This is a genomic window from Paenibacillus sp. FSL L8-0641 (genome assembly GCF_038006265.1).
Classification (GTDB): domain Bacteria; phylum Bacillota; class Bacilli; order Paenibacillales; family Paenibacillaceae; genus Paenibacillus; species Paenibacillus polymyxa_D.
This window is the reverse complement of record NZ_JBBOUW010000001.1, coordinates 2,166,101-2,281,443: the sequence shown is the minus strand read 5'-3', so window position 1 is coordinate 2,281,443 and position 115,343 is coordinate 2,166,101. Positions and strand designations below refer to the sequence as shown.

Annotated in this window: 113 protein-coding genes and 1 other annotated feature (2 of these 114 running past the window's edge); of the genes, 3 read left to right on the top strand and 110 right to left on the bottom strand. The window is 45.5% G+C overall.

Annotated elements, in window-relative coordinates; translation table 11 throughout:
* Positions 1-598, top strand: partial view of an ABC transporter ATP-binding protein gene (locus MKY16_RS10430; protein WP_340955247.1) — the final stretch only. 1,487 nt of this gene lie to the left of the window's left edge; 598 of the gene's 2,085 nt are visible here — the last part of the coding sequence; its start codon lies beyond the left edge, outside the window; its stop codon occupies positions 596-598.
* 123 nt (positions 599-721) lie between these two features.
* Here MKY16_RS10430 and MKY16_RS10425 read toward each other — a convergent pair whose 3' ends face one another.
* From MKY16_RS10425 to MKY16_RS10415, 3 genes are all read right to left on the bottom strand, one after another.
* A complete protein-coding gene (locus tag MKY16_RS10425; RefSeq protein WP_340955245.1) occupies positions 722-1,690 on the bottom strand; it encodes an S-layer homology domain-containing protein in 969 nt (322 codons plus the stop codon).
* Between the two features lie 262 nt (positions 1,691-1,952).
* The gene (argS, locus tag MKY16_RS10420; protein WP_340955243.1) at positions 1,953-3,683 is read right to left on the bottom strand and encodes an arginine--tRNA ligase; all 1,731 of its coding nucleotides are present in this window, start codon (positions 3,681-3,683) and stop codon (positions 1,953-1,955) included.
* 62 nt (positions 3,684-3,745) lie between these two features.
* Positions 3,746-4,002 (bottom strand) — a binding site (T-box leader).
* Between the two features lie 77 nt (positions 4,003-4,079).
* Positions 4,080-4,409, bottom strand: coding sequence for a four-helix bundle copper-binding protein (locus MKY16_RS10415; RefSeq protein WP_322251989.1), 330 nt, complete (start codon positions 4,407-4,409; stop codon positions 4,080-4,082).
* A 261-nt stretch (positions 4,410-4,670) separates the two neighbouring features.
* Here MKY16_RS10415 and MKY16_RS10410 point away from each other — a divergent pair, with 261 nt between their 5' ends.
* Positions 4,671-5,186, top strand: a complete 516-nt coding sequence (locus MKY16_RS10410; RefSeq protein ID WP_340955238.1) for a MogA/MoaB family molybdenum cofactor biosynthesis protein — start codon at positions 4,671-4,673, stop codon at positions 5,184-5,186.
* Positions 5,187-5,252: 66 nt separating this feature from the next.
* On the opposite strand, the gene MKY16_RS10405 is transcribed toward MKY16_RS10410, so the two are convergent.
* From MKY16_RS10405 to MKY16_RS09895, 103 genes are all read right to left on the bottom strand, one after another.
* Positions 5,253-6,716, bottom strand: coding sequence for a nicotinate phosphoribosyltransferase (locus MKY16_RS10405; protein ID WP_023988249.1), 1,464 nt, complete (start codon positions 6,714-6,716; stop codon positions 5,253-5,255).
* A gap of 118 nt (positions 6,717-6,834) precedes the next feature.
* Complete coding sequence (locus MKY16_RS10400; RefSeq protein WP_029517047.1) at positions 6,835-7,401, bottom strand: cysteine hydrolase family protein; 567 nt, start codon at positions 7,399-7,401, stop codon at positions 6,835-6,837.
* A 66-nt stretch (positions 7,402-7,467) separates the two neighbouring features.
* The gene (locus MKY16_RS10395; RefSeq protein WP_023988247.1) at positions 7,468-8,256 is read right to left on the bottom strand and encodes an NUDIX domain-containing protein; all 789 of its coding nucleotides are present in this window, start codon (positions 8,254-8,256) and stop codon (positions 7,468-7,470) included.
* Between the two features lie 65 nt (positions 8,257-8,321).
* Positions 8,322-8,744 carry a PaaI family thioesterase gene (locus MKY16_RS10390; protein ID WP_029517046.1) on the bottom strand — a complete coding sequence of 141 codons (423 nt, stop codon included), beginning with the start codon at positions 8,742-8,744 and terminating at the stop codon, positions 8,322-8,324.
* Between the two features lie 122 nt (positions 8,745-8,866).
* Positions 8,867-9,319, bottom strand: a complete 453-nt coding sequence (locus tag MKY16_RS10385) for a RicAFT regulatory complex protein RicA family protein (RefSeq protein WP_023988245.1) — start codon at positions 9,317-9,319, stop codon at positions 8,867-8,869.
* An 80-nt stretch (positions 9,320-9,399) separates the two neighbouring features.
* A complete protein-coding gene (miaB, locus tag MKY16_RS10380; protein ID WP_029517045.1) occupies positions 9,400-10,953 on the bottom strand; it encodes a tRNA (N6-isopentenyl adenosine(37)-C2)-methylthiotransferase MiaB in 1,554 nt (517 codons plus the stop codon).
* Positions 10,954-11,253: 300 nt separating this feature from the next.
* Complete coding sequence (pduL, locus tag MKY16_RS10375) at positions 11,254-11,826, bottom strand: phosphate propanoyltransferase (protein WP_013309962.1); 573 nt, start codon at positions 11,824-11,826, stop codon at positions 11,254-11,256.
* Positions 11,827-11,968: 142 nt separating this feature from the next.
* Positions 11,969-13,057 (bottom strand): low temperature requirement protein A, encoded by a 1,089-nt coding sequence (locus tag MKY16_RS10370; RefSeq protein ID WP_029517044.1) that lies wholly within the window; start codon positions 13,055-13,057, stop codon positions 11,969-11,971.
* A 177-nt stretch (positions 13,058-13,234) separates the two neighbouring features.
* Positions 13,235-14,302 (bottom strand): dipeptidase, encoded by a 1,068-nt coding sequence (locus MKY16_RS10365; protein WP_340955236.1) that lies wholly within the window; start codon positions 14,300-14,302, stop codon positions 13,235-13,237.
* 122 nt (positions 14,303-14,424) lie between these two features.
* Positions 14,425-14,685, bottom strand: coding sequence for a stage V sporulation protein S (locus MKY16_RS10360; RefSeq protein ID WP_007430104.1), 261 nt, complete (start codon positions 14,683-14,685; stop codon positions 14,425-14,427).
* 129 nt (positions 14,686-14,814) lie between these two features.
* A complete protein-coding gene (locus tag MKY16_RS10355; protein WP_013309959.1) occupies positions 14,815-15,609 on the bottom strand; it encodes a TIGR00282 family metallophosphoesterase in 795 nt (264 codons plus the stop codon).
* A 77-nt stretch (positions 15,610-15,686) separates the two neighbouring features.
* Positions 15,687-17,231: a ribonuclease Y gene (gene rny, locus MKY16_RS10350; protein ID WP_013309958.1), complete on the bottom strand. Its 1,545-nt coding sequence runs from the start codon at positions 17,229-17,231 to the stop codon at positions 15,687-15,689.
* Positions 17,232-17,605: 374 nt separating this feature from the next.
* On the bottom strand, positions 17,606-18,355 hold the full coding sequence (locus MKY16_RS10345; protein ID WP_069011415.1) for a regulatory protein RecX: 750 nt from the start codon (positions 18,353-18,355) through the stop codon (positions 17,606-17,608).
* 195 nt (positions 18,356-18,550) lie between these two features.
* A complete protein-coding gene (gene recA / locus MKY16_RS10340; protein ID WP_023988239.1) occupies positions 18,551-19,612 on the bottom strand; it encodes a recombinase RecA in 1,062 nt (353 codons plus the stop codon).
* A 241-nt stretch (positions 19,613-19,853) separates the two neighbouring features.
* Complete coding sequence (locus MKY16_RS10335; protein ID WP_029517041.1) at positions 19,854-21,122, bottom strand: competence/damage-inducible protein A; 1,269 nt, start codon at positions 21,120-21,122, stop codon at positions 19,854-19,856.
* 95 nt (positions 21,123-21,217) lie between these two features.
* Positions 21,218-21,805 carry a CDP-diacylglycerol--glycerol-3-phosphate 3-phosphatidyltransferase gene (pgsA, locus tag MKY16_RS10330; RefSeq protein ID WP_013309954.1) on the bottom strand — a complete coding sequence of 196 codons (588 nt, stop codon included), beginning with the start codon at positions 21,803-21,805 and terminating at the stop codon, positions 21,218-21,220.
* 209 nt (positions 21,806-22,014) lie between these two features.
* Positions 22,015-22,506: a YajQ family cyclic di-GMP-binding protein gene (locus MKY16_RS10325; RefSeq protein ID WP_013309953.1), complete on the bottom strand. Its 492-nt coding sequence runs from the start codon at positions 22,504-22,506 to the stop codon at positions 22,015-22,017.
* Between the two features lie 144 nt (positions 22,507-22,650).
* Positions 22,651-22,815: a hypothetical protein gene (locus MKY16_RS10320; protein ID WP_023988236.1), complete on the bottom strand. Its 165-nt coding sequence runs from the start codon at positions 22,813-22,815 to the stop codon at positions 22,651-22,653.
* Between the two features lie 84 nt (positions 22,816-22,899).
* Entirely contained in the window at positions 22,900-24,000 is a 1,101-nt protein-coding gene (locus MKY16_RS10315) for a RodZ domain-containing protein (RefSeq protein WP_029517040.1), read from the bottom strand.
* A gap of 30 nt (positions 24,001-24,030) precedes the next feature.
* Positions 24,031-24,804: a DUF3388 domain-containing protein gene (locus tag MKY16_RS10310; protein WP_013370747.1), complete on the bottom strand. Its 774-nt coding sequence runs from the start codon at positions 24,802-24,804 to the stop codon at positions 24,031-24,033.
* Positions 24,805-25,031: 227 nt separating this feature from the next.
* The gene (locus MKY16_RS10305; protein ID WP_013309950.1) at positions 25,032-25,286 is read right to left on the bottom strand and encodes a DUF3243 domain-containing protein; all 255 of its coding nucleotides are present in this window, start codon (positions 25,284-25,286) and stop codon (positions 25,032-25,034) included.
* Between the two features lie 102 nt (positions 25,287-25,388).
* Positions 25,389-26,156, bottom strand: coding sequence for an elongation factor P 5-aminopentanone reductase (gene ymfI, locus MKY16_RS10300; protein WP_069011413.1), 768 nt, complete (start codon positions 26,154-26,156; stop codon positions 25,389-25,391).
* A gap of 20 nt (positions 26,157-26,176) precedes the next feature.
* Positions 26,177-27,457, bottom strand: coding sequence for an EF-P 5-aminopentanol modification-associated protein YfmH (gene yfmH / locus MKY16_RS10295; protein WP_340955233.1), 1,281 nt, complete (start codon positions 27,455-27,457; stop codon positions 26,177-26,179).
* Between the two features lie 2 nt (positions 27,458-27,459).
* On the bottom strand, positions 27,460-28,740 hold the full coding sequence (gene yfmF / locus MKY16_RS10290) for an EF-P 5-aminopentanol modification-associated protein YfmF (protein WP_029517037.1): 1,281 nt from the start codon (positions 28,738-28,740) through the stop codon (positions 27,460-27,462).
* Between the two features lie 160 nt (positions 28,741-28,900).
* Entirely contained in the window at positions 28,901-29,752 is an 852-nt protein-coding gene (gene sleB, locus MKY16_RS10285; RefSeq protein ID WP_340955231.1) for a spore cortex-lytic enzyme, read from the bottom strand.
* Positions 29,753-29,978: 226 nt separating this feature from the next.
* Positions 29,979-32,651 (bottom strand): FtsK/SpoIIIE family DNA translocase, encoded by a 2,673-nt coding sequence (locus MKY16_RS10280; protein ID WP_340931978.1) that lies wholly within the window; start codon positions 32,649-32,651, stop codon positions 29,979-29,981.
* A 103-nt stretch (positions 32,652-32,754) separates the two neighbouring features.
* The gene (locus tag MKY16_RS10275) at positions 32,755-32,967 is read right to left on the bottom strand and encodes a YlzJ-like family protein (protein WP_023988229.1); all 213 of its coding nucleotides are present in this window, start codon (positions 32,965-32,967) and stop codon (positions 32,755-32,757) included.
* On the bottom strand, positions 32,964-33,812 hold the full coding sequence (locus MKY16_RS10270) for a ClpP family protease (protein WP_340955229.1): 849 nt from the start codon (positions 33,810-33,812) through the stop codon (positions 32,964-32,966). The genes MKY16_RS10275 and MKY16_RS10270 overlap by 4 nt, the downstream gene beginning before the upstream one ends.
* A 229-nt stretch (positions 33,813-34,041) precedes the next feature.
* On the bottom strand, positions 34,042-35,721 hold the full coding sequence (locus tag MKY16_RS10265) for a ribonuclease J (protein WP_013309942.1): 1,680 nt from the start codon (positions 35,719-35,721) through the stop codon (positions 34,042-34,044).
* Between the two features lie 349 nt (positions 35,722-36,070).
* Positions 36,071-36,952 carry a 4-hydroxy-tetrahydrodipicolinate synthase gene (dapA, locus tag MKY16_RS10260; RefSeq protein WP_029517033.1) on the bottom strand — a complete coding sequence of 294 codons (882 nt, stop codon included), beginning with the start codon at positions 36,950-36,952 and terminating at the stop codon, positions 36,071-36,073.
* Between the two features lie 39 nt (positions 36,953-36,991).
* Positions 36,992-38,209 carry an aspartate kinase gene (dapG, locus tag MKY16_RS10255; protein ID WP_069011410.1) on the bottom strand — a complete coding sequence of 406 codons (1,218 nt, stop codon included), beginning with the start codon at positions 38,207-38,209 and terminating at the stop codon, positions 36,992-36,994.
* A gap of 23 nt (positions 38,210-38,232) precedes the next feature.
* A complete protein-coding gene (locus MKY16_RS10250; RefSeq protein WP_340955227.1) occupies positions 38,233-39,270 on the bottom strand; it encodes an aspartate-semialdehyde dehydrogenase in 1,038 nt (345 codons plus the stop codon).
* 134 nt (positions 39,271-39,404) lie between these two features.
* Positions 39,405-39,998, bottom strand: coding sequence for a dipicolinate synthase subunit B (locus MKY16_RS10245; RefSeq protein ID WP_029517031.1), 594 nt, complete (start codon positions 39,996-39,998; stop codon positions 39,405-39,407).
* Entirely contained in the window at positions 39,995-40,894 is a 900-nt protein-coding gene (dpsA, locus tag MKY16_RS10240) for a dipicolinate synthase subunit DpsA (RefSeq protein WP_029517030.1), read from the bottom strand. Before dpsA ends, MKY16_RS10245 begins: the two co-directional genes overlap by 4 nt.
* A gap of 185 nt (positions 40,895-41,079) precedes the next feature.
* Positions 41,080-41,526, bottom strand: coding sequence for a dUTP diphosphatase (dut, locus tag MKY16_RS10235; RefSeq protein WP_013309936.1), 447 nt, complete (start codon positions 41,524-41,526; stop codon positions 41,080-41,082).
* Positions 41,504-42,769: a M16 family metallopeptidase gene (locus MKY16_RS10230; RefSeq protein WP_209948042.1), complete on the bottom strand. Its 1,266-nt coding sequence runs from the start codon at positions 42,767-42,769 to the stop codon at positions 41,504-41,506. Before MKY16_RS10230 ends, dut begins: the two co-directional genes overlap by 23 nt.
* A gap of 51 nt (positions 42,770-42,820) precedes the next feature.
* Positions 42,821-43,825, bottom strand: a complete 1,005-nt coding sequence (locus MKY16_RS10225; protein WP_340955225.1) for a polysaccharide deacetylase family protein — start codon at positions 43,823-43,825, stop codon at positions 42,821-42,823.
* 229 nt (positions 43,826-44,054) lie between these two features.
* On the bottom strand, positions 44,055-46,157 hold the full coding sequence (gene pnp / locus MKY16_RS10220; protein ID WP_039274655.1) for a polyribonucleotide nucleotidyltransferase: 2,103 nt from the start codon (positions 46,155-46,157) through the stop codon (positions 44,055-44,057).
* A 214-nt stretch (positions 46,158-46,371) separates the two neighbouring features.
* On the bottom strand, positions 46,372-46,641 hold the full coding sequence (gene rpsO, locus MKY16_RS10215; protein ID WP_007430074.1) for a 30S ribosomal protein S15: 270 nt from the start codon (positions 46,639-46,641) through the stop codon (positions 46,372-46,374).
* Between the two features lie 132 nt (positions 46,642-46,773).
* Positions 46,774-47,712 (bottom strand): bifunctional riboflavin kinase/FAD synthetase, encoded by a 939-nt coding sequence (locus MKY16_RS10210; protein ID WP_340955222.1) that lies wholly within the window; start codon positions 47,710-47,712, stop codon positions 46,774-46,776.
* A gap of 169 nt (positions 47,713-47,881) precedes the next feature.
* Positions 47,882-48,820 carry a tRNA pseudouridine(55) synthase TruB gene (truB, locus tag MKY16_RS10205; protein ID WP_318626653.1) on the bottom strand — a complete coding sequence of 313 codons (939 nt, stop codon included), beginning with the start codon at positions 48,818-48,820 and terminating at the stop codon, positions 47,882-47,884.
* Positions 48,817-49,794, bottom strand: coding sequence for a DHH family phosphoesterase (locus MKY16_RS10200; RefSeq protein ID WP_069011407.1), 978 nt, complete (start codon positions 49,792-49,794; stop codon positions 48,817-48,819). The genes truB and MKY16_RS10200 overlap by 4 nt, the downstream gene beginning before the upstream one ends.
* A 51-nt stretch (positions 49,795-49,845) precedes the next feature.
* Positions 49,846-50,196, bottom strand: coding sequence for a 30S ribosome-binding factor RbfA (gene rbfA, locus MKY16_RS10195; protein WP_010346342.1), 351 nt, complete (start codon positions 50,194-50,196; stop codon positions 49,846-49,848).
* A 20-nt stretch (positions 50,197-50,216) separates the two neighbouring features.
* The gene (gene infB, locus MKY16_RS10190) at positions 50,217-52,772 is read right to left on the bottom strand and encodes a translation initiation factor IF-2 (protein WP_029517022.1); all 2,556 of its coding nucleotides are present in this window, start codon (positions 52,770-52,772) and stop codon (positions 50,217-50,219) included.
* Positions 52,765-53,088, bottom strand: coding sequence for a L7Ae/L30e/S12e/Gadd45 family ribosomal protein (locus MKY16_RS10185; protein WP_029517021.1), 324 nt, complete (start codon positions 53,086-53,088; stop codon positions 52,765-52,767). Before MKY16_RS10185 ends, infB begins: the two co-directional genes overlap by 8 nt.
* Positions 53,081-53,389, bottom strand: coding sequence for an RNase P modulator RnpM (gene rnpM, locus MKY16_RS10180; RefSeq protein WP_007430067.1), 309 nt, complete (start codon positions 53,387-53,389; stop codon positions 53,081-53,083). Before rnpM ends, MKY16_RS10185 begins: the two co-directional genes overlap by 8 nt.
* A 23-nt stretch (positions 53,390-53,412) precedes the next feature.
* The gene (gene nusA / locus MKY16_RS10175) at positions 53,413-54,510 is read right to left on the bottom strand and encodes a transcription termination factor NusA (protein ID WP_013309927.1); all 1,098 of its coding nucleotides are present in this window, start codon (positions 54,508-54,510) and stop codon (positions 53,413-53,415) included.
* Positions 54,511-54,611: 101 nt separating this feature from the next.
* On the bottom strand, positions 54,612-55,073 hold the full coding sequence (gene rimP / locus MKY16_RS10170; RefSeq protein ID WP_029517020.1) for a ribosome maturation factor RimP: 462 nt from the start codon (positions 55,071-55,073) through the stop codon (positions 54,612-54,614).
* Positions 55,074-55,384: 311 nt separating this feature from the next.
* Positions 55,385-59,701: a PolC-type DNA polymerase III gene (locus MKY16_RS10165; RefSeq protein WP_340955219.1), complete on the bottom strand. Its 4,317-nt coding sequence runs from the start codon at positions 59,699-59,701 to the stop codon at positions 55,385-55,387.
* Positions 59,702-59,903: 202 nt separating this feature from the next.
* Positions 59,904-61,352, bottom strand: coding sequence for a proline--tRNA ligase (gene proS / locus MKY16_RS10160; RefSeq protein WP_103047860.1), 1,449 nt, complete (start codon positions 61,350-61,352; stop codon positions 59,904-59,906).
* A gap of 53 nt (positions 61,353-61,405) precedes the next feature.
* Positions 61,406-62,677 (bottom strand): RIP metalloprotease RseP, encoded by a 1,272-nt coding sequence (gene rseP / locus MKY16_RS10155; RefSeq protein ID WP_340955214.1) that lies wholly within the window; start codon positions 62,675-62,677, stop codon positions 61,406-61,408.
* Positions 62,678-62,783: 106 nt separating this feature from the next.
* The gene (locus MKY16_RS10150) at positions 62,784-63,923 is read right to left on the bottom strand and encodes a 1-deoxy-D-xylulose-5-phosphate reductoisomerase (protein ID WP_069011405.1); all 1,140 of its coding nucleotides are present in this window, start codon (positions 63,921-63,923) and stop codon (positions 62,784-62,786) included.
* 145 nt (positions 63,924-64,068) lie between these two features.
* Positions 64,069-64,860 (bottom strand): phosphatidate cytidylyltransferase, encoded by a 792-nt coding sequence (locus MKY16_RS10145; protein ID WP_029517015.1) that lies wholly within the window; start codon positions 64,858-64,860, stop codon positions 64,069-64,071.
* A gap of 17 nt (positions 64,861-64,877) precedes the next feature.
* Entirely contained in the window at positions 64,878-65,645 is a 768-nt protein-coding gene (locus MKY16_RS10140) for an isoprenyl transferase (RefSeq protein ID WP_039274672.1), read from the bottom strand.
* An 84-nt stretch (positions 65,646-65,729) separates the two neighbouring features.
* Positions 65,730-66,284 carry a ribosome recycling factor gene (gene frr / locus MKY16_RS10135; protein WP_029517013.1) on the bottom strand — a complete coding sequence of 185 codons (555 nt, stop codon included), beginning with the start codon at positions 66,282-66,284 and terminating at the stop codon, positions 65,730-65,732.
* The gene (pyrH, locus tag MKY16_RS10130; protein ID WP_013309918.1) at positions 66,284-67,012 is read right to left on the bottom strand and encodes a UMP kinase; all 729 of its coding nucleotides are present in this window, start codon (positions 67,010-67,012) and stop codon (positions 66,284-66,286) included. Before pyrH ends, frr begins: the two co-directional genes overlap by 1 nt.
* Before the next feature lie 120 nt (positions 67,013-67,132).
* Complete coding sequence (gene tsf / locus MKY16_RS10125; RefSeq protein ID WP_013309917.1) at positions 67,133-67,783, bottom strand: translation elongation factor Ts; 651 nt, start codon at positions 67,781-67,783, stop codon at positions 67,133-67,135.
* Between the two features lie 130 nt (positions 67,784-67,913).
* Positions 67,914-68,612, bottom strand: coding sequence for a 30S ribosomal protein S2 (rpsB, locus tag MKY16_RS10120; RefSeq protein ID WP_013309916.1), 699 nt, complete (start codon positions 68,610-68,612; stop codon positions 67,914-67,916).
* A 254-nt stretch (positions 68,613-68,866) separates the two neighbouring features.
* Positions 68,867-69,514, bottom strand: coding sequence for an endolytic transglycosylase MltG (locus MKY16_RS10115; protein WP_029517012.1), 648 nt, complete (start codon positions 69,512-69,514; stop codon positions 68,867-68,869).
* Positions 69,511-70,143, bottom strand: a complete 633-nt coding sequence (locus tag MKY16_RS10110; protein ID WP_029517011.1) for a hypothetical protein — start codon at positions 70,141-70,143, stop codon at positions 69,511-69,513. The genes MKY16_RS10115 and MKY16_RS10110 overlap by 4 nt, the downstream gene beginning before the upstream one ends.
* Positions 70,144-70,184: 41 nt before the next feature.
* Positions 70,185-70,505 (bottom strand): hypothetical protein, encoded by a 321-nt coding sequence (locus MKY16_RS10105; RefSeq protein ID WP_029517010.1) that lies wholly within the window; start codon positions 70,503-70,505, stop codon positions 70,185-70,187.
* An 82-nt stretch (positions 70,506-70,587) separates the two neighbouring features.
* Positions 70,588-71,997, bottom strand: coding sequence for a DUF342 domain-containing protein (locus tag MKY16_RS10100; RefSeq protein WP_039274680.1), 1,410 nt, complete (start codon positions 71,995-71,997; stop codon positions 70,588-70,590).
* Positions 71,998-72,041: 44 nt separating this feature from the next.
* Positions 72,042-72,830, bottom strand: coding sequence for a FliA/WhiG family RNA polymerase sigma factor (locus tag MKY16_RS10095; protein ID WP_013309911.1), 789 nt, complete (start codon positions 72,828-72,830; stop codon positions 72,042-72,044).
* 14 nt (positions 72,831-72,844) lie between these two features.
* Entirely contained in the window at positions 72,845-73,258 is a 414-nt protein-coding gene (locus tag MKY16_RS10090) for a hypothetical protein (RefSeq protein WP_029517008.1), read from the bottom strand.
* Between the two features lie 2 nt (positions 73,259-73,260).
* Positions 73,261-73,758 (bottom strand): chemotaxis protein CheD, encoded by a 498-nt coding sequence (locus MKY16_RS10085; protein ID WP_010346358.1) that lies wholly within the window; start codon positions 73,756-73,758, stop codon positions 73,261-73,263.
* A complete protein-coding gene (locus tag MKY16_RS10080; RefSeq protein WP_029517007.1) occupies positions 73,751-74,377 on the bottom strand; it encodes a chemotaxis protein CheC in 627 nt (208 codons plus the stop codon). The genes MKY16_RS10085 and MKY16_RS10080 overlap by 8 nt, the downstream gene beginning before the upstream one ends.
* A gap of 3 nt (positions 74,378-74,380) precedes the next feature.
* Positions 74,381-74,842, bottom strand: coding sequence for a chemotaxis protein CheW (locus MKY16_RS10075; RefSeq protein ID WP_007430046.1), 462 nt, complete (start codon positions 74,840-74,842; stop codon positions 74,381-74,383).
* 62 nt (positions 74,843-74,904) lie between these two features.
* Positions 74,905-77,001, bottom strand: a complete 2,097-nt coding sequence (locus tag MKY16_RS10070; protein WP_039274683.1) for a chemotaxis protein CheA — start codon at positions 76,999-77,001, stop codon at positions 74,905-74,907.
* 33 nt (positions 77,002-77,034) lie between these two features.
* The gene (locus MKY16_RS10065) at positions 77,035-78,585 is read right to left on the bottom strand and encodes a chemotaxis protein CheB (RefSeq protein WP_340957563.1); all 1,551 of its coding nucleotides are present in this window, start codon (positions 78,583-78,585) and stop codon (positions 77,035-77,037) included.
* 30 nt (positions 78,586-78,615) lie between these two features.
* Positions 78,616-79,503: a MinD/ParA family protein gene (locus MKY16_RS10060; protein WP_029517003.1), complete on the bottom strand. Its 888-nt coding sequence runs from the start codon at positions 79,501-79,503 to the stop codon at positions 78,616-78,618.
* Positions 79,500-80,942 carry a flagellar biosynthesis protein FlhF gene (gene flhF / locus MKY16_RS10055; RefSeq protein WP_029517002.1) on the bottom strand — a complete coding sequence of 481 codons (1,443 nt, stop codon included), beginning with the start codon at positions 80,940-80,942 and terminating at the stop codon, positions 79,500-79,502. Before flhF ends, MKY16_RS10060 begins: the two co-directional genes overlap by 4 nt.
* The gene (gene flhA, locus MKY16_RS10050) at positions 80,939-82,972 is read right to left on the bottom strand and encodes a flagellar biosynthesis protein FlhA (RefSeq protein WP_016820963.1); all 2,034 of its coding nucleotides are present in this window, start codon (positions 82,970-82,972) and stop codon (positions 80,939-80,941) included. The genes flhF and flhA overlap by 4 nt, the downstream gene beginning before the upstream one ends.
* Positions 82,973-82,995: 23 nt before the next feature.
* Positions 82,996-84,108, bottom strand: a complete 1,113-nt coding sequence (gene flhB, locus MKY16_RS10045) for a flagellar biosynthesis protein FlhB (RefSeq protein WP_340955211.1) — start codon at positions 84,106-84,108, stop codon at positions 82,996-82,998.
* On the bottom strand, positions 84,108-84,893 hold the full coding sequence (gene fliR / locus MKY16_RS10040) for a flagellar biosynthetic protein FliR (protein ID WP_023988198.1): 786 nt from the start codon (positions 84,891-84,893) through the stop codon (positions 84,108-84,110). Before fliR ends, flhB begins: the two co-directional genes overlap by 1 nt.
* A 10-nt stretch (positions 84,894-84,903) precedes the next feature.
* Positions 84,904-85,173 (bottom strand): flagellar biosynthesis protein FliQ, encoded by a 270-nt coding sequence (fliQ, locus tag MKY16_RS10035; protein WP_007430038.1) that lies wholly within the window; start codon positions 85,171-85,173, stop codon positions 84,904-84,906.
* 37 nt (positions 85,174-85,210) lie between these two features.
* A complete protein-coding gene (fliP, locus tag MKY16_RS10030) occupies positions 85,211-85,966 on the bottom strand; it encodes a flagellar type III secretion system pore protein FliP (protein WP_013309901.1) in 756 nt (251 codons plus the stop codon).
* A complete protein-coding gene (locus MKY16_RS10025; protein WP_340955209.1) occupies positions 85,963-86,496 on the bottom strand; it encodes a flagellar biosynthetic protein FliO in 534 nt (177 codons plus the stop codon). The genes fliP and MKY16_RS10025 overlap by 4 nt, the downstream gene beginning before the upstream one ends.
* A gap of 12 nt (positions 86,497-86,508) precedes the next feature.
* A complete protein-coding gene (locus MKY16_RS10020) occupies positions 86,509-86,874 on the bottom strand; it encodes a response regulator (RefSeq protein ID WP_010346372.1) in 366 nt (121 codons plus the stop codon).
* A gap of 29 nt (positions 86,875-86,903) precedes the next feature.
* A complete protein-coding gene (fliY, locus tag MKY16_RS10015; protein WP_029516999.1) occupies positions 86,904-88,214 on the bottom strand; it encodes a flagellar motor switch phosphatase FliY in 1,311 nt (436 codons plus the stop codon).
* Entirely contained in the window at positions 88,204-89,202 is a 999-nt protein-coding gene (gene fliM, locus MKY16_RS10010; protein WP_029516998.1) for a flagellar motor switch protein FliM, read from the bottom strand. Before fliM ends, fliY begins: the two co-directional genes overlap by 11 nt.
* A 43-nt stretch (positions 89,203-89,245) precedes the next feature.
* Positions 89,246-89,719 carry a flagellar basal body-associated FliL family protein gene (locus tag MKY16_RS10005; protein WP_023988194.1) on the bottom strand — a complete coding sequence of 158 codons (474 nt, stop codon included), beginning with the start codon at positions 89,717-89,719 and terminating at the stop codon, positions 89,246-89,248.
* Positions 89,716-89,940 carry a flagellar FlbD family protein gene (locus tag MKY16_RS10000; protein WP_013309896.1) on the bottom strand — a complete coding sequence of 75 codons (225 nt, stop codon included), beginning with the start codon at positions 89,938-89,940 and terminating at the stop codon, positions 89,716-89,718. The genes MKY16_RS10005 and MKY16_RS10000 overlap by 4 nt, the downstream gene beginning before the upstream one ends.
* Positions 89,941-90,000: 60 nt before the next feature.
* Positions 90,001-90,819, bottom strand: coding sequence for a flagellar hook-basal body complex protein (locus MKY16_RS09995; protein WP_340955207.1), 819 nt, complete (start codon positions 90,817-90,819; stop codon positions 90,001-90,003).
* A gap of 103 nt (positions 90,820-90,922) precedes the next feature.
* Positions 90,923-91,303, bottom strand: coding sequence for a TIGR02530 family flagellar biosynthesis protein (locus MKY16_RS09990; RefSeq protein ID WP_039274704.1), 381 nt, complete (start codon positions 91,301-91,303; stop codon positions 90,923-90,925).
* A complete protein-coding gene (locus MKY16_RS09985) occupies positions 91,300-91,833 on the bottom strand; it encodes a flagellar hook capping FlgD N-terminal domain-containing protein (RefSeq protein WP_029516995.1) in 534 nt (177 codons plus the stop codon). The genes MKY16_RS09990 and MKY16_RS09985 overlap by 4 nt, the downstream gene beginning before the upstream one ends.
* A gap of 19 nt (positions 91,834-91,852) precedes the next feature.
* Positions 91,853-93,310, bottom strand: a complete 1,458-nt coding sequence (locus tag MKY16_RS09980) for a flagellar hook-length control protein FliK (RefSeq protein ID WP_340955204.1) — start codon at positions 93,308-93,310, stop codon at positions 91,853-91,855.
* A 26-nt stretch (positions 93,311-93,336) separates the two neighbouring features.
* Positions 93,337-94,320 carry a magnesium transporter MgtE N-terminal domain-containing protein gene (locus MKY16_RS09975; protein WP_023988189.1) on the bottom strand — a complete coding sequence of 328 codons (984 nt, stop codon included), beginning with the start codon at positions 94,318-94,320 and terminating at the stop codon, positions 93,337-93,339.
* Between the two features lie 47 nt (positions 94,321-94,367).
* Positions 94,368-94,811: a flagellar export protein FliJ gene (fliJ, locus tag MKY16_RS09970; RefSeq protein WP_029516992.1), complete on the bottom strand. Its 444-nt coding sequence runs from the start codon at positions 94,809-94,811 to the stop codon at positions 94,368-94,370.
* Positions 94,812-94,821: 10 nt separating this feature from the next.
* The gene (fliI, locus tag MKY16_RS09965; protein ID WP_029516991.1) at positions 94,822-96,141 is read right to left on the bottom strand and encodes a flagellar protein export ATPase FliI; all 1,320 of its coding nucleotides are present in this window, start codon (positions 96,139-96,141) and stop codon (positions 94,822-94,824) included.
* Positions 96,128-96,964 carry a FliH/SctL family protein gene (locus MKY16_RS09960; protein ID WP_029516990.1) on the bottom strand — a complete coding sequence of 279 codons (837 nt, stop codon included), beginning with the start codon at positions 96,962-96,964 and terminating at the stop codon, positions 96,128-96,130. Before MKY16_RS09960 ends, fliI begins: the two co-directional genes overlap by 14 nt.
* Positions 96,957-97,973, bottom strand: coding sequence for a flagellar motor switch protein FliG (gene fliG / locus MKY16_RS09955; protein ID WP_013309887.1), 1,017 nt, complete (start codon positions 97,971-97,973; stop codon positions 96,957-96,959). The genes MKY16_RS09960 and fliG overlap by 8 nt, the downstream gene beginning before the upstream one ends.
* A gap of 11 nt (positions 97,974-97,984) precedes the next feature.
* On the bottom strand, positions 97,985-99,568 hold the full coding sequence (fliF, locus tag MKY16_RS09950; RefSeq protein ID WP_013309886.1) for a flagellar basal-body MS-ring/collar protein FliF: 1,584 nt from the start codon (positions 99,566-99,568) through the stop codon (positions 97,985-97,987).
* 35 nt (positions 99,569-99,603) lie between these two features.
* Positions 99,604-99,918: a flagellar hook-basal body complex protein FliE gene (gene fliE / locus MKY16_RS09945; RefSeq protein WP_029516989.1), complete on the bottom strand. Its 315-nt coding sequence runs from the start codon at positions 99,916-99,918 to the stop codon at positions 99,604-99,606.
* Positions 99,919-99,957: 39 nt separating this feature from the next.
* On the bottom strand, positions 99,958-100,410 hold the full coding sequence (gene flgC / locus MKY16_RS09940) for a flagellar basal body rod protein FlgC (protein WP_029516988.1): 453 nt from the start codon (positions 100,408-100,410) through the stop codon (positions 99,958-99,960).
* 6 nt (positions 100,411-100,416) lie between these two features.
* On the bottom strand, positions 100,417-100,824 hold the full coding sequence (gene flgB / locus MKY16_RS09935; protein WP_013309883.1) for a flagellar basal body rod protein FlgB: 408 nt from the start codon (positions 100,822-100,824) through the stop codon (positions 100,417-100,419).
* Positions 100,825-101,233: 409 nt separating this feature from the next.
* Positions 101,234-102,634, bottom strand: a complete 1,401-nt coding sequence (hslU, locus tag MKY16_RS09930; RefSeq protein WP_029516987.1) for an ATP-dependent protease ATPase subunit HslU — start codon at positions 102,632-102,634, stop codon at positions 101,234-101,236.
* A 36-nt stretch (positions 102,635-102,670) separates the two neighbouring features.
* Positions 102,671-103,213, bottom strand: a complete 543-nt coding sequence (hslV, locus tag MKY16_RS09925; RefSeq protein ID WP_013309881.1) for an ATP-dependent protease subunit HslV — start codon at positions 103,211-103,213, stop codon at positions 102,671-102,673.
* Positions 103,214-103,239: 26 nt separating this feature from the next.
* Positions 103,240-104,580: an FADH(2)-oxidizing methylenetetrahydrofolate--tRNA-(uracil(54)-C(5))-methyltransferase TrmFO gene (gene trmFO, locus MKY16_RS09920; RefSeq protein ID WP_039274718.1), complete on the bottom strand. Its 1,341-nt coding sequence runs from the start codon at positions 104,578-104,580 to the stop codon at positions 103,240-103,242.
* A 27-nt stretch (positions 104,581-104,607) separates the two neighbouring features.
* Positions 104,608-106,710 carry a type I DNA topoisomerase gene (gene topA, locus MKY16_RS09915; protein WP_165147610.1) on the bottom strand — a complete coding sequence of 701 codons (2,103 nt, stop codon included), beginning with the start codon at positions 106,708-106,710 and terminating at the stop codon, positions 104,608-104,610.
* A gap of 352 nt (positions 106,711-107,062) precedes the next feature.
* Positions 107,063-108,181, bottom strand: a complete 1,119-nt coding sequence (gene dprA / locus MKY16_RS09910; RefSeq protein WP_029516984.1) for a DNA-processing protein DprA — start codon at positions 108,179-108,181, stop codon at positions 107,063-107,065.
* Between the two features lie 226 nt (positions 108,182-108,407).
* Positions 108,408-109,337: a succinate--CoA ligase subunit alpha gene (sucD, locus tag MKY16_RS09905; RefSeq protein ID WP_029516983.1), complete on the bottom strand. Its 930-nt coding sequence runs from the start codon at positions 109,335-109,337 to the stop codon at positions 108,408-108,410.
* A gap of 49 nt (positions 109,338-109,386) precedes the next feature.
* Positions 109,387-110,547, bottom strand: coding sequence for an ADP-forming succinate--CoA ligase subunit beta (sucC, locus tag MKY16_RS09900; protein WP_340955202.1), 1,161 nt, complete (start codon positions 110,545-110,547; stop codon positions 109,387-109,389).
* 338 nt (positions 110,548-110,885) lie between these two features.
* Positions 110,886-111,356 carry a MarR family winged helix-turn-helix transcriptional regulator gene (locus tag MKY16_RS09895; protein ID WP_061831856.1) on the bottom strand — a complete coding sequence of 157 codons (471 nt, stop codon included), beginning with the start codon at positions 111,354-111,356 and terminating at the stop codon, positions 110,886-110,888.
* Positions 111,357-111,503: 147 nt separating this feature from the next.
* On the opposite strand from MKY16_RS09895, the gene MKY16_RS09890 reads away from it, so the two are divergent.
* Positions 111,504-111,932 carry an organic hydroperoxide resistance protein gene (locus MKY16_RS09890; RefSeq protein WP_340955201.1) on the top strand — a complete coding sequence of 143 codons (429 nt, stop codon included), beginning with the start codon at positions 111,504-111,506 and terminating at the stop codon, positions 111,930-111,932.
* 370 nt (positions 111,933-112,302) lie between these two features.
* Here the strand turns inward: MKY16_RS09890 and MKY16_RS09885 are convergent, their stop codons facing one another.
* From MKY16_RS09885 to MKY16_RS09870, 4 genes are all read right to left on the bottom strand, one after another.
* Positions 112,303-113,922, bottom strand: a complete 1,620-nt coding sequence (locus MKY16_RS09885; protein ID WP_445744863.1) for a YifB family Mg chelatase-like AAA ATPase — start codon at positions 113,920-113,922, stop codon at positions 112,303-112,305.
* Between the two features lie 162 nt (positions 113,923-114,084).
* On the bottom strand, positions 114,085-114,636 hold the full coding sequence (locus MKY16_RS09880) for a nitroreductase family protein (RefSeq protein ID WP_029516979.1): 552 nt from the start codon (positions 114,634-114,636) through the stop codon (positions 114,085-114,087).
* A 155-nt stretch (positions 114,637-114,791) separates the two neighbouring features.
* A complete protein-coding gene (locus tag MKY16_RS09875) occupies positions 114,792-115,175 on the bottom strand; it encodes a YraN family protein (protein ID WP_039274735.1) in 384 nt (127 codons plus the stop codon).
* Positions 115,175-115,343, bottom strand: the 3' portion of a protein-coding gene (locus tag MKY16_RS09870; protein ID WP_023988176.1) for an EscU/YscU/HrcU family type III secretion system export apparatus switch protein. The gene runs 131 nt beyond the window's last position; only the last 169 of its 300 coding nucleotides appear in the window; the start codon falls outside the window, past its right edge; the stop codon is at positions 115,175-115,177. The genes MKY16_RS09875 and MKY16_RS09870 overlap by 1 nt, the downstream gene beginning before the upstream one ends.

The window sequence follows — 115,343 nt, the reverse complement described above, 5'->3', positions numbered from 1 at the left end:
AGACATCCCTAAGCAATGGCTTCGCCATTATATGGGTATTGTTCTTCAAGATCCATATTTGTTCACAGGTACGGTAGCCTCCAATGTCAGTCTCGGAGACAGCCGAATCACGAGAGAACAGGTGAATAAAGCGCTGCATGATGTTGGAGCCGACAAACTGTTGGCCCATTTGCCGCAAGGATTCGATGAGCCCGTTATTGAGAAAGGTAGCACCTTATCAGCCGGACAACGCCAGCTTATTTCCTTCGCTCGTGCACTAGCCTTTGATCCCGCCATTTTAATTCTGGATGAAGCTACTGCCAATATTGACACCGAAACAGAAGCGCTCATCCAATCCGCTCTTGAGGTACTTAAGAAGGGACGTACGACCTTTATCATTGCTCACCGTTTGTCCACCATTCGTAGTGCGGACCAAATTTTGGTGCTGCATCGGGGTGAAATTGTTGAACGGGGTAGCCATGACGAGCTTATGGCCCAAGGCGGGCGTTACTTCCAAATGTATCAGCTCCAATCGGGAACAGTTGCAACAGAATCCGATTCAATCTCTGCTACGCCTCCTGCGCAAAATGACTTACTTACTGGCAAAGTCAGCATTTAAGGCTTGAATAGCCCTATTACTTAGGGTAACGATGAACATTTGGCATGAAAAAAACCAGCAAGTCTCCCCCACAAATTGGAGACTCGCTGGTTTTTTTATAACTATAACATATGGCTTGCAATTTTATTTAGCTGCAGAATTGCCTGTTCCCGTGGGCGGAAGCACTGTTCCATCTACCGCTTTAAGCGTAACCTTATACTTACTGTCTACCATTGTACTTGTGTGGGTATCCGTAATGACCTGAATATTCATTTCCCCTGGCTTTGGACTAGTCAACTTGTAGTAAATTACTGCATTTGTATCACCTACGTAGTCGATGTGATCCACTTCAATGCCGTAACCCGGATTAGGTGCCTGCAAACGAGTAATTGTCACTTTGTTCTGCTGGTCATTCGCCTTCTCTATACTCATACTAATGTTATTTTGGTGAACCGGATCTGCAGGCTCAACCGGATTTTCAGGAGTGGATTCAACTGGTTTATGATTTTGCACAAATTCGGATGCGTTATAGACCATTTCTGCTGCCTCCATCCGGGTTACTTTACGATCCGGGTTAAAATTGCTCTGTTCGTCCAATTTTGCAATTTTAGTCAACAGCAGGAATTGAACTGCTGCGTTAGATTCCTGATCTAGTTTTTTGCCATCCGCTACATTAATGTACATACGGACAGTTGGATATTCACCCGTTGCACTCACTGCTTTATACAGAATATTAGCAAATTGTTCTCTTGTCATACGAGTGCTTGGATCAATATCTGGTGACAAAGGGATTTGGTGTTGGGCTGCAATCCGATAGGACTGAGCATACCATGCGGAAGCCGGAATGTTTGCAAAGGAACCCGTTGTGAAATCAGGCATCACCTGAAGATCCATTGCACGAACAACCAAGTGTACTCCTTGTGCATACGTGAGCGTTTGATCCGGTGCAAATTTATCCTTGGTTATTCCTTGAATAATTCCTTTGTCCTGAAGTGAGTTTACGATCTTCTCCTGTTCAGCTCCCTTTATATCCAGAAAAGCAGAAGCCGACGTAGCCACTGCCAATGAGCAGACGACAAGCAGGGCAGCTGTCACACTTTTGTTCTTTTTCATGAGATACACCTCCATGTTTACTTTGCTTCTATACTTACCGACGCAATAGAATCATCAAATGTTTCAAATATACACAAATTGGTTGCAAAACGGTGGAATTCCTGCGATTAGTGTACCCGTCTAACTCTTTTCTGCTCACAACATTTATGCATACCCAAAAGTGGCTGCAACAGATTAATCTTTTACAGTATTCCTTTGGAAGAGCCAGGTATGGGTAGCAGTCATCCCGCCAGCAAAAACTCGCTCCCTTCGTTCGCTTTGCTTACATCCGATTCGGTGCTTTCAGACCAAGAAGTTGCAGCGCGCATGCCAGAATATCGGCAGTTTGTTCCGCCAACTGAATACGCCATTGTCCACCATCGACAATCCTTTCCTTGGCGTAAAACCGGTTAAACGCCTGGGCCGTATCCAATGCAAATCTCGCAATTACCGAAGGCTCTAGTTGGCGAGCCGCACGTATCAGTTGCCCGTGATAGCGACCCAATTGCTTAAGCAGCGCCCAACCTGCGTCACCCAATATTTCATCCGATACGCCATTCAAATCACGAGAATGGCTATCTTGGACAAGGTCATTGTCGCTAGGGTTAGTATTAACATCAACATCGGCGCGAGCGTGAGCTTTCTCCAGAAGGCTGCGTATGCGCGCATGAGTATACTGCACATAAGGCCCGGTCTCGCCTTCAAAGGTCAGCGCCTCCTCCAACGAAAAGTCCACTTCATTCAGCCGGTTGTTTTTTAAATCACCAAAAATAATCGCCCCGATGCCAACGTCCTCCGCTATTGCCTGTTGTTCCTGTAAACCAGGGTTCTTCTGAGTAATGATGCCTTGAGCACGCGCTACAGCTTCATCCAGCACCTCCTCCAGCTTCACAACCTTGCCACGTCTTGTGGACATTTTCTTACCCGCAAACCGCATTAATCCAAACGGCACATGCTCACATTGCTCCGCCCATGCCTCCCCTGCATGCTTCAGCACCGCAAACACCTGCTGGAAATGCAACTTCTGTTCTCCACCAACGACGTACAGCAAACGATCAGCCTTCATCACTTCATGACGATAAATCGCTGTTGCCAGATCACGTGTCGGATAAATGGTGGTTCCATCCTTTTTCAGAATAAGACACGGAGGCAGTTCCTCGTCTTCCAGGCGAACTACGAGCGCCCCATCACTTTCCTCCAACAATCCTTTTGCTCTTAATTGATCAATAACTGCCTGCATCTTATCATTGTAAAAACTTTCTCCCAGCACATGGTCAAATGCAATGTTTAGACGCTGGTACATACGATCAAATTCACCCAGACTGATTTCAACAAAAAACTCCCATAGTTGTCGAGCCTCCGCATCCCCATGTTCCAAACGTCGGAACCACTCGCGCCCTTCATCCTCCAAAGTCGGATCATGATCGGCCTCCTGATGAAAACGCACATATAGCTTTAGCGATTCACCAATCGGATCATGTTGTAACTGCTCCTCATTTCCCCATCTTTTATAGGCCGCAATTTGCTTACCAAACTGTGTTCCCCAATCCCCAAGATGATTCACACTAATAGGTACATAACCTGTTTCACCAAGTATGCGATACAAGGCAGCACCGATAACCGTAGAGCGAAGATGACCGATACCAAACGGTTTGGCAATATTAGGCGAGGACATATCAATAACTACCCGCTGCCCGTTCCCGATATTAGGCCTGAGGAAATCAGCCTTGCTCAATTCAGCAAGCATAAGCGGAATATGAACCGATCGATCCAAGGTTATGTTTACATAGGCACCCGATGCTGAAGCGGTTAAACCTTCTTTATGGCCTACTAGTTCCGCCAATTCCAGTGCAATGTGCTGCGGAGACTTTCGAAACTTTTTAGCCAGCATAAAACAGGGAAACGCCACATCTCCCCATTCAGGCTGCGGAGGCACCTCAAATAAAGATAAAATTTCTTTTTCCTCCAAGCCCGTATGGGCTAATATCGCTTGAGCAGCAATCCTCATTAACATGATGATCTCTCTCCTTCTTTTTATAGAATCTAACAAAAAAAGCCCCCGCCTCTTGAAATCATTCAAGAGACGAGAACTTCAATATCCCGCGGTACCACTCTTCGTAAATCGGTTGTGCAGCTAAAGCTAACTACACAAATCGCGATTTCACTCCAATGACTAATAACGGTGTCTGCCGGGCTGATCTACTAGAAGTTCTGCTCGTTGGATCAACCGTCTCCCGGGTGCGCTTCACATCGGACCTCATACCGGCTTCCACCTCTTCCGGCTCGCTGTAATGATACGGCTCAGCTGCTACTTTCCCGTTCCGTGACGTTAATTCCATTCATTATACAAACCTATTCAGTAGAAAGCAACCTATTATTTCCTCTTCAGGCACTAGTTCCATATATGTAATTACACTGCCACCAATTGGCGGCATGCCTGAACGCAACGACGGCAGGCTTCTGCACAATGTTTACAATGATCATGGGAATGCTTGCTGCATTCAGCAGCACATACCTCACAGGCCTTGGCGCATAGCTCACAGATTTGCTCGGCAAAATCCGTTCCACGCTGCATCATTTGAGCAGCAAATCCGCATATTTCTGCACATTCCCTACTCACTCGAATACATTCACGCAGCATAGCTAAATCATATTCCTTCAAACTCGCTACGTAACATACATTGCAAGCGTTCATACATTCCAGGCAAGCATCCACGCATTGTTGGTATGAATGATTCATATTACATTACCTCCCAGTTGTTGACCCTGCTGTACTATTACCCACTGTCCCTTGAGGTTAATCATTTGATGTGCGCGCTTTCAATAAAACAAGACAATACAATCCCGACTTATGTAAGGAAGTGTACTATATTCCAGTGTGCAAATGCAAGGATATTAATCACATGGATTTTTAGCCCCTGTTTCTGACTTGCATACGCTCAGTCATTGCTCTATTGTAAAAAGTGTATGTCTAACCACCGATCAAGGAGTGAACATTTTAATGAATATGTCTTCTGTAGAGGAACACCGTCAGGAATCCCCCCAACAAGTGAATTGCATGGTCGTGACTGTCTCGGACACACGCACCGTGGAAACAGATACTGGGGGACGACTGCTCATGGATCTACTAGAAACCAATGGATATACAGTTGTTCGATATGTCATCGTCAAGGATGACTACGAAGGTATTCAGCAGTTAGTATCCGAAGCAGCGGCACAGGATGACATCGAGGCTGTTCTTTTGACAGGTGGTACCGGTATTTCTCCACGTGATACTACTTATGAAGCTGTCTCCTCTCTACTGGATAAGGAACTACCTGGCTTTGGGGAAATCTTCCGTTATTTAAGCTATGCTGAGGACATTGGTTCAGCAGCTATCTTAAGCCGGGCTGTAGCTGGCACTGTGGGTCAGACAGCTGTATTTTCTATGCCTGGCTCACGCGGAGCCGTTCGTTTGGCAATGGAACGCATTATTGTCCCTGAGCTACGACATGTGATGAGAGAAATTTATAAATAAGCTCCTATTTCCTACATGCTCCAACACAAAGAGGCACCCCATGCATTCATGAGGTGCCTCTTCCAACTATTCTTTTTCTTCAACTTCGGGCTGCATATAGCTGTCGATCAGCTTTTGCTTTAGCTCCCATACCTTCTCGCTCAGATTTACACGATAAATTTCAGGGTTCAGCTTCCTCAAATATTCTGGCCAGAACAGTTTTAACTGTGAAGTATGGTAGGCACGAATTTCATCCAGCTCGGGAAGCTCATATACCTTCTGTCCATTTATAAAAATAGGCTCAAGCATCGGCACGGCTTCGTAATTTTCTACATACTTCTTCATATACGGATGCAAAGGGTTAAACAGCTTCAGGCGCTTACCATTACGCGGACGCTCTTCATCCGGAAAAGAAATATAATCGGCTACAGCTCTCCCTTTCTTCTTATCCACAATGCGATATACATCCTTTTTGCCTGGTGTGGATACTTTTTCTGGATTCCCCGAGATCTTAATCGTCGGCAGCATTTCGCCATCTACTTCACGCTCAACCAGCTTGTACACCCCGCCAAGCGATGGTTGATCCGAAGCCGTAATAAGCTGTGTTCCTACACCCCATACATCAATACGTGCCCCTTGGGCTTTCAGGTTAAAAATCGTATTTTCATCCAAATCATTGGAAGCTACAATTTGTACGTAATCTAATCCTTCAGCATCGAGCATTTCTCGTGCCTGAATGGATAGATAAGCCAAGTCACCGCTATCCAGACGGATTGCATTCATACGCTTGCCCTGACTCTCCAGCATTTTTGCTGTCCGAATCGCATGAGGAACCCCGCTTTCCAGCGTGTCAAAGGTGTCTACCAGCAGTGTAACCTGATCTGGCAATACCTTCGCATACACGTCAAACGCCTCCTGCTCCGTCATAAAGGTCTGCACCCATGAATGTGCATGTGTCCCCTTCGTCGGGATTCCAAAATGTTCGCCTGCCAGCATATTAGAAGTCGCGTCAAAACCAGCCACATAAGCTGCTCGTGCTCCCCAAATCGCTGCATCTGCTTCCTGCGCACGCCGTGTTCCAAATTCGAGCAGTGTATCATCACTTGCCACCTGCTTGATGCGCGATGCCTTTGTCGCAATAAGTGTCTGATAGTTCATAAAATTCAGCAATGCCGTTTCGACAAGCTGCGTTTCCATAATCGTTCCTTCAACACGGACCAGAGGCTCGTTGGGAAAAACAAGGGCCCCTTCTTTCATCGAATGGACCGTTCCACCAAACTTAAACTGGCGAAGCGCCTCCATGAACATGGGATCGTACTTCTCCTCCTGTTCAGACAGGTAGCGAATGTCCTCTTCTGTAAACCGCAAATTTGCAATATAATTCACAATGCGTTCCAGACCCGCGAACACGGCATATCCATTACCAAAAGGGAGTTTACGAAAATACGCCTCGAACACAGCTTTACGCTGGTGACTTCCGTTCACCCAGTGGGCGTACATCATATTAATCTGATATTTATCTGTATGTAATGCGAGGCTCGTTGACTGCATTGTAATCATCCTCTCTGACTGTCTCCAGGTTTGTGGCGCTACCGCCTCATCTGCCCAGATTCAGCAATATCCGGCTCCATTTTGTTATCGGACATTGGTGCACAATCGTTAAGTTATTTTACTTCTTCTGGCGTAAAACCGTATCCTCAGCCGATCGTACCGCGGCTCCAAGACTTCCCTCAAAATGACCCAAAGCCCAATCATGTCCAGCTTGATTAAAGCTCGCCACAGCGTCCTTGTATACAGTAATAGCAAAACCTTTGTTATAAGCATCTACAGCCGTATGCAGTACACATATATCCGTACATACACCAATCAGATGAACTTCCACAATACCACGTTCACGCAGCCTGAGTTCCAGATCTGTGCCCGCAAAAGCACTATACCGTGTTTTATCCAACCAGTAGATAAGATCACTTTGTTGCTCATAGAGGCTATGAAGCTTGCCATACAAATGTCGTCCGTTGGTTCCACGTATATTATGCGGAGGAAACAGCTTGCTCTCTGGGTGATAAAGGTCGTTCTCCTCATGCAAATCCACAGCCATGACGACAAAGTCCCCTTGATCTACATATGCCTGCGTAATTGCTGCGATCCGTTCATCCAACTCAATCGCAGGTTGTCCTACAGGCAAACTACCATCCACAAAATCTTTCGTGTAATCAATCACAATTAGTGCCTGCATCGTACGGTCAGCTCCTTATCCTCAAAGTGAAATTGTACGTTCTATGCGTACCTATTACATTAGACGTTACGTGTAGATAGATAAACGCGGTACTCTGTCACTAAAACGGTACAACTGTGCCGGTCTTTGTGAATACTGGTTGGAACTGAGCGGTTTGCCGTTCTCATCACGCACCTCTTCCAGAATTCCCTGTCTGCTACGAGTCGATGTTATTTTGCGAATAAAGTTTGGCTCTTCGAAGTCCGGTACGACACTCTGTATCACCTGATATAATTCACCCAGTGTAAAATGTAGCGGTAAAAACTGCTTGGCGATCGTCGTCTGAAGCATCTGCAACTGAATTTTGCGATAAGCATCTACTATGATATCCCGGTGATCAAATGCCAGCTCCAATTCCTCCAACGCTTCGCGGATTGTGAATAGCCCCACCTCGGAAGCATCATCGGCCGCCTGACGCTGTTCCAACATCCATTCTTCTACCAGCGCAAAAAATGCATGCGATATGATCCAGCCGCGCGGATCACGTCCCGGTCCACTATATACACCCAAATACTCCAGATGCCCGCCGTCCACACCCGTTTCCTCTAACAGTTCCCGCTTGGCAGCTCCATACATGGATTCATCTTCCTGACAAAACCCTCCAGGCAACGCCCAGCGTCCTGCAAACGGCCAACTGCGGCGCTTGATGAGCATCACTTTCAGCTCCCGAATCGGCAATGTCTTTGTTACCGTCTTGCGCTCCCGCTTCGTTAAGGTAAACATAACGATATCCGCCGGAGCTCCATCTGGAGTGCGGTATTTCTTAATGTTATACGACGCCTTTTGCGCCTCTTCGTTTATACGATTGCTATCCATTGGCATCACCATATTATATCGTTTTGATAAATTCATTATGACATAATAAAAATTTTTGTCAAGCGTCAGGCCTTACCTGAATCACTTGCTTGTGTACGTAATACTCGGAAGGTTGCTGTAGATGTAGACCCAAGTGTGCCTTCACTATCCCTTACTTCCGCCTCAGTGGTTATAGTCCGACCTCCCTGATGAAGAATCCGCGCCCTAACCTCCAGTCGGCCTTGCCTCATGGCTGACAAGAAATGAACATTCAGGTTCGTCGTTACACATGGATCCATATTTCGTGAAGCCATACTGACCATCCCCATCGCCTGATCCATCAATGAAGTAAGCACACCCCCATGGACAATACCCATCACATTGGTATGCTCTTGTTTGGCTTCCAAAGCGATCTGTACCTCGTTTGCATCAGCTGCAATCAGCTCACACCCTAAATACTCCCAAAAAGTATTATTTTCGCCCTCTAGCATCTTACCGAACTTATCCATTCCCTTGCTTCCATCCCTTCTATGTTGTCCCATTTCTCTTGATGTCTTATAAATATATACGATGGCAAATTGCTTTCGAAAAAAAGGCGTGGAAGCTACGCCTCCACACCATAAATTTCATTCTAATCACTGCAATTCGACGAGGAAGTACTTTTTCCCTCTTCAACGTTCACCTTCTCAGCAACGGTATCACGAATCGCCATGATCACCATTTGCAGTAGCTCATTAATTTCCACCTGACTCTGCTGAAACTCCGTTACAATTGGAATACCATCAAGTTCTTCCTGTAGCTCCTGTAGCTCGGCCTCTATTTTGGCAATCATTTTTTGATTTTTTAAGGATTCAAATGCAACAATTTCCTTTTGCTTCTTTTTCATCGTTGCAATCAGTTGCTGAATGCGCCCATGATCCTGAATCTTTTCTTCTGCTTTCCGGAATACCTGTACTTCCTCACTGCTACCCAAAATACCTGCTAATTCTTTGGCTTTTGCCAATATCATTTCGCGATTGACCAAATGATCATGCTGGCGCGCCGCCGATTGAAGTTCTGTTTGTTGCAACCGCTCCTCTGTCATTGTCCATCGCTCCTTTTCTCACTTAGACGGCCCTGCACACAACCTTACTCAGACCGCATGCAACCCGCTAGAATATTCTTTTATCCGTTAACTGCTACAGCCGTTTCAACCAGATCACCTTTGATGTAAAAGGTCATAGGTTCCGTAATTTTCACTTGAACAAAGGAACCAATCAGGTCCTGAGAACCCTCAAAATGTACAAGCTTATTGGAACGGGTCCGACCGGCAAGCACTTTGCTGTCATTTTTGCTCTCGCCTTCCACCAACACTTCAACCACTTCGCCACGCAATCGACTATTAAAGCGAAGGCTGTTTTGGTTCACCGCAATGTTCAGACGCCGGAGACGCTCTTTTTTGACCGACATAGGCACATTATCTTCCATCGAAGCAGCTGGCGTACCTTCACGTGGTGAATAAATGAATGTGTAGGCAAAGTCATAGCCGACCTCGCGCACCAAAGATAGAGTATCTTCAAACTGCTCGTCTGTTTCGCCCGGGAAACCTACAATGATATCCGTTGTCAGAGAAACATGCGGAACAGCTGCTTTAATCTTCGCTGCCAGTTCCAGAACACGCTCACGGGTATATTTTCGGTTCATTTTCTTCAATATATCCGTATTACCGGATTGAACAGGCAGATGGATATGCTCCACCAAATTACCACCCTTACCGAGCACTTCTACCAAATGGTCATCAAAATCACGTGGATGTGATGTTGTAAAACGTACACGCGGGATATTGATTTTGCGCATATCATCCATCAGATCCCCGAATCTGTAATTCAAATCTTTCAAATCCTTACCATAAGCGTTAACATTCTGCCCCAGTAAGGTGATTTCTTTAAAACCTTGACGTGCCAAATCCCGTACTTCAGCGATAACATCCTCTGGACGACGGCTTCTTTCCTTACCACGTGTAAAGGGAACAATGCAATAGGTGCAAAATTTATCACAGCCGTACATAATGTTCACCCAAGCCCGCATACCCTCGCGCTTCTTCGGCAAGTTTTCGATAATGTCGCCTTCCTTAGACCACACTTCGACCACCATTTCTTTGCTAAAGAGTGCTTCCTTGACGAGCTGAGGCAGACGATGAATATTATGGGTACCAAAAATCATATCGACAAAACCGTGTTTTTGCATAATCCGGTTAACGACGTTCTCTTCCTGTGACATGCAGCCACACACGCCGAGCAGCAGTCCTGGCTTTTCTGTTTTGAGATGCTTGAGGTGACCCAGCTCGCCAAACACTTTATCCTCCGCATTTTCACGGATAGCACAAGTGTTTAGTAAAATGATGTCTGCTTCCTTCCGATCCTCGGTTGATTGGTAGCCCATTTGCTCCAGCAAACCTTTTATGGTTTCGGAATCATGCTCGTTCATTTGGCAACCAAATGTGTATACGATGTAATGCTTTCCCTCACCGATATGCTTTAGCTCATCCGGGACTGCGTTATCATATAATACCTGTACATCCTCTTTACCGCGTTGCTTTTCTTTTCTATGGTTCGGCTCCGCCATAATGTTGATTTCACGTCCGCGAATACGGATCTTTTTGCTATGCTCATCTTCAGAAATAATCTTCGCATCCGAGAAATCAAAATATTTGGAGTAATCTTTTGTTTTCTTTTCCATTCCTTAGTCACTCCTTACACCATCTATTTCACGAGCTAATTTGTGATTTTACTGTATCTTTAGGCATGGGTAAATTTATTTTAAGTTCTAAAAAAACCTTTAAAAAAGGCATTACACTAAATTATAGCATGATTTATAGGCCATCGCCATAGATCAACCGCAGATACCATTGAGTGCAAAGTGAACTCATGTTCTTTTTGTACATAAGTGAAGTATCTGTGAATTATATAGTATGTAAAAAGCCCGATTCTTTTGCAAGAATCGGACTCTTTAAGCCTTCCGGCATTTAAATCGTGTATATTAGTCTACGATTTCAGCGTTGTCACCGTTTTTCACACCGGCACCGTTCGCTTCATCTGTATCAATGTGCATATCCAAAGCAAAAGAATCGGACACACGTGCAAGAACATTTTCAAATACAAGACCACGTTCGCCGCCAACACGTACTTTCAGCAACTGCTTGTCCTTAATGTCCCATTTAGCTGCATCAGATGTATGGAAATGAATATGGCGGGCTGCTACAATCACGCCTTCTTGCAGTTCCACTTCACCTGCTGGTCCTTTTACTGTGATTCCTGGTGTACCATCAATGCTACCCGATTCGCGTACAGGTGCTTTTACACCAATAGCAAAGGAATCAGTGCGAGAAATTTCCAACTGGGAAGCGGGACGAGCAGGTCCCAAAATGCGAACCTTATCAAATTGGCCCTTAGAACCAATTACAGCTACCGTTTCATTTGCGGCAAATTGTCCTGGTTGGGACAAAGGTTTAAATTCGGTTAATTGATAGCCTGCTCCGAACAAAATTTCAATATGCTCTTGAGTCAGGTGAATATGACGGGCGGAAACGCCGACAGGTACGATTTTACTCATCGTGTGGTCACTCCTTTTTCTCTATACAATACTTTACACATCCATGCTATTATACTCCTATTTTGCCAAGAAAGAAAAGAAGAGCGTATAAAGTTCCCTTTTTCGCCCCAATCATCGTTAAATATCATCCCTATAAATCAGATCAAATCGTCGTTTTAGCGAACAGGAGAAAGAAAAGCATGATTTCAGCTACAATGAGATGAGGGGGGACGACAATAAATATATTAAGGATAAACAGGACACAGAGTATTCCAGTCAAGAAAAAAATGACTCTGAGACGGGGTTTAAGATGACTTAATCTGTACTGATGAAATACCAGTAAAACCGACAAAAAGTAAATAAAAACAGAAGCAAAGGTAAAGCAAAGCACAAAGATATAGTCTACTTGTCCCAAAAACAAGAGCTGAATCGAAGCAGCTAGCATGCTAAGGGAAAGATAAATAAACAAATGACCATAAATAATAGTCTGTCCTGCTGATTGTTTTGATTTATCTACGCGCTTCTCCATATTCTCAAAATATTGCCACCAGATTGCGATGACTAATATAAAAGCCAAAGCGGCAAATACAACGGAAGAAACCGTAAAATGATCGGATTGTAAAACAGAAAGCATACTTATCACAGATTCGCCAAGCAGAATTAAGGTGAACTGTGCAAATCGTTCTAAAAGATGCTCCGTATGGATTGGTGTGATCACCAACTTTTTACGACCAATCAAAGGAACGAGGATATCAACAGCTATACCGGTATATAAAATCAAATATCGAACCCAAGAGTCAAAGAAAAGGGAGAAACTAGAGATGACTATTCCAATCCAAAAATAGGTTCCGAAAAAACGAGCTGTTTCCTGTTTATGAGCCGTTTCTTTGGGCGCCGAAAGTAAATATTGAACGACAGTTAAACCTCTTAACCCAATATAGCCAACAAAAAAAGATACATAATACGCATCAAAATCTATATTCAAACTGGCAGTCATGATTAACACGAAAAACAATTGCAGGATCATAAAGATTCGATGCGTTATACTGTCTTGACCAAAACGGTTGTTGTAGACAGTTTGCCCCACCCAAGCCCACCATATCGGGATAAAAATCATAATGAACTTCTCCATATGTTCCCACGAGATACTACCATGCTCAACATGTAGTAAAACATGAGTGGCCTTAGAGACAGCAGCTACGAATAGTAAGTCATAAAAGAGTTCAAGCCAGGTAACCTTTTTTATTAACATTGTGTAATGGAGCCCCCTCTGGTATAGCGGTGCAGCATGGTGCACCATCAGTCTCGCTCCATTGTCTGCCGTATTTCTGCAAATATTATTTAAAATCTAAGATACTTCTCATTATTTCGTAATCGTTCTCGCTTTGTCAAGAGTGTTCGCAGCCAAAACATCCCCTTAAATAGCTATTTAAGAAGACATTTTAGAAGGCAGATTCGTTTGCAGGTATTCCAGGGCATGACCTCCCAGCCATCCTTTGACTAGCTCCTCAGGGTAATGCTTCAGCAGCAGTTCTGCAAAAGCCGGATATTTCCCCGAGTGTTCCAAGCCTTGCACATGGTGCTCGATACCGTCAAAATCAGAGCCAAACATCAAATGCCTTTCGCCCCCTAATGAACAAATATGCTCAATATGCGGTAGCAGATCCTCAGCAGTTACTGTATCCTGCTCTTTGAGAAACATGGTGACGAAGGTCAAACCAATCCGTCCGTTACGGGCGATCAGTGCACGAATCTGTTCATCCCGCAGATTACGAGGATGAGCACATCTCGCAAAGACATTCGAATGCGAGGCGATGGGCGGTAGAGTAGCCTCCTCCAGCACCTCCCAGAAGCCCTGTACGGACAGATGCGACACATCTAACAGCAGTCCCAGGTCATTACAGCGATTGACCAAATCGCGCCCCTTGCTAGTCAGCCCGCCACCTCTATGTTCCATAATGCCGTCAGCTGCCCAGTTCGCATAATTCCATGTCAGCCCAATCAATCGTATTCCCATGGCATAGCATAATTCTGCATAAAAAGGGTTCCCTTCCAGCGCATCTACCCCCTCCAGTGAGAGCAAAGCCCAAGGTGCCCATGTATGATCCGTCCCATTACCATCCAAATACGTTATCTTTTCCGTGCGCTTCTCTTCTCCTTCCCGCTTTACTTGCTCTTCCTGATGCACTACGGACGCATTTTTCCACATTGCCAAGTCTTCCTTCCACAGCAATGGTCTCAACCCACCGGAGATAGAGGTAACATGCTGCCTGAACAGCTCAATTTGACGTACCACATGTTCAAATCTTGGTGTGCCTAATACCTGTGAAATATATATAGCAAACGTTTGCAACTGCACGTTACCTTCTAGCAAACGTTCTTTTGTGACATCAAGCGATGGATGACTGAAATCGATCTGCGCATCGAGCTGCATTTTACATAACACATCACAATGAAAGTCAACAACTGGCCAATTCACTTTTAGCTTATCATTCATGTATCTTACCTCCATTTATAGATTGAAGCACCACAAATTTATTTTAAAAATCATAGTAACAGACTCACAATGCAAAAAAGCCCGTTTACAAATCGTAAACAGGCTCAGGCAACTTACATTTATTATCTTGGCTCTACAATCAATTTGATCGCAGTCCGATCTTCTCCATCAATAACAATGTCTGTAAAAGCAGGAATACAAATCAAATCCACTCCGCTTGGTGCGACAAATCCCCGGGCAATGGCTACCGCTTTAATGGCTTGGTTTAGTGCACCCGCTCCAATCGCCTGTAATTCTGCATTTCCGCGTTCACGCAGTACTCCTGCGAGTGCGCCTGCAACTGAATTAGGATTGGATTTTGCTGATACTTTTAATACATCCATAGTAAGTACCTCCCCTGGGAATGATGATGGTTTGATTCCACTATTAGATGTTATTCGAGGGTCAGCAAAAAATTCCTGCTTTTTGGTGACAGTTTTCCTTATTCTTTCCTTAAGCAGCTTACAAAAAAGTTAATCCATCCGCCATTCATCTTCTTTGAGTCTGATTTTCTGAATTTTGCGGGCTTTTCCATCGTTATCATTCAGCTCTACGCTGATGGCATGGAAATGCCATTTGCCCATGTCCACTTGAAAACGCACCGGAAGCTGGGTCTGGAATTTCTGTAACACAGCCTCTTTCTGCATTCCAAGCACTCCCTCATAAGGACCTACCATTCCCGCATCTGTCTGATACGCAGTTCCTTGTGGCAAAATTGTATCGTCATTGCTCTGTACATGTGTGTGCGTACCTACCACGATTGAAGCACGTCCATCCAAATGCCAACCCATAGCGATTTTTTCCGAGGTTGCTTCGGCGTGAAAATCAACTAGGATATGTTTATGTTTTTTGCGCAACTCATCGACAATTTCATCTGCTGCACGGAATGGATCGTCAATAGCTGGCAAAAAGGTTCTACCTTGCAGATTAACAATAGCCAGCTCCTTACCTCCACCCTTTACAACGGTATAACCTCGGCCCGGTGTTCCTGGTGGAAAGTTAGCCGGGCGAATGATCCGTGGCTCATCATCTATAAAATCAAATATTTCCTTATTGTCCCAAGTATGATTTCCCATCGTAATCCCATGGACGCCCCAATCAAAAAACTCTCTGGCGATAGCAGGGGTTATGCCTCTTCCCGAAGCTGCATTTTCTCCGTTCACGATAATAACATGCGGATTGTATTTTGATTTGAGCGAAGGAAGATTTTCCCTCAGTGCCTTTCTGCCTACACTGCCGACGATGTCTCCAATAAATAATACGTTGATAGAAAGCCCTCCCTAGTCTGCCTTACATAAATGAAAAGTGGCCCTACAAACAGTGGCCACTTTTCATTGAAATGCTTTTATTTTGCGTATTCTACCGCACGGGTCTCGCGAATAACAGTAACTTTGATATGTCCCGGATAGTCCAGTTCATTCTCAATCGTTTTCGTAATATCGCGGGCCAGTCGGAATGCTTCCGCATCATCAATTTTCTCTGGCTGTACCATGACACGAACTTCGCGTCCGGCTTGAATCGCGTATGATTTTTCAACGCCTTCAAAAGATTCGGAGATGCGTTCCAGCTTCTCAAGACGACGGATGTACGTCTCTAGCGTTTCACGCCGCGCTCCCGGTCTTGCTGCTGATAGAGCATCTGCCGCCCCAACCAGCATGGCGATCACTGAAGTCGCTTCGCAGTCGCCGTGATGTGAAGCAATGCTGTTGATGACGACCGGGTGTTCCTTGTACTTCTTCGCCAGTTCCACGCCAATTTCAACGTGCGATCCTTCCACTTCGTGATCCAGCGCCTTCCCGATGTCATGCAGCAATCCTGCCCGTCTTGCCAGTACAACGTCTTCGCCCAGTTCCCCGGCCATTAGACCTGTCAAGTATGCAACTTCCATCGAGTGCTTTAATACGTTCTGTCCGTAACTCGTACGGAACTTAAGACGTCCCAAGATCTTGATCAAATCCGGATGTAAGCTATGCACGCCCACCTCAAAGGTGGCCTGCTCACCATATTCACGGATTCGTTCGTCCACCTCTTTACGGGATTTTTCCACCATCTCTTCAATACGAGCCGGATGTATCCGTCCGTCCGCTACGAGCTTTTCAAGCGCAGTACGCGCAATCTCTCTACGAATCGGATCAAATCCGGACAAAATAACAGCTTCCGGCGTATCATCAATAATGAGGTCAATTCCTGTAAGGGTTTCAAGTGCACGGATATTACGGCCTTCGCGCCCGATAATCCGGCCTTTCATTTCTTCGTTCGGCAATGTGACGACAGAAACCGTCGTTTCTGCTACATGATCTGCCGCACAGCGTTGGATGGCCAGTGTGATGATTTCACGAGACTTTTTGTCCGCTTCTTCTTTGGCCTGCTGTTCAATTTCTTTAATCATCTGAGCTGTTTCATGACGAACTTCCTGCTCTACGTTGGTCAGAATAATACTTCTTGCATCCTCCATCGTCAGATTGGAAATACGCTCCAACTCAGTTACCTGACTCTTGTAAATCAAATCAATTTGCTGCTGGGTTTCATCGATTCGTTTCTCTTTGTTGGCCACCTGTTCTTCTTTGCGTTCCAGCGATTCCAATTTTTTATCCAGCGATTCTTCTTTTTGCAGCAATCTTCGTTCCTGTCGTTGAATTTCATTGCGACGTTCACGAGTTTCTTTTTCAGCTTCGGCACGGATGCGGTGAATTTCATCTTTCGCTTCCAATACCGTTTCCTTCTTCAGCGCTTCTGCCTCTTTTTTCGCGTTCTCCACGATTTGCGCGGCAGCTTCTTCCGCACTGGAGATCTTAGCTTCTGCAATAGATTTGCGAATAAAATAACCAATCCCGAACCCAAAGAATAACGCGGCTACAGCAACGAGAACGAACCAGATCGCAGTCATCATACTGTTCACCTCCCCGTTGGTTCCTCCAAGGCATTCCTTGGGACTTTTTGCAATTGTCACATTTACTTTGATCGTCAAACTAAGATAACGACACAAGGTCGTTTCATTTCATATGCACATGCTTTCACATGTACAATTCCGCCTGGCATAGCGGCATCACTTGTTATTTGGCGATGAGAACTCACCGGTGGATTCCGCTTTTTTGGAAGGAAAAAGGGCGTTCCACAAGTATCGTTTCATATATATTTTATTATTTGACAAATGGCATTGTCAAGGGAATGCAAACATTAGTAGAGTACCATGCAGCTTTCCATGTAATAACTAGCTCATCCTATCCGTTCATACTAGCCCAAGGTTCAGCAGCCGTTTGGCAATTATTCCTCCCACTGCAACAATTCCTCGTCATCTGAAGCAGCGTCATGCTCGGCCGCAGTGAGATGATTGACCACTCGGCGTGTCATATCCCCCGAATATCCGCGTCTCATGAGAAAAGGGTAGGTTTTCCTTTTTTTCTCCATTATATCACCACGTACCTGATTCCATTTCTTACGTCCGATCGTCAAAGCACTCTCCCACTCCTCATTATCGGTGATTTCACCTAACGCTTCCCCAATAGAGGCTTTAGAGATGCCTTTCTGACGGAGTTCTTGCCTAACCCACATCTTCCCCTTACGTTGGCTAGTTATACGCTGCCTTGCCCATTGGCGGGCGTACAAATCATCATCCACGAGTTGCTCCCTTTCCAGTCGGACCATTACTTCGTCAATAACAGACTGATCCAGTTCTTTTTGCACCAAACGCTGGGCAATTTCCTGACGTGTGCGAGGCTTTCGCCCCAAATATCGAAGCGCGAGTACATAGGCCTGTTGCTTTTCATCTGCCAGAACAATATCTTCCAGTTCTTTTTTGACGAATGACGTTCCTTTGAACATATTGTACTTGATCATTACATCTTCTAATACAGACAATGAATACGGGCCAAAATGAATGATATAGCGTCCACGTTTGCGTCCCTGTCCCTGCTCTACCCTAGTAATCATCAATTCCTCATGATCCGGAAAAAGAGAAATCTCTTGTTGCTTATTTGCTTCCGCAGAATATTCATCTTCATCGTCCAACTGCAATATGTTTCCCTCACTTTGAAATTCACGAAAGCAGTCTTTGGACAACTGCTACGCAAAAGTTAGATTCCGCTGACAAAGCAGCTTTAATTGATGCAAAAATGCCCTGCACAACTGTGCAGGGCATCAGAATCATGCTATTCAACCGGATTGTGCCATAACCCTGGCTCCAGTTCACAAATCAGGATTCACCAAGCTTTATTCAAGCTCCAACAATTCCTGTTCTTCCTTGGCTTGCTGTGCCAACTCTTCTTCTGTAGGCGGAGCAACCGTCGTAATCAAATTGCTTGCCACCCGAATTTTTTGCTCGATCGTACTAGCAATGTTCGGATTTTCCTTCAAAAATTGCTTCGCATTCTCACGTCCCTGACCAAGGCGCTCACCTTCGTAGGAATACCAAGCTCCACTCTTGTCGACAATGTCATGCTCCGTACCGATATCGATCAAGCTACCTTCTTTGGAAATGCCCTCACCGTACATAATGTCCACTTCAGCCTGACGGAATGGAGGGGCAACTTTATTCTTCACGACTTTAATACGTGTGCGGTTACCCACAATGTCGTTACCCATTTTCAAACTTTCAATACGACGAACATCCAAACGTACCGTAGAGTAAAACTTCAAGGCACGTCCACCTGGTGTTGTTTCAGGGTTACCGAACATAACACCTACTTTTTCACGTAGCTGGTTAATAAAAATAGCAATAGTTTTCGATTTGTTAATGGCTCCAGACAGCTTACGCAATGCCTGCGACATCAGACGTGCTTGAAGACCGACATGGGAATCTCCCATTTCGCCTTCAATCTCTGCCTTCGGCACAAGTGCCGCTACGGAGTCAACAACTACAATGTCTACTGCTCCACTACGTACAAGGGCTTCGGCAATCTCAAGCGCCTGCTCTCCTGTATCTGGTTGCGATAGTAACAACTCATCAATATTGACACCCAGCTTGCTTGCATACGACGGATCAAGCGCATGCTCGGCGTCGATAAAGGCGGCTTGTCCGCCTGTTTTTTGCACCTCTGCGATAGCGTGAAGAGCTACTGTCGTTTTACCGGATGATTCCGGTCCGTATATTTCAATAACCCGGCCTCTTGGAAAGCCGCCCGTTCCTAACGCAATATCCAAAGCAATCGAACCACTGGGGATCGTTTCCACTTGCATGTGGGTAGACTCACCCAACTTCATAATGGAACCTTTACCAAATTGCTTTTCTATTTGACGGAGCGCCATATCCAGCGCAGCACGACGATCTGACAATAAACTCACATCCTTCATTGTTTGTACTTTAATAATACCTTGTTTTGACACGCTTGCCAAGCATTTTTTCGAACATACATTCGTTTTTTTATTCACACAGCTCTCTTCTGTAATTACACCTGTCTCTTAAAACAAAAAAAGAACCGCTGGCAAAAGGCTTTGCAACGGTTCTTCCGATAAGGTGATTATATCATGAATATCTATCTAAAACAACTCTACGACCCACACTGTACATAGATGATTAAGAGAGTTTCTCGTTCTCTACCAGCCTGCGCCACAATCTGTACAGAATCGCTTTGACTGATCGCAGTCGGATTGTTTCGCGGTTACCACTCAGTCTCAGTTCATGTACTTCCGTTTCCTTGTCGCGTTCAGCAATGCCAATATACACTAGACCGACTGGCTTACGTTCGGAATACCCAGGTCCGGCTACACCAGTAACTGAAAGTCCAAAATCGCTGTCCATGATCATTCTCGCCTGCTCTGCAAGCACAAGGGCCACTTCCTTACTCACTGCACCTGGCGCTTGATCCCCCTCTAAATAATCACAAGGCACGTTGAGTAATTTCATCTTCATTTCATTGGAATAGCACACGATGCCACCTTGAAACATAGTAGCACTGCCAGGTATAGAAGTGAGGTGTTCCATCAGCAGTCCACCTGTACAGCTTTCTGCCGCACTCACAGTGAGTCCGCGATTGGCCATTAGATCTACGATAACCTTCTCCAGCGTAACATCTTCGCTTGCATACATAAATTCCGAAAGACGCTGCTGAATTTCTACTTCCGTAGCCGTCAGCTTAATCAATGCTTCACTTTCGCTGGCCGCCTTGGTGGATATACGGATCGTGACTTCCCCTTCCTTGGCATAAGGAGCAATCGTGGGGTCTGTCTGGGATTGGATCAGATCTAACAAACGGGTTTCAAGAGCTGACTCACCAATCCCTGCAAATTTTAGCATTTTTGAATAAATTGGCATTTCCTCACCGCTCAATGCCTGCTGAAGCAACCAAGGTTTGGCCTGGTTTGCAAACATCGGTTTGAGTTCCTTAGGAGGTCCAGGCAAAACTACATAAAATTTACCATCCTGTGCAATTGCGTCGCCCACAGCTAGCCCTGTCTCATTTTCAAGCGGAGTAGCACCTTCAATAGAAAGCGCCTGCCGGCGGTTATTTTCGGTCATTTCTACCCCACGGTTACGAAAAAATTGATCTAGCTTGTCCATTGCAAGACGATCTATGTGCAATTTTCGCCCCAATACAGACGCTATCGCATCTTTCGTCAAATCATCCTGGGTCGGTCCCAGACCGCCAGAAAATAAAATAATATCCGCACGCTTCTGAGCAATTCTTATGGCTTCCTGAAGCCGATCTATGTTATCGCCAACCACAGTCTGAAAATATACATCGATTCCAATTGTAGCCAACTCTTGTGACAAATATTGAGCATTTGTATTCACTATTTGTCCGAGCAATAACTCTGTTCCTACCGCAATTATTTCAGCTTTCATCAATTCTTCCTCCTGTACTGCGAATATGATGGGAATTATATAAAGAAACAGCAATAAGTTTAGTCCCTATTGCTGTTTCCATAAAATTTATACTGTTAAACCTTGGAGGAGCTCAGCAAATGGATATTTTTCACGAAATAATCAATACCCGAATAAATGGTGATCAACACCGCTGCCCATATCGCTATTAAATCAAACGGTATACCAAGAAAAACAAACGGGAAATTATTAATGAGCAGCGCTACTATAGCAACAATCTGAATGATCGTCTTTAATTTGCCCCAATTGCTTGCAGCAACCACAGACCCATCCAGCAAGGCAATCTGACGCAGCCCCGTAACCGCAAACTCACGGCTAACAATCACAACAACAATCCACGAATCAATTTTCCCCATTTCTACCAAGGAAACCAAAATGGCGGTTACCAAAAGCTTATCAGCAAGGGGGTCCAACAGCTTGCCCAAATTGGTGACCATATTATTTTTACGTGCCAAATACCCGTCAAGACCGTCCGTGCTGGCTGCTACAAGGAAAATGATAGCCGCAATCAGCTGATTATACGGCAGCTTGAAAGCTCCGATCTCAATCGGTGGCGGATAAAAATCAAAGTCCACCAGCAAAGCCAGCATCATCACCGGGATAAGGCAAATCCGCGTTATTGTAATTCTGTTGGGTAAATTCACAACACACTCTCCCCTGATTATCGTACTTGATTACAAATGGCAGTTTTCGGATTAAATTCAACCCTATGTAAATCGCTTTCGGCGAGCGCTATACACCTGAATTGTCTGCATTTTCGTTACAAGTATAATATGGCGCAAAACGCATGTCAAAATAACCTGCCGCACATCAAGCAACGTTTTTCCTGCAAAATATATGAGGGAAAACGTCTTTATTTCATGTTTGTAAATTGAAGCTCCAATGGCAAATCAGCTTTACGTAGCAATTGAATGATCGCCTGTAAATCATCCCTGTTTTTCCCGGTCACCCGGATTTGATCACCTTGAATCTGACTTTTAACTTTTAGCTTGGAGTCCCGAATAAGAATGTTAATTTTCTTGGCATTATCCTGATCAATTCCCTGCTTCAGCGAAAGACGCTGACGCACTGAACCTAGAGAAGCGGGTTCCAATTTGCCATACTCCACATTTTTGAGGGACAGACCTCGTTTAGCCATTTTAGACTGCAAAATATCAATCACCGCATTCAGCTTGTATTCGTCTTCCGATGCAATCGTAAGAGCTTCTTTCTCAAGCTTGAGGCTACTTTTGCTATCCTTGAAATCAAATCGTGTTTCAATTTCACGCTCCGTCTGATGAACCGCATTTGTTAACTCCTGCATATCCATTTTGGAGACGATATCAAATGAATTTTCTGAAGCCATCGTTTCACTTTCCTTTCCACAACAAAGTTCAATATCTAATTATAGGCTAGTCATTTACAAAAATCCAATAATCGGTTGACTAAAAAGGCGTTCTTGCCAGTTTTCCTGACAAAAACGCCTTTATTTCATTTACGGTCAAAATATCTAATTATGGCTTCGTGTTGGAGTTCGGAACATATCCAAAAGTCCAAGCACAATGTGAGCAAGACCAAAGCCCAGTATGCCATAGCCCCATGCATTCGGTGTCAGATAATAGCCCAGTAAACTGACAATTATACCGAGCCCAGTCACAATCCAGCTGACGGTCATAACGTATACACCTCACTTTGCGGAAAATGAAATGACTGCCTTTCCAGGAATTACAGTCATTAGTATTTCCTCGCACCAAGGCGTTTATTCACCATTAGTAGTTGTAGAATCTGTACCACTTTGTGCTGAATCCGTACTGCTACCTGTCGTAGAATCTGCAGGTAAACCCGTCACCCCTGCACTCGTTCCGGTCGAAGAGGCTTCTCCTTGCTGTATCAGTACACGAGTAGTCGATTTATTATCTGTTATCGGTTGACCTGCTACGGAAATATCTGTGGCAGAAGACCGCCCTGATTTGATATATAAACCTTCTGGACCAATATCGAAAGACATGGCATCTCCACTTTTAGTCATACCATAACTCAGCTTTTCTCCACGGGAATTTTCTCCCTTGTACACTTCAAGCCAGCTTTCACCCGTAGCTTTAATATCAACCTTGGCTGTGGCTCCCGTTGCACTGGAAACTTTAAAAATCGTCGTCTTGCCTTGCTTGCCGTCCTGTGCCACAGTTACACCTTGTTGTGGAGTAGTCGTATCCGGCTGTTGTCCAGTATTTGGAGTAGTAGCATCCGTATTCCCCGTACCATTTGGCTGAGTTTGCCCGGTTTGCCCCGCACCAGGAGTCTGCCCACCAGCACCATTTGGAGCCGTCGTTTGACCATTGTTCGGCTGTGTCGTAGTGGTATCAGGAGTAGACGTGTTTGGTGTTGTACTCGGTGTTGTACTTGGTGTTGTACTTGGTGTTGTACTTGGTGTAGTAATCGGTGTTGTGTTTTCTGCTGTTTTTGGAGTTGAATGGTTGTTGCTCACCCAATAAGCATAAATAACCCCAACAATGAGAACTAGAAAAAGCCACATTAACGCTGTAGGCAACCATTTAAGATTACCAATCGTGGCGGGACGGCTGGAGCGTTTCTGTGTAACAGGCTCCATGACTGCTTCCGGTTCAGGTTCAGGCACATTGCTTTGATGCCCTTCCAGAATCTCATCAGGATTCAACCCGACCGTTTCAGCATATGTTTTAATAAAAGCTCTGACATAAAAGCTTCCCGGCAGCACTTTGTAATCGCCCGTCTCAATGGCTTCCAGATAACGTTTGCGTATCTTCGTCATTTCCTGAACATCGTCAAGGCTCAATCCTTTTTGCAGCCGGGCCTCCTTTAATTGCTGACCCAGTTCTGACATGTCATCATCTCCTTGTGTAATTACGCTTATTTAAAGATCTTCTGTATAACTGGCTGTAAAGGTATCATAAATAATTTCCTCAGCCGGATTATTGCGAAGTTCAATAATGATATTGAAATCGTCAAAGCTGTATCCCGACTCACGTACAAATACATCAGGATGCTCAATCACTTTAGTACTTGGCATGCTCATAATTTCCTGAAGCAGGTGATAATGTCTTTCATTTGACCGAATTGTACTCACAATACCATCAATAATAAACACATTGTTTGGGTTCATTTCTTCTTCAGAGAGCTGACTGCGTACCGTCTGTCTTAGTAGCGTCGAAGATACAAAAGTCCAACGCTTCATTGCGCATACACTACTGGCAATAATGGATTCCGTTTTGCCCACACGTGGCATCCCGCGAAGACCGATCACCTGATTGCCGTCCCTCTTTAATACTTCACCCAAAAAATCGACCAGCAACCCAAGCTCATCGCGTGTAAAGCGAAATGTTTTACGATCATCCGAATCCCGATCGATGTAACGGCCATGTCTTACTGCCAATATATCAACCAGTCTCGGAGCACGTAAGGCCGTGACTGTAATGTTGCTCGCTTTTTTTAACGTGTCTCCGAGAATACGTATCTTCTCATCATCGTCTGTTTCAAGCAACATTCCCCGTCTTTCACCTTCAACACCGTTGATCGTCAGTATATTAACCCCCAGAATACCAAGCATGGAAGCAATGTCTCCCAGCAGTCCGGGTCGATTTTTATGTATCTTGTACTCCATGTACCACTGTTTCGTTTCTTCCGTCACGTTAGCACCTCATTCACATTCAAACCGTCAACAACTCCAAATCAAAGCATTATTGTATCATAAAATAACATCTTTCGACAAAACCAATTATTGAAATTTGATAGGCTGCATTGTGTTGTAAGCCTCAATCACGTTTATGATATATAAATTACAAGGGAATTACAAGAACAGCTCTGTAACCATTACAGAAAAGCCCCCAAAAGGGAGCTTTTCATGTTGGTTCTTACTTATGCGTTGCTCTTGGCCAATTTAACCATTAGCCGGGCGATGGTGTGACGCTCGTCCTCATCGGCAACTCCCCACAGTTCTTTCAATGCGCGGTTGGAGTGGTTGGCTGGATCGACCTTCTCATCCAGAAAATCACCGATTTCATAAGCAAGCTCTGAAATGGTATCTTGGCTGATTCCCAGCTTCTCCGCTTGCTCTACACGCTGACCGAGGAACTTTTTCCAAACATCAAAATTCTGAACAACTGTTGACATACTTAAATCCTCCTTAGATGATTCAGATTTAAAATCAACAGTTGTAATATGCTCTTCTCAGACGCTTACTATACTGGTGGATTCCTCCAAGCGCTATTTCCCTTAAGTCACCCATCCTCCGTTAGGACTTATGACCTGGCCATTAATATAACCTGACTCAGGAAGCGCAAGAAAATAAACCAGGGATGATATCTCATCAGGTCGAGCCAATCGTCCGGCAGGAATTTCTTCTTCCAAACTGGTAATTTCGCCTTCATCTAAATGATCCAGCATCGACGTATTCACTGCACCTGGAGCTACTGCATTCACTGTCACCCCGGAAGGTGCTACTTCTTGAGCCAGCGCTTTAGTGAAAGCGTTAATGCCTCCCTTCGTGGTGGAATACAACACCTCGCACGAAGCCCCACATATCCCCCACACGGAGGAAACATTCACAATGCGGCCATAGCGTTGGGAAATCATATGTGGCATAAAAACCTGCGTACACAGAAAGGTTCCCTTAACATTGACTGCCATCACTTCGTCCCATTCCTCTTCCGAAACATCTGTCAACAGCCCATAATGAGATAATCCGGCGTTGTTCACAAGAATATCCGGCTTCATCCCGTGATTATCCAGCTTTTCCCGCATGCGTTCGATCTGCTCCTTGCTCCGCAGATCCGCAGACACGGTCATTACCTTGCCTGAATAAACCATGCAACGACGGGCAACTTCATTTGCTTTTTCATGGGACTTCATGTAGTGAATGACCACATTCATCCCTACAGCTGCAAAACGCTCAGCAATAGCCGCACCAATTCCGCCACTCGCTCCTGTAATCAGCACAGTTGTATCGCCAATCGCTTTTAATTCTCCGCCCTCAGTGGTCATCGTTTCCCTCTCCCTGGACATTACGGACTCACCACTAGTGATATTGCGAGTTGATCCCACTGGATATGGTCTTTCAGACGGCGATTTACATCCTCAAGCGTAATACTTTCATAAATCGGAAGCAGTTGGAAAAAATCACTGCCCCGGAAGCGATGTCTTGTAAATTCATGCGCAATATTTTCTGGTGAATTGAGTGTACGCAGATAACCACCGATTTTCTTTTTGCGTGCCCGTTCAAAATGTTCTGCTGCGAAGCCCTGCTTCTGGATGGACTCCACCTCTTCACGTATTCTCGCCAACAGCCGATCCGGGTCTTTGGTATCTCCACCGATTGCGGAAAATGCATATTGCTGCGTACTATTGTACTCATGGCCAAAACTGTCCGAAATCAGATCCTCATCGTAGAGCTTTTGATACAGTTGTGTACTGGAACCAAATAGGAGATCAAGCATCAGCTTGGTTTCCAGATCATGACGAAGCAATTCTTCACCCGTTAAGCCTACTTCAGCCTCCTTGAATCCAAACAGTAGCTTTGGCAGAGAAACGGCCAGCTTCACCTCACGACGTGGTTCTGCAACTGTAGTGGGTTCATCGTCGAAAATCCGCTCAATCTCTCCCTGCGGCTTATAGTCCTTTTTGGCCTGATTGTTACGTACCAGCTCTATTACTTCAGCTGGATCCACTCCTCCCACTACAAAAAGAATCATATTGCTTGGGTGGTAGAAAGCTTCATAGCAACTGTACAGTGTTTCCTTTGTAATCGTACTGATGGATTGAATCGTACCTGCGATATCAATATGCACCGGATGGACCTTGTACAACGCCTCGATCAGACCAAAGTAACTCCGCCAATCGGGGTTATCTTCATACATATTGATTTCCTGGCCAATAATGCCTTTTTCCTTCTCTACATTTTCATCTGTAAAGTAAGGATGTTGAACAAAATTGACCAGCGTGGTCAAATTTTCTTGAATACGCTCAGTTGCCGAAAACAGATATACGGTTTGATCAAAGCTCGTAAATGCGTTCGCCGATGCACCATTAGAGGAAAAGGTAGCAAAAATATCTCCTTCAGGCTCTTCAAACATTTTATGCTCCAAAAAATGGGCTATGCCATCCGGCACCTTTACGGGCTGTTGACCTTCTACGCGGAAATGATTATCAACCGAGCCGTATTTAGTCGCAAATGTGGCGAACGTCTTCTGAAAACCCGGTTTGGGCAACACATAAACGTGTAAGCCGTTATCCATTACTTCATAGTACAGCGTTTCCTGCAAATGCTCATAAGGTATATGCTCCACCGTTATTCCCCTTTCTGGTCTCTCAAGAAATAAATAGTGTCCAGTCGGAACGTCCGGGCGGCATCCTGAACATCCTGCACCTTGACTGCCTCCACCTGACTCAGCAGCTCATCTACCGTCCGCTCTTTACCGGAAAGCTGTCTGTTAAAATCATAGGCGATCATCTCAAAAGCGGAATCCTGCATCTCCTTCAGCAAGTTGCGAATCATCGCCTGCGTTTGGGTCATTTCCAGCTCAGTAATCGCTCCGTTTTGCGTATCTTCCAGTTGCTTGCGGATAATAGTAACCGCTTTTTCATAATTAGGAATTTCAATACCAGATTGAATCGTACCAATCCCTTTATGCCCGTCATATCGCGATGAAGCGTAATACGCCAAACTTTCCTTTTCCCTTACATTAACGAACAGCTTTGAATGCGGATACCCGCCCAGAATGCCATTGTACATCAGAGCGGATGCATAGCGATCGTCACCATACGTAATAGGGGTCCGCAATCCCATGTTGAGCTTGCCCTGGTTCACATCAAGACGCTCTACAACAGTTTGAACATCACGCTCTACCGACTTGGGCTGTTCCGGAACATACCCTGCTTCCGCTGAACGGTTCAATTGAAAATAGCGATCAACAAACTTCTCAACTTCTTCTAGCGTCGTATCTCCCACAACGTATAAATCCATGCTGGCATGATTCAGCCATTCTCCATAAGCCTCATACAAGCTCTGTGCATCTATACTGTCCAGATCAGATCGTTGACCAAGAGGGTGCAGACGATAAGGCTCATCTTTGCACATTTCCTCCATGCAGCGCTCACCAGCATAACGTATTTTATCGTTAACTATAGATTCCAGCTTCTTGCGCACATTTTCTCGTTCCTGCTGAACGTATCCAGTTTGAAATGCATCATTTTCCAATGCAGGCTTCGTCAGCACTTCTCCAAGGAAAGCAAACGAACGATCCAGCAAACTATCCGGACTGTTTACAAAGCTGTCATTAATCGTATCCATGCGAAATTGCACGATCTGATAATCTCCACGTTTATACACATCGAATCCGAAACCTGCGCCATACAATTGCTCTAACTGTTCTCTGAATTGTGTAGTCTGCGGATACGATTCTGTACCCCGGCGCAGAACGAAAGGTACCAGCCCCACTCGAGTTACGGTTTCCTCCCGTAGCGGAGTGCCTACATACAATGATATAGCAAACGTCTTAAAGCGCTTGGTTGGCAGTACATGAATCCTCAGTTGTCTGCGTGTGCCACGCTCGAAACCTGTTTTGTTCAAGTCCAAAACTCCTTTGTGACGTCAATTGGCGTCTAGCCTTTGATTAGCATTAGCTGCTGTAAATCGTCCTCCTGTAAAGAGGTAAAGTGTACCAATCTTTATTCTAACCATGCAAAAGCCAAGAAGCAACCGGAGACAAGCTCCCGGCTGCTTCGGCGTTTTACATGCAAAAAATATGTTCCCCGATGGTTTTCACCTGCGGACGGGTCCAAATCCATTTGGAGGTGGCTGTTTTTGGATTAAAATAATAGAGACATCCTCCGCTTGGGTCCCAGCCGTTCAGCGCCTGTCGTACTGCCTTCTGTGCAGTTTCATTCGGCGTAAGCCAGATTTGTCCGTCTGCTACAGCTGTAAAGGCCCCCGGCTGGAAAACCACCCCAGATGGTGTATTTGGAAAACTAGGTGATTTAACCCTGTTCAAAATAACCGCCGCCACGGCAACCTGCCCTTCAAAGGGCTCGCCACGGGATTCACCGTAGACCGCATTAGCCAAAATCTTAAGATCGTTTGCAGATAGTCCCATGGTGTTGGCCGAACCCATTGTTTCATCATTTTGATCCGCTTTATCATTATTGTCCGCTGTGTGTCCCTGAGCGGAACCTTGATTGTTACGATGCATAGGAGTTTCCGTTGGCTTCCAGTTAGGGGTAGCATTCACCAGCTTTAATTTCGTCTTTGCTCCGACCACTCCATCGGGACGGATACCAAATTCCTTTTGAAAACCTTTAACAGCTTTTAGTGTACTGCTGCCAAAATGGCTGTCCACTTTCCCGCCAAAAAAGCCCAGCAACTTCAAACGTGATTGCAACTCATATACATCCTGACCGTAAGATCCAAAATCAACCGCTCCCGAGCTGAATGTCGGCTCGGATGGTTGCGCCGCTTGTACTTTCTGCTGTGTGCTGAGCGACTCTGCTTGCTGCTGTGCAGAGTCATTTTTAAAAAGTCCTGTGTACGTAATAGCCGAGGCTGCGAGGATACCCGTGCAAATCCAGACCATTGTCTTTTTCATATGCTGCGCTCTACCTTTCTTTTGTGGGATTAACAGGATGGCTACGTTTATTATGACAAGCTCCGCTTAAAGCTATTCACCCTTTTAATCTTCTTTCAGCAGGTAGTCGCCACACCTCAAAAAAACATCACAAAAAAACGCTGTTTGTACACTTGGAGTTGTCATTTTAGAACAACTACCTTGCGAACGAACAGCGTTTTAATGTAGTGCTGGATAGAGATAATGCTTAGGAACTAACTTTATTTTGCTGATATTGCTCCATTGAGATAAGAACCTCACGGGGCTTGCTGCCCTCGTAAGGGCCGATGACTCCGCGAGCTTCCATGGAGTCAATCAGTCGAGCAGCACGTGTATAACCGATCCGCATACGGCGCTGAAGGAGCGAAACGGAAGCTTGTTTAGCCTCTAAAATGATGTTGACAGCCTGATCGTACAGCTCATCCAGCATTTCATCTGCATCAGCCGATACCTCTTCCACCTCCGGCACTAGCGTCTCATCATACTGCGCTTCACCCTGTTCACGTACATAGTTAACAATATTTTCGACTTCTTGATCGCTCATGAACGCTCCCTGAACGCGGACTGGTTTAGAAGCACCCATTGGCATGAACAGCATATCACCACGTCCGAGCAGCTTCTCGGCTCCACCCATATCCAATATAGTACGGGAATCTACCTGCGAGGAAACGCCGAAGGCAATACGTGAAGGAATATTGGCTTTAATTACCCCGGTAATTACGTCAACCGAAGGTCTTTGCGTTGCAATGATAAGGTGGATGCCTGCTGCACGCGCCATTTGGGCAAGTCGTGCAATCGCATCCTCCACATCTCCCGCAGCTACCATCATTAAATCTGCCAACTCGTCCACAATAACGACGATGTAAGGCAGAAATGCATCCGGGTTATCTTTCATCAAATTATTGTATCCCTCAATATTACGGGTTCCTGATTTGGAAAATAACTCATACCTTTTTTCCATTTCAACTACAATTTTCTTCAATGCAAGTGAGGCACGCTTTGGATCAGTCACGACCGGAGCCAACAAATGCGGGATTCCGTTGTACACGTTCAACTCCACCATTTTAGGATCGACCATCAAAAATTTGACCTCATCCGGCTTTGCTTTGTACAAAATACTCGTGATGATCCCATTGATACACACTGATTTACCCGAACCTGTTGCCCCAGCTACAAGAAGATGGGGCATCTTGGCCAAATTACCGACAATCGTCTGTCCTGCAATATCACGTCCGAATGCAATAGACAAGCTGGAAGCTGACTCCTGGAAAACGGTTGTCTCCATTACCTCACGCATCGTTACAATGGAAACTTCATTATTCGGAACCTCAATTCCGATAGCAGATTTTCCAGGAATTGGAGCCTCCATACGGATATCTTTGGCAGCAAGCGCAAGCGCAATGTCATCCGTCAGACTCACAATACGGCTGACCTTCACTCCAATGTCCGGCTGAATTTCATAACGTGTTACGGCAGGGCCACGGACAACCTCCAGCACCTTCGCCCGCACACCGAAGCTTTCCAGCGTTGCTTCCAGTTTGCGTGCCGTTTGCATATAATCCTTTTGTCCCATACCTTTGCCTGCATTTTGTGGTTTAGCAAGCAAACGAAACGATGGTAGCTTGTACGGTTTAGGCGGCGGCGGAGCCGGGATAGCTGTATGGGTACCTTCAACCTCTTCGCCTGCCACCCCAGTTGCAATCGTCTGAGCTTGTCCCTGAGCACCTTCTAATGTCCCCTGGATCGTAGTCGAATCATCCATATCCTTATTCGCATTGGCACCCACAAAGTCATCATCCAGGGGTTCGTCAATAACGGAAGTCGTCTGCTCTGCCCCTGTCAGGGACTCTCCAAATTCAGCTTCCGTTCTTCTTTCCTCATGCTTTACTTGTTCGAAGAAATCCCTAATAATCGGCGACCTTTTTACCGGAATTGCAGCTTCCTGCTCAGCGTGTTCGACTACGTCAGACACCTCTTCACTCTGGTTGCCGTTTCTCCACTGGGCCTGCGCGTCCTCAGCTTCATATGGAAAATCATGATCATCCTCATCGACGGAATGCTCTTCCTTGTCCGCTTTATCTGAATTCTTAAGACCAAACAACTGAAAGAAAATCGGTTGTTTGCGTGCAGGAGGCTGCATTTCGTCAAAGTCATCATCCATGTCTTCCTCATAGGCAGGAATCGGCTCAGACTTGATCTTTCTATTTCCATTACCTTTGCTAGATGCCGAAAGCGGAGTAGCTTTACCAGTCCATTTTTTGCGCACACTTCCCCCAGCTGCTAGCAGCTTGGTTTTTACAATCCGCACCAAATCCACATAGGACAGTTGGGTCATCAGCATGAAACAAATGACGAACATAACAATCATGATCAGTTTAGCTCCCGTGAGACCAAACAGCCACAACAGAACAGTAAGCTGCAACGCGCCTACGTAACCCCCGCTGATATCCTTGTTCAGCATTGAGGAATGGCCCTGCTGATCAGGCGACAGCAACTGCTCGCGCATATCTATATGTATCTGGGTCATCACTCCGCCCGGCTGAAGCGCGTTGATCGGCCCCAAACGCTGCTCCATAGATGAAATAGAACTCATAAGTGTAAAGGCAAATACCAACAGGAGCAAACCCGTTTTACGCGAGTTCCACTGGTTCGGCCACTTGCGGTGAATCATCACCATCAGACCATAATAAATGCCAATCAGAGGGATAACAAAATAGAATTTCCCCAATACGAGCCCAAACATCTTGGATAGCGACCGACCAACTGCCGCTTCACCCGACAACGCAATGACCGCTAATGTAATCAGCACAATGCCGTAAATTTCAAATTTTAGAACTCCGCCAAATGCGGCTTTCTTTTTTCTTTTTCTTCTTCTGGACATACAAGGTCACCCCCCAGAAGAATATTATACCACGTCACCCGGTATCCGCACATATGTTCTTTTTCAGCAGTAAATGACCGATTTCTATACTATTCGACACCTTCTACGACCATTCGATGACTTGACCGGGTCCATAACGCGGATTCAGGTAGGCTTCCAGCGGGCAGTCCAACAACCGTACAATGATCCCCCGACGACTTTCAAGCGGCTGTACCTGCATAAGTAGACCGTCTACTCGAACCTCTGCAAGCTCCTCAGCCTCTTTCCACATCCCTTGCCACACCATTTCCATTGGCATTACAGTATATAATGTCATTGAGATAGCTCCCCGCTATGCTCCCCTGACAGTGTCTCTGTAGGAGTTCCTGTGGCACTGGGAATAAAAGGAGCATACGGAGCCTGCTGTTGGATCCCAGCGTTCCCGTTTTGCTGACGCCGCGTTTCAATAATGGTGTTCAGCTGTTTTAAAGCCTCTCCGATCCCTCCAACCGCGTCCATCAATCCATACTTCACTGCATCGGCTCCCCCAACCGCTGTACCAATATCGCGGTTTAACTCACCGGTTTTAAACATCAATTCCTTAAACTGCTCTTCTGTAATACGAGAATGAGAAACGACAAAGCGTACGACACGCTCCTGCATTTTTTCCATATATTCAAAAGTCTGTGGGACTCCAATGACCAGTCCGCTCATACGAATAGGATGAATGGTCATCGTCGCACTCTCCGCAATGTAGGAATAAGTGGAAGACACAGCAATCGGCACACCGATGCTGTGCCCCCCGCCTATCACAATGGTCACCGTTGGTTTACTCATCGATGCGATCATTTCAGCAATAGCCAGTCCTGCCTCTACATCACCACCAACTGTATTCAGCAAAATCATTAATCCTTCGATACGAGGATTTTGTTCTGCCGCTACCAGTTGGGGAATAATGTGCTCATATTTTGTCGTTTTGTTTTGAGGCGGTAAAATGAGATGCCCTTCAATCTGACCGATAATCGTCATGCAAAAAATATTGGACTCGCCTCCAGGCATGGAGGTTTGACCCAGTTGCTGCAAAGCCTCCATAGCAGGTAACGCGGGTCTTTGCCCAATTTCTGGTTGATCTGGCGTTTCCGTTTCCTCGTTGCTAGATGATAGATTGCTGTATTGTTCCATATGGGTGATCTTCCTTTCGCTTTACGCATCTATATGACCCGTAGTCACCCTATAGTATGGGATGTAAATGGAATATTTTATACCTACCCCCATGCTTTTCCTTGCCCCGAAAAATCAAAAAAGCCTCTCCTTCCGCGGAAACCGTCCAATATTTCCTGCGGGAAGAGAGGCGACTGTGTGCCTGTGACTTAAGTTTTTAATTCAGGTTTTTGAACAAATTTCAATTGAATCACACTTCCATTATAATTGGCAGGATCATCGGTCTGCGACGAGTTTGCTCATACAAGAAGCGACCCAGTGCATCCTTGACATTTGTCTTGAGGGAAGCCCATTCATTTACATTTTCACTCATGAGCTTATGCAGGGTACTTGAGACAATACGATTCGCTTCATCAAGCAAACCTTCCGATTCACGGACATAAACGAAACCGCGGGAAATGATATCTGGACCCGATTTAATCGTTCCGTCTTGCTTACTCAGCGTGACAACCACCACCAAAATACCGTCCTGTGACAGCAATTTACGGTCGCGCAATACGATATTTCCTACATCCCCTACGCCTAGTCCATCGATCAGTACGTTACCTGCTGTAACTTTACCAGCTCTGCGTGCTCCGCCATTCTGAATTTCAATGACTTCACCGATATCCGTGATGAAGATATTTTCAGGCTCAATACCTACGCCTTCAGCAAGAAGGGCGTGACGACGTTGCATTCTGAACTCACCATGAATTGGCAAGAAGAACTTTGGTTTCATCAGATTCAGCATCAGCTTAAGTTCTTCCTGGCTTCCGTGTCCAGAAACGTGAATACCTGGATTAGCTGCGCTGTAATATACATTGGCACCCAGACGGAACAGTTCATCAATTGTGCGTCCAACGTATTTTTCATTACCCGGTACCGGAGTAGCTGCAATGATGACTGAATCCCCTGGAAGAATGTCAACCTTTCGATGTGTGGAACGAGCCATTCTTGTCAAAGCGGACATCGGTTCGCCCTGACTGCCTGTGCAGAGAATAACTACACGGTCCGCTGACATTTTGCCAACTTCTTCAGGCTCAATCAGCATTCCATCCGGAATTTCCAAATAGCCCAAGTCCGAAGCAATGCCTACGACATTAACCATGCTTCGACCAATAACTGTTACTTTACGTCCCGTTGCTTCAGCAGCATTAATTACCTGCTGAATACGATGTACGTTAGAAGCAAAAGTGGCTACGACCACACGCTGTCTCGACTTGCGGAAAATGTCTTCCAGCACAATACCAACGCTCTTTTCCGAAGGTGTAAAGCCCGGTTTCTCGGCATTCGTACTGTCTGACAAAAGAGCCAGTACGCCACGTGTGCCAATTTCAGCCATACGCTGCAAATCTGCATATTGTCCGTTCACCGGAGTATGGTCAAATTTGAAGTCACCAGTATGAACAACAGCGCCTTCAGGAGTATCAATACATACACCTACAGAATCCGGAATACTATGGTTGGTTCTGAAGAAGGTTGCTTTTAGTGTGGAACCCAGCTTGATTTCGGAATCAGCATTGATCAAAATACGTTTGGTTTCACCAAGCAGATTCGCTTCCTTCAGCTTGTTTTCCACCAATCCCAGCGTCAATTTGGTACCATATACTGGTACATTCAAATGTTTCAACACGTAAGGCAAACCGCCGATATGGTCCTCGTGACCATGAGTCAGCACAATGCCTCTTACTTTGTCGCGGTTCTCTGTAAGGTAGGAAATATCAGGAATAACGATATCAATGCCCAGCATGTCCTCTTCCGGGAATTTCAGACCGGAATCCACCACGACAATGTCATTGCCGTATTGAACGACATACATATTTTTCCCGATTTCACCGACGCCGCCCAAAGCGAAAATCATCAATTTATCGTTGTTTGTTTTTTTAGACAAATGAATCTAAACCTCCTATGGTAGTTGGACGTCGTACCTTGATTTGTTATTTAATTTTCAAAAAAATACCGCACCCAGTCACTTGACCCCATTATACATGATTAAAATACGAAAAAACAAGTCATCCTGTTCGTTACGCTAGGTTTCCCATTGCCGTCTCAAACCATTAGTATCTGTCATTTTATCTATATGCATGGTTAAAAGCACAGCAAAAAGGACGTCCTATAAGAACGTCCTTCATGCTGGAGGACCTTGTCAGACAATAAACTCTATCGGTTTTGTACCTACCGACTGCCCTTAACAAGGTTACTCCTTAGTATTAATTAATATCCTACATTCCTATTTGTCTTTAGCGGGTAAATAATTTCTTAATAAATTCCGCTTCATCCTCAGTTGGAGGAATGAGCGGCAACCGAACCGAACCAACCCTAATCCCCCGTAATTCCAATGCATATTTTACTGCCACTGGATTAGGCAGAGGATGAGGACAGCCAAACAAACCCTTGAAAATCGGGAACAACTGCTGATGCAACTTTGCTGCCTCCTGCGAGTGTCCTCCTACAAGTGAATCGATCATCTGCTTCATTTCAGCACCTACCACATGGCTCGCTACGCTGATAATACCATAAGCACCTACAGCCATAGCAGGCAACCCAGAAGCATCATCCCCGGAATAAACCAAAAAACCCTCTGGCGCTGCCGCTGCAATCTGTGTAACCTGCGCAAGTGATGCACATTCTTTGGTTCCCACAATATTTGGAATTTGTGCAAGACGCAGCGTTGTTTCAGCTGTTAGACTCGCTCCAGTACGGCTTGGAACATTATACAGTATAGCTGGAAGGGATGTGGAGTTTGCAATACTTTCGAAATGCTGATACATCCCTTCCTGATTCGGTTTATTATAATATGGCACTACCAGTAGAACACCATCTGCTCCTGCCTGCTCCGCGGCACGGGTAAGATGAATGGAGTGACGCGTATTGTTGCTGCCAGTCCCGGCAATAATTTTACATCGTCCAGCTGCTTTTTCTACAACAAAAGCAAACAACTTGATTTTCTCATCATCGCTCAGGGTAGGAGACTCTCCTGTTGTTCCAGATACAACAAGTGACTCTGAATGCTGTTCTTCTATTAAATAATCAATCAACGAGGACAATGCAGTCCAGTCAATCTCTCCTTGCTGATCAAAAGGTGTCACCATCGCGGTAATCAATCTGCCGAAGTTCACCATGCTGCCTCCTTTTTGCAAATCCGAGCACGGACCATGCACCTATTGATGGAGTTCAAATTTATTATGCAATGCGCGTACAGCCTGCACCATATCTTCTTTTTTAACAAGTACCCAGATCGTCGTGTTGGAATCTGCGGATTGAAGGATCTGTACGTCTGATTCTGCCAATGCCTCCACAATCGTCGCCATAATGCCCGGTACCCCGTTGATACCACCGCCTATGACAGAAACTTTAGCACATCCGGCCAGTATCTTAGGTTCTAGACCCAACCCGTTCAATACTTCAACCGCTTTGCTTCCATCATAATCGAACACAGTATAAACTGCCCCCGATGGCGTTACATTAATAAAATCAACGCTGATTCCATGTTCAGCCATAGATTTGAACACTTGTAATTGCAAGTGCTCCATACCCGGCTTTAATTCAACATTAATCTGAGTGACATTGCCAACATACGCAATACCGGTCACGAAACGGTCTACGATGTCTGCCTGCACGTCTTTAAAGCCTTCCGGATGGGTAACTAACGTACCTTCTCCTTCGGAGAAGGTAGAGCGAACACGGACCGGGATATTAGCCTGCATGGCGATTTCAACAGCACGAGGATGGATAACCTTTGCTCCCTGATGAGCCATATTACAAATCTCCGTATAGCTAACATGTGTAAGCGGCTTTGCGTTTTCCACAATGCGCGGATCGGCGGTCAATATACCATTCACATCCGTATAAATATCAACCATATCCGCATGTAGAGCAGCACCTAGAGCAGTAGCTGACGTATCGCTGCCTCCCCGACCCAAGGTAGTCATATCACCGTCTGCTGTTTGTCCCTGAAAACCTGTCACAATGACAACTCTGCCTTGGTTCAACTCTTCAACAACACGGTCTGGCTTTATATCCAAAATACGAGCATTGCCGTATTGATCATCCGTAATAAAGCCCGCCTGTGCCCCAGTTAGCACTGTAGCAGGAATACCTTCCTTCTCCATCAGGCTGCATAATGTAGCAGCAGAAATAATTTCACCACAGCACAGCAATAAATCCCGTTCGCGCTTTGGCAGACTATCGCCGTTAGACACCGCCCAATCCAGCAGCGTGTCGGTGGCATAAGGCTCTCCTTTTCTCCCCATGGCCGACACAACAACAACCAATTGAAGATTTTGTTCCAGCTCCCTCTTCACATGTGCCAACACAAGTTTACGTGCTTCAGGTGTGGAAAGCGAGGTTCCTCCAAATTTTTGCACCAAAATACCCATTATTTTTCCCCCATATTGGAACGTTACTCCGCGTTTGCAGCAATAATTTCCGCGATTTGCACCGCGTTCCATGCCGCTCCTTTGAGCAGATTGTCGGATACGACCCACAAATTCAATCCACGGCTATTGCCCAAATCACGGCGTACACGCCCCACAAATACGTCAGGTTTTCCTGCAGCTTCAGATGCCAGTGGATAAAGCTGAGCAGCAGGATCGTCCACTAGTGTTACTCCCGGTGCTGAAGCCAGCAAATTACGGATTTCTTCTAAATCATAATCTTTTTTAAGTTCTACATATACAGATTCCGAGTGACCATATACAACAGGAATACGTACACACGTTGCTGTTACGTCCACAGATTCGTCACCCAGTATTTTTTTCGTTTCACGTACCATTTTCATTTCTTCCAGTGTATAATCATTGTCCTGGAATTTATCAATTTGCGGAATAGCATTGAAAGCAATCTGATGTTTTACTGGCAACGAGCCTACTGGCAACAGATCAGGCTGAACTTCATCACCGTTAAGAATCGCTGCGCTTTGACGATTTAATTCATCAATAGCTCGGCTTCCAGCCCCGGAAACGGCCTGGTATGTGGATACTATGATACGAGAAATGCCATACTGATCATATAATGGTTTCAAAGCAGCTACCATCTGAATGGTGGAGCAGTTCGGGTTCGCAATAATGCCTTGATGCTCGGCAATTTTGTCGCTGTTCACCTCAGGCACTACAAGAGGAGCTGTCGGATCCATTCGGAATGCATTGGTGTTATCAATGCAAACTGCCCCATGACGAACAGCATGCGGCGCCAATTCCTTACTTACGTCTCCACCTGCACTAAACAAAGCAATGTCGATTCCCTCAAAGCTGTCGGGGGTAGCAATCTCTACTGGAATTTGCTGACCTTTAAAGCTAATTAACGTGCCGGCAGAACGAGGCGAAGAAAGAAATTTGATTTTGTCCACAGGAAAATCCCGTTTTTCCAGCAGATTTACGATCTGTTCTCCTACAGCGCCTGTCGCTCCAACGACAGCTACATTAAACTTTCTATTGCTCATCTGGTATATCTCCCCTTCTCGACTAAAAAACCATTTTTTATTCTGAAAGCATCCACCGCCAACAAGAAATTAGACCCGATACAATATCGAATCATCTTCTAGGCGAGGGATGCTCAGCAGTTAACTATAATACTTCATGGGGTCTTGCGTTCCACAATCATCGGCTGAAGCTGTTTGCCCTGCAATGCTTCATAAGCAGCCTCCGGAATCAACTCCATGTTAGCTACAAGCGAGTTCGGCTTTTTAACTGGATTGTCCTGTCCGAACGGTACAAAAAAGATATTTTTGGCTACGAGTAATTTGGCGATATTGGCAGCATTTAGGCCCAGTCCATCATTAGTAGATATGGCTAAAAGAAGTGGACGGCCGTTGCGCAATTGCGCCTTGGCAGCCATCAAAACCGGACTGTCTGTCATCGCATTCGCTAACTTACTCATCGAATTCCCCGTCAAAGGTGCAATCACCAGCACATCGAGTATTTGGGAGGGACCCAGTGGCTCAGCCTCCACAATTGTAGAAATGATATCATTCCCTGTTATATCTTTCAACTGTTTTTGCCAACTTTGCGAAGTACCAAAGCGAGTATCCGTTGTTAGCACTGTATTGGATATAATAGGGACGACCTTTGCACCCTCATCAACAAAGCGCTGTATAACAGGCATTACCTCTTCAAATGTGCAATGTGAGCCTGTAATTGCATAACCTACTGTTTTCCCTTGCCAACTCATTGTGCATCCCCCCGATCAGGATTATCTTCCATTAACAACTGCACCAGCGTATTCGCTATAATGGCACCAGCAGTTTTGGGAGCAACAATACCGGGAAGACCAGGGGCAAGCATAGCCTTGATTCCACGCTTTTCCGCATAACGGAAATCACATCCGCCCGGGGCGGAAGCAAGATCTATAATCACGGTGCTCAATGGCAATTTAGACAGGATTTGCGCTGTGATAATCATAGAGGGTATCGTATTAAAAATCAAGTCAACTCCCTTTGTCTCATGCGCTAAATCCCTTGTCATAAAAGGCTTCCAACCCATTTCCACGGCTCTCGCTGCATCCTCTGCCCGCCGTACTCCAACCTTCACTCTAGCTCCCAATCCCTGTAGTGCCCTTGCCATGGTAAATCCAGTCCGTCCCATGCCTAGAACCATACAATCTGCACCGTGAATCGTAAAATCAGTATGCTGAATGGCCATCATCAGTGCGCCTTCGGCCGTAGGTATAGAGTTGTATATGGCCACATCATCTCTCTCCAGCAGCTCTACCAGCTTTAACTCATGTCTGGTACAAATTTCTTTTAAGTACGTCCGCGCCATTCCTGTATATACAATACAATGAGGTGGAAGAGCAGCAGCATGCTCATTCAGGAACTGAAGCTTCTGTGCTCCGAAAAGTGCATTTACGTTGCCTTCCTCATCGCATCCCACCACCGGCAAAATCAATGCATCTGACGATTCCAGCAGCTTGACAGACAGTGGTTCTAGTGTCACTCCTTTGAGTGGTACTTCAAGCTTGTCAAAACCGACCACACTGACGGTAGCATCCATGTCCACACATTTACGGATTACCTCAAGCTGCCTCGCATCGCCACCCAAAACAACGACGCGTATTCCTGTTAGCATCCGGATCACTCCTTTCCGAGACACGATATGCTTTTAGTCTATGCGAGTGCCCGGAAAGGGGTGAAAAAACACAAAAAAAAGCCGCCTCTTTATGAGGCGACCTTTATATGCATACATGCTCTTAAGCAAGTAAATTCGAAGCTTTTACAAAATAGATATTCGTACATTTTAAACCAACCATCGCCTCAGCGTCCTGTATGACCAAAGCCTCCAGCACCACGCACTGTTTCAGATAATTGGTCTACTTGTTTCAGCTCTACCTCAGGTACAACTTGAAATACCATTTGTGCAATTCGCTCATTGCGCGTAATCGTGAATGATTCCTCGCCCAAATTAATAAGAAGTACCTTAATCTCCCCACGATAATCCGCATCAATTGTTCCCGGTGTATTGAGACAAGTAATACCATGCTTAAGAGCCAGTCCACTTCGCGGACGGATCTGTGCCTCCAATCCCGCCGGCATAGCTATTGCAAATCCGGTTGGAACGAGGCAACGCTTGCCGGGTTCCAGTACCAGATTTTCCTGTACTGCTGCATACAAGTCAAACCCTGATGCAAGCTCTGACATTTTGCGGGGCAGCTCAATATCTTCATTGCCCGCGAGTCTGTTAATTTCCACGTAAGTTAACAAAATAGTCCCTCCTCATATCCTTTACCGCTGAATCACTCGCTCCCACCATCGACAGGGCAAACGGCTCCGAGAACATCCGATCCAGCACTTTGTTCACATCATTCGCCGTCACTTGCTCGATATGTTCGATCATTTGATCCAGCGTATAATGCTGACCAAGCATTAATTCATTTTTTCCAAGCCGATTCATCCGGCTACCTGTACTTTCAAGGCTTAAAATCAAACTTCCTTTTAATTGCTCCTTACCTTTACGAAGCTCATTAGCGTCTAAACCGTTGACAGCCACATCTCGTAAAAGCTCCAGAGTCAAATCCAGCACGTCCTTTGTTTGTTTAGGAGCCGTACCTGCATAGATCGTGAACATGCCACTGTCCGCATGGGAGCTATGATAGGAATAGACCGAATAAGCAAGCCCACGCTTTTCCCGAATTTCTTGAAACAAACGTGAACTCATGCCGCCGCCGATCGCGTTATTCAGCAAAACCATAGCATACTGGAGGTCGTCACCCGTCGCAAATCCAGGTAGGGATAAACAAATATGATTTTGCTCCGTTGCTTTCTCATGATACAACAGTTCACCGTTAAACGCAGGTACTGTCAGCGGCGAAACGGTTCCATGATTGTCAAAATGTCCAAAATGTCGCTCCAACAATTCTACCAAGCGATCGTCAACATTACCAGCCACACTGATAACCGTATTGTCGATTGTATAATGTTCCCTCATGTAATGGCTGAGATGTGAGCTATCCATAGCAAGCAGGTGATCTTCGGTTCCGAGAATAGGATAAGCCAGTGGATGTTCACCATAGGCGGCGCGAGATACAAGATCATGCACCATATCATCCGGTGTATCCTCATACATGGAGATTTCCTCCAAAATCACATTCTTCTCTTTTGCCAATTCTTCCTGATCTAGTTTGGAATTAAAAAACATATCAGACAGCACATCAACTGCGATCGGTAGATGCTCATCCAACACTTTGGCATAATAGCATGTATATTCCTTCGAAGTAAAAGCATTAACATTTCCTCCGATGGCATCGAATTGCTCAGCGATTTCCTTAGCGTTAAAACGCTCTGTTCCTTTGAAAAGCATGTGTTCGATAAAATGAGAGATACCGCTATTGTCCGGCGTTTCATTCCGGGAGCCAGTTTTAACCCAGATGCCGAAAGAAACTGAACGCACGGTTGGAATTTTTTCAATGACCACTCTTAGGCCGTTTTTGAGTTGAATTCTTTCCACGATTGGCCCTCCTAAACTGAATTGCATACAATCCTAACAGAAAAAAGACGTTCACTCAACCGGAACAGGTAGTTGCCGATCAGGGGAAAGCGTCTGACTGACAGTTCCGAGCATAAGTCCCTTACTACGAATGGCATGGATCATGCCTTTGAGAGCAGCCGCTGAGGAATCTGTTGGGTGCATTAATATCAGGGAGCCTGATTCTACCTTACTACTGATTTTGTTAATCACCGATTCCGGTGACGGATGTTTCCAATCTACTGTGTCCAATGTCCACAACACTGTTTTGAGCCCACTTTCTGCTGCTATATCCACCGTTTGCTGATTAAAATCACCCGAAGGAGGGGCAAACCAGTAATTTTTGATACCCAAAGTTTCTTGAAGAAGCAATTGAGTCTTTTCAATTTCTTGTGTGGCTCTGGCCCGACTCAGACGGCTCATATTCGGATGAGAGTAAGCATGATTCGAAAGCTCATGCCCTCTTTTTTGAATCTCCTTGGCGAGATCTGGATTTTTTTTCAACCAACTTCCATCAAGAAAAAATGTAGCCTTGACCTTTTCCTGATCCAGCGTGTTCAGTATCGGCAGGATAAATTCATTCCCCCATGCTACATTGATCATGAGGGATACCATCGGCTTTTCGGGGTTCCCCCTGTAAATTGGAACATTACCAAGCTGATTTAAATGTATTTTAGGTGCCAATTGCCGATATACATATTGAATGGGTCGATCCGGAGATGCAATCGCTTTGCGATAGGTAGCATCCAAATCCACCTCCAGCCCGTTATAGCCTGGAATAGCCTTCCATACCCTGTCGATCTTGGCATCAACTGGCTCCCGCCGCTGACGGGCTGCTTCTGTTCTTAGTCGCTGCATAAGCGCATTATCGGGTAAAGCCGCCATCGCCATCGTTGTTTCAACTTTAGGCTCCCCAACTCCTGTAACGTCTCCATTGCTTAATTGATCAGCGAAGTCACGAACCCCGCTAAACTGTCCGACTACCAGTGTGATGGCTAAACTGGCTACCACCCACACTGCTCGTTTTGCCCTACTCATAATTCCTTCATCCCCCCGCCCGTTTGTCCACATTGTATGCGACGAGGACAAGAACTATGACGTAGCAAGCTCTAGAAGCTCACTTGGGTGCAGCTTGTGTATATGTATGAAAAAAGAGCCAGAAACGTAGCTCTGCCTCTTTCCAAAAGCTTAAACAATGCTATTCAAATCCCTTGTACTGTTAATACGAAAAGCTTCTCCTGCCTTTCTAGTCTGCGACATGCAGGTCCTAGGATTTTGCAGGTGCTTCTGCTGTCAGAACAGCCTTACGGGACAGATTGACACGTCCTTGTTGATCAATTTCGGTTACTTTCACCGTAATTGTATCCCCAATAGCAATTACATCTTCAACTTTGGCTACACGCTCAGTAGACAGTTGAGAAATATGAACCAGACCATCTTTACCTGGTAAAATTTCAACAAATGCACCGAATTTCTCAATCCGTTTTACTGTACCGATGTAAATCTCACCGACCACGACTTCCTTTACGATACCCTCAATAATGGAACGTGCTTTTTCATTCATCTCTTGATTTGTGGAAGCGATGAACACACGACCATCTTGTTCAATATCGATTTTCACGCCGGTTTCTTCGATGATTTTGTTGATGATTTTACCACCAGCTCCAATAACATCACGGATTTTGTCCGGGTTAATGTGCATCGTCATAATTTTTGGAGCATACGGAGACAACTGCTCACGTGGCTTCTGGATCGCTTCCATCATTTTGCTAAGAATGAACAAGCGTCCTTCTTTAGCTTGCTTGAGCGCATCCTGTAAAATCTGGCGGTCAATACCGTTAATTTTAATATCCATTTGAATGGCAGTTACGCCTTCCGCAGTACCAGCAACTTTAAAGTCCATATCGCCCAGGTGATCTTCCATACCTTGGATATCAGTCAATACAGAGACATGATCTCCATCCTTGATCAATCCCATCGCTACACCTGCAACTGGAGCTTTAATTGGTACACCTGCATCCATCATAGCCAATGTACTTGCACAAATACTAGCTTGTGAAGTCGAACCATTCGATTCCAGTACCTCAGAAACCAGACGGATGGTGTATGGAAATTCAGTTTCGGAAGGAATTACTTTGGAAAGCGCACGTTCACCAAGAGCACCATGTCCGATTTCACGACGACCTGGCGCACGCAAAGGACGAGCCTCCCCTACGCTGAATGGCGGGAAATTGTAATGATGCATGAAGCGTTTTGTTTCTTCCAAATCAATACCGTCCAAAATTTGCACATCACCCAATGCACCAAGTGTACAAATGCTAAGTGCTTGCGTTTGACCGCGTGTAAATAAGCCCGAACCATGAGTACGCGGCAAGATGCTAGTGTCGCTTTCAATCGGACGAATTTCGTCAAGCTTACGACCATCAGGACGCACTTTATCATGCGTGATCAGACGACGTACTTCTTCCTTGACGATATCATAGAGAACTTCGCTCACGTCGCTCAAAAGCTCTGGTGTCTCTATGTATTGTGCTTCAAAATGGGCAACTGTCTCTTCGTTGACTGCATCAATCGCCTCTTGACGGGCATGTTTTTCTGCAATTTTAACAGCTTCCATTAAACGTTCAGCTGCATAAGCACGTACTTCACTGTTCACTTTTTCATCAACAGCATGCAGTTTAACCTGCATTTTCTCTTTACCTGCTACTTGCACCAATTGTTCAATGACTGCCACAATGTTCTTAATCTCATCATGACCGAACATAATGGCTTCCAGCATAACTTCCTCTGGAATCTCATTGCCTTCGGCTTCTACCATCATGATGGCATCTTTCGTTCCGGCTACAACCAGGTACATGTCGCTTGCATTCTGCTGTGCAATATCCGGGTTAATCACAAATTGTCCGTCTACACGTCCTACAGCGACTCCACCGATTGGCCCATTAAAAGGTACATCCGAAATGCTAAGTGCTGCCGAGGTTCCGATCATTGCTGCAATTTCAGGTTCGCAATCCTGATCGACACTCATAACCAGGTTCAACACCTGTACATCATTCCGGAAACCTTCCGGGAACAATGGGCGAATTGGACGGTCTGTCAAACGGCTGGACAAAATCGCTTTTTGACTCGGACGTCCTTCACGTTTAATAAATCCGCCAGGAATTTTCCCCACAGCATACAATCTTTCCTCATAGTTTACGGTCAGGGGAAAAAAGTCCAAATCTTTCGGTTCACGTGAAGCGGTCACGGTACAAAGCACAACTGTTTCTCCGTAGCTCACTTTAACTGCCGCATTGGCTTGTTTCGCAAGACGTCCTGTTTCCAGCACCAGCTTTCTTCCGCCGAGCTGCATTTCTACGCGTTGCTCCATGGTATCCCTCCATTTCATTTCATTGTAAAAGTTCTATACATATTCAGTATTTCCTGCGCAGGTCTTATTCATAAGAAGCTCGCAGGCAAACCAGGATATGTAATTCAAAAAAAGATTCCTCATTTCAAAAAAGAACCCGGCTGCTGTCCGCCGTCGCCTTAGCAGGGACAAGCGGTGAACAACCAGGCTTCTTTTCTCATTACATGTCTGAAAATTAACGACGCAGTCCGAGACGCTCGATCAACGCACTGTAACGTTTAACATCAGTCTTCTTCAGGTAAGCCAAAAGTTTACGACGCTGACCGACCATTTTCAACAACCCGCGGCGGGAGTGATGGTCTTTCTTGTGCGAACGAAAGTGACTTTGCAAGTTGACGATGTTTTCAGTAAGGATAGCGATTTGTACCTCTGGTGATCCTGTATCGGATTCATGAGTTTTGTACTCCTCGATCAATTGCTGTTTACGTTCTTGAGTCAATGCCATCCTGTTCACCTCCTTCATTATAATCGCCATTAGCCTCGTAGCCGCCGGTGAAAGCGGACAACCAAGCTAAGGTTCATCGTTGTTTACACAACATAAGTCAGTATAACACAGCGCCTGTCTTATGTAAATAAATTAGCCTAACAGCTTTTTAGCCGTTTGTGCGTCATTGCCAATTTGGTTGATCAGCTCATCCACCGAAGAGAATTTGCGTTCAGGACGGATGTAGTGGTGAAGCTCCACAAGTACAGACTCTCCATAAATTTGCTGATTAAAATCAAATAGATGTACCTCAAACGACGGATTCAGCACACCTTCATGGAAAGTAGGCTTAACCCCTACATTCATTACACCGTTTATCCAACGATCACCTACTAGTGCTCGTACAGCGTATACACCCTTGATCGGAATCGCGTAAGTATCTCTCAGTTTGAGATTAGCGGTCGGAAAACCGATCGTACGTCCACGCTTCTCCCCATCCATTACAGTACCCTGGATACGATAAGGACGTCCCAACCAGCGAGAGGCATGCGCTAGATCCCCAGTCTGTAAAGCACGGCGAATTCCAGAGCTGCTCACCTTGTCCCCATCCAGTTCGAACGGTGGTACGGTGTGCACAGACATCAGCTTTCCTCCCAGCGTCCGAAGTGTATTCTCATGCCCTGCTCCCCGGTGGCCAAACCGAAAATCAAAGCCTACTACCGCTGTTCGAATTTGCAATGGAAGCAGCACGTCGCTCATAAACGCCTCAGGGCTGACCTTGGAAAATTCTTCATTAAAACTCAAAATATAAAGTACATCCACACCCATATCAGCCAGAATAGTCTGCTTGTCCGCAAGCGGTGTTAAATAACCTTCATAATCGCCTTTTTTCATGACTTCCTTCGGATGAGGGTGAAATGTCATGACAGATACCGGCATTTGCTGTTCACGAGCCAGCGCAACGGCCTCGCGTATCACGCTTGCGTGTCCAAGATGAAGACCATCAAACTGACCGATCGCCGTGACCTGTGGACGTCCCCATTGCTGCAAAAGCTCATCACTCAATGGATAAGATAACGATACGGTAATCATTATTAATTCACCTGCATTTCACATCATTTGACTAACTTCGTCAAAATTATATCACAATTCAAGGTAAGAAAAACGTCTATCGACGTAATTCACGGAAGCCAGATCACGCCTAGCGGAAGTTTTTCTTGCAATTATAGAATTGTTCAGCTCCCCTGAAAATCTATAAATTCTATAATCTTAAAAAAACTTTAATGGGAGCAATCGCGTCTGATTCATCCCGACCAAATATGCCTAAAAACGTTTTATCCTCTTTATACAAACGGAAAGGCTGGTTGTCCGTCACAGGTGGTGAAATCATATTCAGCGACAGGCGCTGGCCTTGCAGAGCCGCAGTTACCTTGGCTTCAGCCACTATATGCTCAGGCATATAGTCAATCGCCTGATCCGTTGTAATAAGTCGCTCTCCAAGACTGCCATCCGCTACGAAACGCTCTATCTCTTCGAAAGTCAGACAACGTTCCGCAGGAATTCCCGCAGACATGGTTCGCTCCAGCTTGACCATCGTTGAAGGATATCCTAATTCACGGCCAATATCAACACATAGTGTACGGATATAAGTACCTTTGGAGCATAAGGCACGAAAAGAAATATCCACATACGCCTCCGTCTCCGCGAATCCCGTCATCTCCAACTCATAAATGCTTACTTCACGGCTTTGGCGCTCAACAGTTTTGCCTTCTCGAGCCAGTTCGTATAGGCGTTTGCCGTCCACTTTTAGCGCGGAGTACATTGGAGGCACTTGGGAGATCGTACCAACAAAACGCTTCAGAACCGCTTTGACTTCCACTTCCGTCACCTCTACTGGACGTTCACTTTCTTCCGTAATTTCCCCAGTCAGGTCCTCGGTATCCGTGGCAATGCCTAATCGCAGTGTAGCCAGATATTCCTTGGGCCGCTCTTGCATGTATTCCACCACGCGGGTGGCACGTCCCAGACACAAGGGCAAAACACCGGTTACTTGCGGATCAAGCGTTCCAGTGTGTCCGATTCGCTTCATACCTAATAAACGGCGAGCCTTGGCCACCACATCATGAGAGGTAAATCCAGCAGGTTTATAGACTGGTAGGACGCCTTCCCAAGCTGCTTGTTTCTTCTTTATCGGGTTCATAGCTCAGACTTCACCCGCCCTACAACTGTCTTAATGATATCTTCCAGTTTACCCTCTAGCCGACAGCCAGCCGCACGTACATGTCCACCGCCTCCAAATGATTGAGCCAGCGCGGCTACATCTACATTCCCTGCCGATCTCAAGCTGGCCTTGACCGCTTGATCATTAATAACCTTAAAGAAAATGCCTACCTCAACACCACGAATATTTCTTGGGTAATTCACGATGCCTTCCAAGTCCTCATTTACAGCGCCACATTCTGTCATATCGTCAGGTGATACAACGACCCAAGCGACTTTTCCATCCTCGGACATCGTGAGCGTTTGCAATGCTTTTGTCAGCACCTTCATTTGTGGAAAGGTCATTTCCTCGAGCAATTTCTCAGATAAAGAGGGACCATCTACACCGTAAGCAAGTAACTGTGACACAGCAGACATCACTTTCGGTGAAGTGTTGGAATAACGGAAACCTCCTGTATCCGTTAGCAACCCTGTATATAAAGCCGTTGCTACTTCGACGTCCCAGGTTACTGCAAACTCTTCCAGTAGATCAAAAAGAATTTCCGCTGTTGCCGCAGCATCCGACTTAATCACATTAACTGTACCATAAGCATCATTTGTTGGATGATGATCAATATTCAGGATAATGGCATCTTCCGTAAAAAACTGCTCTGTCAAACCAACACGACGGTAATCCGCACAATCTACACAAATGATCCGATTGTATTTCCGTTCTGGCGGTTGCTGGCTCATATCCATAATCTCATCGGCATGCCATAAAAAATCCATGCGCTTGGGAATAGGTCCCTCATTCAGCATGGTAAATTTCTTCCCCAGACATGAGAGAAGCCAGCCCACCGTTACGGTGGAGCTGACTGCGTCTCCGTCCGGCTGTACATGCGATACGATCAGGTAATCATCATGCTCCAGAATAAATTCCTTCGCTTGTTGAAGCGCCTGTTCATAGGTATGCATTGCCTTCTCCTTTACATTCAGTTCATGGTTCCTTCAGACAAACTAAAAGTTTTATTTTTCATCCTTGTCGATATCACTCAGCAGTTTTTCAATTCGACTGCCGTAAGCAATAGATTCGTCAATTTTGAAAATCAACTCAGGAATATGGCGCAGCCGTATCCGCTTGCCGAGTTCAGAACGAAGATAACCGTTCGCTTTGTCCAATGCTTTCAGGGAAGAATTTTTTTGTTCTTCATCCCCGAGCACGCTCAAGTATATTTTCGCTTGGGACAAATCATTTGTAAGATCGACACCCGTTACCGTGATAAAACCGATGCGGGGGTCTTTTAATTCAGTTTGGATGAGTTGGCTTAGCTCCTTCTTGATCTGCTCGCCAACCCGACCTGTACGTATTTTAGCCATGGATGCTCACCTCTCTGCCGTTAGCGCTCCACTGTTTCCATGACGAACGCTTCAATAATGTCGAGTTCCTTAACATCATTATAGCCATCAAGGGTAATACCGCATTCGTAACCTTGGGCAACTTCTTTTGCGTCGTCCTTAAAGCGTTTCAGTGAGTCGATTTTACCTTCAAAAATGACGATGCCATCACGAATCAGGCGTGCTTCTGCTGAACGGGTAATTTTACCGGATGTCACCATACAACCAGCGATCGTACCGACTTTAGTAACTTTGAACACGTTACGTACTTCAGCATGCCCAATCACATTTTCTTTATATTCAGGATCCAGCATGCCCTTCATGGCTTGCTCTATTTCTTCAATGACATTGTAAATGACACGGTGTAGACGAATGTCCACTTTTTCAGCTTCCGCTGTAGATTTCGCCTGGTTATCCGGACGAACATTAAAACCAATGACAATAGCATTGGAAGCTGCGGCCAAAATAATATCGGATTCGGTGATTGCTCCTGCACCACTGTGAAGAATTTTAACGCGCACACCTTCGACTTCAATCTTGTTCAAGGAACCTTTCAACGCTTCGACGGAACCTTGCACGTCACCTTTAATAATGACGTTCAGATCCTTCATTTCGCCATCCTTGATGTGTTGGAACAGGTCATCCAGTGTTACGCGTGTATTACTGCCCAGATCAGATTGGCGTTGTGTGATCGCACGTCTGTCAGCAATAGCGCGTGCTTTCCGCTCATCCTCAAACACCATGAATGGATCGCCAGCAAGTGGAACTTCTGTCAAACCAGTAATTTCAACTGGAGTGGAAGGACCTGCTTCCTTAAGACGACGACCTTTATCGTTGACCATGGCACGCACACGTCCGAAGCAGTTACCCGCTACGAAAGCATCGCCAACTTTCAGTGTACCATTCTGAACGAGGATACGAGCCACAGAACCGCGGCCTTTATCCAGTTCTGCCTCAATGATGGTACCACGTGCCCGTTTGTTCGGATTCGCTTTGTACTCATTCACTTCAGCTACGAGCAGAATCATTTCGAGCAGGTCTTCCAGACCCATTCTTTGTTTCGCGGAAACGTTGACGAAAATCGTATCGCCGCCCCACTCTTCAGGTACCAATTCATATTCAGTGAGTTCTTGCTTCACTTTATCCGGGTTGGCATCTGGTTTGTCGATCTTGTTCACAGCTACGATAATTGGCAGACCTGCCGCCTTCGCATGGTTAATAGCTTCGACCGTCTGAGGCATAACACCGTCATCAGCTGCAACCACGATAATCGTCATATCTGTCACTTGAGCACCACGTGCACGCATAGCAGTAAAGGCTTCGTGACCCGGTGTATCCAGGAAAGTGATTTTTTTGCTGTTAATTTCAACTTGGTATGCACCAATATGCTGTGTAATACCGCCAGCTTCGCCACCAGTTACATTAGTCGAGCGAATGGCATCCAGCAAAGTTGTTTTACCATGATCGACGTGACCCATAATCGTTACAACGGGTGGACGTGTTTTCAGATCCGCAGGATCATCATTTTCTTCCACCGTTTCAAAACGATCTTCTTCGACCGGAATTTTCACTTCTACCTCGACACCAAAGTCTCCGGCAAGCAAGAGGATAGTATCCATATCCAGTTCCTGGTTAATGGTCGCCATCGTTCCGAGCATAATCAGCTTTTTGATGACTTCTGACGCATCCTTGTGAAGAAGCTTGGCAGTTTCGCCTACGGTCATCTCACCACGAACAATAATTTTCTTTGGCGTGTTGTCGATTTTCTCGCGACGTTCCTGTTGTTGACCTTTACCACGATTGTTAAATTTCCCGCCACGATTGCTACCACCGCGATTATTGCCTCCACGACCACCGTTACCACCGCGTCCGCCGCCTTGACGGTTATCATCAAAACGTCCTTGACCGGAACGGTTACCACCGTTGTTGGAGTTACTGCCTGTACGGTTGCCACCACTACGGTTCGCATTGTTGCTACCTGTGGAGGATGATGTTCTTACAGCCGTACCACCCTGACTACTTCCCTGAGGGCGTGAGTTAGTGCTTTGGCTACCTTGAGGACGCGAACCTGTGTTACCGCCGGGACGCTGTTGTCCTCCCTGTTGTTGACCATTACTGCGGTTTTGTGTACTTTGCTGACCAGTGGGTCTGCTAGTACTTTGTTGACTGCGGTTTTGACCGCCCTGCTGACTGCTTTGCGCTTTTGGAGCGCTGCTTCGGTTACTGTTTTGGTTGTTGTTTGTCCTATTCATACTTACCTGCTTTTCCTGTTGATTTTTGGTTTGCTCAGTTGAATGATTACTATTCTGGCTTGAACCGGCCTGATTCGAGCTTACTTGCACCGTACCTGCTTCGCCTTGCTTGGCCGCAGCATTGGATTTAATATTCTTAAAAAAACTTTCCACTTTACCTACGGCATCATGTTCCATGACGCTCATATGGTTGTTCACGGGAATATCCAGCCGTTTAAGAATGGTGATAATTTCTTTGCTGCTCATGTTCAACGATTTGGCGTATTCGTATACCCGCACTTTGTCTTTGTTTTCTTGTTTACTCAATATACTCCACCTCCGACATTATCCCCGTATGTTTCTTGATCAATTTCGCGAATCCTTGATCCGTCACAGCCAGCACAACCCGTTCAGGCTTGCCGATACTGCTTCCCAAGCTTTCCCGGTCAAATCCTATCATTAAGGGGATTTTGTACGTCCCGCATTTGTCGCGGAATTTCTTTTGAGTATTCATTGAAGCATCTTTCGCAAGAATGACCAGCTTGGCTTCTGAAGACCTGATCGCTTTATAAACGATCTCATCACCTGTTAGCAGCTTGCCAGCTCTCATGGCAAGACCCAATCCAGACAGCGCCTTATTCATCCTGCACGCTGCCTTGTGCCGCCAGGAATTCTTCCTCGACGGCAGCAAAATCACGACTTAGCTGCTCATAAATATCAGGATGAACCGAGTGCTTCAATGCTCGATCCAGTGCCTTGCTCTTTTGAGCCAGCTTGAAGCAGGCGGCTTTGCCGCACAAGTAAGCGCCGCGTCCCGACTTTTTGCCAGTCAAGTCAATCAACACTTCGTCTTCAGGGGTTTTGACGACACGGATCAACTGCTTCTTTGGCATCATTTCATGACAGGCCACACATTTGCGCAAAGGTATCTTTCTCTGTTTCATGCATTAACCCCCCTACACTCCGCTTAATCTACAGAAACGGAATCCTGATGCATTTCATCGGTGGATGTTCTCGGTCTGCCGAGTTCTTCCTCCGCCTGTGTTTCACTCTTAATATCAATTTTCCAACCCGTAAGCTTAGCAGCAAGGCGAGCATTTTGTCCTTTGATACCAATAGCAAGAGAAAGCTGATAATCAGGCACAATAACACGCGCCATTTTCTCTTCTTCAAACACCTGCACTTCGAGCACCTTGGATGGACTCAGCGCATTAGCCACGTATTCATCAACATTATCGGAATAACGCACAATGTCGATTTTTTCGCCACGCAGCTCGTTCACAATAGTCTGTACACGTGTTCCTCTAGGACCCACACAAGAGCCGACCGGATCCACCTCGGCGTTACGGGAATGAACCGCGATTTTAGAACGGAAGCCTGCTTCACGCGCTACGGAACGAATCTCTACAACACCATCAAAAATTTCAGGCACTTCGAGTTCGAACAAACGCTTAAGCAGACCCGGATGTGATCGGGACAGCATAATTTGCGGTCCTTTGGTTGTGTTTTCTACTTTGGTAATATAAGCCTTAATTCGATCCAGATGGCTAAATTTCTCATTAGGCATCAATTCGCCTAACGGGAGAACCGCTTCCACCTTACCAAGATCAATATAAATGTTACGTGGGTCTTGGCGCTGTACAGTTCCTGTTACAATATCTTCTTCCTTGTCCACAAACTTGTTGTAGATCAGTCCCCGTTCCGCTTCGCGGATACGCTGGGTCACGACCTGCTTCGCAGTTTGTGCAGCAATCCGTCCAAAATCACGTGGTGTAACTTCAATTTCAGCGATATCTTCCAACTGAAAATGCGGGTTAATCTCACGAGCCGCAGGCAATGAAATCTCGGTGCGAGGATCCAATACCTCCTCAACGATCAGCTTGCGGGCATATACCTTAATGACTCCCGAGTTGCGGTTCATATCAACACGCACGTTTTGTGCGGTGTTGAAATTCCGTTTGTAACTAGAAATCAAGGCTGCTTCAATGGCCTCAAACAGCACATCCTTGCTGATCCCCTTTTCTCTTTCCAACTCGTTCATTGCTTCAATAAAATCCATACTCATGGATTACTGCTCCCCCTTTCAAATGATGCACCTGCGTACTGGTCGGCACACGAGGCAAAAAAACATGTAGTACATGTCAAACAGCAACAGTCAAATCTGAATTAAAATATGATCGCGAGCCTTGCACCAGCTACCTTGTCATAAGGTATAGCATGCTTCTTTTGTCCGCTTTGAACGGTGAGTTCCCCATCTTCAAAAGAAAGCAAACGACCTTCAAATTCCTTCAGGCCGTTGATCGGCTCGTATGTAGTAACGAATACGTTTTTGCCTACCGCTTTAGTAACGTCCTCCGCTTTTTTTAGCGGTCTTTCGGCGCCTGGTGAAGACACTTCCAGAAAATATGCTGTAGAAACAGGGTCATTTTCATCCAACTTTTGACCCAAATATTCACTGATCATACTGCAGTCGTCCAGATCAATTCCTCCGTCTTTGTCTACAAAAACGCGAAGAAACCAATTACTGCCCTCTTTGACATACTCGACATCGACCAGTTCAAAACCATGCTCTTCGAGGTAAGGTTGGGCCATTTCTTCTACTACTGATTTGATCTTTGGTGTGCTCAAAGATTATAACCTCCAAAAGTGAACTTTCCTGTGTTGAAAAAAAGATGCCCTATTGCATGGACAATGCTTCTCCATCACCGGCATTTTCATTTTCATTTGATGTAATGTTCATTTCGGGCTCACTGCAAATAAACCGGCGTACCGGTTTCGTGCCCAAAAACAACCTTTTCACGTTGTAACTGTATATCAAACAGTAAAGAGTGGGTTTCCCCACTCTTTTAGCAACGGTTTTATCTCCATGATTACCAAAAAAATTATAACATAACCGTAGTTATGTGACAAGTGCCAGAGCTTGACTACTGTGGTTCGGATTAAAACAGAGACAGCTGATTACTCTCTGGAAGACCTCGAAAGCAACCCATCTGAGACAGCATTTCGACAATGGTTTTACTAGCCTTCGATTTTTGTTGAAAATCCTCGACAGACAAAAATTCACCATGTTCACGGGAGGCTGCGATGTTACGTGCCGCGTTGTCTCCAATTCCCTGAAGAGCTCCGAATGGCGGAATGAGTGAATCTCCATCCACCTTGAAGCGTGTAGCTTCGGAACGGTACAAATCAATGGATTTAAAACTAAACCCGCGAGCCGTCATTTCCAGAGCCATTTCCAGGATCGGAAGCATCCCTTTTTCTTTGGGAGGTGCCTGAAAACCGAGTTGCTCGATTTCGACAATCTTCCGCGCGATTGCATCATATCCCTGACAGCACAGCTCAATATCAAAATCGGCTGCACGTACTGAAAAGTAAGTCGCATAATATTCAATCGGATGATACAGCTTAAAGTACGCTGTGCGCACTGCTGAAATAACATACGCTGCAGCATGCGCCTTCGGAAACATGTACTGGATTTTCAGACAAGAATCAATATACCACTGTGGCACCTTGCATTTTTTCATTTCCTCAATCCATTCAGCACTAAGCCCCTTACCTTTACGTACGCTCTCCGTAATTTTAAAGGCCAGACCTGCGTCCATGCCTGCCTTGTAAATCAAAAACAGCATGATGTCATCACGACAACCAATTACAGTCTTGATGTTACAAGTATTATTCTTAATCAGTTCCTGTGCGTTCCCTAGCCATACGCCCGTGCCGTGAGACAGTCCGGATATTTGCAGTAAATCGGCAAAAGAACTTGGCTGCGACTCTACTAACATTTGGCGCACAAACTTCGTCCCCATCTCTGGTACACCATAGGTTGCTACAGGCGTGCGGATTTGCTGGGGTGTAACACCGAGCGCCTCCGTGGAGTTGAACATGCTCATAACCTTAGGATCATTCATTGGAATGGTCGTAGGATCGACACCAGTCAAATCCTGAAGCATCCTCATCATGGTCGGATCATCATGACCCAGAATATCGAGTTTGAGTAAATTCGCATCAAAAGCGTGATAATCAAAATGCGTTGTTTTCCATTCCGAGCTTGTATCATCGGCGGGGTACTGTACCGGCGTAATATCCTCGACCTCAATATAATCGGGAACAACGACAATTCCGCCTGGATGTTGCCCGGTACTGCGTTTGACCCCTGTACAGCCCGAAGCCAGCCTATTCAGCTCAGCCCCACGCCATTTTTTATGATGCGCCTCTTCATATTTCTTGGCAAAGCCAAAGGCTGTCTTCTCGGCAACGGTACCGATGGTTCCAGCACGGAATACACTTTTCTCACCAAACAGTACTTTCGTATAGTTATGTGCCACAGGCTGATATTCGCCAGAGAAGTTCAAGTCAATATCGGGAACTTTATCTCCCTTAAACCCAAGAAACGTTTCAAACGGAATATCCTGTCCCTCACCCTTCAGTTTGCCGCCGCAATTCGGACAATTTTTGTCCGGCAAATCAAATCCACTCGGCACACTACCGTCCAAAATCCATTCGCTATGTCTGCATTCAGGATTACCGCAAATATAATGTGCAGGCAGTGGATTAACCTCGGAAATACCGAGGAAGGTAGCGACCACAGAAGATCCAACAGACCCCCGTGAACCTACCAGATATCCATCCTTATTAGACTTTTTAACCAAGCGCTCGGAAATAAGATAGTTGGCAGAGAAACCGTATTTAATAATCGGCTCCAGTTCTTTTTCAAGGCGAGCTACAACCACCTCGGGCAATTCCTCACCATAGATAGATTTAGCCGTCTCATAGCAAGTGTTACGGATTTCCTCGTCCGCCCCATCCAGCAAAGGTGTAAACAGCTTGTCAGGGAACAACTCCAGCTCCTCAAATCGATCCGCCAACTCACTGGTATTCTTCACAACGACTTCATAGGCTTTCTCCTCGCCCAAAAACTCGAATTCTGCCAGCATTTCGTCTGTGGTGCGTAAATGCGCATCAGGCTTACGAATATCTTTTAGCGGACTAAATCCCGTAATGCCATGTATCGTAATATCACGGTACAACTTATCGCGCGTTTCCAAATAGTGAACATTGCCTGTGGCAATTACGGGCTTATCAAGTCGCCGTCCAATTTCGCATACTTTGCGTATTGCCGTTTTCAGAGCATCGGGCCCGCTTACCAGTTGTTTTTCTACTAAATGCATATACATCGTCAAAGGTTGAATCTCCAACACATCATAAAACTGTGCAATTTCCTCGGCCTCTTCCTCGGACTTGTTTAACACAGCCTCAAAGAACTCTCCTTTTTCGCAACCAGAAATAATAAGCAATCCATCTCTCATTTCTGACAATTTGGATTTAGGAATACAAGGCACACGCTTGAAATATTCGGTATGAGACATCGAAACCAGCTTGTACAGATTTTTTTTACCAATCGGATTGAGGGCATAAATACAGCAGTGAAAAGGACGAACGGTCGATAAATCCTTACCCACATAATCATTCAGACGATCGAGCATTTTTAAACCCTTAATTTGTTCCGCATCATTCAGCAAGCCATTTAGCACTTCAGTCAGTGCGACTGTATCGTCAATGGCTCGGTGATGGCTTTCGAGCGCAACTTTATATTTGGTCGTCAGCGTATTCAGACGGTGGTTTTTCATTGTTGGAAACAGTAAACGAGCCAATTCTAGCGTATCCAGTACCGGATTGGTCATTTCAGGCAACCCCATATTTCGAAGGGTGGCCTGGATAAACCCGACATCAAATCGCGCATTATGGGCAACCAATACAGCATCGCCAGCAAAAGCTACAAACTCCTTCATAACTGGTTCTACATCCGGCGCGTCCTTGACCATTTCATCGTTAATGTTGGTCAGTTGCTGGATATTGTATGGTATGCGCTCATGCGGATTAACAAAGGTAGCATAACGATCAACTTCTTTGCCATCATGCATTTTTACAGCCGCAATCTCAATGATTTTATTCTGCGTAACCGATAAACCGGTGGTTTCAATATCAAAAACGACATATGTCGCTGTTTTCAAATTTAATGGTTGTGCCTGCATTACAACCTCAACGGCATCATTAACCACGTTGGCCTCAATACCGTAGATCATTTTAATTCCGTTTTTCTTTGCTGCTTTTGCTGCATCGGGATAGCATTGCACACCGCCATGATCAGTGACCGCAATCGCCTTGTGCCCCCATTTGGCGGCTGTTTTGACGTATTGGTCAATAGAGGCGACAGCATCCATTGCGCTCATCTTTGTGTGGAGATGGAACTCAACCCGTTTTTCCTCTGCATTATCCTTACGTGTGGGTGGAGCCTGTACTTCAACTAGATCGGAAGGAATCATAACCAGCTCGGGAATTTGCATAAAACGATCATATTCAACTCGCCCCCGCACTTTGACCCATTTCCCGTTAGCCAACAAACTGAGGATCTTCAGATCTTCTTTAGTTTTAGCAAACATTTTCATTTGCAGGGAATCACTAAAGTCTGTCAAATAATACGTAAACAACGTACTGCCATTGCGCAATTCTTTACTATCCAAACCGAAGATTGTTCCTTGTAAGGTGACTTTTTTCTCTTCGTCCTGAATATCTTGCATCGGAACAGCCGGTTCTTTGATGTCATAACCAAATTGAAGCCGTACGTCTCCTTCTTCTTCATCCAAAGGCGGCATTTCGGATTCCATACTTTCCATCATCTGCTGAATAACTTCGCGTTCTTCCTGCATCTTCTTTTCTTGGAATTGCTGTAATGCCTCCTGGTTACTTTCACCCACTTGGACTTTAATGCGCATAGAGAGGCCGAAATATTTATCGTAAAATTTGATGATAGCTTGATCTATCTGTTTTTTACGCGCCAGTTCCAATGACATACTATCGCTCATCGTCAGCAATAATAGACCGTCTTCCCACTCATGCACAGCCCGATTCATCCAACCGTTAACAGATGGGATCTCACGATGCACCCATTCTAGAAAAAGTTTCCAGTATTCACTGATGATATCACCAGGCTGAATCTGCTCACTATACTGAAAACGGAACGTAATTTTTGCGATATGACTCATTTTTTCCTGTACTTGAATACAGAACGTACGATACACCTGAGCGGGGACCAGTGTCTCCTTGGCAATGGTGATATTCCAATCCTTATTGGTACGGCTAATCTCCACTTGATCAATCCAACCGTCCAAAAAATAAGGTTCAACCACTCCAGCCGGCATCCCAACTTGCTTCATCAGCAGTTCCAGCCGCTTTCTCTTTTCTTCAGCTCCGCCCATGGCTCTCCCCCCAATTTTAAATCTACCATTCTGAAAACATGAAAAGCTTCTGCGTCAAAAACATCTCCGACCGCAAAAGCTTTTCGTAGCCCTCTTCAATCCTTCTCACAACGACATAGATCCTTCGGTACATTGTCCCGTAATAGCTACCATGTCAGCAAAAAGAATGAAGTGAGTATAGTGATATTGCCCTACATCTATATTAGTACGCCCGTGCAAACACTACTGTATGCTTGGCAGGTTTGCCACAACACAAACATGTGGACTTTTGCTCGGTTGTTTTAAACGGTATGTTACGGCTTGTAGCACCTGTTACTTCTTTAACTTTGTCTTCACATTCTTCAGATCCGCACCAGCCTGCCAAAGTAAAGCCGCGTTTTTCTTCCATGAGAGTCTTCATTTCATCCAGCGTATCGACGGAATAGAAGTTTTCTTCCATGAAATTTTTCGCACGATCAAACATCTCCTGCTGTACCTGTGCGAGCATCGCGTGTACTTCCTCAACCAGATTATCCTGCTGCACGATTTTTTTCTCACCGCTGATGCGGGATACGAGCACACAGACACCGTTTTCCATATCACGAGGTCCGATTTCCAGACGAACCGGCACACCGCGCATTTCATATTCATTAAATTTCCAGCCTGGACTTACATCGCTACGGTCGTCCATTTTAACACGCACTCCCGCTTGTTTCAACTCAGCAAATAGTTCATCTGCACGAGCGATAACGGCATCACGCTTCTTAGGTGGTCCAATTGGAACCATAATAACCTGCGTAGGCGCAACTTTAGGAGGCAATGCCAGACCACGGTCATCTCCATGTACCATAATCAGTGCACCGATCAAACGTGTACTTGTTCCCCATGAAGTCGTATGCGCGAATTCCAAGTTGTTTTCACGACTCAAATATTTAATGTCAAATGCAACTGCAAAATTAGTTCCCATATAGTGGGAAGTTCCAGCTTGTACCGCCCGTCCGTCCTTCATCATTGCTTCCAGTGAAAATGTATCCTTCGCACCTGCAAACTTTTCAGAAGGTGTTTTCTGTCCAGTAATAACCGGAATAGCCAGAACTTCCTCAATAACCTCACGGTATACTTCTAGCATTTTCATCGTTTCTTCACGTGCTTCTTCTTCTGTTTCATGGGCCGTGTGACCTTCTTGCCACAAAAATTCACTTGTTCGCAAGAAAGGCAGCGTACGTTTTTCCCAACGCACTACGTTAGCCCACTGGTTAATAAGCACAGGCAGATCACGATAGGATTGAATCCATTTGGAGTACATATGACCAATCATGGTTTCCGAAGTCGGACGAATTGCAAGACGTTCTTCCAGCTTTTCCCCGCCAGCCTCGGTTACCCAAGGCAGTTCAGGATTAAAACCTTCGACATGTTCTTTTTCCTTTTGAAAAAAGCTTTCGGGAATGAACATTGGAAAATAGGCATTACGGTGGCCTGTTTCTCTGAAGCGCACGTCCATGGCTTCCTTGATATGCTCCCAAATTTCAAAACCATCGGGCCGGAATACAATACATCCGCGAACTGGGGAATAATCCATCAGTTCTGCTTTTTTAATAACATCAATATACCATCGGGAAAAATCTTCGCTCTGTGGCGTAATTTCCTCGACAAACTGTTTATCGTTCGACATAGAAATGCATGTCCTCCCATACAGACCGTTTTTTTATATAAGTCCGTCTCTAATTAACCATTAATTAAGCGTAAAATATCGTTATACGTGACAACGATCATAAGCAGGAATATCATAGCAAAACCAACGAAATGGACCATTCCTTCCCTGCTCGGATCAACAGGACGTCCTCTTACCGCCTCTACACCCAGGAAAACAAGTCTGCTTCCATCCAGCGCCGGAATAGGCAATAAATTAAATATCCCCAGATAAAGACTCATTATAGCAGTCCAATACGTCAACTGCTCAATCCCCTGCTTGGCAATTTGCCCCGTCACTTCAAAAGTACGTACTGGGCCTCCCAGGTCATTGATAGAAAATCGTTGAATGAGCTGGCTAAATCCTTGGAAAATAATATCGGTCGTTCTGACCATGGATTGTCCGGCAAATTTGAACGTTTCACCCACACCTGCTTGGCGTTTTGGAAGTTCAGGCACAATGCCCACCTTGCCACCCTTTTGTCCTTCCATTGCACGAGGTGTAATAGTAAGATCAAAGGTCTTATTATCACGGCGAACCGTCCACTTCATCGGCTTGTCTTGAGAATCCGCAATCAGTTTGATCATGTTTTCAACATTCGCACCAATGGCTATTCCATTCACCGATTCGATGATATCTCCCTTATGCAAATCAGCTTCAGCAGCAGGCATACCTGCTGTAATTTCACTAATTTGGACATAAGTCGGGTTGTCCACTTGTATGCCGACCATCTGAATATGCAGACCAAACAAAATAAAGGCAAGAATAAAATTCATCAGTGGTCCAGCAAAAATAGCCATCGCACGCTGTCCTACTGTTTTACTCCCATACTGCCGATCCTTGGGTGCAATCTGAATGGATTGACCTTTGGTTACCATCATCGCTTGCGGGTGTACAGTGTATTGCTGATCTTCGCCATCTACATCCAATTTTAAAGTTAATGACTGTTCCAGATCAATATCCAACACTTCGCCGCGCACCACATTTTTACGATTATCCAGTTGATCTAGATAGATGGTTTTAACGACGTCATCCGTTACGCGTACAGCAATCGTTTGTCCGGCCTCAATTTCATTGACCTCCGGATCCTCTCCCGCCATGCGGGCAAAGCCACCGAACGGCAACAAACGCAACGTAAATCGCGTCTCGTTTCTTTTATAAGAAAACAGTTTCGGACCGAAACCGATCGCAAACTCCCGTACCAGAATCCCGGCGCGTTTGGCAAAATAATAATGCCCCCATTCATGCACCGTCACTATGACGAAAAACATGAGCACCGTCATCAACACTATTTGAATCGTTTCCAATCGTTTCTGTTCCCCTTTCAATGAGATCGAGTTTGTCTTCCTAGATTATCATTATTCTCCGATCCCGCACAAGAGAATCACATTTCGTTTCTAACCCAACATTAGCCTACAACCCCGCAGATATGCTACGAGTCTCTTCGTCACAGGCTTCAATTGCAGAAAGATCAGGATTAGCCACATTGACATGCCGCTCCAGCACACGTTCAATAATAGCTTCAATATGCAGAAAAGAAATTTCTCCACGCAGGAAACGGGCAACTGCAATTTCATTAGCCGCATTAAATGCGGTCGGTGCTGTACCACCCATTTTACCACATTCGAAGGCAAGCCTTAAACAAGGAAAACGATTATAATCCATTTCCTTAAAATGGAGTTTACCCACTTCAGCTAGTGACAACGGCTTCGCCGGGGACTTCATACGCTCAGGGTAAGTCAATGCATATTGAATGGGTACTCTCATGTCCGGATTCCCAAGTTGAGCAACAATGCTTGTATCCTGAAACTCAACATAGGAATGAATAATGCTTTCCGGATGAAGCAACACATGAATGTGCTCATAATCAAGTCCGAATAGCCAATGCGCCTCAATGACTTCCAGCCCCTTGTTTACCATCGTTGCTGAATCAATCGTAATTTTGGCCCCCATTGACCAATTGGGATGCTTGAGTGCATCTTCCACGGTAACTTCACGCAACTGTTCTCTTGTCAAATCTCGAAAAGAACCCCCTGATGCTGTGAGGGTAATATGTGCCACATCTTTCATACGCTCACCATTCAAGCATTGGAAAATAGCTGAATGCTCACTGTCAATCGGCAGCAACGGCACTCCTTTCGCCCGAGCCCGCGCTGTGACCAGATGACCAGCAGTAACCAGTGTCTCCTTATTGGCCAAACCGATCTGTTTTCCAGCCTCAATCGCGGCCAGCGTGGAGTGCAATCCGACACTGCCCATTACAGCCGTCACAACCATATCCGCCTCCGTGTTCGCAGCAAGCTCAACGAGTCCTTCATTTCCCCAATACAGTTTCATTCCAGAAGGCAGTAAAGGACGAATTTCATCCGCCAACTGCCGAGTACCCACAGACACTTTTTTGGGTTTATAAAGATGCGCCTGCTCAGCAAGTAACTTTATATTAGAACCACCTGCTAAAGCCTCAACAGTAAACTGATCCGGGTGCATGGACACTACATCCAGCGTTTGAGTTCCAATAGAACCGGTTGAACCAAGTACCGTAATTCTTTTCATGATGCACCTTCCTATCCTGAAAATCACTTTTATCCAGGAGCTCATTGATTATTATTCAGGCAGCTATGCTACTGGTTCCAACCTTCTAGTAGCGCAGAGTGAGCAGCATAGAGATTAGCCTGAGCATAAACTGTAATCAATAGACTCATGGAAGCAGCATCAGCATATGTACAAATGGAAAAACGACAATCCAGCTGTCGCAACGGTCTAGTATACCACCGTGCCCTGGCAGCAGATTACCGGAATCTTTAATGCCGTACACTCGTTTGTATGCAGATTGTACCAAATCGCCCAGTTGTCCCACAACTGCACATGACAAACCGATGCCGATGGCTTTGCCCCATGGCAGCAGTCCACCCGATAATCCAGCGAATACAAGAGCTATAACCAACGCTAAAACGATGCCGCCAATGGAGCCTTCGACCGTTTTATTCGGACTGATCGCAGGCCATAATTTCGTCTTTCCTGCCATTTTGCCTACAAAATATGCCCCTGCATCACTTGCCCAAATACAAGCCAATAATAAAAATGTCCATAATAGTCCATGTTCCATATGACGTGATTCCGCAATATACGAAAATCCAAACCCTATATAAACGGTACCAAGAAATAATATAGCTACCGTTTGAATCGGGATTTTATTTTTTGTTCCTACCGTGATGATCATAAAAGCTATCATTACCAGCCAAAGCATACTGGCAAAGGGTAAGGGTGAGTGCAAGCCAAAAGGTTCATACGGGAATACAAAAGCTAATATGCTTACGTATCCAAGTATTGCTGTACCTCCAAAAGGAGATACCTGCGTCATTCGTGCGAACTCATAAAATCCGATTAGGGCCATCGCCAATATAAGCAAATGGTAGGCCAAGCCGCCCCACAGGACCATCGCCAAAAAGAATATGCCTGCCAGAATACCGGTAATTAATCTCTGTCTCAACGGCTTTCATCCTCCATTTACTTCAGTCCGCCATACCGTCGTGTTCTTTGCTGATATTCGATCACTGCTTCGTATAAGTGTTCTTTCTTAAACTCAGGCCAATAAATATCAGTAAACCACAACTCACTGTAGGCAAGCTGCCAGAGCATAAAATTACTAAGTCTAAGCTCACCGCTTGTTCGAATCAGTAAATCAGGGTCTGGCATACCGCTAGAAAGCAACGTACTACCGATCAGCTCAGATGTTATATCTTCCGATTTAAGCTTCCCATCCGCAATTTGACGGCCCAATGTTTGCATGCATTCGGTGATTTCCAACCGACTTCCATAATTTAATGCAAAATTAAGAACAAGTCCGGTATTATTTTCAGTTCGTCGAGTCGCTTCAGTCAGCGCTTCAACGGTATGGGAAGGTAAATGTTCTTTATTGCCCATCATACGTACTTGCACATTTTTTTCAATCAACTCATCTAGCTCAATAGCCAGAAATTCCTGCGGTAAGCGCATTAGAAAATCAACTTCGTCCTTTGGACGCGTCCAATTTTCAGTTGAAAATGCAAACAAAGTCAAATACTTAATACCCAGTTCATCCGCCGCAATTGCTGTGCGTTTCACTGCCTTCATTCCATTTTGGTGCCCTACAATCCGCGGCATTCCAATCCGTTTGGCCCATCTGCCGTTCCCATCCATGATGACAGCAACATGCTGCGGAATATTGTCTTTTGAAATGGCCGGTATTTGCTGTTTTTGTTCCCCGTTCCACCAAGACCGAACCCGTTTGATCATTCCAGTTCCTCCAGCATTCTCTGAAAATGTGCCTCAGGCTTGAAAAGAGACAAACCCCACCGTAAGGGAGGGGCTGCCAATCTTTTAGACTTCCATAATTTCTTTTTCTTTTGCAGCTAAAACTTTATCCACTTCAGCGATAAACTTATCAGTTGTTTTCTGGATATCTTCCTGATGTTTACGAGATTCGTCCTCGGAAATATCACTTTTCTCCAATTTTTTGATGTCATCATTGGCATCACGACGAATGTTACGAATAGCGATCTTCGCTTCTTCACCGTTCTTCTTTGTCAACTTCACCAAGTCAGTTCTGCGCTCCTCCGTCAAAGCAGGAATGCTAAGACGAATGGTGTTACCGTCATTCGAAGGTGTCAAACCTAAATCGGATTTTTGTATAGCGCGCTCGATATCGGCCAAGGAAGATTTGTCCCAAGGCTGAATCATCAAGGTCCGGCTGTCAGGTGTATTGATATTCGCCAGTTGGTTGACTGGAGTCATTGCACCATAATACTCTACCTGTACACGGTCCAGTAAAGCTGGTGTCGCCCGTCCTGCACGCAAAGATGCAAGATCACGTTGCAATGCCTGGATTGCTTTTTGCATGCGTTCCTCAGCACTCTTTTTCACAGATTGTGGCATTAATTTACACTCCCTTTGACGATCGTACCAATTTTCTCACCCAGCACGACACGTTTAATGTTACCTTGCTCTGTAATAGCAAAGACAATCAACGGAATATTGTTATCCATGCACAACGAGGAAGCAGTAGAATCCATGACACCGAGATTTTTGTTGAGCACATCCAAATACGTAAGCTGCTCATATTTCTCAGCTGTGCTATCTTTAAACGGATCAGCAGAATATACGCCATCCACTTTATTTTTAGCCATCAGAATCACTTCCGCTTCGATCTCAGCGGCACGCAGTGCAGCTGTAGTATCAGTCGAGAAGAACGGATTACCTGTACCTGCTGCAAAAATAACAACCCGACCCTTTTCTAAATGACGGATAGCTCTACGACGAATGTAAGGTTCTGCAATCTGTTGCATCGCAATGGATGTTTGTACACGGGTAGGTACCTCAATCTGTTCCAAAGCATCCTGTAAGGCCAGTGAGTTCATCACCGTTGCCAGCATACCCATGTAATCTGCCGTGGCCCGGTCAATTCCGTTGGCACTTCCAGCAATACCGCGCCAGATGTTACCGCCACCACACACGATAGCAACTTCTACTCCCAGTTCCACTACGTCTTTGACTTGTTCTGCAATGGATGCAATCGTATCCGCGTCAATACCGTAACCGTTAGGACCTGACAGCGATTCACCACTAACTTTCAGGACAACACGCTTAAACACAGGTTTTTCCAAATGATCACCCTCCAATATCATTTATACTTTATGTAACAGGATAGGTGTCCTGTTGCAAGAAATGGAACACTGATGTGTCCCATTTCCATTTTTCCATATGCGATTACCGTTCGTTGGTAATTATTGTTTCACTTGAGACATAACTTCTTCGTAGAAGTTGTCTTCTTTTTTCTCCAGACCTTCACCCAGTTCAAAACGAACAAAGCGACGCAGGGAGATGTTTTCGCCAATCGTACTGATTTTTTCGTTGATAAGCGTGGAGATTGTTTTGTCTGGATCTTTGATGAAAGATTGCTCCAACAAACAGAACTCTTCATAGAACTTACCAATACGGCCTTCAACCATTTTTTCAACAATTTTTTCTGGTTTACCTTCGTTCAGTGCTTGTGCTTTCAGGATTTCTTTTTCTTTTTCGATCTCTTCCTGTGGCACTTCTTCACGACGAACATAACGAGGGTTCGATGCAGCGATATGCATTGCAATGTCGCGCACAAAATCTCTGAACTGGTCTGTTTTAGCTACGAAGTCTGTTTCGCAGTTTACTTCTACCAGTACGCCGATACGGCCGCCAGCATGAATGTAGGATTCAACAACACCTTCAGTAGCAATACGACCTGCTTTGTTGGCTGCAGCTGCAAGTCCTTTTTCGCGCAGAACTTCAACCGCTTTTGTCAAATCACCGTTTGCTTCTTCAAGCGCTTTTTTACAATCCAGCATTCCTGCGCCTGTTTTTTCACGAAGCTCTTTTACTGCGCTAGCATTAACTGCCATATTATTTCCCTCCAAATTTGATTTTCAGTGGTATACCGTGCTTATTCCTTAAAAAAAGGGTAGTGAGAGGTTATACACCTGCCAACCACCCTTTTCATTTAATTCATATAGTTATTTCCTAATGGAAATGTTATGCTGTAGTTTCTTCGCCTTGGTTTGCTTCCATAACTGCATCAGCCATTTTACCTGTCAGCAATTTAACAGCGCGAATTGCGTCGTCATTACCTGGGATAACATAGTCGATTTCGTCTGGATCGCAGTTTGTATCAACGATACCTACGATTGGGATGCCCAATTTGCGAGCTTCAGCAACCGCGATACGTTCTTTGCGTGGATCAATGATGAACAGAGCACTTGGAAGGCCCTTCATGTTTTTGATACCGCCCAAGAATTTTTCAAGACGATCTTTTTCTTTGCGAAGAATGATAACTTCTTTTTTAGGAAGAACTGCGAATGTACCGTCTTCTTCCCAAGCTTCCAGTTGTTTCAAACGGTCAATACGTTTTTGAATCGTTTGGAAGTTAGTCAGCGTACCACCCAACCAACGTTGGTTAATGTAAAATTGACCAGCGCGTGCTGCTTCTTCTTTAACGGAATCTTGTGCTTGTTTCTTCGTGCCTACGAACAGAATTGTACCATTCTCAGCTGCAATGCTTTTTACAAAGTTGTAAGCTTCCTCAACCTTTTTCACTGTCTTTTGCAAGTCAATGATATAAATACCGTTTCTTTCAGTGAAGATATAACGATCCATTTTCGGGTTCCAGCGACGTGTTTGGTGACCAAAGTGAACCCCAGCTTCCAAAAGCTGTTTCATGGAGATTACTGCCATCTTCACGCACCTCCTAAGTTTGGTTTTTTGTGTGTCCTCCGCCGACATCATTTTTCATAAAGACTTTCAATTGGAAAGCACCCTTTATAAAATTAACCGACGTGCGTTTTTAACACCGTTAATTAATATACCATAACACTTGCATCGTTGCAACCAACTTTTCGACAATAGATTAGAACAACGCAAGATGTGACGTTTTACGCCTCTCATTGAACTTTTCAGCAAGAATAAAAGCCGGCCACTTCCCAGTCTGGTCAGTTGGACGGCTTTTTCGTAATTTTAGTAATGATAGAACTGAAATCCTCACCTTTAGCAAACTGATAGGTACCGGTACGAATTTTGGTATTGATTTTTTTAGCCTTAGCTGCTGCCTCAAATGCACTAGCATCCGATACGACCCCTGCCCGTTGCAATCCTGATGCCACACTTCTCAAATTGCTTCCGGATGCAATGCTATACTGCACTTGTGGGGTGGCAGGCTGCTTGGGGATATTGGGAGTCGCTGTAGTGCCAGAACTTTGAGTTTGCGGCTTATTCGGACTTTGTGGAACCGATGTGCTGGTCGAAGGTTTAGAACCAGCCGAGGATATGCTGTTTGCAGGTGCCTTTGGTGTTGCTGGCGTTTGAGCTGGTTTAGCTTTTTGGGGTGCAACGGGAGTTTTATTACCTTCCTTGATCACCTTATTACGCCATTCCTCTTCTGTCATTTTCGGGTTAGAGCTGTCACTGACCTGGAGATTTAATCCGGCTGCTGCCTTTTCTAATTGCTCTCGCGTCATGTTTTTCGGGTCTGTGGAAGATTGCTGCGATTGCCCCTGACCGATCAATGCCAGTTGCAATAGCAATGCCCCCGTTATAAGACCAGTACCCATGCCTAGCATAAATGAACGGTTTTTGATCACGTTACATCCTCCCGCTCCGCGAGTTGCAAAATAAGCTGTACTTCACCCCGTTGAATGCCTGATTGCTTAGCTATATAGTCCACTGACTTGCCTTGCTCATGCAGCGCAAACAACTCTTGATAACGATCACGGATGGACTCTGCTTCCTGCTCAGTTTCAGGATCTTGTAATGCCGTCTGTTCCTCCATAGTTATGAGGGGAGCTTCTGAACCAGAGTAGCCTTCCTGCACAGACATTTCAGGTTGCGGACTTTGAAATTGACCGTATGCAACCGCTGCCTGCTGAGAAGCAGTTGTATGTTGTATTTCCTTAGGTACAGGCTCGGTTTGCATAGACACAGTTGCAAACATAGCCTGGCGCTCAAGCTCCACGATACGGCTCCGAAGCTCAGCTACTTGCTCCTGTAATGCCGCCTGTTTCACTGTATGCTCCTGCTTCATACCAGAAACGAGCTCAATCAACTCGTCATTATCGTTTTCAATATCGGCCATATATTGCTCTAATGTGGCCTCGACCTTTTGGACGACGGCCTCTTCTGTTCCCCGGCCTGGCTGACGCTTAGGCTGTAGCCAGGCATAGACAACAGCTGCGGCGCCCAGCAGAACAATATAAATCCATGGTTGATCCACTGCCCATCGTCTCCTTTAATAACGCTTCTCCACCTGTCGGATCAGAGCGAAAAATCAATATGGTGTCCCTTGAACGGATGCTCTGCCGGATGCTCCTTAGGCAGTTCAGCCTCATCTGGCCGGGAGCGGCTCTGCTGGGAAGAATCTCTGCTCTGTCCCCCTGTTTGCCGCTCACCGACAAATGTTTCCGCAGACTGATCTACAGCACTGCTTCGCTGACGCATGTTCTCCGTCTCCAGCGCGGCCTTTTGTCCAAGCAATGCTTGATCATTCATCGGCCGCTGCTGGGACTCACTTTGGTATTTTCCAGCTTCGCTGGTGCGAGGTACGGCAATTTGCAATTCAACAGCCTTCAAGCTCATTGGACCACACCCTTTCCGATTGGGCATCCGTATCTTTCTTCCAAGGAATACAATGTTAAATGTTGTTTATCAGTGTGCCGAATTACACGTAGGAGGACATGCTGATGTCTCCCTCATGATAATAAAACGCCATTCTTTCCACTGAATCTTTAATAAATTTTGTATATCTGCCGATAACTATTTTAGAGCCACCGTAAATCACATTTTTCACTTCTACCCGTGCGCGGCTTGTATCCTCTAATGTTCGTTCTATTTCAAGCATTCTGGACTTGGTTTCCAAAAGCTCCTGTTCATTAGATTTTTTAGTAGATGTCAGCTTGATTCGCATAGCCATTCTTTCAGGTGCAAGCTGTCCGGCGGCGGCAAGCTGATCCAATATGGTAAGAGCCTTATTCGTTTTATCCTGGCTGTCTGTCTGCTGCTTCAAACGTGCGCGGAGTTCTGTCAGTTCATCGCGCAGTTCGGGAAGTACACCCACTTCGATATTGGTAGCTGTGGACATCGTATTACCGACGGTACGAGCCACTACCTTTTTACCAGCTTGTACACTGCCACCTACGATAAGCCCTTTTGTCCCTTCGCAGATTACATTATTACTCGCTTTGATCTGGGAATGCATGATACTCTGGGATACAAGTACATCGCCTCCCGCAATCACGTTACCATCTTGTATAAACGAGCATTTCACATTTTGTGCAGCTTTCACGAACCCCTTATGGTATCCGATAATACCGCCAGTGATTTCCACTGAACCTTCCGCCACAATTTCGGCCCCTTCCACACCACCGATGACACGAATGTCGCCAGCCGCCCGAACCCGGAAACCTGTCAAAACATTCCCACGAATGACGACGGTTCCAACAAAATCAATGTTGCCGACACTATAATCGACGTCCCCGTTAACTTCATATACGGGGAACACATTAAGTTTGCCCTTTTCAGTCGTAGTTACCAGTCCGTCAATAGCCGCATACATCGCAACACCTTCTGGATGAATCACTACATTTTTTCCAACTTTAAAACGCGCCTCTTTACCTGGAAGAAAAGGAATTTCCTCTCCGGTTACAGCAATCCCCGGTACACCTGGCAGAGGATCAACCCGTTCGGCAATCAGTTGACCACGTTTTACATTTCTTAAACGAGTTAGTTCTTTATAATCCACCCGTCCATCCACGGTTTCAAGCGGCTTATGTGCATCTTCGCCAGTCACAATATCAGCCAGATTAATTTTTCCGTCTGTACCATGGATCGGCTGCTTTCCCTGAGCAATCAGTAATTTTCCGAAGAAATGATCTTCCGGACTTGCCGCAAATACGCGAATTGCATCGGTTATTAAACCGTAGGATATTTTTTGGTTGCTTAGAAAACGCTCTAATTCTTCCACAGAACAGGCAAAGCCTTCTTCACGTTTGGCAAACTCCAAGTAGGCGGTTTGTTTGTCAGGTGAGACAACCACTTTTAAAAACTGGTCCAAAGCATATTGCTTCTCCACAAGGGTGCTCCTTCCGTCTAACTGTTACTGTAACCTCCCGTACGTTAATCTTTACGCATTAGCAAATCCCGTTGTTTGTCCAATGTCGCTCTCAGACGTAATATTGCTTTGGAATGCAACTGTGAAATTCGCGATGGAGATAGCGACATGACCTCAGCGATTTCGCTGAGTGACAAATCCTCGTAATACAATAAAGAAACAACGATACGTTCTTTTTCAGTCAATTTATCAATGCCTTGTGCAAGGGCATCACGAAGTGTAAATTCATTGACCTTATGATCCGGATTTTTCGCCTTCTCGTCCACCAAAAGGGAAAGCCGTGTTTCCGATTCCTCTTCGCGGATCGGATCCTCCAGTGAGACAATCGACATAACAGCGACCTCTTGGATCATATTTTGAAACTCTTTCTCAGAAACGTCCAAATAATGACTCATCTCTTCGTCGCTGACCGTGCGTAGATATCTTTGTTCCAAATGCTGGTATGCATCCTCGATTTTTTTCGCTTTTTCCCTAACTGAACGAGGAACCCAATCCCCTTGACGAAGACCATCCAAAATCGCTCCACGAACACGCCAAGAAGCATAAGTCTCAAACTGCAAACCACGCTCATAGTCAAATTTCTCTAAAGCGTCAATCAAACCCATAACGCCGTTACTCGCCAGATCATCCTTGGATACATTTTTAGGCAAGCCTACTGCAAGACGGCCTGACACATACTCTACAATATGGAGATACTTTTCAATTAACTGTTTTTTTGCTTCCTTGTCACCGTGTTCTTTCCATTGTTCCCATAGTTCGGAATGGTTTAAATGAGCGGCTTTTCGCTCGTTCATCGGCTTCACCCTCCTTATTTGTCTGTCAGGTGACGAACGGCCTTGGCCAATTCTTCAGGGTCCTTGTTGGAAACCAGCTTAGGTGGGTTTAAAGGTGCAAAACCATTATCCCCCTCGTCCGTCTGCTCTGGTTTCGGTTTCAGCAATTCATTCAGGTCTTCATTTTCGTCTGGTGTCGTCAGGTCCAGATTCCCCCCTACGCCATCTACCTGAGAGCTTGCCCGGCTTTGGGCATTCCCCAGATCTGGCCGCGCTACAACACCTAGTGTCCAGCGCAGCACAAATGCAAGTAGGAACCAAAAAACGAAGGCGATCAAGCCACGAATTAAGCTCGTGGTCAGCAGATTGCTGCCAACGGACAACACAAAAGTCAGAATAAATCCGACTACTCCAGACCAAAGATTAATGCGTAAGCTGCCAAATAACATGTTTATAATTCCTTTACACCTTTTTGTACGCTTCGAATATTCAAAACGCCAGTTTCAGAGTCCAACTCAATCGTTCGTCCATAATTGCCGCCTGTGTCCTCCGCAATCAAAGGAATGCCGAGATCTACGAGCATTTCCTTGCATGATTCTACATTACGTGGACCAATCCGCATGGTGTCTCCACTACCAGCAAAGGCGAACATCTGCGCTCCCCCTGCCATTTTGGCAATCAGCCTGCGTCGTTCTGCACCCAATTTCAGCATCCTCTCAAATAACTCGGGCAGCGCCGTATCCGCATATTTGGCTATATTCAGCTGCCCTTCACGCGCAATATCTGAGGACGGTAGCATCACATGTGCCATGCCTGCCAGTTTCAAATGAGGATCATAGAGGGTCAATCCGACGCAGGAGCCAAGTCCTGTCGTACGAATCGAGTTCGGATTGCTGGTAACATTTAAATCTGCCATGCCGACTTTAATGATGCTTTTATCCTCAATCATCGTTCATCGGGACTCCTAACGACCTAAAGATTTTCCCGAACGATTCTGGATCAGGAATCAGGAAAAATTGACCCTCTATCTGATTCTGCCCTTCCAGAAACGATGTGTCAATCAATAATGCAGCATCTCCCATCTGCCCAAACTGCAGCAGTCCGTAGCTAAGAATTGCTCCTGCCATGTCCAACGCCAGCGCAGGGACTGTTGGATACATGGATAAACGTGTGAAATCGGCCAGCGAAGACAGGTAAGAGCCCGCTAAAATGTTTCCGATCTCCGACAGGGCTGAGTGCTCCATTTCGTTAAAACTGTCCTCGTCATCTGAAGGAATATTCGCCAAACGGGAAAGTAAGCCTTTTGCCGCCTGAGGCTGCAATATGAAGAATAGATTGCCGGGGGCTTCCCCTTCTACCCTAAAAAATATTGCAACAACAAGTTGCTCATTTCCACCGACTTTATCGGCAATTTCCTCAAAAGGCAGCATTTGTACTTTGGGCACACCCATGTCGACCGGTTTATTGAGAAGCCGGGAGAGCGCTGTAGCAGCGTTCCCCGAGCCAATGTTGCCGACTTCTTTCAACACATCCAACTTGAAGTCTTCGAGATTCCCAAGATTCTCCATATGTTAATCCTCTAAGCCTTCCAGTTGGTTCATTTCGCTACGATTCAGGACTTCGGACAAGTTCAGCATAATCAACAAGCGCTCTTCACCAATTTTAGCAACTCCGCGAAGATATTTAGCCTTAACTCCGCCAATCACTTCCGGTGGTGTCTCGATATTGTCAGTATTCAGGTCAATAACGTCATTCGCTGAATCAACGATAAAGCCGACTTGCATTTCGCCCACTGCAACGATAATGATGCGGGTTTGATCGGTATATTCAGCTTCAGGCAATCCAAATCGGCCACGAAGATCAATAACCGGAATGACTACGCCTCTCATGTTGAATACACCTTTTACAAAATCGTAAGTTCTTGGAACCCGTGTAATCGGCACCATGCGTTCAATAGATTGGACTTTTTCTACTTCAACACCGTATTCCTCTTCACCAAGCTTAAATACGATAACTTTAATTTCTTCTCCCATGTCTAAAAACCCTCCTTATTGATGTCAGCAACTTCACATTTCTTTCATTTCTGATGAAGACATTATTTAATGAAAACATTCGGGTCAATGATCAACGCAACCTGACCGTCACCCAGAATCGTGGCACCTGAAATTCCTTGGATGTTTGGAAGGTATTTGCCCAGATTTTTAAGGACAATTTCACTTTGTCCCAAAAAGTCCTGTACAGAAAGAGCTGCCAAACGGTCTCCCTTGCGGATGACCACGACCTCTGTCTCTTCTTCTTCATCTTCATTGAAGTCCGGTACCTCAAACAGCTGACTCAAGGAGATGAGCGGGATATGAGAATCGCGGAAAGCAATCATTTTATTGCCATGTACAGAACGAATTTGTGTCCGTTTGACAATCGCAGTCTCCACAATGGAGGACAATGGGATCGCATATTTTTCAGAACCGATCTGTATCATCATGGCTGCAATAATGGATAGGGTGAGCGGCAATTGCACAGAGAAATTAGTGCCTTGGCCCAGTGTAGAGTGAACCGTAACATTGCCACCCAAAGCAGTGATTTTGGATTTAACAACGTCCAAACCGACACCGCGTCCTGATACGTCTGAAATGACTGCAGCTGTGCTAAAGCCTGGAGCAAACAATACCTGATAAGCTTCCTCGTCGGTCATGACCGCTGCTTGCTCTGCTGTCAAAATCCCTTTAGAAATAGCACTGTTTAGTACCTTATCGCGATTAATACCATTTCCGTCATCTTCAATCTCGATGAATACGTTATTTCCGCTATGAAAAGCACGCAAGTTAACCGTTCCTGTCTCAGGTTTACCAGCTGCAATCCGATCGGCTACCGACTCAATGCCATGATCCACAGAGTTACGAAGCAAATGCACCAGAGGATCGCCAATTTCGTCGATAACAGTGCGGTCCATTTCAGTCTCTGCTCCAGTAATAACCAAATCAAGTTTTTTATCCAGCGATTTGGCCAGATCGCGCACCATACGCGGAAAACGATTGAAAACAGTGTCTACTGGTACCATCCGCAATTTAAGAACGACGTTTTGTAAATCGCTGCTCACTCGACTCATGTGCTCTACCGTTTCTGTCAGTGCTGGATTGGAAGCTTCACTTGCCAACTGCTCTAACCGCACGCGGTCAATGAGCAACTCGCTAAATAAGTTCATAAGTACATCCAGACGTTCAATATCTACACGAATCGTACGGTTATGCGTAGGGGCAGCTGCCTTAGCTGCTGGCGCCTTACCTGCAGCTGCCTTAGCCACAGAGGCCGCAGCTGAAGACTGCGGCTGGGATGGAGCAGGTGATTGCACGGCAACAGGAGCTTCCTGTACCGCAGCAGTCTCAGCCAGTCCAGCAGTAACTTCGCTCATTTGTTTAAGCGATTCCTGATCTAGTTGTACCACTGAGACAGTGTCAATTTCAGAGATGCCCGCGATTTCCTTTTCCAGCTCCCCAACTTCTTTCTGCGTTATGTAATATAACGAGAAGCTTTGCTCGAATTTCTCCTGCTCAATATCCTGTACCGACGGATAGGCCTTGACGATTTCACCAGAGTTTTCCAGCGTATTAAACACCATAAAAGCACGCGCCGCCTTTAACTGGCTCTCTGAGCTGATTGTTACCTGTATATAGTGAACACGATGTCCTTCAGAAATAGATTGCTCCAATACAGAATACTGGAACTGATCCAAAACAAGCCCAGCACTATCGTTTTTGCCCACTTTTTTAGATGGAGACTCCTCAGTCGCAGCATTTGCGCCGGTCTTTTGGAAATCTCCGCTCACGATGGATTGTAGTGAAGATACAATAGAGGAGACATCCGCTTTTCCGTCGCCTCCCTCTGTAATGTGCTGCACCATGGACTCCAGAGCATCCAATCCCTTAAATAAGGTATCGAATATAAATTCATGCATCGCCAGCTTGTTGTTACGTACCAGATCAAGAACGTTTTCCATTTGGTGAGTTAGCGATGCTAGGTCTTCAAATCCCATCGTAGCAGCCATTCCTTTGAGGGTATGGGCAGAACGGAAAATCACCTGAACGATGCCTAGATCGGTTGGATTGCTTTCCAGTTGAAGCATTTTTTCGTTAAGAGATTGCAGATGATCATTCGACTCATCAATAAACATGTTTAAATATTGGTTCATGTCCATTGTGAGACACCTCCTCCATGAGTTACACTCCGATTATTTCACAACTTGTACAAGCTTGGGGGCGATCTCCTGCATTGGCAGAAGGTGACGCACACATTTTAACTCTACTGCTGAGCGGGGCATTCCGTACACTACACAAGTTTCCTCATTTTCAGCAAATGTGGATTGTACCCCAGCATCATAAAGCTTCTTCATCATTTTGGCCCCGTCGCTCCCCATTCCAGTGAGCAATACTAGATGCCGCTCCAACGAGGTTAACGAGAGCAACGATTCAAACATCGTATCTACGGAAGGACGGTGACCATTGCGAGCTTCCTCCGTCTTCAGTGACACAGTGTATTTACCACCAGCTCCTGGTACAATTCTTAGTTGATATCCCCCTGGGGCAATGTAGGCCGTTCCAGTCTCCAACGTCATTCCCTGCTCAGCCTCCACAACTCGGAGTGGACTTAACGTGTTTAAGCGTTGTGCCAGCGAACGAGTGAAGTTTGGCGGCATATGCTGAACGATAACGATTGGAGCAGGAAAATCACCAGGAATGCGTTCCAACAGCGTCTTAAGCGCCCGCGGACCGCCCGTAGAACATCCCACCGCCACTAGTTTGCGAAAGTTGGACGTGTGCACACCTTTTTTAAGTGACAATCCCTTAGGTGCGGCAGGAACTGTAGGTGCCGCTACTGGAGGCGTAGCAGCCGCAGGAGTACGAGTAGCTGATGAAATCACCGTCTTATGGGGCTCCGGCTTAGCCAAGCCTGCTTTATCCTTACCATGCAGCGATTTGCCAGCGGCCGTAGTAGTACTGTTTAGTTGCCCTGGTGTTCGTCCTAACCCCTTGGACAAATCTTCCTTCTTCTGAACAGTAGGTGCTTGGACTGACTTATTGCTTGGCTGAGCAGCTGGCTGCTGTTCTATGCGCCCTGCCGTAACAGATGTTCCAGACTGTTGTCGTTTAGTTTCCTGCTTGGCTACTGCCGGGGCGGACTTGCCAACATCACGCTTCGGCTGAGCTGATACAGCAGGTGAAGGAGCAAGCGGAACAACAGAAGGCTTGTCTGTCGAAGCTTGACTGCCTGATCGCTTCTCAGTCACAGCCTGTCCTGGAGGCTTTTGCTGTGGCGTTTTTTTCGCTTGTTCCAATGCAGCTTTGCGCTCATTAGCTTCCTTGCGCTCCAGACGACTCCGCACTGCTTGCATAGCAGTGTGCATCTGTTCCAGCAGCGCCTTGCTCACTTGCTCAATATCTTGCGCATGAGCGATGGAAGGCTTTCTTATAAAATCGAAAGCTCCTGCCTCCAGAGCCATGATGGTCTCCTTCATGCCTTGTTCATTAATGCCTGACAGCATAATTACAGGTAGCGGATGGGCTGCCATAATCAATGGCAATGCTTCAAGACCATTCATTTCAGGCATCTCGACATCCATGGTGACCAAATCGGGCTGCAATTCCTTCACTTTCTCTACAGCCTCTTTGCCATTGGCGGCTGTACCTACGATGTTGAACGACTCATCCCTTACAATTAAATCTGTAATAATTTTGCGCATAAAGGCCGAATCATCTACAACCAGCACCCGGTAAGCACACATGTTAAACACCTCTGTTTCCTCTCATCAAAATCAATGTACAGAACGCCGCAACCATTTTTGCATAAACCCTTTAATTCCACTCAATGCACCTGATTGCGGAATCTGTGGCATTGCTGCAAAACGGTGTGCCAGATTCAATACATCTCTTGAAGCCGCACATCCCGGAAAAGCAACCATAAATGGTACTTGCCTTTTGACTGCTTGCATGACATGAGTATCATCACTGATATGTCCAAGCAACGGGATATCGATCTCCAAAAAGCGTTTCGCAACCAGTGCGATCTTATCGGCAACTTGACGGGCCTCATTATCGTTATCGGCACGATTGACTATAATTTTGAATACCGTATCCTTTTGCAAACCGCTGACGACTTTAATTAGCGCATACGCATCTGTTAAGGACGTAGGTTCCGGTGTAGTTACAACCAGGCATTCGTCAGCTGAAGTGATGAATTTAAGGTTTTCTTTGGATAAACCTGCACCTGTATCAAATAGAATATAATCCATATCTGCCGCCATTTTCTCTACTTCTTCGGCAAAATAATTCAGATCGTCATCCGATAACGTAAACAATTCGCTCAAACCCGATCCTCCAGCAATATAAGGCAAACCACCTACACCCGTTTGAATAATTTCATCAATTGATTTCTCACGTTTTAGCAGATGTAAAAGATTGTATTGTGAATTGGCTCCCATTAATACATCAATATTGGCCATACCTATATCAGCATCAAACACAAGTACCCTTCGACCAAGGGATTGCAGAGCAAGAGCAAAGTTCAGCGTGAAATTGGATTTGCCCACCCCGCCTTTACCACTGGTGATCGTTATAATTTTTGCTTGACGACTACGTGGGGGCAATCGATATTTATCCAAGGAAGAAGCCATTTGTCTAAGTGATTGGGCTTGGTCACTCATATGGAATCTCCGTTAACTCCTGTTGATGTTTTGGGTCCAAGCAGCATGCTTGTGACCATTTCTGTATCGGGATGAAGCAGGTCATCAGGAACATTTTGTCCATTGGTAATATAGGCCAGCTGCATAGGAAATTGATGCAAAAGATTAAACATTCCACCGCAGCTACCTGTCTCGTCCATCTTAGTAAATACAACCTTACCGAGACCAAACTTGCTGAAATGTCCAGTTATATTGAGCATATCTTTACTTTTGGATGTCAGGCTGAGTACCAGATACGTCTCACTTTCATTAATAGGCGAAAGCAGACTTTGCAGTTCCGAAACAAGTAATTCATTACGATAATTTCGTCCTGCGGTATCCATGAGGATCAGGTCACAATGTTCCAGCCGTTGAATGGCTCTGTGGACGTCACCAGGAGATTGCACAACTTCAAGCGGTACATTCAAAATCGTAGCATATGTTCGCAGTTGCTCGACGGCTGAAATCCGGTACGTGTCAGAAGTAATAAATCCAACTTTGCGATGATGCTTAAACAACTGTTCTGCTGCTAACTTGGCAATGGTTGTTGTTTTCCCTACTCCGGTAGGACCTGCCACATACACAATTTTGGTATCTTTGGAGATCCCTTTGTCCAGTCTTGTCTGAATAAAACTGGCCACTTCCTCACGAAAGGCTTGTTCCCAATCGAAAGTTTCAGGCGCAAAAGGGTGCTCGCTCCGACGCACATATACCTGTTCGAGCCAATACTCCAGTAAATCACGTTCCACTTCCTGTTCCAGCACACGCTCACAAATCTCTTGCAGCGGCTCCGGCCAAGTACTTTCCATTGAAGAGTTTCGGGAAAACCGAGTCATCATAGTCTTCATTTCCCGCAATTCATTAAGCAGAGCCTGATTTTCCTCCGCTCCGCTCTTGTCTGGAACGCTTGCTTCAATGGGCTGTTTAAACAGTTCACTGGATGATTTCATGTTCGAAAGTAATGCTTCATGATCAAGTGCTTGAGACGTAGTCTCCAGATTATTAGCAGACCTAGATGACAAATGCTCAGTTGCTGAAGCTGCTTGTTCTGCATCGATCATTAATTCAGCTTGTTCTTCTTTGGAACCACCCGTCATCTGCGTTACCCGCCGATAAGCTTCTGGAGCAGCTTGTCTGGGAACCACAGGCATAAATGATTTTTCTGGCTGTTCAGGAGCATTCATTGAAGATGAAGCCGCCTGGGCAAGCTCTTGTGAAGATAGTCCAAAACGTCGTGGCTTTTGAGGTTGCTTCTCCTCTACCGCAGCTACCACTTCGATTTTCTTTTTACTGAACATTCCCATGAAACCGCCGACCTTCATTTCCTTTGTACTTAAAATGACGGCGTCTGTTCCTAAGTCACCCCTGATTTGCAGCATAGCTTCTGGCATGGTATCCACTACATATCGTTTCACTCTCATAAGTTCACCACCCCGACACTTTGAATTTCAACGTTCGGCTCCAGCTCACTGTACGACAGCACTGGGACATCCTGCATCGTCCGCTCCATCACTTGCCGCAAATACATACGAATTGTCGGTGACGTTAACACAATAGGCTGCTGTCCAGATTGAATGAGACGGTTGATTTGCTCCATCATTCTTTGATACACCGTTTGCGTTGACACCGGGTCTAGAGCTAAATAGCTACCTTGCTCCGACTGTTGCACGCTTTCAGCAATTTTCTTCTCCAATCCTGGTCCCACTGTAATAACGCGTAACGTCTCCCCTTGTTGGGCAAATTGCTGCGTAATCTGACGGGACAACGCCTGACGGACATATTCAGTCAGCACGTCGGGATCTTTTGTATAAGTACCGTAGTCAGCTAGTGTTTCAAAAATAGTCACCATATCGCGAATGGAGATTTTTTCTTTCAATAGCTTGGCCAGCACTTTTTGTACATCCCCAATCGCAAGCACAGAAGGAATAAGGTCGTCCACCAGCACTGGATAATTCTCTTTGAGATTGTCGACCAGCGACCGTGTTTCCTGTCTGCCAAGCAACTCATGAGCATGTTTCTTGATCGTCTCCGTAAGATGAGTAGCTACAACTGAAGGTGGATCAACTACGGTATAACCAGATAATTCCGCAACATCCTTGGTGTTCTCATCAATCCAGAGCGCAGGCAATCCGAAGGCTGGTTCCGTCGTTTCGATTCCTGTAATAGAATCATCGTCGTATCCCGGACTCATAGCCAGGTAATGATTTAACAGAAGCTCTCCGCCGCCCACGGTATTACCTTTAATTTTAATTACATACTCGTTTGGCTTGAGCTGAATGTTGTCCCGAATACGAATGACCGGCACAACCAGACCTAGCTCCAAAGCACATTGACGACGGATCATAATAATCCGATCTAATAAATCCCCGCCCTGCTGTGTATCCGCCAGCGGAATTAACCCGTATCCAAATTCAAATTCAATTGGATCTACCTGAAGCAAATTAATGACACTTTCCGGACTACGGACTTCTTCAATTTGTTGCTCCTCTTCCAGCTGTTCATCGGCTATCTGCTTGCGCTCCATATTGCCCTGCATTCTTCGAGCCGCAAAAAACAGCAGAATCGCCAGTGGAAGAGTTGTAATGATATGAATAGGTGTGAAAAGCCCTAATAATGCAATTGTGGCAGCCACAATGTAGATCAGTTTTGGATAAGAAAAGAGTTGTCCAGTTAAATCCTCTGCCAAGTTGCCATCTGACGTAGCCCGCGTAACAATCAAGCCTGACGCCGTGGATATGAGCAGTGCGGGAATCTGACTGACCAGTCCGTCACCGATGGTGAGGACAGAATAAGTCGACAGCGCCTCTTGAAATCCTTTTCCCTGAACGGCCATACCGATAATAAAGCCACCGACCAAGTTAATGATCAAAATGATAATACTAGCAATGGCATCACCTTTAACGAATTTACTCGCACCATCCATCGCCCCGTAAAAATCTGCTTCCCGTTCGATTTTACTACGTCGTTCACGGGCTTGCTGCTCATTGATCAAACCTGCATTCAGATCCGCATCAATACTCATTTGTTTACCCGGCATTGCATCCAATGTAAACCGTGCGCCTACCTCAGCAACCCGCTCAGATCCCTTAGTGATAACAATGAACTGTACGACCACGAGAATGAGAAAGACAACAAAACCGACGGCAATTTGCCCTCCTGCAATCCAACTACCAAACGTAGCAACTACTTCCCCTGCATGGCCCTCACCTAAAATAAGTTTGGTTGTAGAGATATTAAGTGCCAAACGAAATAACGTTGTAATGAGCAGCAATGAAGGGAAAATAGAGAACTGTAAAGCTTCCTTCGTATTCATAGAAACGAGTAGAATCATTAAAGCAATAGAAATATTAATGACGAGTAGGATATCCAGCAGCCATGATGGGATCGGGAGAATCATCATAAGAACGATACCGATGACGCCTGCAAGGACAGTTATTTCTTTTATTTTCACGGGTCTCTAGCCCTCCGATCCCTTTATTTCACTTTACCTTTTAATTTATATACATACGCCAGCACTTCGGCAACGGCCTGGAACAGATCAGCTGGTATCGCATCCCCGATTTCGGCTCTTTGAAACAGCGCCCGCGCCAGCGGCTTGTTTTCCATCGTTATAACGCCGTTTTGCTTGGCAATTTCTTTAATTCGGAGCGCAACGTAATCTTGCCCTTTCGCAATAATCTGCGGCGCTTCCATCTCCGAACCGTCATATTTCAAAGCCACAGCAAAGTGCGTAGGGTTGGTAATGATGACATCTGCATTAGGAACCTCCTGCATCATACGCTGCATAGCCATACGGCGCTGACGCTCGCGAATTTTCCCTTTGATCAGCGGGTCACCCTCCATTTTCTTGTATTCATCCTTGATGTCCTGTTTGGACATTTTCAGGTTTTTCTCATGCTCATAACGTTGATACATATAGTCCAATACCGCTAAAACGAACAGCACCACACCAATTTTGAGCCCCAGTTCCATCGTTAATGAAGCTGTAAAGCTCAACATCTGATCGCCGGACATTTCAGACAGTTTGGGTAGGTCAGCCTTTGTTTTCCAGAGTACGCTGTACACCAGATAACCAATTACGGTCATCTTTAAAACAGATTTCAGGAATTCAACCAATGACCTCATGGAAAAAATATTTTTGAATCCTTTAATCGGATCAATCTTGCTAAACTTGGGCGTAATGCCCTCTCCGGTTAATAAAAAACCGATCTGCATGTAATTCGCTGCTATCCCAATGACAATGGCCCCAATAAAAATAGGTGCCAGCATAATCAAAATTTGCACACCATATTCGCCCATCATCAGCAGCATTGTGTTCGGCGTTACCTCCATAGAAAGCCGATTCACAAAAATATCCCGAAATAGTCGAACCGCATGGTCCTTAAAATACCCGCCGAAAATCATGAGGCAAAAAAACGTAACCAGCAGGACACCAGCGGCGGGCAACTCCATGCTTTTGGCAACCTGCCCTTTTTGTCTTGCATCCTGTTTCTTTTTGGGTGTAGCTTTTTCCGTTTTTTCCCCTGAGAACAACTGCAGGTTCATAGCATATTTAAATGACAAACTACGTTCCTCCAGACCAGACATTAAGGACGATTACCCATAATATCCAACAAGTTGCGCATGGATTCGAACATCACAGAAAACAATCTTTCGAATATAAAAGCAAAACTTGGCATGAGAAGCAGTAACATGAACAGTCCCACAATAATTTTAAGAGGTACACCAATGACAAAAATGTTGAATTGTGGCGCTGTTTTAGCTAAAAAACCGAGTCCCACATCCGTTAAAAAGGTAGCTACTACAATGGGGGCAGCAATTTGAAAGGCCAGCATAAATGATTCCGCAAAAGAACGTACCAGGAATTCAGTTACACTGCCACCATACAGCTTTACAAAAAAATCATTTGTCAACGGTACCCAATCATAGCTGTATAAGATAGCATTTAGCAGATGATGGTGCCCATTTATACTTAAAAAGAACAATACAGCTATGGCAAACTTAAAATTCCCTGTTAAAGGCGTTGAAGCCCCTGTCATGGGATCAAACACACTCGCCATTCCGAACCCCACCTGTAAATCTATAAATGAACCTGCGGTTTGGATCGCTGTCATGAACAGATATGCAGTAAATCCCAATAACAACCCAATCAGCACTTCACGGCCCACTAACAGCACATACGCTACATCGGTCGGTACCTGTTGATGCGTTCCATATGTAAGATACACGACCAAAGCTAGAAATCCTGAAATTCCGACCTTAAAGATATTAGGTACACCTCGGGTCGAAAAAATAGGCGCTACTACAAAAAATGAGGTAATCCGACAAAAAATCAGCAAAAAAACAGGAAAACTTTGTAACAATATGTTCATAACATTCAGCCTAACCTATATATTTGTACAAATTGTCCAGAATGTTATACGTAAAGTCCACTAATGTGGTCAATATCCAAGGCCCGAACAAAAGCAATGCCAGCAATACGGCGACAATCTTCGGAACAAAGGCCAGTGTCTGCTCCTGAATTTGGGTTGTCGCCTGAAAAATGCTGATAATCAAACCCACGACTAGCCCCAAAATCAGCATCGGAGCGCTCACCTTGAGTACAATGTACACCGCTTGCCCAGCCAGGGAAATAATAAACTCCGAAGTCATTGCCGTCCTCCTTGATTGCTGTCCTTGCATGAAGTACTCATGTGTTAAAACTTAGAAGCAACGATTTGACTACCAAATACCAACCATCTACAAGTACAAAGAGCAGTATTTTAAAAGGAAGTGAAATCATTACCGGTGGTAGCATCATCATCCCCATAGCCATGAGTGTACTCGACACTACAATGTCTATAACTAAAAATGGTATGAAAATCATAAAGCCCATCTGAAAGGCCGTTTTCAACTCACTGATTGCATAAGCCGGAACCATCACCGTTAGTGGAATATCCTGATAATTCTTTGGTTTTTCCATCTTGGTGTATTTCATAAAGAGCAGTAGATCCTTCTCACGTGTATGAGAGAACATAAAGGTCTTGATCGGTACCGATGCCTTGTCCAGCGCCTGAGACTGTGTTATATCCCCCTTGAGATACGGCTGAAGCGCAGTTTCATTCATAGCTGAGAACGTCGGTGCCATAATGAATAAAGTGAGAAACAAAGCCAGTCCAACAAGCACCTGATTAGGCGGCATCTGCTGGGTTCCCAGCGAAGTTCGCACAAAGCCAAGCACAATCACAATTCGCGTAAAACTTGTCATAAGTACAAGCAACGCGGGCGCTACACTAATGACAGTAATAAGTAAAATAATAGACAGCGAGGTGGCACCGGGCTGTCCTTTGTCCGAATTGCCGACTTGAATATCAATGTTCGGAATCGGTTCCGCAGAGGCCGCCGTCACCGAAATGAAGCTGAACAAGACAAGCAGCAAACATGCAAGTATAATCTTTTTTCTCATGAATCTCCCGACCGATCTGTAGTATTCTCCTCATTGCGCAGCTTTTCAAGTTTATCCTTGCGATTCGGCATTTGCCGAAGCTTGGATTCAAACATCTCGTGAAAAGATGTCTCCTCTTCAGGCTGCTGCTGTGCCACGTTGTTCCGGCGAAGCTTATCCGCAATTTTAGCGAATAGCGGGGCAATCGGGCCGCGCTGCAGAGAAGCTTCCTGCTCCAGTGCGGCCAAAATTTGCTCCACTTCTTCAGGATCGGATACTTTGTCAACAAGCTGGATATCTTCTCCCACACCAATGAGGTACACACTGCTACCTACTTCAACAAGCTGAAGGGATTTATTGGGACCCAGTCCCACGCCTCCCAGTATGCGAACGGAGCGGTTGCTGAACCAGCTCTGATTTCTTTTACTCAAAAACCGTATCAAGTACACGATCAGTACGATGATAAAGATTAGCACGAAAAGGACCCAGGCAATGTTGCCTATATTGCTGGATGTACTCAATGCGTCAGAGGCACCCTGTTGTGTATCCATACTGGGTGCGCCTTAGACACCCAGTGTTTTGTTGATGGCTTCGATAACCCGATCCGATTGGAAAGGCTTAACGATAAAATCTTTTGCGCCAGCTTGAATGGCATCAATAACCATTGCTTGCTGACCCATCGCGGAACACATGATAACCTTTGCATTCGCGTCAATTTGTTTGATTTCCTTCAGAGCGGCAATGCCGTCCATTTCAGGCATCGTGATATCCATCGTAATCAGGTCCGGACGAAGCTCCTTGAATTTTTCAATGGCCTGTGATCCATCTTGGGCCTCTCCTACTACCTCAAATCCATTTTTGGACAGGATGTCCCGAATCATCATTCTCATAAATGCAGCATCGTCCACGATCAAAATACGGTTTGCCATCTGAAATAAATCCTCCCTAAATTATGCTTTTATTGTAATTTTTGAATACGGTCCCATTGACTTACAATATCTGTTACGCGCACACCAAAGTTCTCGTCGATTACGACAACCTCGCCCTTGGCAATCAGTTTGTTGTTTACCAAAATGTCCACCGGCTCCCCAGCAAGCTTGTCTAGTTCAATAATTGAACCTTGTGAGAGCTCCAGAATATCTTTAATTTGCTTTTGGGTCCTTCCTAATTCTACGGTGACTCTAAGGGGAATGTCCATCAATAAATTTAAATTGTTTTCATCCACTTGCGCAAATGCACCGGACTGCAAGTTAGAAAATTGTACAGGTTGTACATTTACATTACGTCCCGGTACTGCGCCGTAGTGATGAGGCGTTCCGTAAGGAGCTTGCGGCGGTACACCAGCTGGCATTCCATAACCCGGTGTTCCATAGCCTGGAGCGCCCTGCTGCCCATATCCCGGGTCTTGAGGATACATTGGCGGTTGTTGTCCATAGCCTGCGTCTTGCGGCGCCTGCGCGGCTGCAGGTGGCTGTTGATAGGCTGGTGCAGGCGGTTGCTGCGGAACGCTAGCTTGTTGCGGCACTTCGGGAGCAGCTGTTGCAGCTACCTGCTGTGCAGACGCTTGCGGTTGTTCTTCATCCTCTCCGCCATTCATTAGGATGCTCACCATTTTTTTGGCGAAATTAACAGGTAACAGTTGCATCAGCGTAGAGTCAATAAGATCCCCGATCAATAACCGGAAGGAGACTGTGATGAGCGTCTCTTCATCCGGCAGACTGGATACTCCATCACCGTGCATAGGATCCAAAATATCAATCCCCGGTGGAGAGATATTAACAAAACGATTAAACATAGTAGACATTGAGGTCGCCGACGATCCCATCATCTGGTTCATCGCTTCCTGCACAGCACTAATGTGGATTTCATTCAATTCTTCATCTGCTGGGTTTCCTTCACCACCAAGCATTAAGTCCGCTATCACTTGTGCATCACGCTTTTTGATTACGAGTGAGTTAATACCCTCGAATCCATCGACATAATTTACATGTACAGCTACGTGTGGCTTTGGAAATGCAGTTTCAAATTCAGAACGGGTAATAATTGAAACTTTAGGTGTCGTAATATCCACCTTTTGACCGAGCAGTGTGGAAAGAGCCGTAGCTGCGCTGCCGAACGTTATATTACCGATTTCCCCGAGAGCATCCTGCTCCAGAGGAGTCAGAAAATCGTCAACGGTCTTGCCTGCGGGAGTAGAATCCGTCCCCGCTTCAGACTGTTTCAGCAAGGCATCGATTTCCTCCTGGGACAAATAGTCTTTACTCGTCAATTTCTTCAACTCCTTCGTTGACAATTTCATCAATTTGTACGGCAACACGATCTCTTACCATGCCGGGACTTCCCATAAACTTCAATTTCTCGCCTACCCGGATGGATAGTCCTTCTTTGACAGGTTTGTTCAATGAAATGACATCCCCGACCGAAAGACCCAGAAACTCGGCTACATTTATCCGGGATTCACCCAACTCCGCAATAATAGGGAGCTCTGCTTTGGTGACCCGTAATCTCAAGGCGTCAATCTCTTCGGGCGCCCTTGATTTCTTTTCGGATGTAAACCACTGGTGCGTGGACAGTCTAGCCATAATAGGTTCCAATACCACATGCGGGATACAGAGGTTAATCATCCCTGTGGTATCACCAATTTTGGTACTAAGCGAAATCAGAGCAATCGTTTCATTCGGCGAGACAATCTGCATGAACTGCGGATTTGTTTCCATCGCCTCTAGGCGCGGTTCAATGTCCAGTACCGTTTTCCAAGCCTCTTGCAGGCTATCAAAGGTACGACTGAAAATTCGCTCCATAATCGTCGTCTCGATTTCGGTCAACGCAGTAACCTTTGACGGTGCCGAACCTGTTCCTCCGAGAAGCCTGTCCAACATGGCATAAGCAACGTTCGGGTGAACCTCAAGCACCATACGGCCTTCCAGCGGTTCAGCTTCAAAAATGTTTAGAATGGTCATTTTCGGAATGGAGCGAATGAATTCATCATAAGGAAGTTGCTCCACCTGAACGACATTAATTTGGACAAAAGTACGAAGCTGCGCTGAAAAATATGTGGTCAGATACCGTGCAAAGTTCTCGTGTATCCGCGTCAGACTCCGTATATGATCCTTGGAAAACCTAAGCGCTCTTTTGAAATCATAAGCGCGAACTTTCTTTTGGGTATCTTCCTTTTTAAGTTCTTCCGCATCCATTTCACCGGACGAAAGAGCTGCTAAAAGGGCATCAATTTCCCCTTGTGACAGTACATCCACCAATGTTATTCACCCCCTTACGTGTTCCTGACAAGTTCACCTGGAATCAAATGGCTGCCAGCAAAAAGTCTGTAATTTTGGCGTTCCCCAGGTGACCTTCAGGGAGCGACTTGTTGATGAGATCCGTCAGCTTGTCACTGAACTGGTCCCGGCCTTTAGCCGTTCTGAGCTCATCAGGTTTGGTGTCTGCAAGTAATTGAATAACGATGGGCTTAATACTGATGTCTTTGATTTTTTCAAAAGATTCTTTTGCTTTGGCATCGTTCAATTGAAAAGATAGGTTCATCTGAACAATGTAATCTGCGTCTGCCAGATTTGTTTTGATACCGGTAATTTCAGAGCTCACTTCCACCAATTCATCTGCTGACAATCTTGGAAGTTGTTCTGCCTGAGCAGCTTGCGCATTCGGTATGACTTCCGACTTCTTCCCGCTAAGCGCTGGTATAAGTACAAAGGCCGCGCCTGCAATCAAAGTAATCGCGAGTAAAATTGTAATGAGCCATGGCAGCATCTTCTTCATTCGTCTTCCTCCATTTGTTGCACTTTTATCGTGGCGGCATGCATGCCGATTTCACGGCTGTAACCCTTGATCAAGGAGACGACATCTGCCGCTTTTTCCAATACAATCAACCGTTTCCCCGTCACCAAAGTGACGTATGTATCCGGTGTTTCCTCCACAGTCTCAATGAGCAGCGCATTAAGCCACATAGGCGAGCCGTTCAGCCGCGTTAACGGGATCATCGTAATACCAACCTCCTGATAGGTGCGGAGGAGCCTCTACTCCTCCGCGTTTAAATGAGATTATCGTTTCAAGTTTACAACTTCCTGAAGCACTTCATCCGAGGTCGTAATGATACGCGAGTTCGCTTGGAATCCGCGCTGAGCTACGATCATTTCGGTAAATTCGCCTGTCAGATCAACGTTGGACATTTCCAGCTGACCCGCGATAATAGCACCGGTGCCATCATCAGTGCTGTTTGCTTCCATAGCAGTGATTTCACCCTCGTTTCCAGAGTTAACTGTAGCACGATACAGACTACCCCCGATTTTTTCTAATCCTTCTGGATTGATTACTTTAGTTACTCCAATTTTGGTAGCATTATCTGTTCCACCAGATGCCAAAGTTTGTACAATGGTTCCATCCTGAGAGATTGAGAAAGCAGTAACATCGTCTGCTAACGTAATGGGAACTCCACCACCTGAATCAGCAACAAAAAAACCGTCCGAAGTTACCAAATGCCTATTTCCGTCAATGTGAAAATCTCCTGCTCTAGTCAAGTATGGAGCTTCTTGATCCGCATTCATTTTAACCAAAAAGAAACCATCACCATTAAGGCGTAAATCTGTTGGATTATTCGTCGTCATGGCACTTCCTGGTAAATGAAGCGTGTCAATGGAAGCCACAGTCGAACCCAATCCAATTTGCTTTGCGTTACTTCCTGCCGTTTCTTCTCCAGACGCACTTGCGCCTGAACTCGTTTGGCTCAAGATATCCTTGAACATCACTCGGCTGGACTTGAAGCCTGTAGTATTTACGTTTGCAATGTTGTTACCTATAACGTCCAGCTTTGTTTGAAAGCCCTTCATGCCCGATACACCTGAATACATTGATCTCAACATTGAGTATAAATCCTCCTCTGATTGGTTGCTTAGTTGACCGCATCAGTCGATCCGCGGCTTTTTCATGGCTTTCCTATTCGGGCCAGCCACTTCATATACATTTTTATGAAATAATCACAGCACTATCTATCTGCGTAAATACGTTATCCTCCATGGACTTCTTATCCATCGCGGTAACAACTGTTCGATTAGGTACACTTACAATCAAAGCCATATCCTGCATTAAAATCAATGATTCTTTGGCGCCTTTGGCAGCTGCTTTATCCACAGCAGAGTTAATTTTCGCCATTTGGTCACTTCTCAACTCTATTCCCCGCTGCTCCAGACGCTTGGCTGCATGGTTGCTCAGCTTGAGCACCTGTTCCTGCAACACCTGACCGAACGGTCTGGCATCCTTGGATACCGAATTTACTCGGTTTTGTGAGATTGCTGCCGGGGGCACGTTGGCGGGAAAAAGGCGTCCGACCGTCATTCTATCATTCATGAGTTCTCACCGCTTCCAGTAGAGGAAGAAGATGAAGTATCCGATGTATTTATAGCGGGAGTCGTTGTATTAGCCTGACTCACTGATGTTACATCTTTTAATGCCACCTCAGCCGCTCCCATTTTGGCATACTGCACACCGTCGCGAATAACGATGGAATCCACGATTCCACTTTTTACGGTACCCGCACCTGTTTCACCTGTGATGGAGTCTTTTTTACCTGCCTCAATCCAGCTGACTTCTTTTCCTATCAAACCGGAAGCCGTACCTAAAGACTGTCCCAATGCATTCAACTGCGTAGAAATGTTCATCAGTTGTTCCACTGAGGAAAACTGGGCCATTTGAGCGATAAATTCTTTATCCTCCAAAGGCTGCATCGGATCCTGATTTTGTAGCTGGGTGATCAAAATTTTCAGAAATTGATCTTTACCCATAGTCTTAGTATCCTTAGCACTCGCCGTTTTGACATTGTTCACATTGTAATTCGGCCAGACGTTGCTGGTGGATACATTGTTGTCTGTCGTCGTCATTGTGTTCTCACCTCCATCATTACGCTTGTGCTGTAAAGGAGCCTGTCCGATTTATATCATCTGCACGTTGTTCTGCTGTCCAGTTACGGAGTTCCTCTGCCATTTCAGCTACCTTGATAGCATCTTCGCTCTCTTCTCTACCACGAGCTTTGGAACGTTGATTGGATTGCTGCTGCTGATTAGCTCCAGATCCGCGCCCATCCTGATACATATGGGAGGAAAGCGACTCATTGTGCGTGACTTCTACCTTATCCACCTGGATACCTTGGCTCTGGAGACTCGAACGCAGCTGCGACATTTGCTGTTCCAGCAAATCCTTCGCTCCGCTATGCTCAGTCATGAACTGGGCAACCAGATGACCATTTTGCATTGTCAGCTTAACCTCCAGCTGGCCCAGATGATCTGGACGAAGCATGATAGTCGCTTCCGTCAACCCAGTGTGTTTTACAATGTCAAGTTTCTGCACTACAAATTCGGTCATCTCCTTGGCAAATTGCCGCACATGTACGACTGGTTGAGCCGGAGCCGAAGGTGTTGTTCCTTGCATTTGTACCGAAAGCTGTCCCGCAGTCGTGATCACTGGAGTCTGATTGTCAGTTGCTGTCGAATCCGCTTGCTCAGTTGCATCTACGAATGCACTCGCTTCATCCGCTCCAGTCGTCTTAACTGCAGACTGAACGAGAATATTAGTTGATGAACGTTGCCCTTCTGAACCTCGTTGATTAGTTTCGCCCTGACTAGCTTGCTGCTGAGAAGCAACAACCTGTTTGTCTGTAGTGGCTGTAGCTACGGTCTGAGTACCATTTGCTCGATTTGCAGAAGGCTGAACTGCTTGTGAATCCCCACCATCAGCAAGTTCCACAGCTTTCATTACACCATTCCACTGCTCATCGGAAATTGCTCCCGTACCTGCCGTTGCGCTTTGGAGCGATTGTAGCAACTGTGTCACCTGGGACTTTTGGTCTCCAGAAGCCTGCTCTGCTACATTGGCAAGTTGTGACAAAGCGTCCTGCAATGCAAATCGAAGAGTAGCCGGGTTGGCTGCCAAGGCTGTTAAGCCTGTCGCCTCTGTCGTTTCTCCACCGTTTAACTGTTGATTTGTTCCGTCGCCTTGCAAAAACTGTTGTACTTGCTGAATCCAAGCTTGCAGAGTTGCAAGCAGAGCAGGATCGGCAGCTACTTGATCATCCAACTTTTCGAGATTCTGCAGCAAAGGAGCCAGTGTTTCGACCAGCGACTCCGTTGGAGCTTCCGTGGATTCTCCAGTCGCAATAAGCGGGAGTACCATAACTAATGGAGAACCGTTCGCATCTGTGCCTGCTGAGCCCGTTTGCCCGCCTGTCATCATTTGCGTAAGTGTTTGATTAAAAGCACCCGTGGTTGCTCCAGCAGCTGTGGCTGTAGTCGTTGTTGAGGCCGTTGTACTGCTAGCTGTCTGACTGGAGCCGAGCGATACACTTTGAGAAATAAGGGTCATTTATTTTTCACCTCCCTTCATTTAAATTACTTACTGCCCATCAGTTTGTTTAAAATTTTTGCGGTCTGAGCCGCATCCTTGGCAGACATATTTTGTAGTAAAGAACCACGTGTCGAATCATCTACTGTATTTAATATGTTTAATGCCTTGTCTGGACTGATTTTGTAAGTTTGCAAAATAAGTTCGGCACCGCTCTTCTTGTCCATGGAAGCAAATGTGCTACTGATTTGAGTGCTTTGCAAACTCTTACTCGTCGTGCCAGCTGTGGTACCTTGATCCTTTTTCAGACGAGACTGCAACGCAGCAACTGACAAATCCGTAGATGGCGTTACGTTTTTCAGAGCCATAGTAATATCGGCTGCTTTTTTAGCGTCCATCTTTTGCAAAATCTTCGCACTGTTGGCAGGGTCCATGTAGCTTAGCAGCTGCACAGTCTCTTCCGTAGTCAGATTCTCCATAATCGGTGCCGCTTTACTAGCTGTCATTCCTTCATACATACTAGCAAGATCTCTGGCCTGTTTTACATAAGGATCTTCATTTGTTGTTCCACCTGTAGTTTGCGTACCAGCCTGTCCCTGCTGACTGGCCTGTGGCTGCTGTTCCTGTTGCGTTTGGAGCGTATTGACCTGATTCTGCAGTTCAGTAACCTTTTTATCTTGTGTCGTCTTAGCAGCGGTAGCCTTTTTAAGCTCCTCCGTCTGCTTGGCTAGATCTGCCTTTAACTGCTGAATGGTTGCTTCAGAACTTTCGGACTGAGCCTTTTGATCTGCCTCTTTCGTCTGTGTAGCCTTATCTTTCGGTTCAGGTACCCAATTTTTAACAACTGGTATTTTGTTCCCTAATGAAATCATTTCGCTTCTGAAGTCCATATTGAACAATGTAAGCAGGACCCCGACCAGAACGATTGTGAACACAATCGGAATCAGGAAAAACATAAACCGTTCAAATCCCCCGCCTGATTCTTTTCCTAAATCCATATCCAGTTCATTTTCTGCTAACTTCTGTGCCATCGTCTTCCTCCTCAGGCAGCTGATATGCGTATCCTATGACTTTCCGCTTACCGGGCTTTCATGGCAAATCGCACGGAAGCCATTTCATCCAGCTCGTTCTGCTCGCGCAGGAGCACTTCCTGTTGGAATTTCACGTTGGCCTTCTCTCTCGCTTTCAGCCAAACCTGTTCATCCAGCATTTTATCGGTCAAAACGGTTTGTTTGCTTTGCACATTTTGCTGCGCATATTGAACATCCCTATGCTTGCGTGTAATACATTGGTCCAGATGATTAACATAAGCCTGTAATTCCTGAATGGTAGAGAGTGGTGCGCAATCCTCGGCAGCCTTTTGAATGGCTGATATGACTCGATTCCTTTCGCCTACAAGCTGTGTTAATGTCTGCTCCTCAGCCTGCAATTGTCCAACAGCACTGGAAAGCAACCATTCGGCCTGTGACTTTTCGTTGGTTTTCAAGTCTACAACTTTCTGAAAGGAATACTGAAATCTCATCGTTCAACCTTCATCTCCTCGTAAATTCAGAAATCAAACGCTCTCTTACCTCGTCCAGCTCAGCCTTTTCATCTGTTCTTTGTCTTGTAAAATCCCATATATCCCGTATACGCTCCATGGATTCGTCAATTTCTGCATTTGAACCCTGCTGATAGGCCCCAATATTAATCAGGTCCTCCGAATCTTTGTAAATGGCCATCAAGCGCTTAATGTTCTCGGCAGCGTCTATCTGATCTCGTGGTGCGATATCCTTCATAACCCGGCTAATACTCGCTAACACATCGATTGCCGGAAAATGTCCTTTGTTCGCAATTCCACGATTCAAGACAATGTGTCCATCCAAAATCCCGCGCACCGCATCCGCGATGGGCTCGTTCATATCATCACCATCGACCAGTACCGTATAGAAAGCGGTTATGGAGCCAGTAGGGCCTGTCCCTGCACGTTCTAGAAGCTTAGGTAGACTAGCAAACACGGAAGGTGTGTACCCTCTCATTGCCGGTGGCTCCCCTACGGCTAGGCCGACTTCACGTTGGGCCATCGCATACCGGGTAACTGAATCCATCATCAGCATGACATTCAACCCGCGGTCCCGAAAATATTCCGCGATCGTCGTTGCAATAAGTGCACCCTTAATACGGATTAACGCAGGTTGGTCGGAAGTTGCCACAATGACCACGGAACGTTCTAGTCCCTCCGGACCTAAATCCCGTTCAATAAAGTCCAGCACCTCGCGTCCACGTTCCCCGATCAAGGCGATTACATTCACATCAGCTTCCGTATTACGGGCAATCATTCCCATCAAGGTACTTTTACCTACACCCGAACCTGCAAAAATACCAACCCGTTGTCCTTTACCGATAGTAAGCAACCCGTCAATAGCGCGCACCCCGATACTGATTGGTTCCTGCACACGCGGACGATTCAGCGGATTGGACGGAATATTGAAGGTTGAATATCTCGCCATTCGCGAGGGAATCAATGAGCCATCCAGAGGCTGACCCAAGCCGTCCAGCACCTTGCCTAACAGTTCCGACCCGACCTGCACATTCAACGGCTTCCCTGTTCCTACTACATCACAACCGGGACCAATGGATTGCAGTTCTCCAAGTGGCATTAGAAGCACTTTATTGTCCCTGAAGCCTACAACCTCCGCTTGCAACGGCTTTGCCGTTTTACCCGGATAAATGTAACAAACATCCCCGATACTGGCATCCGGACCTTCCGATTCAACCATCAGGCCGATAACCTGCGTAACCTTGCCATTTACCCGAACCGGGTCCAGCTGGCGCAAATGATCCATGTAGCGCTGCGTATTAAGCCCCTTCATGTCTTCGCTCCTCATTCTCATGTGCCAGACGCAGTAGTTCCTTTTTGATCTCAGCTAATTGCGTATCAATCCGCGCATCCACGCTCCCAAAAGAAGAACGGATAACACAACCGCGATCTTTCACGGTACCATCAGGAATAATTTGCAGTTCTGCCTGCGAATCGACAGTTAATGACAATTCTTCTCGTGCACCTTGCACAAATGCGAAATGCTGAGGCGACACACACAATGTAATGGTTCCTTTTTCCCGCTTACGAGCCAAATTTTTACGAATTAATTCAATTGTGTAGTCCGGCTCAAGGCTAAGCTGTTTCTCAATGACCTTCTCAGCAATAGCACTACTCAGTTCAACCAGAAAAGGCTCAGCTTCCTGAATTAGTTGTTCCTTTATCTCATAGGCCTGACGTAGAATATCCTGTGCTTCTTCCATCATCTGCTCTGATTTCGTCTGAAGCTCGGCCTCAGCCAGCTTCTGACCTTCTTCATATCCTTGCTGAAACCCATCAGCCTTTAACGACTGAGTCAGCTGATCGTCATGCTCGCGTCGCTCCTGCCACCAGGCTTCAATCTGCTGCTGCGCCTCCTGAAGCATCCGTTCCGCTTCTTCAGCTGCCTCGCGAACCTGACGTTCGGCAAAATCCTTAGCATCTTTCAGCATTTCATCCCGTAGCCGTTCAGCCTCATGATCTCGCTGAGGCTCCGGCTCCGTATATTCAGTTGTGATTTCTTCGTCCGTCGTTTCTGGCGCATACGTATGTGCCACATCAATTGTTTTCAAAGCCTCTACAGGAACATATTGGAAAGACTTGATCAAGTTAGACAATGATGTCATCTCCTCCGCCGCGTGCGATTATAATCTCACCGGCCTCTTCCAATCTGCGGATCGTCGATACGATACGTGTCTGTGCTTCTTCCACATCACGCAACCGCACCGGTCCCATGTACTCCATTTCCTCTTTGAAGGTTTCTGCCATACGTTTCGACATATTTCGGAAAATCACATCACGTACTTCTTCACTGGATACTTTAAGCGCCAATTGCAAATCTGCATTGTCGATATCGCGGACAATGCGCTGAATGGAACGGTTGTCCACATTGACGATATCCTCGAACACGAACATTCTTTTCTTAATTTCCTCAGCCAGTTCTGGATCTTGAATTTCAAGCGAGTCGAGAATCGTACGCTCGGTTCCGCGGTCTACGCCATTCAAAATCTGAACAATGGACTCGATACCACCTGCATTCGTATAATCCTGCGTCGCGGTTGCAGACAGCTTTTGCTCCAACACTCGTTCCACCTGGGAAATAACTTCCGGAGATGTACTGTCCATGACAGCGACACGCCGGGCCACATCTGCCTGCTTTTCCTGTGGCAGAGACGACAGAATTGCAGCCGCCTGCTCGAATTGCAAGTACGAAAGCACGAGAGCAATCGTTTGCGGATTCTCATTCTGTATAAAATTCAATATCTGGTTTGGATCAGCCTTGCGGGCAAAATCGAAGGGTCTTACCTGTAACGTCGCTGTTAGACGGTTAATGACCTCAACTGCTTTTTGCGATCCGAGTGCTTTCTCCAATATTTCTTTAGCGTAATTAATACCGCCTTGAGAAATGTACTCCTGAGCCAAACAAATTTGATGAAACTCGGCCATGATGGAGTCCTTCTCAATGGCATCGACCTTCCGCACATTGGCAATTTCCAATGTAAGTTGCTCGATCTCCTCATCACGCAAATGCTTGAATATTTGAGCAGATACCTCTGGTCCCATTGTGATCAGAAGTATAGCTGCTTTCTGTCTTCCCGTTAAACCTTGACTGCTTGCCTTTGCCAATGAACTCACCTCTATTCGTCAGCCAGCCATGTACGAAGCAGATTGACGAATTCGTCGGGTTTCTTTTTCGCCAGACTTTCAAGCTGTTTACGCACTTGACTTTCATTTGTCACACTTTCCATGGTAATAGACGGGAACTCCGTCGGCGTTGGCATAAGTTGCAATTCTTCATCCAACTCTTCTTCCTGCTTACGACGACCGCGTACGATGAGGAAGATTACACCCGCCAGCAGTGCCAGAACAGCAGCTCCGATGCCCCATAGCCAAGGGTTGGAAGCTGAGAAGAATGTATTTGTGCTCGCAGGCGCCGGAACTGCTTGTGAGAACACCGAAACCTTCTTAGCCAAATCAGCGTCTGTAATTGTAGTACCAGAATTCGCCAACGACGCTCTTACGATATTAACCAAAATATTTTGAATTGCTGTCTGAGTTGCAGTATCCAACGTTTGCTGACCTGTTGGTGGTTCAACTGCTACATTAATGGTTAAATCTTTTACAGTATACGGACTTTGGATAATATCCCTTGCAATTCGGTTAACTTCGTAGTTAATCGTACTTGAGCTCTTATCTGAGCTGGTATTGCCGGAATTAGCTCCTCCGGGGTAGCCCGGAACATCCTGTGTTCCTGTTCCTGCAACTCCTCCGGTTTGTCCACTACTACCTGTATAGCTTTCCTGAATTTGTTGGGCGCTAATTTCAATACCCTTCATTTTCGTTTGGTCAACAGGTGTGACCATTTGTTCCTTTGATGTTACTTTGTCGAAATTTAGCTGGGACATCACAAGTACATTTACCTTGTCGTCTCCAACAATTTTCGACAAAAATTGTTGAACATTATTCCTTACATCGCTCTCAAACTTCTTCTGTAGAGCCATGTTTTCTTGAACACCACTAGTGAGCCCACCTTGGCCGCCCTTGGCCGTTGGAATCAACTCATATTCCTTATTAGTGATCGTAATGTTTTCCACTGGAAGATTCGGTACTGCCGTTTTTACCAGATTAAAGTATCCATCGATCGCCTGCTGATTTGGAGTAAAGCCAGGCTCGAATTCCATTTGAATCGAAGCGGAGGCTTTGTCCTTTTCCTCAAGTCCGGCAAAAATGTTTTCCTTTGGCATATTAATGACAGCTTTGGAGCTTTGGACACCATCCATCCGTTCCAACAGTTGCTGTATTTCGCCGTTCAATGCATTATTGTACTTCACATTGAACTCGTTCTCCGTCATGCCAATGGCAGAGGAGGACTGGTCAAAAGCGCTCATGCCGATTGAACCCTTCTGAATCAGGCCTTGAGACCCAACATCTACCTTCGCCTTATCCGCATTAGCGGTTGGGACTGAGATTTGTGTCCCACCAGCATTAAGTTGATACGGTATACCCGCAGAATCGAGATATTTAATGACTCCGGCAGCATCGTTAGCATTTAAATCTCGGAAAGCCACTTCATACTCGGTTTTGGTAAACTGCATCGTTAGCACTACAACAGCGATAATGATGAATGCTAATGTCGAAACAAGTAATATCTTCTGTTTTTTGCTAAAATTATTCCAATACCCGGAAATCTTATCCCGATATTGGGCGATTCTCTCGTTCACTCCGTCACCCCATCCGAAACTTTGCTAAACCCTCTTTACATCTGTGTACGCATGATCTCCTGATAGGCTTCGATCGCTTTGTTTCGGACCTGTGTAGTAAGCTGCAGGGAAAGCAGCGCTTGTTGGGAAGTGATCATGACCTGATCTACATCAACTTTGCCTGCCATGAATTGGTCGGACATCTGGTGCGTAGCGGCTTCCTGCTGCCCTACTTCATTGAGAGCATCCTTTAGGAAGGAACCAAAGTCCTTCAAGGATTCGGAAGGCGTCGCTTTCGCCAACTCATTGTTAGGCGATTGAATCTGCTGTATTACCGGTGTCTGTACATTAAACATGGCGTTCTGAATCATGTTTTACTCTCCCTATTAAGTAATTAGTAGTCCTAGAGCTTAGCGACCGATTTCAAGCGCTTTGGAAACCATAGCCTTTGATGCATTCAGAGCTGTTACATTGGCTTCGTATGAGCGTGTTGCGGAAATCATGTCGACCATTTCTTTCATAATGTCTACATTAGGCATATATACATAGCCATCTTTATCAGCATCCGGGTGACCCGGATTGTACACAGGCTTCAAAGGTGACTGATCTTCCTGAATTTGCGAAACCTTAACGCCAGCAGCGCTAGTTCTACTTCCTTCCATTTGAGCCTTCAAAACATCGGCAAAGCCAGATTGGTTCGGCTCCAAAACAACCGTTTTTCTCCGATATGGAACTGCTTGTCCATTCTCTACTTTCGCCCGAGTTGTCTCTGCGTTGGCAATGTTGCTAGATATAACGTCCATCCGCAACCGTTGGGCCGTAAGAGCAGACGCACTAATATCAAAGCCGTTGTTAATCTTCACCTATTCCTATCTCCCTTCTACCGCTGTTCTCATCATCTTGATGCGCTCATTAATTTCTTGGATGTAGGTATTATATCTTAGTTGATTTTCAGCCATAAGACTCATTTCTCTGTCGATATCTACGTTGTTCATATTGTTATTCATGACTGAGTACCCATCTTTGGTGACCGTGGCATCTGGAATGGAGTTCACAGGTCCTATTTGAAAATGTCTTGAATTGGTTACTTTTCCACGTAGTGGTGTGACATCCCCGTCCATTTGCTGCTGAAGCAGTTCTTCAAATGAAACCTCCGAACGCTTAAAATACGGGGTATCCGCATTGGAAATATTGTCAGCCATCACACGTTGTCTCGTATTTGCCGCCTGTACACCTGCCTGAAGCTTTTGAAAGCTCATATCACCCAGCAGATTCATTTAGCTCCTCCCTCCCAGCGTCTACTCCAAAGTAAGATTCAATAAAACAAGATTTTTCACTTTTTTTCGACAATAAAATTTCATAATTATACATTTCTTTTAGGTCTTAAGTAGAAAATAATAACTTTCTGTCATATATTCTAAGTTTCGTAGAGTTGGGACCTAATTACAATAAGAAAAAAGCCCTATCTTTTTAAAAAAAGAGGGCTTTAGATGCATAAATTGTTAAATTTTTCAGGTTTTTTTCAAGAAAATGAATGTTTTCTTAGCACTTTACACCTGTAAAAGATTATACGTCCTACTTTTGGAATAGACAGAAAAATCATCAACTTGACCATTATCTAGGTCTAAATGACGGTGCAAGATAGTGTTATTCTGGACCACACACCCTATTTTTAGAAAACCCTATTCATAAAATATACTGACTAAGGTCCCTGTTTTGGGCAATATCTCCCAGCTTCTCACGTACATATTCCGGGGTAATGATCATACGATCCAATGTAAGCTCTGGTGCTTCAAACGACAGATCCTCCAGCAGCTTTTCTAGAATGGTATGCAAACGACGTGCGCCAATATTTTCGGTGTTGCGATTTACAGACTCAGCAATACTGGCAATCTCACGAATCGCTTCCGCAGAAAATTCGACTTCAATCTCCTCGGTACGGAGTAGATCAGTGTATTGCTTGGTCAGCGCATTTTTAGGCTCCGTCAGTATCGACACAAACTCATCCAAAGTCAGGCTACTTAATTCCACACGGATTGGAAAACGGCCCTGAAGCTCAGGGATCAGGTCAGATGGTTTTGCAACATGAAAAGCTCCTGCAGCAATAAACAGAATGTAATCTGTTCTTACCGGACCGTATTTGGTCATGATGGTAGATCCCTCGACAATAGGTAAAATATCGCGCTGGACGCCTTCTCTCGACACATCGGGGCCACTCCCCTTACCCTGGCTGGCAATCTTATCTATTTCATCGATAAAAATAATACCCGATTGCTCAGCACGCTTCACAGACTCCTGAATCACATCGTCCATATCGATCAATTTGGCGGCTTCATCTTGAATCAACACCTTGCGAGCTTCCTTGACTGGCAGCTTGCGCTTCTTCGTCCGCTTGGGCAGAAAACTTCCGAACATCTCCTGCATATTCATACCCATTTGTTCATTCCCTTGCCCAGCAAACATATCGAGCATATTGGGTGCAGTATCCTCCACATCAATCTCTATGACATCATCCTCAAGCTTACCGGACAACAGATCGAATTTAACCTTACGGCGCTTTTCTGCCAAAGATCCATCCTGTTGTGGTGGTTCTTCTTCTACCGAAGTTCCCGTGTTATTGCCAAACAGCATTTCAAAGGGATTACGTTGCGATTTGTTTGACTTTTCTGCAGGTACAAGGATGCTGACAATCCGTTCATTTGCCATGTCCTCCGCTTTGTCCTTCACATTCTCTGTTCGTTCCGACTTGACGATGCGAATGGAGGTTTCCATCAGATCACGCACCATGGATTCCACATCACGACCGACGTAACCTACTTCTGTAAATTTGGTCGCCTCTACCTTGACAAAAGGAGCCCCCACGAGCCGTGCAAGTCTACGTGCAATTTCAGTTTTACCCACACCAGTCGGTCCGATCATCAAAATATTTTTAGGCACAATTTCATCCCGTATGTCATCCGGCAGCTTGCTACGCCGATAGCGGTTGCGCAAGGCAACAGCAACAGATTTTTTTGCTTCCTTTTGTCCGACAATATACTTATCCAGCTCGGATACCACTTGTCTGGGCGTCAACGATTGATTATTCATTTTGCACTCCTCCACCCTTGAATACTCAGAGCCGATTTACAGTTCTTCCACGATAATCTGATTGTTCGTATACACACATATTTCCGAAGCAACCTCTAGCGCTTCCCGTGCCATGTCCTTTGCTTCCATGCCAGAGCCATGGCGTTTGAAAGCACGGGCAGCAGCCAATGCAAAATTGCCACCTGAGCCAATGGCAAGCACATCATCATCCGGCTCGATAATTTCGCCGCCTCCAGAAATGAGCAGCATCCCGGAAGAGTCCATCACAATCATAAGCGCTTCCAGTTTACGCAGGATACGATCCTGACGCCAGTCCTTGGCCAGTTCCACGGCTGCTCTTTGAAGATTTCCGTGGTGTTCCTCTAGCTTATTTTCAAACTTTTCAAATAACGTGATAGCATCGGCCACCGAACCCGCAAATCCTGCAACGACCTGACCACGATACAATCTGCGTACTTTTTTTGCCGTCTGCTTCATTACAACACTGTTACCGAACGTTACCTGTCCATCACCCGCAATAGCTCCTTTGCCATTGTGGCGTACAGCGCAGATGGTGGTAGCATGAAAGGACATATCCATAACGCGCTCCTCCTTTTCCTTCATCCCTATGCCTGTACTTCAGCTGATATAACTCCCGTTTCATTGATATAACCGCGCAAACTTTCCAACGCGCGACTAGCGAGAGCTTCATTCTTTTCCTTTTTGTTACGAATCCGTTTTTCCAACTTTGGAAGCAAACCAAAGTTTGCATTCATCGGTTGAAAATGTTTAAAATCAGCGGTCGTAATATACCGCGCCATGCTGCCTAATGTCGTTTCTGCAGGAAATACAAACATTTCCTGTCCACGTGCTGCTCGTGCCGCATTCATCCCGGCCAGCAGACCAGAAGCTGCCGACTCCACATATCCCTCTACACCGGTCATTTGTCCGGCGAAGAATAGATTACTTCTTCCCTTGAACTGATAGGTTGGATGAAGTTGCTGCGGTGAATTAATAAAGGTATTGCGATGCATCACACCATAACGTACAAACTCTGCCTCTTCAAGACCCGGAATCATTGAAAATACACGCTTTTGCTCCCCCCATTTGAGGTGAGTCTGGAAACCAACCAGATTATACAGCGTTCCTGCAGCGTTGTCCTGCCGAAGCTGAACAACTGCGTGAGGCAGTTCACCTGTATGCGGATTTACGAGACCCACAGGTTTCATAGGTCCGAACAATGCCGTTTGTTTCCCACGTTGCATCATCACTTCGATGGGCATACAGCCTTCAAAATAAATTTCTTTTTCGAATTCCTTGACTTGCGCTACCTCAGCCGTAATCAGAGCCTCATAAAAAGCATCAAATTCCGCTTCGTTCATCGGACAATTCAAGTACGCTGCTTCTCCCTTATCATAACGGGAAGCCAGATAAACCTTGCTCATGTCGATAGAGTCCTTTTCCACAATCGGGGCCGCCGCATCGTAAAAATAAAAATACTCCTCTCCCATCAGTGATTTAATCTGTTCCGACAAAGCTGGAGAAGTTAAAGGCCCCGTCGCAATAACCACAATACCGTCCTGTGGGATTTCCTGAAGCTCTTCATTAACAACCTCGATCAAAGGATGTTGATGAAGCGTATCAGTAATATGACCGGAAAATCCGTCACGATCTACTGCCAATGCACCGCCAGCCGGAACAGCATGACGATCTGCTGCGCTCAGAATCAAGGAGTTCAGTATTCTCATCTCTTCCTTCAGTACGCCTACTGCATTCGTTAGGCCGTTTGCCCTCAAGGAATTACTGCATACCAGTTCGGCAAATTTATCTGTATGATGTGCTGGTGTTTTTACAACCGGCCTCATTTCATATAACTTGACTGGCACTCCACGGCTTGCAATTTGCCAGGCAGCTTCGCTGCCCGCCAAGCCTGCTCCGATGACCGTTACCTTTTGTAGTTCACTCACGTTTAAATCCCCCTGCTAATGTTGTTCTTAAGAAGTCTCTACACTCTCATCGCTCTCTTCCAGCATTTCGCTGTGATCGCAGACAGTACAGTTGAGCTTCGTTCCTTGTTTCGTACGTTTTTCAACCATTAGGCTACTGCAACTTGGGCAAGGCTTAATGGACGGTTTATCCCAGGATACAAAATCACATTCCGGGTAGCGGTCACATCCGTAAAAGATACGTCCCTTTTTACTTCGTCGTTCGACAACATGTCCCTCACCGCATGTAGGACAATTAATCCCGATATCCTTAACAATTGGCTTTGTGTTACGGCAATCTGGAAAAGCAGAACAGGCCAGGAATTTACCAAATCGGCCAAGCTTATAGACCATTTGGCTGCCACACTTATCACAAATGACATCGGATACTTCATCTTTTATTTCAATTTCTTTCATTTCTTCTTCAGCCACTTCAAGTCGCTTCTCGAATGACTCGTAAAAGTCACTCAACACCTTGACCCAATTACCTTCGCCTTCTTCGACGTGGTCAAGATCACCTTCCATATGAGCTGTAAACTCCACATTCAAAATCTCTGGAAAGAACTCCTCCATCTGTTCGATGACCAATTCGCCCAGCTCTGTAGGGAAAAACTTCTTCTCTTCAATAGCAACGTACCCACGTTTCTGAATGGTTTCCAGCGTCGGCGCATACGTACTTGGACGTCCTATACCCAGTTCTTCCAGCGTCTTAACCAGTCGCGCTTCCGTATAACGGGGAGGCGGTTGTGTAAAATGCTGCTTCGGCTCAACTGCTTCTTTTTTTAATTTATCGCCTGGTTGAAGTGGTGGCAGCAGTTTATCTTCTTCTGTTTTACCGTCGTCATTTCCCTCTACATACACTTTCATGAAACCTGGAAAACGAACCTTCGAACCTGCTGCCCGGAATATCGTCTCACCCGCTTCAATATCTACGGACAAAGTATCCATAATAGCAGAAGCCATCTGGCTGGCCATAAAACGTTCCCATACCAATTTGTACAAACGGAACTGATCCCGACTCATAAACGGTTTAACTGTTTCCGGTTCGCGTAACGCAGAGGTTGGGCGAATCGCTTCATGCGCATCTTGGGCGTTGGCCGCTTTTTTTGAATATTGACGAGGAGTTTCAGGTACAAAAGCTTCGCCATATTTTTGAATAATTAATTCTTTCGCTTCCTCTTGTGCTGAAGCGGCGATCCGTGTGGAATCCGTACGCATATACGTAATTAGACCCACGGTCCCTTCTTTACCTAAATCCACACCCTCATATAGCTGCTGAGCTACAGACATCGTTTTAGAAGCACGGAAGTTGAGCTTACGAGCCGCCTCCTGCTGCAAGGAACTTGTTGTGAATGGAGGAGAAGGATTGCGTAAACGCTCTTTCTCTTTCACATCGCGCACCTTGTAAGGCGATTTTCCGATAGCTTCCAACACTTCTTGTACATCCGCTTCGCTGGAGAGTTCTTTCTTTTCACCACGCAGCTTATGAAATTTCGCTTCAAAGGTGCTGTCTTTAATAGCTAGTTTAGCTGTAATCGTCCAGTATTCTTCCGGTACAAACTCACTAATCTCGTTTTCCCGGTCCAGAATAATTTTCACCGCAACCGACTGCACACGCCCAGCGGATAGGCCCTTCTTTACCTTTTTCCAGAGCAACGGGCTGATTTTGTAGCCTACAAGTCGATCCAGTATCCGTCGTGCCTGTTGAGCATTGACCAAATCCATATTGATTTTACGGGGTGTTTTAAAAGCATCTTTGACAGCCTGCTTTGTAATTTCATTAAATACAACACGGCAATCTGCCGTATCGTCCAGTTCCAGCGCATGCGCTAGATGCCAGGCAATAGCCTCACCTTCGCGATCCGGGTCAGCCGCCAGATATACTTTTTTCACTTTTTTTCGGGCATCCTTTAATTCTTTTAGAATTGAGCCTTTACCTCGAATGGTAATGTATTTGGGATTAAAATCATTTTCGACCTCTACGCCGATCTGACTCTTCGGTAAATCCCTGATATGACCCATGGAAGCCTTGACGATATATTTGCTGCCTAAGTATTTGCCGATCGTCTTCGCCTTGGAAGGCGATTCCACGATGACGAGTGAATCCGCCATAGGCTCTTCCTCCTCTCAATTACACACATGAGTATGATAGACTTCCTGAAATGTGGTGAGCTATAGTTCGTAGAGAAGCTACACGATGGAATTGATCTTACAATTGCTGTTTGTAACGGAATTCTTAGATTTTATAAACCTTCGATAAAGTTAGAATTCCATTACAAAGGCGAACGCTGTCGCTTTTCCAAGTTCAAATCCAACGCTTCACTAGTACGAGCTATAAATTCAACACATTTCAGGAAGTGGGGAAGGAGTAGGAATCCGCGGCGCGGATAAATGCCATACTGCCCTCCACCTGATGTTTAAAATTGAATTTGTGCATTTACTAAGGACTTTGCAAAAACAACTACTAAATAAGCTTGTATTTTGTGCCCGCTAGCTGGGCGATCCTTTTTTTTATGATTAACGATAACAGAACTGCGTGTAAAAGTCCAAAATCCCATGCCGTAGCATCGAGCAGTTCATCCAGAGTCATGGTTCCCTGTTCGAGCAACAGTATGACACGGTTTTCCTCAGAAGTCTCACTTTCTGGCAATTTGGAGACCTCCTTCAGATTAGGACTCTGCTCTCTATTGTATGAAGAAACCTCCCTTGTACGCAAATCCGCTTCATACTCCTCAATAATATCCGAAGCTTCAGTGACTGTTTTGGCTCCTTGCTTAATCAAGCTCAGCGTGCCTCTACTCTTCGGTGACGTAATGGGTCCGGGAACAGCAAACACATCTCGATTTGCCTCTAGCGCAGCATCAGCTGTAATCAAAGAACCGCTTCTTGCATCTGCTTCGACGACAAGCGTTCCCTTCGTTAGGCCGGCTATAATCCGATTACGTTGTGGAAACATTCCCGGATGCGACCTTGTGCCTGGAGGATACTCTGATACGATCAAGCCTTTGCTAGCCAGCTCTGCAAATAAAGACGCATTTTGGGGAGGATAAATTTGATCGATCGCTGTTCCCAGTACACCAATCGTGTTTCCTCCCCGGCGCAGGGCTGTTTCGTGACAAATACTGTCAATGCCTCTCGCCAATCCGCTAACTATTGTAATCCCTGCATTACATAATCCCTCTGTTAGTATCTCCGCTGCTCTACGTCCATAAGCGGTGGGAACGCGAGTTCCTACCATGGCTACAGAACATGTATGCAAAAGTGATTTATCCCCTATTGTATACATTACCCAGGGTGGATCAACTGTTTCCTTCATTAATAGGGGATAATCCTCGTCCACATAAGTTACCGTTCCAATATCACCGGATTGGACTCGCTGATATCGTTCATGCACCCATTCTTCATCGTAACACTGGGCCGCAATGCGTGCCTGAGCAGGGCTTAACCCTATCTCAATCCATTTTTGTTCGCTAAAATGCAGTAGCTCATGCAATTGATAGTCACTCGACCAAATACGCTGGATTGTTTTTCTTCCGATTCCCTCTAACTCATGTAAGCCTAACAAAAGCCATCTTTCTTCCAAACTATGGTTCCCCCATTCACGGAAGAGTGAACCCTCCCTTATTTTGTGGCACAATGAGTCATTTTGCAAGCGTTTCCCTGATAAGCCTGTCTTAACGCAAAAAAAGCAACCTTTTCATCCCCTGTTTCAGAAGATAAAAAGGTTGCTTACCTTTCTTTCATTATACACTAGCCTGCGGCAAATTTCGATGCGTTTTATGGCCTGTATATTAATGAAGGAACACGATTTAATGTGTCGTGCACAAATTCAAAATACCACGTGCTTCCAGCACACTTACCAGTGTCGAGCCCATTTCGGAAGGAGTCGGTGCCACCTGGATCCCGCAGGCTTCAAGCGTGGCGATTTTCTCTTTAGCCGTTCCTTTTCCGCCAGAAATAATGGCACCAGCATGCCCCATCCGTTTGCCCGGAGGCGCAGTCACACCGCCGATAAAACCAACCACCGGCTTCGTCATATTGTCCTTGATCCACTCAGCAGCCTCTTCCTCGGCTGTACCCCCAATTTCTCCAATCATAATGACAGCGTGAGTGTTGGGGTCCTCATTGAAACGTTGCAAAATATCAATGAATTCCGAACCTTTAACGGGGTCACCGCCAATACCAACAGCGGAAGATTGTCCTATACCCCGGGTCGTTAACTGATGCACTGCTTCATAGGTCAAAGTGCCACTACGTGACACAACGCCTACATGACCTGGTAGATGAATGTAACCTGGCATAATACCGATTTTACATTCTCCTGGTGTAATAACACCTGGACAGTTAGGGCCAATCAGAACGGTCTTTTTACCTTCCATAAAACGTTTGACCCTAATCATATCAAGCACCGGAATGCCCTCCGTGATACAAATCACGAGATCTAAATCCGCATCTACAGCCTCCAAAATGGAATCTGCTGCAAAAGCCGGTGGCACGTAAATCACGCTCGCTGTTGCGCCAGTAGCTTCCTTGGCTTCGCTTACGGTGTTAAACACTGGCAATTTGACCTGTTGTCCGTTCTCCAGTGTAATTTCTACCTCGGTGCCCCCCTTACCTGGAGAGGTGCCGCCTACCATTTGTGTACCGTAATCAAGTGCACCCTTGGCATGAAACAACGCCGTTTTTCCCGTAATCCCCTGTGTAATCACCTTTGTATGCTTATCGACCAAAATACTCACGATCTTCACATCCCCTATCGTTTATTCGGCATATCGGAATGCAAACAGGCTATTGAACAAGTTCGACGATTTTTTGGGCGCCATCCGCCATAGAATCGGCTGCCACGATATTCAAACCGGATTCCGCTAAAATCTGTTTACCGAGCCCAACATTCGTCCCTTCAAGACGGACAACAAGCGGACGAGTCAGCCCCAACTGTTTGGCAGCCTCCACGACGCCGTTCGCAATGATGTCACACTGCATAATTCCGCCGAAAATGTTCACGAAAATACCTTCTACCTTCGGATCGGACAAAATGATTTTGAACGCTTCGGTTACCTTTTCCGTCGTCGCACCGCCCCCCACGTCTAGGAAGTTGGCCGGATCGCCACCGTAATATTTGATAATATCCATGGTTGCCATCGCCAAACCCGCACCATTGACCATACAGCCAATATTTCCATCCAGAGCAATATAGCTTAGATCGTATTTAGATGCCTCAATTTCCTTCTCATCCTCTTCATCCAAATCACGCAATTCCAAAATATCCTTGTGACGGAACAACGCATTAGAATCAAAATTCAGTTTGGCATCCAACGCCAGTACATTCCCATCACCCGTAACGACTAAGGGATTGATTTCTGCAATCGAACAGTCCTTGTCCACAAAAGCTTCGTATAGTGCCAGCATAAACTTGACCGCTTTGTTTACCAGTTCATTTGGGATATTAATGTCATACGCCAACTTACGTGCCTGATACACCTGAAGCCCAATCGCTGGATCAACAACCGCTTTAAAAATCTTCTCCGGAGTGGCTACAGCCACCTCTTCGATTTCCGTACCGCCTTCTTCTGAGGCCATCATTACGATACGTCCAGTCGCACGATCTACGACAACGCCGACGTAATATTCTTTACGAATATCGCAGCCTTCCTCAACCAAAAGGCGTTTGACCTCTTTACCTTCAGGTCCGGTCTGATGCGTCACCAGCACCTTACCCAAAATTTCAGAAGCAAAAGTCCGCACCTCATCCAAACCTTTGGCAACTTTCACGCCACCCGCTTTACCGCGTCCACCAGCATGAATTTGTGCTTTTACCACCGTAACAGCGCTTCCAAGCGATTCTGCCGCAGCAACGGCTTCCTCCACCGTATAGGCAACCTTACCGTTCGGTACAGCCACTCCGTACTGCTTCAATACTTCTTTACCCTGATATTCATGGATATTCATTCTGGAATCCTCCTATCAACATGACTGCAACAAGGGCGGTTCACAAGGAAATCTATACTAAACCTACATCATTGTAACATGTTTTTAAAACGCTTTCCTTATAATTTAACCTTATGAATTACAGTATTTTGATATCATTATCATTCCCAAAATCGAATGTTTGGATATTATTGGATATTTCTCTTAATACAAATTCACACAAAAAAAGCACCTCTACAACATGGGATTACCTAATCCACATTAAGAGGCACTTTAATTCTTCAAGCATTATTAGGTATTTTTTCTTTCAGCTGAGAACAACTTATGCCATAAGATTCGCAAGAGCAACTGAAAACACCTTATGATTTTTCAATTTGTACATTAGCTTGATGAACACGATCGAGCAGATCATTGAACTGGAGCAGAAGCGACCCAAATTGATCATGAGTCATACTTGTTTTTTCCTGGATGCATCCTGGTACGGACAGAGCTTTTTCCCGTAATGCGCTTCCCTCTGTCGTCAAAGAAATCAGCACCTTACGCTCATCCTGAGTGGAACGCTTTCGATCGATAAGCCCAGCGTTCTGCAATCTCTTCAATAGCGGAGTTAGTGTGCCGGAGTCCAAATATAGTGCCTCACCCAATTCCTTCACTGTACACTCTTCACGCTCCCAGAGCACGATAAGTACCAAATATTGCGAGTACGTCACACCGAGCTTTTCCAGATAAGGCTGGTATAGCTTCGTAATCTCTCTGGAGCAAGCATATATGGCAAAGCATAACTGATTATCAAGTTTCAACGCTGTACCTTCATTAGGATTGTCTTTCATGCTGTCTGATCACCTACTTTCGTCATTATTTTAGCACATTATATAATAAAATACATGCTAATTGCACAAAATACTTTACAAACAATAATTATTTTGATAAATTAAATTGTGTAAAATATAAATTGAGCGAGAGGCAGTGATTGGATTATGATGACCATTCAACAAAAAATGTATGAAACAACAGTAAAAGCGGTTGGTGGACGTAACGGTTATATCGAGTCTTCTTCCCCTGAACTCCGTTTAGATATTGATACCCCAAAAGAAATGGGCGGCGCAGGCGGTGCAGGTACGAATCCAGAGCAATTGTTCGCAGCAGGCTATTCCGCTTGCTTTGACAGTGCCCTAAATATGGTTGCTCGCATGCAACGTATTAAGCTTGAAGGTACTGAGGTAACAGCTACGGTCCATTTCGGCAAAGTGGAAGACGGAGGCTTCGGAATCGGAGTAAATCTCGACGTACTGGTAAAAGGCGTCGATCATGAAACTGCAGTAAAACTGGTGGAAGGCGCACATGAACAATGTCCATACTCCCGCGCTACCCGCGGTAATATTGAAGTGAAACTGAACGTTTTGTAACTTAGATTTTCTTTAGCATATGTAGGGGACGTCTTCATCTCTCTTCATGGATTCAATAGTTTCGTTAGAATGAATTTCACAACAAGCCCCTCAACCGTTTTTGTCGAGGGGCTATTATCCTTTCAGCTATCCCTTCGTTAAAGACTGTTTGTTTTTTTCCATCAAGTAACATGGGAGATGATGCATAATCGTATATACGAAAATGATATACTCATAGTATAATCACTATTGTCATAATCTTATTTTTCTTCTCCAGGTCTTTTTGCCTGGAGCTTTTTTTTGCTCTTTTTCCACTTTCTATTGTACATACCCCTTGGAAAAACTCTTTCATAAAGATATTGTGTTATAACTACTAAGTTTTATCGCCTTTTTAACTCTCAGGAAAACTGGCATTTGCTCTATCCATATGGCGGTATTGAATAGCTTCAGCCACATGTGAAGTCAAAATTTTTTCTGAGTCATGTAAGTCTGCAATGGTACGCGAAAGCTTGAGAATTCGATCATACGCGCGCATGCTTAAACTGAGTGCGTCCATTGTCTGGTCAAGCAACTCTGCTGCATTTTTTTCTAATACGGCATATTTACGAAGCATCTGACCAGACAGCTCACTATTCCATGAAAAGGGAAGCTTGCTGTATCTGTGGATTTGTATCGCTTGAGCAGCCAGCACCTGCCTTCGCATTTCAGCGGACGACAATGATTCTTTTTCCTCCCGCCAATCCTTCGGTTGCGATACTTCAAGCTGAAGATCGATCCGATCCAGCAGTGGACCAGAAATACGTGAACGGTAGCGGGCTACTGCTGCAGGTGAACAGGTACAGCGCTGATGTTCCGTGTCATTTCCGAAAAAGCCACAGTGACACGGATTTAAAGAGGCAGCAAGTAAGAAATGCGCCGGATACTTAAAAACAGCACGTGAACGACTGATCGTAACATTGTGGTCTTCCAAAGGCTGACGCAGCACTTCTAGTACATGACGGCTAAACTCAGGCAACTCATCCAGAAATAAAATCCCCCGGTGTGCAAGACTGATTTCTCCTGGTTTGGGTATACCTCCCCCACCCACCAAACCAGCAGCAGAGATCGTATGATGAGGCGAACGGAAGGGACGAATATTCATCAGATGAGGCGATGACTCCTTCCACTTCCCGGCAGCGCTGTATACTTTGGTGACTTCAAGCGCCTCCTTTTCAGTCAAAGGCGGAAGGATAGATGGCAATCTGCGGATGAGCATGGTTTTCCCAGCCCCTGGCGGTCCCATAAGCAGGATATTATGCATTCCGGCTGCAGCGATGACTAACGCACGCTTGGCGTGCAGCTGACCCAACACATCGCTGTAATCCTCCATGTTGCTAGTTATCCCTTCTTTTTCACACAACGGTATATGCTCTGCCTGAGGTAAATGGTCATAGGAACAGATCATGACTTGTTTACTGGCAGTACAACTCTGATTTGTTGCTTGGCTATCAACAGTGCCTTGTGCACGATCTTCAATCGGAATAAGATCTTCTAGATGCCGTATAGCGTAAATACGTATACCCGTAATCAGACGAGCCTCGCTTGCATTTTCCTGGGGAAGCAGCACGGAGTTGAATCCTTCTCGCTTGGCCAGATCAACCATGGACAGTACCCCATTCACAGGGCGAATACTGCCATCCAGCGCCAGCTCGCCAATAAACAACGTTCGTTCTCCCGCGGGTAAAACGACCTGTTCACTGGTTGTCAGCAACCCTAAAGCGATAGCAAGGTCAAAAGATGAACCTTCCTTACGCAAATCAGCAGGAGCTAAATTAATCGTGACACGCTGGGACGGATATTTAAAGCCACAGTTTTTGATTGCTGCTCTCACACGCTCTACTGCCTCTCGAATCGCTGAATCTGGCAATCCGATAATTGCGGTCTGAGGCAAGCCATTGGACAAATCAGTCTCAACTTCGATCAGAACGCCATCTATCCCATATAGGCAAGCTCCATGTAATTTTCCATACATATCAAAAAAGCACCTCTCCTCATATTGAAATGTCCCTCTCGGGAATCATTGCCTATATGAAAAAAGGTGCTTCCAAATTTTCATTTATTGCAAATATAATGTTCGTAATTTTAGCTCCGAACATGCTTTCAAAATTCTTGACTAAGTTTATCTAACGAAAGATTATTTGTCAAACAAGGTCAGCTTATCGGCTGCCGGAGTACGTGGCCTTGATTCTGGGATAACGTCAGGATAGCCTGCATATATCATTCCTATTACCTTCTCACCCGGTTGAATTCCCAAGTGCTCACGGAACTTAGGCGAATACAAAAATGGCTTTGTCACCCAAAACGTTCCAATTTCTTTGCTCCATGCGGCAAGCATAAAGTTTTGAACAAGCGCGCTGACTGCTGCAAAATCCTCATCCCAAACCGCTTGACGCGGATCTTCTTCCATCACCACTAAAAGCTGAATCGGGTTGTGCAGAATTCCACTTTCAAACTTGTTGTCTTTACCAATATCGGCTGCAATGGCTTTTGCAAGCCTTTTCCGTCCTTCACCAGCAAACAACAAAAACCGCCACGGCTCACGCATTTTATGATTAGGAGCCCACACAGCGACGTCCAACAGTTCTTTGATCGTTTCTACCGGAATGGAGTCGGATTTAAATCGTTTAATCGTTCGACGTTCCTGAATTACATCTATGACATGTTCACTAAAGGTATGCTTTGTCACGTAAATCCTCCTTCACAGGTACAACTTCTCGATATTCATTTTAAGATGAAAATGATAACTATTCTCAATAAAATATACCTGTAGCTTTCCTTCCTGTCAACCTGCACATTTGAATTCAGTCCCGCACTCTTACCTTCGCAAAAGCTCTTACTCTTTTAAAATGCACCTATTAAATGGTCCGTAACAACTGCCTTTTCGTCAGTTAATTGTACAGAAATCATGTCAAAGCGGATTGGAGCATCTCCAATCCCATTCATATGCAAATATACAGCAGCTGTTTGGCGAACTTGGGCTATTTTACGCGCAGTAACTGATTCTGCTGGCGTTCCATATTTGGAGCTACTACGACTACGTACCTCAATAAACACGAATGTATGCTCCTGCTTGGCAATCAGATCTATTTCACCACTGCGGCATCGCCAATTACGCTCTATGATACGGTAACCCAAGTTTTCTAAAAACAAAGCCGCTGCCTCTTCGCCCATCGCTCCTTTGGCTTTCCGTTGATCCTTGCCTCCAGCCTTCATCTCATTCCTCATCACCAGTCATCCCTTGATGCAAGTCGATCCATTTGATAAATATAGGTAAGCACCTCTGCCACCAACTGATAGAGCTCAGCAGGGATTTGTTCGTCCAAATCAAGTTTGGATAGTACTTCAACCAGCGCAGCGTCCTCCTGTACCGGAACACCATGTTCTTTAGCTTTT

What these genes read in the sequence shown, in the direction of transcription:
- MKY16_RS10425 (WP_340955245.1), bottom strand. Translation starts at nt 1,690, where the DNA reads ATGAAAAAGAACAAAAGTGTGACAGCTGCCCTGCTTGTCGTCTGCTCA.
- argS (WP_340955243.1), bottom strand. Translation starts at nt 3,683, where the DNA reads ATGTTAATGAGGATTGCTGCTCAAGCGATATTAGCCCATACGGGCTTG.
- MKY16_RS10415 (WP_322251989.1), bottom strand. Translation starts at nt 4,409, where the DNA reads ATGAATCATTCATACCAACAATGCGTGGATGCTTGCCTGGAATGTATG.
- MKY16_RS10410 (WP_340955238.1), top strand. Translation starts at nt 4,671, where the DNA reads ATGAATATGTCTTCTGTAGAGGAACACCGTCAGGAATCCCCCCAACAA.
- MKY16_RS10405 (WP_023988249.1), bottom strand. Translation starts at nt 6,716, where the DNA reads ATGCAGTCAACGAGCCTCGCATTACATACAGATAAATATCAGATTAAT.
- MKY16_RS10400 (WP_029517047.1), bottom strand. Translation starts at nt 7,401, where the DNA reads ATGCAGGCACTAATTGTGATTGATTACACGAAAGATTTTGTGGATGGT.
- MKY16_RS10395 (WP_023988247.1), bottom strand. Translation starts at nt 8,256, where the DNA reads ATGGATAGCAATCGTATAAACGAAGAGGCGCAAAAGGCGTCGTATAAC.
- MKY16_RS10390 (WP_029517046.1), bottom strand. Translation starts at nt 8,744, where the DNA reads ATGGATAAGTTCGGTAAGATGCTAGAGGGCGAAAATAATACTTTTTGG.
- MKY16_RS10385 (WP_023988245.1), bottom strand. Translation starts at nt 9,319, where the DNA reads ATGACAGAGGAGCGGTTGCAACAAACAGAACTTCAATCGGCGGCGCGC.
- miaB (WP_029517045.1), bottom strand. Translation starts at nt 10,953, where the DNA reads ATGGAAAAGAAAACAAAAGATTACTCCAAATATTTTGATTTCTCGGAT.
- pduL (WP_013309962.1), bottom strand. Translation starts at nt 11,826, where the DNA reads ATGAGTAAAATCGTACCTGTCGGCGTTTCCGCCCGTCATATTCACCTG.
- MKY16_RS10370 (WP_029517044.1), bottom strand. Translation starts at nt 13,057, where the DNA reads ATGTTAATAAAAAAGGTTACCTGGCTTGAACTCTTTTATGACTTACTA.
- MKY16_RS10365 (WP_340955236.1), bottom strand. Translation starts at nt 14,302, where the DNA reads ATGAATGATAAGCTAAAAGTGAATTGGCCAGTTGTTGACTTTCATTGT.
- MKY16_RS10360 (WP_007430104.1), bottom strand. Translation starts at nt 14,685, where the DNA reads ATGGATGTATTAAAAGTATCAGCAAAATCCAATCCTAATTCAGTTGCA.
- rny (WP_013309958.1), bottom strand. Translation starts at nt 17,231, where the DNA reads ATGATGACTGCGATCTGGTTCGTTCTCGTTGCTGTAGCCGCGTTATTC.
- MKY16_RS10335 (WP_029517041.1), bottom strand. Translation starts at nt 21,122, where the DNA reads ATGAAAGCTGAAATAATTGCGGTAGGAACAGAGTTATTGCTCGGACAA.
- MKY16_RS10325 (WP_013309953.1), bottom strand. Translation starts at nt 22,506, where the DNA reads ATGGCTTCAGAAAATTCATTTGATATCGTCTCCAAAATGGATATGCAG.
- MKY16_RS10320 (WP_023988236.1), bottom strand. Translation starts at nt 22,815, where the DNA reads ATGACCGTCAGCTGGATTGTGACTGGGCTCGGTATAATTGTCAGTTTA.
- MKY16_RS10315 (WP_029517040.1), bottom strand. Translation starts at nt 24,000, where the DNA reads ATGTCAGAACTGGGTCAGCAATTAAAGGAGGCCCGGCTGCAAAAAGGA.
- MKY16_RS10305 (WP_013309950.1), bottom strand. Translation starts at nt 25,286, where the DNA reads ATGTCAACAGTTGTTCAGAATTTTGATGTTTGGAAAAAGTTCCTCGGT.
- ymfI (WP_069011413.1), bottom strand. Translation starts at nt 26,156, where the DNA reads ATGACCACTGAGGGCGGAGAATTAAAAGCGATTGGCGATACAACTGTG.
- sleB (WP_340955231.1), bottom strand. Translation starts at nt 29,752, where the DNA reads ATGAAAAAGACAATGGTCTGGATTTGCACGGGTATCCTCGCAGCCTCG.
- MKY16_RS10280 (WP_340931978.1), bottom strand. Translation starts at nt 32,651, where the DNA reads ATGTCCAGAAGAAGAAAAAGAAAAAAGAAAGCCGCATTTGGCGGAGTT.
- MKY16_RS10275 (WP_023988229.1), bottom strand. Translation starts at nt 32,967, where the DNA reads ATGACATTATATACTGTAATGCCAATGGAAATGGTGTGGCAAGGGATG.
- MKY16_RS10270 (WP_340955229.1), bottom strand. Translation starts at nt 33,812, where the DNA reads ATGGAACAATACAGCAATCTATCATCTAGCAACGAGGAAACGGAAACG.
- dapA (WP_029517033.1), bottom strand. Translation starts at nt 36,952, where the DNA reads ATGGTGAACTTCGGCAGATTGATTACCGCGATGGTGACACCTTTTGAT.
- dapG (WP_069011410.1), bottom strand. Translation starts at nt 38,209, where the DNA reads ATGGGTATTTTGGTGCAAAAATTTGGAGGAACCTCGCTTTCCACACCT.
- MKY16_RS10250 (WP_340955227.1), bottom strand. Translation starts at nt 39,270, where the DNA reads ATGAGCAATAGAAAGTTTAATGTAGCTGTCGTTGGAGCGACAGGCGCT.
- MKY16_RS10245 (WP_029517031.1), bottom strand. Translation starts at nt 39,998, where the DNA reads ATGAGTTGGCAAGGGAAAACAGTAGGTTATGCAATTACAGGCTCACAT.
- dpsA (WP_029517030.1), bottom strand. Translation starts at nt 40,894, where the DNA reads ATGCTAACAGGAATACGCGTCGTTGTTTTGGGTGGCGATGCGAGGCAG.
- MKY16_RS10225 (WP_340955225.1), bottom strand. Translation starts at nt 43,825, where the DNA reads ATGAGTAGGGCAAAACGAGCAGTGTGGGTGGTAGCCAGTTTAGCCATC.
- pnp (WP_039274655.1), bottom strand. Translation starts at nt 46,157, where the DNA reads ATGGAGCAACGCGTAGAAATGCAGCTCGGCGGAAGAAAGCTGGTGCTG.
- rpsO (WP_007430074.1), bottom strand. Translation starts at nt 46,641, where the DNA reads ATGGCATTGACTCAAGAACGTAAACAGCAATTGATCGAGGAGTACAAA.
- MKY16_RS10210 (WP_340955222.1), bottom strand. Translation starts at nt 47,712, where the DNA reads ATGATTACCGTATCGTTATCTTATCCATTGAGTGATGAGCTTTTGCAG.
- truB (WP_318626653.1), bottom strand. Translation starts at nt 48,820, where the DNA reads ATGAACCCGATAAAGAAGAAACAAGCAGCTTGGGAAGGCGTCCTACCA.
- MKY16_RS10200 (WP_069011407.1), bottom strand. Translation starts at nt 49,794, where the DNA reads ATGCATACCTATGAACAGGCGCTTCAACAAGCGAAGGAATTTATTCTG.
- rbfA (WP_010346342.1), bottom strand. Translation starts at nt 50,196, where the DNA reads ATGGCTAAAATACGTACAGGTCGGGTTGGCGAGCAGATCAAGAAGGAG.
- MKY16_RS10185 (WP_029517021.1), bottom strand. Translation starts at nt 53,088, where the DNA reads ATGAATAAGGCGCTGTCTGGATTGGGTCTTGCCATGAGAGCTGGCAAG.
- rnpM (WP_007430067.1), bottom strand. Translation starts at nt 53,389, where the DNA reads ATGAAACAGAGAAAGATACCTTTGCGCAAATGTGTGGCCTGTCATGAA.
- nusA (WP_013309927.1), bottom strand. Translation starts at nt 54,510, where the DNA reads ATGAGTATGGATTTTATTGAAGCAATGAACGAGTTGGAAAGAGAAAAG.
- MKY16_RS10165 (WP_340955219.1), bottom strand. Translation starts at nt 59,701, where the DNA reads ATGGGCGGAGCTGAAGAAAAGAGAAAGCGGCTGGAACTGCTGATGAAG.
- proS (WP_103047860.1), bottom strand. Translation starts at nt 61,352, where the DNA reads ATGTCGAACGATAAACAGTTTGTCGAGGAAATTACGCCACAGAGCGAA.
- MKY16_RS10150 (WP_069011405.1), bottom strand. Translation starts at nt 63,923, where the DNA reads ATGAAAAGAATTACGGTACTTGGTTCAACCGGTTCTATTGGAACTCAA.
- MKY16_RS10140 (WP_039274672.1), bottom strand. Translation starts at nt 65,645, where the DNA reads ATGATCAAACGGGTTCGGTCTTGGTGGAACGGGGAACAAAAACAGCAA.
- frr (WP_029517013.1), bottom strand. Translation starts at nt 66,284, where the DNA reads ATGCCACAATCTGTGAAAAAGAGTGCTGAGGAACGCATGCAAAAAGCA.
- tsf (WP_013309917.1), bottom strand. Translation starts at nt 67,783, where the DNA reads ATGGCAGTTAATGCTAGCGCAGTAAAAGAGCTTCGTGAAAAAACAGGC.
- rpsB (WP_013309916.1), bottom strand. Translation starts at nt 68,612, where the DNA reads ATGGCAGTAATCTCCATGAAACAGCTTTTGGAAGCTGGGGTTCACTTT.
- MKY16_RS10105 (WP_029517010.1), bottom strand. Translation starts at nt 70,505, where the DNA reads ATGAGCTTGAAGGCTGTTGAATTGCAAATTGCCGTACCTCGCACCAGC.
- MKY16_RS10095 (WP_013309911.1), bottom strand. Translation starts at nt 72,830, where the DNA reads ATGAACGAGCGAAAAGCCGCTCATTTAAACCATTCCGAACTATGGGAA.
- MKY16_RS10090 (WP_029517008.1), bottom strand. Translation starts at nt 73,258, where the DNA reads ATGTTATTTGGCAGCTTACGCATTAATCTTTGGTCTGGAGTAGTCGGA.
- MKY16_RS10085 (WP_010346358.1), bottom strand. Translation starts at nt 73,758, where the DNA reads ATGATTGAGGATAAAAGCATCATTAAAGTCGGCATGGCAGATTTAAAT.
- MKY16_RS10080 (WP_029517007.1), bottom strand. Translation starts at nt 74,377, where the DNA reads ATGGAGAATCTTGGGAATCTCGAAGACTTCAAGTTGGATGTGTTGAAA.
- MKY16_RS10075 (WP_007430046.1), bottom strand. Translation starts at nt 74,842, where the DNA reads ATGGGAGAAGAAATTAAAGTTATCGTATTTAAGCTTGGTGAAGAGGAA.
- MKY16_RS10070 (WP_039274683.1), bottom strand. Translation starts at nt 77,001, where the DNA reads ATGGACATGAACCAATATTTAAACATGTTTATTGATGAGTCGAATGAT.
- MKY16_RS10065 (WP_340957563.1), bottom strand. Translation starts at nt 78,585, where the DNA reads ATGTGTGCTTACCGGGTGCTGGTTGTAGATGATTCGGCCTTTATGCGC.
- MKY16_RS10060 (WP_029517003.1), bottom strand. Translation starts at nt 79,503, where the DNA reads ATGAGTGACCAAGCCCAATCACTTAGACAAATGGCTTCTTCCTTGGAT.
- flhF (WP_029517002.1), bottom strand. Translation starts at nt 80,942, where the DNA reads ATGAGAGTGAAACGATATGTAGTGGATACCATGCCAGAAGCTATGCTG.
- flhB (WP_340955211.1), bottom strand. Translation starts at nt 84,108, where the DNA reads ATGTCTGGTCTGGAGGAACGTAGTTTGTCATTTAAATATGCTATGAAC.
- fliR (WP_023988198.1), bottom strand. Translation starts at nt 84,893, where the DNA reads ATGAACATATTGTTACAAAGTTTTCCTGTTTTTTTGCTGATTTTTTGT.
- fliQ (WP_007430038.1), bottom strand. Translation starts at nt 85,173, where the DNA reads ATGACTTCGGAGTTTATTATTTCCCTGGCTGGGCAAGCGGTGTACATT.
- fliP (WP_013309901.1), bottom strand. Translation starts at nt 85,966, where the DNA reads ATGAGAAAAAAGATTATACTTGCATGTTTGCTGCTTGTCTTGTTCAGC.
- MKY16_RS10025 (WP_340955209.1), bottom strand. Translation starts at nt 86,496, where the DNA reads ATGGATACACAACAGGGTGCCTCTGACGCATTGAGTACATCCAGCAAT.
- MKY16_RS10020 (WP_010346372.1), bottom strand. Translation starts at nt 86,874, where the DNA reads ATGGCAAACCGTATTTTGATCGTGGACGATGCTGCATTTATGAGAATG.
- MKY16_RS10005 (WP_023988194.1), bottom strand. Translation starts at nt 89,719, where the DNA reads ATGAAGAAGATGCTGCCATGGCTCATTACAATTTTACTCGCGATTACT.
- MKY16_RS10000 (WP_013309896.1), bottom strand. Translation starts at nt 89,940, where the DNA reads ATGATCCCGTTAACGCGGCTGAACGGCTCGCCTATGTGGCTTAATGCG.
- MKY16_RS09995 (WP_340955207.1), bottom strand. Translation starts at nt 90,819, where the DNA reads ATGTTGAGATCAATGTATTCAGGTGTATCGGGCATGAAGGGCTTTCAA.
- MKY16_RS09990 (WP_039274704.1), bottom strand. Translation starts at nt 91,303, where the DNA reads ATGAATGATAGAATGACGGTCGGACGCCTTTTTCCCGCCAACGTGCCC.
- MKY16_RS09985 (WP_029516995.1), bottom strand. Translation starts at nt 91,833, where the DNA reads ATGACGACGACAGACAACAATGTATCCACCAGCAACGTCTGGCCGAAT.
- MKY16_RS09980 (WP_340955204.1), bottom strand. Translation starts at nt 93,310, where the DNA reads ATGACCCTTATTTCTCAAAGTGTATCGCTCGGCTCCAGTCAGACAGCT.
- MKY16_RS09975 (WP_023988189.1), bottom strand. Translation starts at nt 94,320, where the DNA reads ATGGCACAGAAGTTAGCAGAAAATGAACTGGATATGGATTTAGGAAAA.
- fliJ (WP_029516992.1), bottom strand. Translation starts at nt 94,811, where the DNA reads ATGAGATTTCAGTATTCCTTTCAGAAAGTTGTAGACTTGAAAACCAAC.
- fliI (WP_029516991.1), bottom strand. Translation starts at nt 96,141, where the DNA reads ATGAAGGGGCTTAATACGCAGCGCTACATGGATCATTTGCGCCAGCTG.
- fliE (WP_029516989.1), bottom strand. Translation starts at nt 99,918, where the DNA reads ATGATTCAGAACGCCATGTTTAATGTACAGACACCGGTAATACAGCAG.
- flgB (WP_013309883.1), bottom strand. Translation starts at nt 100,824, where the DNA reads ATGAATCTGCTGGGTGATATGAGCTTTCAAAAGCTTCAGGCAGGTGTA.
- hslU (WP_029516987.1), bottom strand. Translation starts at nt 102,634, where the DNA reads ATGAATAATCAATCGTTGACGCCCAGACAAGTGGTATCCGAGCTGGAT.
- hslV (WP_013309881.1), bottom strand. Translation starts at nt 103,213, where the DNA reads ATGGATATGTCCTTTCATGCTACCACCATCTGCGCTGTACGCCACAAT.
- topA (WP_165147610.1), bottom strand. Translation starts at nt 106,710, where the DNA reads ATGGCGGATTCACTCGTCATCGTGGAATCGCCTTCCAAGGCGAAGACG.
- sucC (WP_340955202.1), bottom strand. Translation starts at nt 110,547, where the DNA reads ATGAATATCCATGAATATCAGGGTAAAGAAGTATTGAAGCAGTACGGA.
- MKY16_RS09895 (WP_061831856.1), bottom strand. Translation starts at nt 111,356, where the DNA reads ATGAAAGACAATCCTAATGAAGGTACAGCGTTGAAACTTGATAATCAG.
- MKY16_RS09890 (WP_340955201.1), top strand. Translation starts at nt 111,504, where the DNA reads ATGATGACCATTCAACAAAAAATGTATGAAACAACAGTAAAAGCGGTT.
- MKY16_RS09885 (WP_445744863.1), bottom strand. Translation starts at nt 113,922, where the DNA reads ATGTATGGAAAATTACATGGAGCTTGCCTATATGGGATAGATGGCGTT.
- MKY16_RS09875 (WP_039274735.1), bottom strand. Translation starts at nt 115,175, where the DNA reads ATGAGGAATGAGATGAAGGCTGGAGGCAAGGATCAACGGAAAGCCAAA.